The sequence below is a fragment of the Crossiella sp. S99.2 genome (assembly GCF_023094165.1).
Taxonomy (GTDB): domain Bacteria; phylum Actinomycetota; class Actinomycetes; order Mycobacteriales; family Pseudonocardiaceae; genus Crossiella.
In genome coordinates this window covers 1-115,343 of sequence record NZ_JALMDK010000016.1, presented here as the reverse complement: position 1 = coordinate 115,343, position 115,343 = coordinate 1, and the positions used below count along the sequence as shown (strand labels likewise).

The following is a 115,343-nucleotide window of genomic DNA, read 5'->3' as shown; positions in this document are numbered from 1 at the left end:
TGGACGGTCGCAACCTGGTCGCCGGTGCGGCGGACAAGAATGACCGGGTGCGGATCGGCAGCAACACCAAGGTGTTCGTGGCCGTCGCGGTGTTGCAGCTGGTCGGCGAGGGCAAGATCGAGCTGGACAAGCCGATCGAGAAGTACCTGCCCAACCTGGTGCGCGGCAAGGGGATCGACGGTAACAACATCACCGTGCGCGAGCTGCTCCAGCACACCAACGGCCTGCCCAACTACACCAACTACATCGGCATGGAGAAGTTCCAGGAGGCGCGGGACCGCTACCTCAGCCCGCGGGACGCCCTGGACGCCGCACTGGCCCAGCCGGCCATGTTCGAGCCCGGCAAGAAGTGGTATTACAACAACACCGGCTACACCCTGGCCGGGCTGCTGATCGAGAAGGTCACCGGCCGCCCGGTGGCCGAGGTGGTCACCGAGCGGGTGATCAAGCCCGCCGGGCTGCGCGACACCTACTGGCCCAACGTGGGCGAGCGGGACATCCGCGGCAAACACGCCAAGGGCTATGCCGAGGCCGACGGCACCAAGCCCGGCGGCCCGATCGTCGATGCCACCCGCCAGGACACCGGCTGGGGCTGGGCCGCGGGTGAACTGGTCGGCACGCCCAGCGACCTGAGCCGGTTCTTCGCGGAACTGTTTGGTGGCAAGCTGTTGCGCCCGGCCGAGCTGGCGGAACTGAAGCGCACCGTCGTGGCCACCGACGTGCCCGGCAACCCCGGGTACGGGCTCGGTGTGTTCCGCACCGAGCTGAGCTGCGGCAAGGTCCTCTGGTGGCACGGCGGTTCGATTCCCGGCTACGAGACCCGCGGCGGCGTGACCGAGGACGGGCGCCGGATTGGGCTCGCGGTGACCGCGCAGACCGGCACCTACGGCGATCCCGCCCTGGCCGGCCGGCGCCTCCAGCAGTTCCTCGACGCCACCGCCTGCGACCAGCGCTGATCCTCTTACCGGACAAGGACAACAGCATGAAGCACACCATCCTGGCCCGCCGCACCGCCGCGGTCACCCTCTCCCTCGGCCTGGCGCTGGCCTGCGCCGGCGCCACCGCGCTGGCCACCGAGGCCCAGACCCGGAACCCGGTACAGCAGCGCCTGGACAACCTGGTGCGCGAGGACAAGTTCCCCGCCGCACTGGCCACTGTGGACGGTCGAAACCTGGTCGCGGGCCAGGCACGCAAGGACGACCGGGTGCGAATCGGCAGCAACACCAAGGCATTTGTCGCTGTCGCGGTGTTGCAGCTGGTTGGCGAGGGCAAGATCGAGCTGGACAAGCCGATCGAGAAGTACCTGCCGGGTCTGGTGCGCGGCAAGGGGATCGACGGCAACACCATCACCGTGCGCCAGCTCCTGCAGCACACCGCGGGCCTGCCCAACTACACCCGGTACCTCGGCATCGAGGGCTTCCAGGCCATGCGGGACCGCTACGTCAGCCCGCGGGAGACCCTGGACGCCGCCCTTGAGCACCCCGCCGATTTCGCCCCCGGCACGGACTTCTCCTACAGCAACACCGGCTACACCCTGGCCGGGCTGCTCATCCAGAAGGTCACCGGGCGCCCGGTCGCCGAGGTGGTCACCGAGCGGGTGATCAAGCCCGCCGGGCTGCGCGACACCTACTGGCCCAACGTGGGCGAACGGGACATCCGCGGCAAACACGCCAAGGGGTACAACCTGGCCGACAGCCGGGACCCCAAGTCCCCGGTGGTGGACGCCACCCGGCAGGACACCGGCTGGGGCTGGGCCGCGGGGGAGATCGTCGGCACCCCCAGCGACCTGAACCGCTTCTATACCGCGCTGCTCGACGGCAAGCTGCTCGGCCAGGCCGAACTGGCCCAGATGAAGCGCACCGTCCCCGCCAAGGGCATGCCCGCCGGCGCCACCTACGGCCTCGGTCTGATGCGCGTCGACCTGAGTTGCGGCAAGGTGTTGTGGGGCCACGGCGGTGACATCCCCGGCTACGAGACCAGGGGCGGGGTCACCGAGGACGGCCGCAAGGTCGCGGTCGCGGTGACCGCGCTGCCCGGCACCTTCGGCAACGCCGAGGCCGCGCACCAGCGGGTGCTCGACCTGGTGGACGCCGCCGCCTGCGGCAAGCGCTGAACCTGATCGGCAAGCATCGGCCGTCGGCACTCCGGGTGGTTTTCAGGGAAAACCCGGAGGCCGGCGGCTGACGCGCGTGTCAGCCTGAACTCGCGAGATGTCCACTGTAGACAGACGAGAGCCGAGGCGCGAAGTCACATGCCGGAACACGAGGACCAACAGCGGGCGCGGGAACTACAGGCCTTCACCCAGGCATACCTGGCCGCCGAAGCCGAGGGCAGGCCGGTGGCCGCGGTCACCCACGAGGGCTGGCGCCCCGGCGCCCGATGCGGGGCCAGGGGCACTGAGGGGGTGCTGCTGGCCAACCACGACTCCGGCTGGGCCGGGATGGCCGTGTTCCGCCGCGACCGGGAAACCCCACAGCACAACCTGCTCAGCCGCGGCTGGAATCCCGATTTCACCCACCGCCCCTACTCGGTGGAGTGGACGCACCCGGGCTTCGCGGGCATCCTCGCCCCGGACATGGCCAGGCTGGACCTGATCACCCCCGACGGCACAGTGCTCCCGGCCCAGATCGCGGCAGGCAGCTACGCGGTCTCGGTCACCCTGGACGTGCCCAGCGAACGCCGCCTGGACGAGCTGCGAGCCGCCGGACCCGTCACGATCGACGAGGAACTGGACGCGGTCTGGGCATCCAGCCGCGAAGCCAACGACCAGCTCCGCGAATACACCATCCGCGTCTACGACAGCACCGGCGGCCTGCGCTACGACGGCCCCGCGCTTCCCGCGGACCGTTAGTCCGGAGATCCGGTCGGGCGGGCAGCATGCCTCGCCCGATCGGGAGTTCCGGAAAACCCCTACTCGCCTTCCGGGCCCGGCTGCGGCAGGGTGATCGGCACTGGCGTCGGCGAGGGGACGGGTCGTGAGACGATTCTTGCTGGTAGTGCTCGTGCTGGTGACCGCGAGTGCCGGACTGACCCCGGCCGTGGCCGCACCCCCGACCGCCGTGCACCACATCCCCGGCGTGCGCGGGCCGGTGCGGGTGGTCACCGACACCTGGGGTGTGCCGCACGTCTACGCCACCAACCAGGAAGACGCTTTCCTGGCCCAGGGGTTCATCGCCGCGCGGGACCGGCTGTTCCAGATCGACCTGTGGCGGCGGCGCGGACTCGGGCAGCTCGCCGAGGTGCTCGGCCCGAACTACGTCGAGCAGGACCGGGCCACCCGGATGTTCCTCTACCGCGGTGACATGGACCGGGAGTGGGCGGCCTACGGCGAGCGGGCCCGCGGCATCGCCACCCGGTTCACCCAGGGCATCAACGCCTACATCGAGCACCTGGAACGCACCCCGGCCGCACTGCCCGAGGAGTTCCGCCGCCTGGGCTACCGGCCCGCGCGCTGGGCGCCGGAGGACGTGGTGCGCATCCGCAGCCACGGCCTGACCAGCAACCTCGGCCAGGAGGTCACCAGGGCCAGGATCGCCTGCGCGGCCGGCCTGGAAACCGACAAACTGCGCCAGCCGCTGCAACCGGACCGGCCGATCCAGCCGCCCGGCGGCCTGGACCCGTGCGTGCTCCCGCCCGGCGTGCTGCTCACCTTCGACCTGGCCACCCGGCCGGTGGAGTTCAGCGGCGGGCAGGTGGTGTCCGTGGCCCGCGAGGAGTTCACCGAGGGCAGCAACAACTGGGCCGTCGCCCCCAGCCGCACCGGCACCGGCCGGGCGCAGCTGGCCAACGACCCGCACCGGGCCTACGCCGCGCCGTCCCTGCGCTACCTGAGCCACCTGTCCGCGCCCGGCCTGGACGTGATCGGCGCGAACGAGCCCGCGCTGCCCGGCGTCTCCATCGGACACAACGGCCGGATCGCCTTCGGGCTCACCATTTTCCCGATGGACCAGGAAGACCTCTACGTCTACGAGCTTGATCCGGCCGACCCCACCCGCTACCGGTACAAGGACGGCTGGGAGCCGATCCGGGTGCTGCGCGAGCGGATTTCGGTGGCGGGCAAGGAACCCGTGGAGGTCGAGCTGCCGTTCACCAGGCACGGACCGGTAATGGCGGTCAAGGACGGGCGGGCGTTCGCGGTGCGCAGCGCCTGGCTGGAACCGGGTATGGCGCCCTACTTCGGCAGCGTGCGCTACATGTACGAGCGGGACTTCGCCGGGTTCAAGGCGGCCATGCGGAACTGGGGCGCGCCAACGGAAAACCAGGTCTACGCCGACACCAGCGGCAACATCGGCTGGGTGCCGGGCGGCCTGGCGCCCAAGCGTTCCGGCTACGACGGCCTGCTGCCCGCACCCGGTGACGGCCGGTTCGAGTGGACCGGTTTCCACACCGGTGACGACCTGCCGCACGCCTATAACCCACCGCAGGGTTTTGTGGCCACCGCCAACCAGTTCAACCTGCCGCCCGGCTTCCCGCACCCGATCGGCTTCGAGTGGTCCGCGCCCTACCGGCATCAGCGGATCACCGAGGTGCTCGGCGCGGACAAGCAGTTCACCGTGGCCGACGGGATGCGCCTGCAGAACGACCAGCTCTCCATCCCGGCCCGGCAACTCACCGCGGTCCTGGCCACCGTGCCCGGCACGGATCCGTTGTCCACCAAGGCATTGACGCTGCTGCGTGGCTGGAACGCGGTGGAGAGCAAGGAATCACCCCAGGCCGCGCTGTTCGAGCTGTGGCTGGCCCGGCACCTCAACCCCGGCCTGGTCCGCGCCGTCGCCCCGGCCGCCGCGGCGCTGATCGCCGTCCCGGACAGCCGCAACGTCCTAGACGCCTTGTCCCACCCGGAAAAGTGGTTCGGCGCCGACCCGGTGACCAAGCGAAACCAGCTGGTCAACGACACCCTGGCCGCCGCCTGGAAGGAGGCGGAAACCTTGCTGGGCAACGATCCCGCGGCCTGGCAGTGGGGCAGGCTGCAGCACACCCTGTTCCAGCACGCGCTCAGCCCCACGCTGTCCCCGGCGGACCGGGCCCGCTTCGACGTCGGACCGTTCCCGCGCGGTGGTTCCAAGGACACGGTGAACGCCTCCGGCTACCGGCGCACCGACTTCCGGCAGACCGGCGGGGCCTCGTTCCGGATGGTCCTCGACGTCGGCAACTGGGACGCCGCCCGCGCGATCAACACCCCCGGCCAGTCCGGCGTGCAAGCCGATCCGCACTACCGCGACCTGGCCGGGAAATGGCGTGAGGGCGAGTACTTCCCGCTGCTCTACAGCCGCGCCGCGGTGGAACGCCATGCGGATCGGATCACCCTGTTGCTGCCGTGACCGGTGGCACGCCGAGGGCGCCGAAAGCCTCATCCAGCAACAACTCCAGGCCGACGGCGCCCTCCCGTTCCACCCAGGCGGTCATCGCACTGGACAACGCGGCCACCGCGGCCCCGGCCAGCACCTTGGTCGCCAGGTCCGGTTCGGCCTGACCGGCCCGACTGGCCAGCCAGGCGGCGAAGTTCGCGGTGCCCGCCTGCAGATTGAGGTGGTTGCGGTCGCGCAGGGCAGGCGTGCGCAGCACCAGCGTGGCCCGGACCAGGATGGTGGCCTGGTCCGCGGGCGGGATCTGCACGACCGCGCCGCGCACGGCCCGGTGCACCGCGGTCAGCGGCGGCTCGTCCACCGGCCGGGCGGCCAGCTGCGCACCCATCAGCGCGTCGTAGTCGTCTATCTCGACCACGTTCTCCTTGCGCGGGAAGTGCCGGAAGAAGGTCATGTGCGAGACCCCGGCGGCGGCCGCGATCTCCTCCACCGTGGTCGCCTCGAACCCCTTGGCCAGGATCAGCCGCAGCGCGTGGTCCTTGATCGCGCGGCGGGTGCTCGCCTTCTTCCTGGCCCGCCAGTCGGTCTCGCTCACCGGGTGAGTATCGGCGTCGCGGCCGCGGCCTGCCCGAGCGCCCCGGTGAGCCAGCGCTGGAGGTCGGAGGGGTGGTGGCCGCGCCAGGCGAGGTGGCCGTCCGGGCGGATCAGCGCGAGTTCGTTGTGCGGCCAGCGCAGATCCACCACGCTCTCACCCAGCCAGGGCCGGACGAGCTGGCTCTTGTCGGCGAAGGGGGACAGCAGCGCCCAATGCCCGCCGAGTTCGGCGTGCAGCCGGGTGGGCACGCCACTGGCGCGATGACACGGGAAATCCGGCACCCGATCCCCGGCCCTGACCCGCCCCAGCCCGGTCACCGGCGCCGTGCCGACCCCGCCCAGCCAGGACCCCGGCCCCATCGCCACCTGAGCCAGCCGCACCCCCGGCTCGGCTGCCTCGGCCACCACCTCACCCTGACCCGCCGCAGCCCCCAACGGCCCACGGCGATAACTCACCCGCAGCTGCGAGGCCCGCGCCGCGATCCGCCGCCGCATCCAGCGCGACCGCAGCACCAGCCCGCGCGCCAGCCGCGCCGCCCAGCCCTGGCTGAACAGCACATTCGTCGCCTCGCTGGTCACCCGCAGCACCTCGGCCGCCACCGGCCGCCGCTCCGCCTCATAACTGTCCAGCAGCTCCGCCCCGGCCCGCCCGAGGATCACCGCACCCAGCTTCCAGCCCAGGTTCTCCGCATCCCCGATCCCGGTGGCCAGCCCCTGCGCGCCCAGCGGCGCGTGCACGTGCGCGGCGTCCCCAGCCAGCAGCACCCGCCCACGCCGGTAGGCGGTGGCCAGCCGCCGCTGCACCGGGAAGACGGACTCCCAGGTGACCTCGCCGACCTCGGCCCCGCTCTCCTCCCGCAACCACTCCGGCAGATCAGCCCCGTCCGGCCCCATCAACCGCCACCGATCCGGACCAGGCAACGGAAACGCCGCCAGAAACCCGCCCGCGCGGAACCACACCGCCACCGTGTCCCGCGGCCGTTTCAGCTCCGCCCGCACATCAGCCACCCGCAACCGCTCGCTCAACGGCTGCCCCGGAAAGTCGATCCCCACCGCCGCCCGGACCGCGCTGTGCGCGCCATCGCAGCCGATCACCCAGCCCGCCCGGATCAGCTCCGCGCCCGCCCGCACCTCGACCACCTCGCCCTCGGTCCGGATCCCGGTGACCGCCAGCCCCCACTCGACCGCCACCCCCAGCCGGTCCAGCCGCTCCCGCAACGCGCCCTCGACCTGCGCCTGCGAGGCCAGCACCCCGTCCGGCCCGAACCGCAGCTCCCGCCCGGCCACGCTCACCCCGGCCACCGGCACCGCGGGCGCGGGCAACGCACCCAGTCGATCCAGTGCCTCCACCGCCCGCGGCGGCAGACCCAGCGCACCGGTGGTGGTGGCCGGTCCGGGTGCGGCATCCAGCACCCGTACCCCCACCCCGGCCGCGCGCAACGCGCAGGCCAGCGTCAATCCCGTCGGTCCAGCCCCCACCACCAGCGCTGACGTGTACGGCACCGCGACCTCCCCATGTTAGCCACTAACATGTTAGCAGCTAACGCCAGAGCGTCGACTTGGCCCAAGTGGGACGCCCGGTTGGGCAAACTTGGCGTACCAGTTGGGCCAACTCGACGTTGGCCCACCGGAAACCGGCTGGCGCCTCCTGGGTACCGTGGCGGTATGACGGCCACGCGGCATCTGACCGGACGTTTCCCGCTCGCCCTGAGCCCGGCCGCGGCCTTCCCGCTGTTCACCGCCCGCGGCGAGGAGCGCTGGGTGCCCGGCTGGCAGCCCAGGTTCCCGGTGTCCACAGTGGACGATTCCGAACCCGGCACCGTCTTCGAGACCACAGTGGACGGTGAGTGCACCACCTGGATCGTGCTGGACCGCGAGCCGGACCGGCGGATCTCCTACGCCAGGGTGACCCCGGGCTCGCGGGCGGGCACGGTCACCGTGGAGATCGAACCCAGCGGCACCGGCTGCACGGTCACCGTCACCTACCGGCTTACCCCGCTCAGCCCGGCGGGCGAGCGCGCGCTGGCCGATTTCGCTGCCGAGTACCCGGAATTCCTGCGCTCCTGGGAAACGATGATCAAGGCCCTGGGCTGACTCAGCGCAGGCCGCGGACGTTCGGGCACAGCTCCCGGGTGACGTCCAGGTAGGCGCCCAGCACCGGCCCGGGATCGCCCGCACGGTAGGACATCACCAACGGCGGCAGCTCGGTGCGCGGCACGACGTCCAGGAAACGCACGTCCGGGCGGGCCGCCATCCGCATGCAGGACGGGCCCAGTCCCACGCCGATGCCGCAGGCGGCCAGGCCGACGATGGTGTGCACATCGCGGGCCTCGATGGTGCCACCCAGGGGCATGGTGCGTTCGCCGAGCAGGTCGGAGATGGTGGCCAGGGTGGCCGGTTCCTCCTCCGGCGGGGCTACGATCAGCGGCTGCGTCCGCAACTGGTCAACGTGGATTTTCCGTTGTCCCGCATGGGGATGCGCCAGTCCGACCACCGCGATCAGCCGATCCTGCCCAACGCTGACCGACACCAGATTCTCCGCGCCCGCCCCGCGCGGCGCGCCCCGGGTGATCGCGATGTCCAGGTCCCCGGCGAGCAGCGCCGCCGAACCCCGGGCCGAGGACATCTCGTGCAACGCCATCCGCACATCCGGATGCTCCCGCCCGAACCGGCTCAGCACCGAGGGCAGCAACTCCAGCACCGCCGACCCGATGAACCCCAACCGCAACCGCCCGGTCTCACCCCTGGCGGCCCGGCCCGCGTCCACCACCGCGGCGGACATCTCGGTGAGCGCGCGGCGGGCGCGGTGCAGGAAGGCGGTCCCTGCGGCGGTGGGGAAGACCCCGTGCGGGGTCCGGTTGAACAGCCGCGCGCCCAGCTCCCGCTCCAGATCGCCGATCTGCTTGGACAGCGGCGGCTGCGCGATGCCCAGCGCGGCCGCCGCTCGCCCGAAGTGCTGATGCTCGGCCAGCGCCACCGCGTACCGCAGATGTCGTGCCTCCATGCCCCCAGGCTATACCTGTCAGGTATCACGGGCCGGGTCGTCAGCTATACCGATGGATAACGCCCGCCCGCCGACGCACTCTGGGTGACGTGAACACGATCTTCCTCCTGGTGCACGGCGCCTGGCACTCCTCCTGGCAGTGGTCGGCCACCCAGCGCGAACTCGCCGCCCGCGGCGCGACCAGCCTCGCCCTCGACCTGCCCGGCCACGGCTTCGCCGCCCCGCACCCCACCGGCTACCTGACCCCCGGCCAGCCCGGCCTGCCCACCGAGAAATCCGCCCTGGCCACCCTCACCATGCGGGACAACGCCGACGCCATCGTGCAAGCCCTGCAAGGACTTCGCCAGTACCACCAGGTCGTCCTGGTCTCGCACAGCGCGGGCGGTGGACCGGCCGCTCTGGCCGCCGAACTGGCCCCGCACCTCATCGACCGGCAGGTCTACCTCTCCGCCTTCGTCCCCGCCGCCCGCCCCACCTTCCACGACTACCTGAGTACCCCGGAGCAAGCCAGCAACCTGGGTGGCAACCTGTCCATCGGCGACCCCGCCGAACTCGGCGCGTTCCGGATCAACCCGCTCAGCCCCGACCCGGACTACGTCGAACGCCTCCGCTTCGCCTACTACCAGGACGTGCCGGCCGAGTCCTTCGACCGCTGGCGCCTGGCCCTGAGCCCCGACCTGCCCCTGTCCGTGGCCACCGAGCCGATCACCCTGTCCCGCAACGCCTGGGGCCGCATCCCCCGCCACTTCATCCGCCTGAACGAGGACCAGGCCCTCACCCCGGCCCTACAAGACCTCATGATCACCGAAGCCGACCAGGCCATGCCCGCCAACCCCTTCACCGTGCACACCCTGCCCGGCAGCCACTCCCCATTCGCCGCCCGCCCGGCAGAGCTGGCCCAGACCCTCATCGCCACCAGCCAGTGAACATCCTGCCCATCCTGCTGAGCACGACCTTCATGCAACTCCTGGACGTGACCCTGGTCCAGGTGGCACTACCGTCGATCACCAGGGACCTGCACGCCGGTCAGGGCGCCACCCAGCTCGTCCTGACCGGCTACACCCTCACCTTCGCCAGCCTGCTGCTCATCGCGGCCAGGCTGGGGGACCGGTACGGGTACCGGCGACTGTTCCGGCTCGGACTGGCGGTGTTCACCATCGGCACGGTGGGCAGCGCACTCGCGCCGACCGCGGGTTTCCTGGTGCTGGCGCGGCTGGTCGAGGGGATGGGCAGTGGATTGGTGGCGCCGCAGGTCTTCTCGCTGATCCAGACGGCGCTGCCGGCCGAGCGGCGGGCGCGGGCGCTGAGTTCGCTGGGGGCGACCATGGCGGTGGCCTCGCTGAGCGGACCGTTGCTGGGCGGGGTGCTGCTGACGGTGGATCCGACGGGGCTGGGCTGGCGGCTGTTGTTCCTGGCGAACGTGCCGGTAGCGCTACTCGCCTTGGCCGCCAGTGGAAAGCTGCCCGCGATCGCCGCCCGCACCCCGTCACCCAGCGCGCCCCAGGTCCGGCCCAGTCAGCCCGCGCTCGCCACCTGCCCGGCCCCGCCGCACGCTCCACAGACCGCGCCCGGCGTCCACCGCCCGCCGGTGCTCAGCCCCGGTCTCGCACCCAGCCCGGGTCTCGCGCCCGCAGCCAGCCCCGCACTCGCTCCCGGCCCCCGGATCGACCTCCTCGGCGCGATCCTCGCCGCCACCGGCCTGGCCCTGCTCATCCTCCCGCTCTCCCTCGGCCGCGACACCGGCTGGCCGCCCTGGACCTGGCTCACCCTCGCCACCGCCCTCGCCCTCCTGGCCCTGTTCGCCCACACCCAACGCCGCCCCAACCCCCTCCTGCACCCCAGCGTCCTGCGCGACCGCCCCGCCCGCACCGGCATCCTCCTGGTCCTGGTCTTCAACGCCGGCGTCCCCTCCCTCACCTACCTCCTGCTCCGCTACCTGCAAACCGGCCCCGGCCACACCCCACTCACCGCCGCCCTGCTCACCGCCACCTACCCAGTCGCCGCCGCCCTCGGCAGCCGCCTGGCCCCCGCTCTCACCCACCGCCACGGCAGCACCCCGCTCGCCGTCGCCGCCACCGGAATCGCCGCCGCCACCGCCCTGCTGGCCGTGGTCGTCGGCACGCCCGCCGAGCCATGGGCCTTGTCCCTGCTGCTGATCCCGGCGGGACTGGGCTTCGGCCTGTTCACCGCCGCGGTCTTCGCCGTCGTCCTCGCCCGCACCCACCCCGACGCCATCGGCTCCGCCTCCGGCCTGCTGCCCACCGCCCAGCAACTGGGCGGCACCCTGGGCATCACGTTGGCGGGGCTGGTGTTCGCCGTCGGAACCGATCCGGCGAGCGGGTTCGGGTACGCGCTCGGCTACGAGACCGTGGTGTTCCTGATCGCCGCGGGAATCGCACTCGGGCTCAGCCGCAGGAGCGGGTGATCCACCCACCAGGAGAACGAAAGCGGAACTCGTACCTGAAGTAGTGCGGGCCCGGTCAAAAAGCTCGGGGAATTCACCTGTTTGGCGGGTTAAGGTCGCCGTCTGCGGCAACGGGGTCGTGGCGATGCTGAAGGAGTTCCCGTGGGTCAGGTTGGCGACGCCGAGGTGGTGCGCACGTCCGCACCGGAACCACCCACCCGGCTCACCGTGGTGCCCGAACGCGCCAGCGCAGCAGCCCTGCCGCCCGAACTCCGCCGCGCCCTGATCCAGCTCGCGCGCACCCCGCGCCTGCTCGTCGCCTGCGACTACGACGGCACCCTGGCCCCGATCGTGGCCGATCCCGAGCACGCCCGGCCGCTGCCGGAGTCGATGAACGCGCTGCGCTCGCTGGCCACCCTGCCCGCCACCACCGTCGCGGTCATCTCCGGCCGGGCCCTGCGTGATCTGGCCACGCTGTCCCGGCTGCCCGCCGAGGTGCACCTGGTCGGCTCGCACGGGTCGGAGTTCGACGTCGGCTTCGTGCACGAGCTGGACCGCGCCGCCCAGGACCTGCTGACCCGGGTTCGCGCCGCCCTGGAAGCGCTTACCGCCGACACCCCCGGCGTGCACCTGGAGTTCAAGCCCGCCTCGGTCGCGGTGCATTCCCGCCGCGCCGAACCCGAGGTCGCCGACCGCGCGTTCGCCGCGATCCGCCAGGGCCCGTGCACCTGGCCCGGCATCCAGGTCACCGAAGGCAAGGCGGTGCTGGAACTGGCGGTGATCCAGACCGACAAGGGCCACGCCCTGGACGTGCTGCGGCACCAGGTCGCCGCCTCGGCCGCACTGTTCATCGGCGACGACGTCACCGACGAGAAAGCCTTCCAGCGGCTGGCCGGACCAGACCTGGGCATCAAGGTCGGCGACGGCGTCACCGCCGCCGAGTACCGCCTGCCGGACACCCCCGAGGTCGCGCTCACCCTGGCGTTCCTGTTGGAGGAGCGCCGCCACTGGCTCTACGGCGAGCAGGCCGTGCCGATCGAACGCCTCACCATGCTGTCTAACGAACGGTCGGTAGGTTTGCTGACCCCCGACGCCCGGCTGACCTGGCTCTGCCACCCCGAACCCGATTCCGCCGCGGTCTTCGCCGACCTGCTCGGCGGCCCCGCCGCCGGCCACTTCTCCATCAAGCCCGAACGCAACGGCCTGCCCCTGGGCCAGCGCTACGTCCCCGGCACCATGACCGTGGAAACCCGCTGGTCCAAGCTCCTGGTCACCGACTACCTCGACCACTACGCCCCGCCCCAGCGCACCGACCTGATCCGGGTCATCTCCGGCAACACCACCGCCCTGATCACCTTCGCGCCGCGCCCGGAATTCGGCCAGGTCCCGGTCACCCTGGTCGCCGAACCCGAGGGCCTGCGGGTCCTGGGCACCACCGACCCCATCGTGCTGCGCTCGCCCGGCGTGCACTGGGACATCACCGCCGACGGCACCGCCGAAGCCACCGTGACCGTCACCCCGGACGCCCCGATCGTGCTGGAACTCCGCTGCGGCACCGACGATTTGTCCGCCGCCGCACCGGAATCCGACCGCCGCGCCCGCGCGGACGCCTACTGGACCGAGTGGCTGGCCGGACTCACTCTGCCCAGCACCCAGCGCGACCTGGTCGCCCGCTCCGCCCTCACCCTGCGCGGCCTGCAACACGGCGAGACCGGCGCATTCCTCGCCGCCGCAACCTCTTCCCTGCCCGAGGAGATCGGCGGCGTCCGCAACTGGGACTACCGCTACTGCTGGGTCCGCGACGCCGCCCTGTCCGCACAAGCCCTGGTATCGCTGGGATCCCTCACCGAAGCCGAGTCCTACCTCAACTGGGTCCACGGCGTGCTCGCCACCCTGGCCGGCCCCGAACGCCTGCACCCGCTCTACACCTTGCACGGCAACACCCTCGGCCCCGAAGCAGTACTCGATACCCTGCCCGGCTACGCCGGATCCCGCCCAGTCCGAGTCGGCAACCTGGCCAACCAACAGGTCCAACTCGACGTCTTCGGCCCCGTCGTGGACCTGGTCAAGAAACTCAGCGACGCCCGCGGCAAGCTCACCGACGACGACTGGCGCATGGTCGAGGCCATGGCCGAGGCCGTCACCCGCCGCTGGCACGAACCCGACCACGGCATCTGGGAAGAACGCGCCGCACCCCGCCACCGTGTCTACTCCAAGGTCATGTGCTGGGTCACCCTCGACCGCGCCATCACCCTGGGCCAGACCTACGGCCGCACCATCGACGCCTCCTGGATCCCGTTGCGGGACCTCATTTCCACCGATGTCCTCAAGCACGGCTGGAACGACGAAGTCCAGTCCTTCACCACCGCCTACGACGGCACCGACCTGGACGCCGCCACCCTCCACATCGGACTCTCCGGCCTGCTCGACCCCACCGACGAACGCTTCCAGGCCACCGTCACCGCCACCGAGGCCGAACTCCGCTCCGGCGTCACCGTCTACCGCTACCACCGCGACGACGGCCTGCCCGGCACCGAAGGCGGCTGGCACCTCTGCGCCGCCTGGATGATCGAGGCATACCTGCTCACCGGCCGCCGCACCGAGGCCGAGGAACTGTTCCAGCAGATGGTCGACTGCGCCGGACCCACCGGCCTGCTGCCCGAGGAGTACGACCCGGTCGCCGAACGCTCCCTGGGCAACCACCCGCAGGCCTACTCCCACCTCGGGCTCATTCGCTGCGCGCAGCTGCTGGATCGCTGAAGCGGTTCACAGCCAGGGTTTCAGTGCGGTGAGGATGGTGGCCTTGGGCTTGGCCCCGCTGAGGGTGGCCGCGGGTTCGCCGTTGACGAACAGGATCACGGTGGGGATGGACATCACCTGGTAACGCCCGGCGATCTCCGGGTGCTCGTCGATGTCCACCTTCACCACCGTCAGGCTGCCCGCGTGTTCGGCCGCGATCTGGTCCAGCACCGGGGCCAGGGCCTTGCACGGCCCGCACCACGGGGCCCAGAAGTCCACCAGCACCGGGCGGGGGCTGCCGAGCACCTCGGTCTCGAAGGATTCCGTTGTCACAGCTGCGATGTCCATGAAGTTCCGTCCTGCTCAGCCGAAGGTGAAGGAGTACGCCTGCACACCGGCGCCGACGGTCACCGTGACCCGGCCCTCGGTGATGTCCTGTGTGGACAGCAGCTGGTAGGAGTTCGGGGTGCCGTCCACCCGGATGGTCTTGGTGACACCGTTGCTCTCGTAGCTGACCGTGCCGCTGCCGGAGAGCACCATCCGGACCTCCTTGGCCCGGTAGTCCAACCGGATCCGGCCCTGCTCCTTGACGGGGGTGATGTGCTGACTCGTCAGCGTCCAGTCACCGTCCAGCGCGAAGCTGTCCTTGGGCTGGTTCGCCGGGAAGGCGAAGGATTTCTCGCCGCTGGTATAGGTTTCCGTACCCGCGAAGTTCACTCGCTTCGTTGAGCCGAGGTAGGTCTCCGGGGTGATCTTGCCGGTGTCCGGGGTCGCGTCGGAGAGTTCGGTGGCCGCGGGCAGGTTCACCCCGGGACTGGCGTCGGCGAGCAGCTGGCGGATCATCCGCTCGGTGCTCTGGTAGTCGCCCTCGCCGAACTTGATGTGCCGCACCGTGCCCTGCGCGTCAATGAGGTAGTGCGCGGGCCAGAATCGGTTGCGGTAGTTGGTCCAGGTGCCCAGCGAGTTGTCCAGTGCCACCGGGTACTCGATGCCGAAGCCCTTGGCCGCCGCGGCCACGTTGGCCGGTTCCTTCTCGAAGGCGTACTCGGGTGAGTGGATGCCGATGACCTGCAAACCAGCCTGGCGATAGGTCTTGTCCCAGGCGGTCACGTGCGGCAGCGAGCGCTGGCAGTTGATGCAGGAGTAGGCCCAGAAGTCCAGCAGCACCACCTTGCCGCGGGACTGCTTGAGGTCGATGCCCGCGCCGCCGGGGGTGTTCAGCCACTGCTGGATGCCGGTGATATCCGGTGCGGTGCCACAGCTTTCCAGCTCCTTGGCGCCCTCGGTGCACTTGTCCAGGTCCTTGTTCTGCTCGTTGACCAGACCGCCGAGGTTGAGCGCCTTCTTCACCTGCTCGGAGTTGTTCACCTTGTCCTGCAACGCGCTGGTGTAGTCCGGGATGATCCGTTGCAGCAGCTGCGGCAGGTTGAACACCAGGCCGAGGGACAGCGCGAGCATCACAATGCCCGCGGTGATCCGGATACCGCGCTGACGCCTGCGGAATGCCTTCACTCGCTCGGCGACCCGGCGCCCAGCCAGGGCGAAGATCAGCAGGGGAGCAGCCGCGCCGACCGCGAAGGTCACCGTCAGCACCACGGTTTCCAGGCCGATCTTGCCGGTGGATCCGGCCACCGAGATCGCGGCCAGCACCGGTCCGGCGCAGGGCACGTAGATCGCGCCCAGGGCCAGGCCGAGTGGGAAACCACCGCGGGCCGCGTCCGGGCGGCGCTGCGGGATCCAGCTGAACGGCTTCTCCAGGAGGTGCTCGAAGGCGGGCACGATCAGGCCGATGCCGATCAGCGCCAGCACCACGATCCCGCCCCAGCGCAACACGTCCTGGGGCAGGCCGAGGATGGAGAGCAGTAGCGAGCCGAACAGGGTGACCAGGGAGAAACTGACCACCAGGCCCGCGATGACCAGGTAGGGCCTGGCCTTGGAAACCGGTGGAACCGGAGGCGCCGCGGTGGCTACCGCGCCGGCCGCGGCGTCCCCGGAGATCGGTGTGCTGCGGGCGCTCTGCGCGCCACCGGAGAGGAAGATGACCGGCAGCACCGGCAGGATGCACGGCGAGATGCCGGTGACCAGCCCACCGATGAGCCCGATCAAGGCAAGTGTGAGCACGGTGTCCTCATCAGGTTGTGCGAGTGGGTCATGTGAGGTGTTCGTGCCCCAAGGCGGTTCGGTTCGGCCGCGACACCGAATGTAACGAAAAGGTCTCGACTGGCTTGAGGGCCGATCCGGCAGCGAACCGGTGCCGAACAACCTCATGTCCGGCGTTCCTGAGTCCACTTCGGACAGACGCCCCAGTACACGAGATGGAGCACAGTCATGATGCGCAGCATTCGTCGCGGCACGATGACCTTCGGCGTCGCCGCCCTCGCCCTGGTCGCCTCGGCCTGTGGCTCCGGTGACATGGCCGGCGGCAACTCCGGCACCACCTCGGCCGCGGCCCCCTCCAGCGCCGCCCCCACCTCCAGCGCCATGGCCGATCCGGCCCGTGACCTGGTCGGCTCCGGCTGTGCGGGTTACGCCCAGCAGGTCCCGCAGGGCCCCGGTTCGGTGGCCGGGATGGCCGCTGACCCGGTCGCCGTCGCGGCGAGCAACAACCCGCTGCTCAAGACCCTGGTCGCGGCGGTGTCGGGCAAGCTGAACCCCAAGGTCAACCTGGTCTCGACGTTGAACGGCAGTGAGTTCACCGTGTTCGCCCCGGTCGACTCCGCCTTCGCCAAGATCGACGCGGCCACCATCGAGAAGCTCAAGACCGACGACGCGCTGCTGACCAAGATCCTGACCTACCACGTGGTGCCGGGCCAGATCGCGCCGGACAAGATCGCGGGCGAGCAGGCCACCGTGCAGAAGGGCATGGTCAAGGTGACCGGCTCCGGGAACGCGCTGAAGGTCAATGACGCCAACGTGATCTGCGGTGGCGTGCACACCGCGAACGCGACCGTGTACCTGATCGACTCCGTGCTGCTGCCCAAGTAAGGGAGTGGGAATGCGTAAAACCACCGGCCTGTTGGTGACCGGCGCGACCGTGCTGGCCACGGTCCTGGCCGGCACCACGGGCACGGCGGCGGCCTCCCCGGCCGCCGCCCGGTCCGGGGATCTGTTACTGCTCACCGACCACGGCGTGCTCACCCGGCACGACCCCGACCTGCCGCTGCTGGCCAAGCAGCGCAAGCGGATCACCGGCCTGGCCCGCGGCGAACGCCTGATCGGCCTGGACACCCGGCCCGCCACCGGCGCGCTCTACACCCTCGCCGACTCCGGCAGGCTCTACCGGATCAACCCCGCCACCGGCGCAGCCACCGCCGTGGGCACGCCGATCGCCTTGCACGGCAAGGCAATCGGCTTCGACTTCAACCCCACCGTGGACCGTATCCGGCTGGTGACCGATCAGGGCGAGAACCTGCGCCTGCACCCGGACACCGGCGCGATCGCGGGCACCGACACCCCGCTGAGCTACCCGGCAGGCGGCCCCGCGCCCAAGGTCGCCGCGGCCGGGTACACCAACAGCGTGGCCGGGGCCACCAGCACCGCGTTGTACGGCCTGGACTCCGCACGGGACACCCTGGTCAAACAGGGCAGCCTGCCGGGGGAGACCCCGGTCATCTCGCCCAACACCGGTCAGCTCACCCCGATCGGCAGGCTGGGCCTGAACATCAGCGCGGTCAACGGCTTCGACATCGCGGGCAAGGCCAGCCCCGGGCCGTTCCGGCCGCAGGACTACCGCGCCGCCGCCGTGGTACGCCTACACGGCCTGACCCTGCTAGTCCGAATCAACCTGGCCACCGGCCGAGCCAGCGTCCTCTCCCCACTACTGACCAACGTGACCGGCCTGACCTTCGCCCCCTGAACACCGGTCGAGTTGGCCCAAGTGGTACGTCCACTTGGGCCAACTTGGCGTACGACTTGGGCCAACTCGGCGGCGGCAGCTACCGGTCGGCCTGGCTGACCGGCGCGGCCGAGGTGCCCGGCCCCGGCGACCCCGACGGCCGCGGCACCGCCCGCGTGCACCTCGGCCACCGCGAGGTCTGCGTTTCCCTTGCGGTATCCCGGATCGGCGCGCCGACAGCGGCGCACATCCACCGCGGCAAGTCCGGCACCGCCGGTCCGGTGGCCGTGCACCTGAAGACCCCGGTCGAGGGTCGCAGTCGCACCTGCACCGACGTGGATCCGGCGCTGGCGCGTGAGCTGAAGCGCTCGCCGGGCCAGTTCTACGTCAACGTGCACAACGCGGAATACCCGGCGGGCGCGGTCCGCGGCCAGCTCCGCGGGTAGTCCGGCAGGTGGCCCGGTGGTTCCCTCGAACCGCCGGGCCGCCGCATGGGCGGGACGACGCTCAGCGCAGGTATGCCCCCAGCGCGTCGGCTCCGGCCGCAGCTCCACCGGCCGCGTGCAGGTGCTTGGCCATCGTCGCCAGGCTTGCCCGCACGCCCTGGTTGGCCGCGACCTCGACCACGGTCTGCCGCAGCAGTTCCGGACCGAGCTGGTCGGCGTCGAGTACCCGGCAGAACCCCAGTTCCTGGGCGCGGCGGGCGTTGAGCGCCTGTTCCGGCGTCTGCGGGAACGCGACCAACGGCACCTGGTAGTGCGCGGCCTCCATGGTGGAGTTCATGCCGGCATGGGTGAGGAACGCGGCGGCGTGCGCGAGTACGGTCGGCTGTGGGAAGTAGGGCCGGACCTCGAAGTTCGGTGGGATCGCACCCAGCCGCGCGGGGTCCGTCTCGCCGATGGCCATCGCCACCTGCCATTCGGTACCGGCGAACGCGTTGGCGCACAGGGTGAAGAAGTCGGGTCGGTCGTTGAACGCGGTGCCCAGCGACACGAACAGCACGGGGGAGCCGTCGGCAGGCGGCTGCCAGTCCGTCGAGTGCGCCCGGCGGCCGAGCGAGGGGCCGATGAAGTGGAACCGGTCGTCGAAGGTGTCCCCGGCGAGCTGGAACTCGCGCGGGAGGAACACCAGGTTCAGCGGCGCGATGGCGAAGGCACTGTCGAACTGCTCCGGCGCCAGGCCGAAGTCGATCGTCAGCTCGCGGCGGGCCGCGATGTATTGGCGGAACACCGGGTGGCTGGGGTCGAAGTCACGCGGCGCGAGCAACGCCTGGAGGCTGAACGTCTCGCTGCTGGCGAAGTTGGGCACCGTGGTGGCCTGGGCCAGTCCGAGCTTGGCCGCGATGAGCGCGCCGAAGGTGGTCATCATGTCGTAGCAGAGCACGTCCGGGCGGTTGGCGGTCAGCTCCCGCTCCAGCACGGGCAGGACCGTGCGGGACTGCTCGATGAAACCGAGCAGTGTCCGCGCGAGATCCTCAGTGGTCTGCCCACCCTTGGACACCACCGGCCGCGGCAGCACCCAGGGCAAGGACAGCGGCCGGGCGCCGACGGCGGCCACGGTCGGCACGAACGCCTCGCCGGTGGCGTAGCTGACCTGATGTCCCCTGGCGATCAGCTCCTCCACCAGTGGCAAAGTCGGGTTGATGTGACCGGAGGCCGGCCCCGCGAGAAACGCGATGTGGTTACCCATGGCCCCTCATCAAGGTATTCAGCGCACGTGCGGGCCAGTAGAGACAACTTGGTCGATCACGTCAAACGATTTCCCGGTGCGAGCGCCGGCTTGACCCAGGTCCGGTCTCGTGTTGCCGGGCAAAGTTCGTCGTCGGCGCTGACCCATCGACAAACCGATCAGCTGGTGTGGCAGGCTCCGGCGGGGGGCTGATGGGCGCGCACGATGCTGAAGCCCACCGAGACGACTGGATCACTTGCCACTGCTCTTCAGTCAGCTCATGCCTGCGCACCGCCGCTTATCCAGCGATCTGTCGCGCGGATCCATCGCATCACTCGATAGCCGCGTCCCATTGAGTACACCCACATCAATAGCGCAAGAGAGGTTGCGAGCACCAGTGGCGTCCAGGTGGTGCCTTGCTCGCTGTTCCACCTCTGCGTGAGAAAGGCCGCGCACAGCAGTGGCGGTGGCAGCATGAACCCCAGGGAGGCGACGATGAATCCGATGCGGGAGTCGGCTGACGGAAGCCGCGGCATTCGGCTACTGTCGTCAGGCTCGGCGGACCGAAGGAAGTTCTCCCAGTTGAGAACAGGTTCACCGAGCCTGGCGAGTAGGCGTGGCCGCAGGTGTCTGTGCAGGTAGGCCGCGATGCGAAAGATGGTTATGAGGTGATCGCAGTAGCGGAGCCAGAGGACGCACGAGATCACCGCGAGCACCAACAGCGCGGCATCGATCTTGCCGGAGGCGGTGATACCCACGCCCATGCCCACCATGTTCAGGCCGAAAATCGCGCTCGCGTTGGTCTGATGGAAGAGGCTCTCTGCTCTGAGGTTGTCATATTCGGCCTTGTCGATGTCGCTGGCGTCGGTCATCGGAAGTCGTTCGGATAGTCGATCACCTGCTGGATGGCCATGAAGTTGATTCCCCGCTCGACGTTCGTGTGGTGTGCACGACCATGTCGCGCAGGGGAGGTGGGTTGTTACCCCGACAGCGAATCCTCGTCTACCGAACCCCCGCCCCGTCCAGCAGCACCTCCGCAGACAAGGGTTATTCGACCAGGGCCATCCCCGCGTGACCATTCCCGAACGCCGCGATCAGCGGGCCGGTCTACAGCGCAAAGGACGGCCTTGGGGGCAGTCCGCCGGCGTTCGACCCCGCTGTCTAGCAGCGCCGCAACGTGGTCGAACTCTGCTGCAGCCGACACGGTAGTTCCGGGGTAGCGCCACGCGCTTCGACAGGACCGCCACCTCCTATCGAGGCATGCTCGACCTGGCCGCCCTCTTGCTCTGGCTTTGAAGACAGACCCTAGCGGCGGACGGTGGCGAGTAGGCCGATGGCGGGGATCATGCTCGCGTCGAGCCGCCGCTGCTCGGCCTGGCGAATCGAGTCCAGCGCGCTCACCGCATGGGTGGCGGGCTCGGTCCACACCCCGGACCGGCCGTACGCCAGTCGCCACAGCATGGTCGTGTCCACTGTGGACAATTCGGACCCGACCCGGCCGAGGGCGTCCAGCATGTCCGAACCCCGGTGCAGGAAGTCGTGTCCGGCGACCCATGCCTTGAGCGGATCACCGTCGGGCACATCGGCCTTGAGCACCCCGGTGGCGACCAGCAGAGCGCGGTTGTCGTAGTAGAAGTGCGCGGCGGCCTGGTCGACCCGTTCCCAGGCGAACTCCTCCAGCACGATCAGCCCGCCGGGTGCGAGCAGGGTGGCCGCGTGGGTGAGGGTGCCGTCCAGGTCTTCCGCGTGGTGCAGGGACCGGGTGAACAGCACCACGTCGTACTCGCCGGAGACCTCATTGACGTCGGCCTCGATCACGGTGATCCCGCGCTCGCGGGCCGCGGCGGCCACGTCGGCACTGCGGTCGACCCCGGTGACCTGATAGCCGAGTTCGATCAGCGCGGCGGCCAGCGCGCCACTGCCGCAGCCTGCCTCCAGGATGCGGGCCGGGGGTGCGGGCAGCAGGGGCTTGAGGTGGGCGAGGGTGTGGGGCACGGCAACGGTCGACACGTCCATTCCGGCCAGCCTAGATCGAGTCCGCGGCGAGTGCGACGGATTTTGCGCGCCGGACAACGGATCAGTGCTGGTCGAACAGGGTGCCGAAGATGTGGCGGCCCAGACGTTCGGCGGTGGCGGTGGCGAGGAGTTCGCCCGGAATGCCGGGATGTTCGCTCATCCAGTGGTGCGCGGTGGCGGGGCTGACAAAGGCGTTGAGGTGGTCGCAGCAGCAGTCCGCCGAGGGTCCGGTGCCGGCGGCCGCACTGGCGAACACGACCGCGGAGGCGGGTTCCCAGGTGTGGCCTCCATTGTGGACGGTGACCACCACCCGTTCGCCGGTGACCGGGTCGATGCAGGTGATGGTCGCGTCCGTGCCGAGCATCGCCGGGATGCCGAGGGCGTCAACAGCGCACATGGCCGACACCGTGCGGCCGGTGGCGAGTCGTACCTGGTGGCGGGTGGGGACCGCGGAGAACGGGTAGGCGACCCTGATCGCCCCGGCCTGGTCGAGCCGGATCACGTCCGCCTCGTGCAGGCGGGTCAGGATCGAGTCCGCGGTGGCGCCGTTGGCCGCCGCGACCTGCTGCAGCCGCGCTGCGGACGGGGGTTGGCCGGTGCTGGCGAACGCGCGCAGGATCGCCTGGTGCACCGCGCGCTCGGCCACCTCGGCCGGGGTGGCGCGGGCCCGCCACGCCCGCAACTCCGCTGCCGCGGTGGTGGCGTTCGTGAGGGCGGCGCGGAGCTGGGACAGTGTCGGCGCGCCGGTGGGGCTGCCGTGTTCGTCGCGGTAGAGCCGGCAGGACACACTGGGCGGCTGGCCGGGTTCGGCGAACGGGTCGGCACCGTTGACGAGCAGGGTCGGCGAGCCCCGCATACCCGTGCGGGTGGCCTGCTCGACGGTGCTGATGATCTCGATGGTGACGGTGACGTCCGCGCGCCCGGCCAGCACCTCGGCCAGACGCTGTCGCAGCGGGGCGAGGTTCGGGCAGTCCGGGACGGCCAGGATCCGCAGTTTCACGACGATTCTCCGGTCTGTTCGCGCAGGGTGTGCAGCAGCCCGCAGGCGCGGTCGGGACGCGGTAGGTCGCACCGGGTCACCAGCTCGCTCAGGGCCTCCCGCATCCTGGTCAGGTCGGCCACCCGGTCCTCTATGTCGGCCAGCCGGGCGGTGGCCAGCGTCCGCGCGGTGTCGCAGGACGCCGGCCCGCCGTCGGCCAGGTGCAGCAGCTCTTCGGTCTCCTCGAGGGTGAAACCGAGCGCCTGGGCTCGTTTGATGAACCGCAACCGGGCCAGGGCATCGGGCGGGTAGTCCCGGTAGCCCGAGGTGGAGCGCCGCGGCGGTGCCAACAGGCCGCGGCGCTCGTAGTACCGCAACGTCTGCGGGTTCACCCCGGCCCGCGCTGCCAGCTCACCAGTACGCACCAGGTCAGCATGAACCCTGTACCCCGGTACAGGGCAAGGACCGGCCGTGCTCACCAGCGTACGAGTACCTCGGCCACCCCGCCGGTGAGGTCGTTGGTCACCAGCGGCAGGTCGTCCACCTCGGCGACCAGGGACAGGTCCGGGAAGCGGCGGAACAGGGCCGGGAACAGGATCCGGAGCTGGGCGCGGGCCAGGTTGGCGCCGATGCAGACGTGCCTGCCGTGGCCGAAAGCCAGGTGCGGGTTGGGTTTGCGGCCGGGCTGGAACTCCTCGGGGTCGGTGAACACCGCGGCGTCCCGGTTGGCGGCGTCGTTGGAGACCAGCACCATGTCCCCGCGGCCGATGGTCACTCCGCCGATCTCCACGTCCGCGTTGGCGTAGCGGAGCAGGCCCAGGCCGTGTGGTGCGGACAGGCGCAGGATTTCCTCCACTGTGGACTGTGCCTGACCCTCGGGGTCGGCGGTGAAGGCCGCCCGCCGGGCCGGGTCGGACAGCAGCCACAGCACGCCGAAGTCGATCCGGGTGGCGGTCGTCTCGTGGCCGGCGAAGAGCAGCGCGATGGCCACCTGGGCTACCACCTCATCGCTGATGGTGGGATCGGCGACCAGGTCGGAGAGCACGTCCGGACCGGGATCCATACGTTTGCTCGCCGCCAGGCTCAGGGTGTAGCCGGCGAACTCGGCCAGCGCGGCCTGGCTGGCCGCTGGGTCGTCGAAGAGGCCGAGGTTCCTGGACAGGCTGCTGAAGTGCGCGCGGTCCGCCGCGGGCACGCCGAGTAGTTCGCTGATGGCCAGTGCGGGCAACGGGAACGAGACCAGCCGGTGCAGGTCGGCCGGCTGGTCCGCGGCCGCGAGATCGTCCAGGCACTGGTCGGTCAGTTCCTGGATCCGGTCGGTCAGGCGGCGCATCCGGGGGACGGAGAACGCGGGGCCCAGCACCTTGCGCATGCGGGCGTGCTCGGCCTGCTCCGTCTCGTGATCACCGGCGGGGGCGCCACCCATCGCCGACTCCGCCAGCCGGCCCGCGCGCTCCGGCTCGGGGTGCGAGCGGCCGAACCGGGGGTCGGCGAAGGCCTGCTTCACCTCCTCGTAGCCGAGCACGAGCCAGGCCGGGTCACCGGCCGGGGTGGTCACCGGCACCACCGGTGTCTGCGGGCGCAACACCTGGTACAGCGGCGCCAATGCCAGCGGATTGGGGCGGTTGAGCGGAAGTTGCAGTGTGGACATGCGCTTTCCTCCCTGGTGATCGCTGTCCTCGCCCGGCGAGTTGTCTAGAGTCAGCGAATCCGGGAAAAATGACAAGCTGTCGCAGTTGGCCGAAAGCTGGTAGCGGTCCTCACCCGGCGGGCAGCAGGAACACCAGCCAGGCCGCGGCCGGGGCGATCGCGATCATGGCCAGGCCCCACCCGGTGAGCGCGCGGAAGACCTTGTCCCGCTTGCTCTCCTCGGTGTTGGCCAGCACCAGCGCGCCGCCGGTGGAGAACGGGCTGGCGTCCACCGCGGAGGTGGCCACGCACAGCGCCGCGGTGAGGGCGAAGGCGTCCAGGTGACCGGCGAGCACGAACGGGATCGTCAGCGGCACCAGCACGCCGAACATGGCGTTGGTGGAGGCGAAGGCCGAGACCACCCCGCCGACGAGCAGCAGCAGGAACCCGGCGAGCAGCGGTGAGCCGATGCCCGCGACCGCGGCGCCCAGGCTGGTGACCACGCCGACCTTCTGCAGCAGGGCCACGTACATGACGATGCCGCCGATGAGCAGCACCACATTCCACGCGATCCCGGCGGCGGCTTCCTTGGCGTGTGCGGGGAAAACCACGATCAGCAGCACTGCGGCGGTCAGCGCGAGGAAGCCGACGTCCAGGCCGAAGGCCACCGCGCCCAGCACGAGCGCGGCCAGCAACACCAGGGTCAGGGCGTTCTCGGTGCTCAGCCGGGGGCGGGTGGTGGGCGCGTCTTGCCCGCGCAGCCGCCAGCCGCCGAACAGGGTGCACGCGACCAGGTTCAGCGCCAGGTTGAACAGGAAGGTGACCAGGAAGATCCAGCCCGCGCTGACGTGCACACCGCCCTTGGTGAGTGCGCTGTCGACGATGGTGAAGTAGACCGAGATGGGGGAGAAGCCGCCCGCGTTGGTGCCGTTGAGGATGGCCAGCCCGACCAGCATCGGGTTGATCCGGTGCCGCTGGGCGAAGGCCAGGCCGATCGGCACCAGGATCGCGTTGGTGGCCGCGCTGATCGCGCCGATGCCGGTGATCAGCGCGGCCAGCAGGAACAGCACCCACGGGATCAGCGCCACCCGGCCGCGCACGGCCGCCAGCGCGGCGCCGACCAGCCAGTCGACCGTGCCGTTGGCCCTGGCCAGGCCGAACAGGAAGGTCACGCCGAGCAGGGTGACGAACAGCGCGGCCGGGAAGCCGCCCGCGATGTCCTCGGCGCCCAGGCCGAAGTAGGCGGTGCCGAGCAGGAACGCGGCCACGATCGCCACCGCGCCCATGTTCACCGGCCGCCACAGCCCGATGGCGAAGATCGCGACCAGGACGAGCAGCGAGATCAGGTCGGCGGCCACGGGGGCCAGCTTTCCCAGTGATCCACTACCTGTCTAGTCTGGCCCGGTGATCAGGGTCGACGCCCACGCGCACGTGTTCCAGCACGGGCTCACCCTGGCCGCTCGCCGCCGCTACACACCCACCGGCGAGGCCCCCTGGCCGGCGTACCTGCGGCTGCTCGACGAGCACGGCATCGACCGCGCGCTGCTGGTCCAGCCGAGCTTCCTCGGCGTCGACAACAGCTACCTCCTGACCGCGATCGCGGCGCAGCCCGAGCGGTTCCGCGGGGTGGTCGTGCTGGACACCGCGGATCCGCGGTCGGCCGCGCGGGAACTCCCGGCGCTGCACCGCGGCGGAGTGCGCGGCCTCCGGCTCAACCTCATCGGCCAGCCGCCACCGGCCCTGGACGGCCCTGGGTGGCCCGCGCTGGGCGAGCGGCTGGCCGAACTCGGCTGGCACCTGGAAGTGCAGGCCACCGGCGAGCAGTGGACGTACCTGGCCGCCGCGCTGCGGAACTGGCCGGGAGCGGTCGTGCTCGACCACCTCGGACTGCCCCAGGCCGATCCGGACTGGCGCCTGGTGCTCGACCTCGCCGCGCACCCGCACATCTGGGTGAAGATCTCCGGCCTCTACCGCAGCCCGGCAGGCGCCGTAGCGGCCGGCGAGCTGTGCGCCGTGATCGGCCCGGATCGCCTGGTCTGGGGCAGTGACTGGCCATGGACGCGGTTCGAGCCCGGCCGCGACTACCGGGCACTGATCGAGGAAGCCCGCGGGCTCTTACCCGGGGCCGCGGATCGCCTGCTGGGCGGCAATGCCGGGCGGCTGCTCGGCTGGCTCTGACGGCCGCGTACCGTCCACCGCGGGCCCCATCCGCAACCAGTTCTCACGCCCCGTCACGAACTGACCTCGGTGCGTGCTGAGAAGATGTGCCGAGAACGAACACGCACGAGCACCAGGAGCACACATGGGCGCAGTGGCACCGGGCACCCCGGGCTGGATAGACGTGCGGTCCCCGGACCTCGCGCAGACCCGGTCCTTCTACATGGGCCTGTTCGACTGGTCCGCCCGCGTGGCACCCGAATCCGCCGGCGGCTACACCGTGTTCACCAAGGGCGGCAAGGCGGTCGCGGGCGCGGGACCGCTGCTGGCGCCCGGTCAGCGCACGGCCTGGCGCACCTTCGTGCTCGTCGACGACGCCGAGGCCACCACCGCGCGGGTTGAGCCCGCGGGCGGCCAGGTGCTCTTCCCCGCCGAGGAGGTCGCCGACACCGGGCGGATCGGTGTGTTCACCGACCGGGCCGGGGCCGAGGTCGGGGTGTGGGAGCCGGGGGAGATGCCCGGCTGCGAGCTGTTCAACGAGTCCGGCACGCTCTGCTGGAACGAGTTGAGCACCGGCGATTCGGACGGCTCCAAGGCCTTCTACGGCGAGGTGTTCGGCTGGGAGGCCAGGGACCGGCGGCTCGGCGACGTCGAGTACTCGCAGTGGCGGATCGAAGGCCGCACCGTGGCGGGCATGCGGCCGGGCCACCCGGAGATCACCACGCCGTACTGGATGGCCTACTTCGCCGTCCGGGACTGCGACGAGTCCGCGGCGCGGGCCGGGCAGCTGGGCGGCCGGGTCACCGGGCGGCCCACCGACACCGTGCTCGGGCGCTCCGCGGTGCTCACCGACCCGCACGGCGCGGTGTTCACCATCATCACCATGTGAGTGGGTGCACAATGGACGGTGCCCTACCGCACACCAGGCAAAACCCCAGCCAGACCTGCACGAGAATGAGGACCATGTCCTTCGCTGAAGAGGTTTCCTCGGCCGCCGCACGGCTGGACGGGGTCGCCCGCACCACACCGCTGGAGGTCAACCAGCGGCTGTCCGAGCGCACCGGCGCGCGGGTGTGGTTCAAGCGCGAGGACCTCCAGGTCGGGCGGTCCTACAAGCTGCGCGGGGCGTTCAACCTGCTGTCCCAGACCGAGTTCACCGGGGCCGGCGCGGTCTGCGCCTCGGCGGGCAACCACGGCCAGGGCGTGGCGTATGCCTGCCGCCGCCTCGGCATCGAGGGCCGGGTGCACGTGCCGCGCACCACGCCCCGGCAGAAGCGCGACCGCATCGAGGCGCTCGGCCAGGGCAGGGTCCGCCTGGTGGTGGACGGCGACACCTACGACGACGCGGCCGCGCTGGCCCAGGAACACGCCGCGGCCACCGGCGCCGTGCTGGTGCCCGCCTTCGACGATCCGCGCACCATCGCCGGACAGGGCACGGTCGGCCTGGAGATCCTGCGGCAACTGGGTGGCGCCCCCGATGTGGTGATCGTCCCGGTCGGTGGTGGCGGCCTGCTCGCCGGGGTTGGCACCTGGCTGCGCGAGCACTTTCCGGCCACCCGGGTCATCGGCGTCGAGCCGGCCGGCGCGGCCAGCATGATCGCGGCGCTGGCCAGTGGCGGTCCGGTGACGCTGCCCGAGGTGGACTCCTTCGTCGACGGCGCGGCCGTGCGCCGGGTCGGCGAGCTGACCTTCCCGATGGTCCGGGACAGCGGCGCCGAGCTGCTCACGGTGGCGGAGGGCGCGGTGTGCACCGAGATGCTGGACCTGTACCAGGTGGACGGCATCATCGCCGAACCCGCGGGCGCGCTGGCCTCGGCCGCGCTGGTCAGCGAACTCACCGTGCAACCCGACGAGACCGTGGTGTGCCTGCTTTCTGGCGGCAACAACGACGTGAGCCGCTACGCCGAGGTGGTGGAGCGCTCGCTGGTGCACCGCGGCCTCAAGCACTACTTCCTGGTCGAGTTCCCCCAGGAGCCCGGTGCGCTGCGCCGGTTCCTGGATGACGTGCTCGGCCCGGACGACGATGTGGTGCTGTTTGAGTACCAGAAGCGGGACAACCGGGAGACCGGCGCCGCGCTGGTCGGCATCGAGATCAGCCGCGCCGAGGACTACGACCGGCTGTGGGCGCGGATGAAGGAGTCCCCGCTGCACATCCAGCACGTGGCGCCGGGCACCACGGCCTACCGCTTCCTGGTCTGAGCGCGGCTCAGAGGCCGCCGTTCGCGCCGATCCCGCGGAGCAGGGTGTCCACCACGCGGGTGGCGAGCGTGTCGGTGTCGGTCGGTTCGGGCTGCTGGGCCGCCTCGTGGATGAGCGCGTAGTAAACGCAGCGGGCCCAGTCCAGATCGACGTCGGTGCGGAACAACCCGGCGTCCCTGGCCCGCAGGAAGAGCCGGTCGCACTGTTCGCGCACGCCCGTGTGCACGCCGGCCACCTGGGAATCAGCCGCTGAGGTCCGGCTCATCGCAAACCCCCAGCCGATCTTGACTTCGAGCACGTTCGCGGTCACCTGATACAGCGCGACCAGTGGCGGCGCGGTCTCCGGGCGGCCACGGCGCACCGCGTCGGCGAAGCGCTGGGCGGCCCACGCGGTCAGCTCGTCGATCAGCACCTCGCGGGTGGCGAACCGCCGGTGCACGGTGGTCCTGGCCACGCCAGCGGCCGTGGCGATCTGCTCCATGGAGGCCGAGGGATCGGCGCTGAGCACGCGCTCAGCCGCCTCCAGGATCGCCTGCACGGTGCGTTCGGCATCCGCCCGCCGCGCCCGCCCGGCCGGACGTGCCTCTTCTTGTTGTGTCACGGAGCCTCCTTGTCGGCAAAACATTACAGGACGGCTCCTTGACGCGCTCTAATTGCAACACTAGTGTCGCAACTAGAGCGCAAGTAAGGTCTAGCTGGATGCGACTAGAGGGAGTTTGGGCAGATGGACGTTCAACTGAACGGCAAGACCGCCCTGGTCACCGGCGCCAGCCGCGGCATCGGCCTGGCCATCGTCAGCACGCTGCTCGGCGAGGGCATGCGGGTGGTGGCGGGCTCGCGCACCGTCTCCCCGGAACTGGCCGCCTCCGGCGCGACCGCGATCCCGGTCGACCTCGCCGCCGCCGACGGACCGGCCCGGCTGGTCGAGGGGGCGCTGGCCGAGCTGGGCGAGATCGACCTGGTGGTCAACAACGTCGGTGGCGGGGACAGCGACGGTGGCCAGACCGGCGGCTTCGCCACCTTCGACGACGAGGCGTGGCAGCGCATGTTCGAGCTGAACTTCTTCAGCGCGGTCCGCACCACCCGCGCCGCCCTGCCCAGCCTGCTGCGGCGCAAGGGCACGATCGTCAACATCTCCTCCAACGGAGCGCGGATGCCGCACGCCGGGCCGATGCCCTACACCGCCGCCAAGGCGGCCCTGACCGCCTTCGGCAAGGCACTCGCCGAGGAGGTCACCCCGCTGGGCGTGCGGGTGAACACCATTTCCCCCGGCCCGGTGCGCACCTCGATGTGGGAGGCCCCGGACGGCTACGGCGCGGACCTCGCCCGGTCGCTGGGCGTGCCGCACGCGCAGTTCCTGGCCCAGCTGCCCGCCGGACTGGGGCTCACCACGGGCCGATTCGTCGAGCCCGCGGAAGTCGCCGCCCTGGTCAGCTACCTGGCCTCACCGCTGGCGGGCAGCATCACCGGAACCGACCACCTCATCGACGGCGGTCAGCTCAAGACGGCCTGACGGCCCATCACCGCACGGCGACCGCCGGTGCCGGCCGCCTGGGGATCGGCTGGCCCCGGCAGCTGCACGTGCAGTACGGGCAGTCCGCCGCGACCACCCCGCGCGGGCCGGCGCCGAGGTCCGGATCATTGCGCAGGATGGCGAGTTCGAGCCGGCGCAGCTCCTCGCCGGGATCGATGCCCAGCTCCTCGGCGAGGCGCTCGCGGGTCCGGCGGGCCACCACCAGCGCCTGGCTGGCCTGACCGCCCCGGTGCAGGGCCAGCATCAGCTGGCAGACCAGGCGTTCCCTGGTCGGATAGGTCTCGGCCAGCGTGGTCAGCTCGCCGACGATGTGCTTGTGCCGGTCCAGCCGCAGCAGCGCGTCCAGCCGGTCCTCCATGGCCACCAGCCGGGTCTCGGCCAGCCCGTCGAACAGGCGGCTCCTGGTCTCCTCGGTGGCCGTGCAGGCCAGCGGCGGTCCCTGCCAGAGCGCCAGGGCCTGATCCAGCAACGACGCCACGGTCTCGTCCTCGCCGGAGCAGCGGGCGCGCTCGATCAGCGACTGGAACCGGTGCACGTCGATCCGCTGCGGATCGGTACGCAGGATGTAGCCGGAGCCGTGGGTGAGGATCGAGGCTTCATCCGGGTCGACCGCGGCGGCGTCGAGTTCGCCGCGCAGCCGGGACACGCAGACCCGGATCGCGTGCGCCGCGGTGCGCGGCGCGGAGACCGGCCACACCAGCTCGACCAGGCGGTCCAGCGGGACCAGCTGGTTGGCCTGCAACGCCACAATCGCCAGTACCAGCCGATGCTGCCGGGCACCGAGCGGGACGACGGTGCCGCCGACCCGCATTTCCATCGCACCTAACAGCCGCAGCTTCACGCGAACCCTCAATCCCTGGGAAATCGTCCGGCCAGCATGTTGCCGGGGCCCGCCGGACCGAAAGGGCTGCGCAGCCGGACCTTAGGGCAGTCCGGAGTTCACTTTCGTGATCGATTCGTCATCGCCAGCAGGGATTTGAACCGGCCCTGATCCGACGATGACCGGACGCTGAACCCGGTGCTGGATGGTCCTCGGTGTCACCCGGCGGCAACGAGCATCGGCACAACGGGGGGAGCGAGAACATGACTGGCACACAAGCGGTTCCGGAATGTCCGTCCGACATTGTCTGGGATGTCACCTACACCTGCCCGCTGCGCTGTTCGCACTGCTACACCGAATCCGGCAGGCGCCCGTCGAAACAGCTGTCGCACGAGGAGATGCTGCGCGTCGCGGACGCGCTGACCTCCTTGCGCCCGGCCACCATCCTGCTCGCCGGCGGCGAACCGCTCGCGGTGCGGCGGTTGCCGGAGATCGTCGACCGGATCACCGGCGCGGGCGTGGATGTCGTGCTGTACACCAGCGGCTGGTCGCTGCGCCCGGAGCTGATCGAGAGTGTGGTGGCCAAATGCGCGGCCGTCTACGTCAGCGTCGACGGCCCGACCGCGGCGACGCACGACCTGATTCGCGGCCGGGCGGGTTCCTTCGACCGGACCATGGCCGCGTTGCGGCTGCTCGATGAGTACGCAGCGGACCAGCGGGCCCGCGGTGCGACACCGGTGGAGTTCGGGCTGGACGCGACCGTGGTGCGCACCAGCTTCGACCAGCTCGAACTGTTCTGCACCGACGTGGTGCCGCGCTTTCCCGGCCTGACCCGGCTGTCCTTCGGCGCGGCGATGCCGATCGGGCTGGCCAGCAGGCCCGAGTTCGTCGAGCACGAACTGCTCACCGACGAGCAGTCCGACGCGCTCATCGCGCCCGAGTACGGCAGGCGCCTGCAATCCCTTGCCCCGCCAGGAGTCCAGGTCTCCGTCCGGGACTACCGGGGCGTGCAGTACCGCCCCGATCTGCTTGCCCAGGGCCTGATCCCGTCGATGGAGGTGGAACCCGACGGCAGGGTGCGGGCGATGGCGATCTACGAGGGCACCGTGGGCAGCCTGCTCGAGGATCCGCCTGCCGAACTCTGGGCGCGCTCGGTCGCGCGGTGGAGCGAACCCTTCGTGGTCGAGGCCCTCGCGCCGGTGCGCACCATGCGGGACTGGGCCGAGGCCGCCCGCCGCATCGACTACCACTACGGCACTGCCGAGGACCGGGCCCGGATCGAGGCCCGCCCGGTGTTCCTGCCCCTGACTCCTTCCCGCTGAGGAAGGCGATATCGCTGTGCACACATGGAATGGGGGTGATGTTTCGTGGAGTTCGACGTGAACGCTCTCCAGGTCCTGGAGGAGACGGAGACCGAGCTGAGCCTGTGGCCGTGCCGGATCACCATCTGAGCTGACCGGCCGAGGCGAGTACCGGAAGGAGTGTTTCTTCATGGAGTTCGACGTGAACGCTCTCCAGATTCTGGACGAGCCGGAATCCGAGTTCGGCCTGTGGCCGTGCCAGGTCACCATCGAGACCTGAGCGGCCCCGAGGAATACCCACCAAGCACCGGGAAGGAGTGATTGTCATGGAGTTCGACGTGAACGCCCTGCAGGTCCTGGAGGAGACGGAAACCGAGTTCGGCCTGTGGCCGTGTCGGATCACCATCTGATGTGACCCGGCCCCGGTCCGGCAACGGACCGGGGCCGTCCATTTCCACGAACCTGGGGAGGATCCATGCCCGCAACGGCCGGGCTGCTGCGGCTCGCGCCCGCGGCCGCAGCGGGCAAGACCGCGGCGACGGTGGTCGCGGCTGCCTCCGGGCTGCTGCTCCCGGCAGCCTCTGCGCTGGTACTGGACCGGATCCTGGCCGGTGACAGCGCCACCGCCGCGTTGCTGGCCTTCACCGGGTTGCTGCTGCTGCGGGTGCTGGCCGAATGGGGCGGCGAGATCGCCGGGATCTCGGCGGCGACCACGGTGCTCGGCGTGCTGCGGCACCGGCTGGTGCGGCAGGTGTTCGCGCTGGGTGTGCCGGGGACGCGCCGCCACCCCGTCGGCGACCTGCTCGCCCGCCTCACCGGAAACGCCGCCACGGCGGCCAACGCGTTGCCGTACCTGGTCGAAGTCGTGGTGGAGACGATCGCCGCGGGCTGCGGGCTGATCGCGCTGTGGCTGATCGACTGGCGGGTCGGCCTCGCCTTCCTGATCGGGGCACTGCCGGTGGGCCTGGTGCTGCAGCGGTCGATGCGCACCTCCACCAGCCGGTTCGCCGAATACCTCGGCCACCTGTCCGGGATCGCGGCCCGGCTCACCGACGCGCTCGCGGGCAGCCGGACCATCCGCGCCTGCGGAGCGCAAAACCGCGAGGTACAAAGGATTCTCGCGCCCATGCCCGAGCTGGCCCGTGCCGGACTGTCCACTTGGGACGTTCTCCGCGCGGTCTCCTGGCAGGTGGGCTTCGCCCAGACCGCGCTCCGGGTCGCCGTGCTCATCGTGGCCGGCGCCGGGGTCGCCACCGGCCGGATCACGCCGGGGGAGTTCCTCGCCGTGACCCTCTACCTCACCATCGCGCTGGGTTTCGCCCAGCAGGTCGACCCGTTGATGTCGCTGGCGGCCGCGCGGGCCAACGCCAACCGGGTCACCGAGCTGCTCGCCGAGCGGCCCACGGTGCACGCCGGTGCGACGGCCCTGCCCGCCGGACCGGGCGCGCTGTCCTTCCGCGGCGTCTCGGTCCGCCTCGATGACCGGCTCGTGCTGGACGCGGTGGACCTGGAGGTCCCGGCTGGCGCGGTGGTGGCCGTGGTGGGCCGCTCGGGCAGCGGCAAGACCACCCTCGGTCTGCTCGCGGGCGGGCTGCTCGATCCGGACGCCGGCGCGGTGCTGCTCGACGGCGTGCCGGTGCGCACCCTCGACCCGGCAGCCCTCCGCGACGCCGTCGGCTATGCCTTCGACCACCCGGTCCTGCTGGGCGAGACCATCCGCGAGGCGATTGCCTTTGGCCGACCGGAGCACGCCGAGGTCGAACGCGCGGCGCGGATCGCGCAGGCCGAGGACTTCATCCGGCGGCTGCCCGCCGGGTTCGACACCCGGCTGGACGGCGCGCCGCTGTCCGGTGGCGAGGTGCAGCGGCTGGGACTGGCCCGCGCGGTCGCGCACGACGGACGGGTGCTGGTGCTCGACGACGCCACCTCCAGCCTGGACACGATCACCGAGGCGAAGCTGGCCGAGGCGTTCACCGAGGGCCTGGCCGGGCGGACCCGGCTGGTCATCGCGCACCGCACGGTCACCGCCGCCAGGGCCGATCTGGTCGCCTGGCTGGACCACGGCCGGATCCGGGCGGTCGCGCCGCACCACACGCTGTGGGAAACGCAGCCGGGGTACCGCGCCGTCTTCGTGGCCGGCGGTGCCGGGTGAACCGGCCGGGGCGCACGCTGCTGCTGCGGGTGCTGCGCGAGCGGCGTGGCGCGCTGCTGCGGATCCTGTGCTGGTCGCTGGTGGAGGCCGTGCCGTTCGGGGTGTCCGGGCTGCTGGTCTCCGCGGCGATCGACCACTTCCTGGCGGATGGCTTCCTGCCCGCGGTGGGGATGCTGGCCCTGCTCCTGGTGGCGGCCGCCCTTGGCGCGCTGGCCACCAGCCGCCTGTTCCCGTGGCTGGCCGCCGTGGTCGAACCGGTGCGCGACGCCTTCCTCACCGCCGTGGTGCAGGGCGTGGTCGCCGAGGCGACTCGCTCAACCACACCGCCGGACACCGCCGGGGTCGCGCGGCTGACCGAACAGGTGCAGACCGTCCGGGACGTGATGTTCGCCCTGCTGCGGGTGGTCCGCCAGATCGTGTTCTCCGCGGTGGCCGCGTTGGTGGGACTGAGTTTCCTGGCGCCGCTGGTCGCGGTGATCAGTGGCGTGCTCGTGCTGCTGGCGCTGGCCCTGTTCGCTTGGCTGCTGCCCGGACTGGCCGCCCGGCAACGGGCCGAACTGCTCGCCGAGGAGGAGGTGGCCCGGCGGGCGGGCACCGCGTTCGGTGGCATCCGGGACGCGATCGCCTGCGGTGGCATCAAATCGGTCGCCGCGGGCGTGGATGCGGCGGTGGCCGAACAGGTGCGGCGAGCGCGGGCGCTGGCCAGGGCGACCGCGTCCAGGACCTTGATCGTGTTCCTCGGCGGCCAGCTGCCGGTGATCGTGCTGCTGCTCGCCTCGCCCTCCTTGCTGCGCAACGGTTCCCTGAGCATCGGCGAGCTGGTGGGCGCGGTCACCTACCTGACGGTCAGTCTGGAACCGGCGCTGCGCAAGCTGCTGGAGGTGCTGGCCACCTGGGGCCTGCAGATGGCCGTGAGCATCACCCGGCTCGGGCAGGAATTCGCCCAGCAGCAGGACAAACGGGGCGCGAGCCCGGCGCCGCAGCGGCACGACCTGGCGGTCGAGGGCCTCACCTTCGGCTACGGGCCGCGGTCCGCGCCGGTGGTGGCCGACCTCGGCTTCGCGGTGCCCGGCGGCGGCAGTCTGGCCATCGTCGGCGCCAGCGGGATCGGCAAGTCGACCCTGGCGAACCTGCTGGCCGGACTGCTGACTCCGGTGCGCGGCCGGGTCGCGATCGGCGGGACGGCGGTCGGGGACATCGGCGAGGCCGAGCTGCGTGGGCTGGTCGGCCTGATCCCGCAGGAGGCATACGTCTTCGCCGGGACGCTGCGGGAGAACCTGACCTACCTCGCGCCGCAGGCGACCGAGGACGAGATCGGCGCGGCCATGGCCGCGGTCGGCCTCCAGCCGGTCACCGATCGGCTCGGCGGACTGGACGCGCTGGTGGGCGCGGGCGGGGCCGCGCTGTCCCACGGGGAGAAGCAACTGGTCGCGCTGACCAGGGTGCACCTCTCGTCCGCGCGGGTGGTCATCCTCGACGAGGCCACCTCCGGGCTCGACCCGGACGCCGAGGCCAGGGCCGAGGCCGCGTTCGCCGCGCGGCCGGGCACCGTCATCGTCATCGCGCACCGGATCAGCTCGGCCCGCCGCGCCGACCGGGTGCTGCTGCTGGACGGGCAGGCCGCCTACCTCGGCACGCACCACGAGCTGGTCGCCACCTCGGCCCGCTACGCCGACCTGGTGGGCCACTGGGACCACGACAAGCCGATTCCGGTCACACCGTGACGAGCTGGGGGAAGCCATGACCGTCGACGATCGGCTCCTGCTGGACTGCGCCACCGCCGCGCTCGCCCGGCCCGAGAGTCCACAGTGGACTGTCCGGCCCGAGGAGTTCTGGTGCTATATGGAGCCACCGGCCGGCCGACGGCGGACCCAGGGCTGGAAGCTGCACCTCTCGGCGACCCCGCTGTCCGCGCCGCTGGTGCTGGCGCGCGCGGCGGAGGTCCTGCTGCGCCGGGAGTGCCCGTTCAAGTTCGCGGCCACCCTGGCGCGGGTGGAGGAACTGGGCTCCCGGCGGTGTGATCGGGGCAGTGGCGGCAAGTTCCTCACCGCGTACCCGGACTGCGCCGAGGACGAACTCCTTGCCCTGGCCGAAGAACTGCACCAGGTGACGGCCGGCCTGCCCGGACCGGGCATTCTGTCGGACCGGCCGTATCGGCCGGGAAGCCTGGTGCACTACCGGTTCGGCGCGTTCACCGGGGTGCGGATGCTGGGCAACGACGGCGCGGACGAGGCGATGCTGATCGCACCGGACGGGAGCCTGGTCCTCGATCAGCGCAAAGCCTGGTTCACCCTGCCGCCGTGGGCGCCCCGTGACCCGTTCCGCGAGCCGGTCGAGGCTGGCTCCGCCGCGCCCAAGCCGGTGCTGCTGGACGGGCGGTTCCTGGTCACCAAGGTACTCCGGCACGCCTTCACCGGTGGTGTTTACCTTGGGGTGGAACAGGAAACCGGAGCGGAGGTCATCATCAAGCAGGCCCGCCCGCACGCCGGAGCCGGGCTGAGCGGGCAGGACATCCGGGACCGGCGGCGGCACGAGGAAGCAATGCTGCGCCGCTTCGCCGCCTCCGGACACACGGCGAAGTCCCTCGGCGTCTTCGAGCAGCAGGGTGAGCTGTTCCTGGTGCAGGAGGCGTTGCCGGGTAGCACGTTGCGGCAGTGGGTCAGCGACACCCAGGCCCCGTTCGCCCGCACGCGGGAGGTCGCGCTTGGCCTGGTGGAGCTGCTGGAGCTGGTACACGAAGCCGGTTATGTGGCCAGGGATTTCACTCCGAACAACGTCCTGGTGTTGCCAGACGGGAGCCTGCGCCTGATCGACCTCGAACTGCTCGCCGAGCCTGGCACCGGCGTGTCCCGGTCGCACACCCCGGCCTACGGCGCACCGGAACAGGCCGGCGCGGCGTCGTTCGGGCCCGCCCCCGCGCCCACGGCCGACCTGTTCAGCCTCGGCGCCACCCTGTTCTACCTGGTCAGTGGCACGGACCCGCTGCTGCCCGCCGACTCGCGCCCCACCGCCGAGCGCATCGAGAACTGGTTGCACCTGCTCAACCCCGCCGCCCGCCTGCTGGCCCCGATCATCGTGGCCCTGCTGCACGCGGACCCGGATCGCCGCCCGCCACTGGCCGAAGTGCGCGCTTTCCTTGCCGCACTGGAAGAACCGCAGCCCTCGACCTCGGCGCCCAGCCGGATCGAGGACGGCGACCTGGACCGCCTGCTCGCCGACGGCTTCGCCCACCTACTGTCCACAATGGACTCAGATGCTCCCGTGCGGCTGTGGCCGACCAACGCCTTCGGCGCCACCACCGACCCGCTCAACGTGCAGCACGGCGCCGCGGGCGTGCTGGCCGTGCTGACCCGCGCCGCCGCCACCACACCGGAGTTGACAGCCGCCGTCGATACCGCGGCCACCTGGATCGCCCGCCGGATCGACCGGGAACCACGCACCCTGCCCGGCCTCTACTTCGGCCGCTCCGGCACCGCGTGGGCGCTGCTGGAGGCCGCCGAGCTGCTCGGCGACGGGCAGCTGCGCCACCTCGCCGGCACGCTGGCCCGCCGGGTGCCGCTGCGCTGGCCGAACCCCGACATCTGCCACGGCGTGGCGGGCGCCGGCCTCACCCAGCTCCGCTTCTGGGAGGCCACCGGCGAGGAGGAATTCCTTACCAGGACAAGGGAAGCGGCCGAGACCATGGTCACCGCCGCCGAACACCGCGACGGTCACCTCCGCTGGCCGATCCCGGCCGGGTTCTCCTCCCGCCTGGCCGGAGTCGTGCACTACGGCTTCGCCCACGGCGTCGCGGGCGCGGGCGCCTTCCTGCTCGCGGCAGCCACCGCCACCGGCGAGTCCGCCTACCTGGATCTGGCCACCGCGGCCGCGGACACCCTGGCCGCAGCAGCCAGGTTCGACCGCGGCGGCGCGTACTGGCCCAGCGCCGAATCCGGCGGCCCAGCACGAACAAACTGGTGCAGCGGCTCCTCCGGCGTCGGCACCTTCCTGGCCCGGCTGTGGCAACGCACCGGCGAGGACCGGCACGCCGCCCTCGCGGTCCAAGCCGCCGTGGCCGTCCGCCGATCCCGTTGGCAGGCCGGGCTTTCGCAGTGCCACGGCCTGGCAGGCGACGCCGAGTTCCTGCTCGACCTCGCCGAGGTCACCGGCGACAAGGGCTACCGGGACTGGGCGGCGGAACTCGCGGCCGCCATCCACGCCCGCAACACCCTGCGCGCGGGCCGCCTGGTCCTGCCCGACGAATCCGGCACCGAGATCCTGGCCGACTTCAACACCGGCCTGAGCGGCACCCTGTCCTTCCTACTGCGGCTACGCGACGGCGGCCCCCGCCCCTGGCTGCCCGCCCTGCTCACCGGTACCCAGCGGTGACCAGGTCCTACCGGTCCCTGGGCTGAGTCGGGCCCAGGCCCGCGGCCACCCGCGCCAGGTGTGCGCGCAGCCACTGATTGGCCGGATCCAGCACGTGCCGCGGGTGCCAGAATCCGGCGATGGTCAACTGCGGCCCCGGCTCGGCCAGCGGCACCTCGCGTAGCCCGAGTCCCGGCCCCAGCGCCTCGAACAGTCGCCGCTGGGTCATCGTGATCAGGTGGGTGCCCGCCACCAGTTCCAGGGCCAGGGTGAAGGACTCCACGGTGACGGTGGCCGGCTGGCGCACGCCCCGCTCGGCCAGCTTGCCCCTGGGCACCGCCCACCGGTCACCCACCCCGTTGACCTGCACCGCGGGCAGGCCGGCCAGGTCCGCCGCGGTCAACGGACCGGTCAACGGGCTGTCCCGGTCGGCCACCACGATGAATTCGTCCTCGAACAGCGGGGTGTGCGGGAATTGGAGCAGCTCCTGCTCGGGCAGTTGCAGCGGCCACAGCAGCAGATCGCACCGGCCGCTGCGCACCACCTCGATCAGGTCGGCGCGCAGCGGCTCGATGGTCAGCCGCACCCCCGGCGCCTCGGTGAGCAACGCGCGCAGCGCCGGGCGCAACAGCGTGGTGGCCGCGTAGTCGCTGGCCAGCACGCTGAAGGTGCGTGATTCGGTGGCCGGGTCGAACCGGCGGCCCGCGGTGAGCACCTGCCGCGCGGCGATCAGCGCGGCCTGCACCGGCCCGGCCAGTGACTCCGCCAGCGGGGTCAGCGCCATGCCCCGGCCCTCGCGGATGAGCAGCGGATCGTCGAAATGCCTGCGCAGTTTCGCCAGCATCGCGCTCATCGACGGCTGCGCCACACTGATGCGTTCCGCGGCCCTGGTCACATTGCGCTCGATGAGCAGTGCGTTCAGCGGAAGCAGCAGGTTCAAATCAGCCCTGCCCCAGTCATCAGACACCCACCAACCCTAAACCACCGAGTTGGCCCAAGTCGTACGCACAGTTTGCCCAACTGGGTGTACCACTTGGGCCAACTCGACGGCGGAGGCGGGGCGGCGGGATCTTCGCAGGTCAGGTGAAGTATCTGGATCGCCGATGGAGCGCATAGCGAATTCGTGGGTTCTGGACTTCCGGCGCGGTGAATAGCCTCGGGAACCGCAGGGAGAAAAGGTCCGGACTTCCTCTCCGCGCTCTTCTGTCGCAATTCCGCCAGGTTGAGGGAGTTTCGCCGTGCCCGCGTTCCGCACCACCCCGCTCGCGCTCAGCAGCGCCCAGACCGGTGTCTGGTACGCCCACCAGCTCGACCCCACCGGTCTCGCGCACAACGTCGCCGAGTACCTGGAGATCACCGGCCCGCTGGACCTGGAGTTGTTCGAGCGCACCCTGCGCGTGCTGGTCGCCGAGGCGGACTGCCTGCGCGCCACCTTCACCGCCGACGAGCACGGGGTACGCCAGCACGTCGCGCCCGAGGTCGGCTTCGCCCTGGATGTGGTGGACCTGCGCGAGCGCCCCGACATGGCGCCGGAGCGGCTGCGGGTGGTGCTGGAACGGCCGTTCGACCTGGCCAGGGGACCGCTGTTCACCTTCACCGTGCTGCGCCTCGCCGAGGACAAGCACCTGTGGGTGCACTGCTACCACCACCTGGTCGCCGACGGCTACACCGTGGCCCTGCTCGCCCGCCGCGCCGGCGAGGTCTACACCCGCCTGGCCGAGGGCCTGGACGCCGGGGAGAGTCCGTTCCAGCCGCTGTCGGTGCTGCTCGCCGCCGATGCCGCCTACCAAGGGTCCGCGCAGTGGGCCAAGGACCGCGAATTCTGGACCGGCTACGGCGCCAGCCTGCCGGAACCGGTCAGCCTGTCCACCCGACCGGCCGCCCCGGCCCGGCTGGCCCTGCGCACCACCAGCCAGGTCCCGCCGGAGATCACCGCCGAGCTGGCGCGCACCGCGAAACTCGCCGGCACCTCACCCACCACCGTGATCATCGCCGCGGTGGCCGCGTTCCTGCACCGGATGACCGGCCGGGGCGAGCAGGTGCTCGGCCTGCCCACCGCCGCCCGCGGCTCCAGCGCGGCCAGGTCCGCGCCGGGCATGTCGGCAAATGTGGTGCCGCTGCACCTGTCCCTGGACCGGTCGATGACCGTGCCGCAGGTGCTCGCGCACGTCTCCACCCGGGTCAAACAGGTGCTGGCACACCAGCATTACGGCCACGCCGGGCTGCGCCGCGACCAGGGCGCGCTCACCCAGGAGGACCGGCTGTTCTGCACCCGGATCAACATCATGCGCTTCAGCTACGGCGTGCGCTTCGGCGCAGCCCCGGCCAAGGCGCACTACCTCTCCGGCACCGCCACCGACGACCTGTCGGTGATCGTCTACGACCGCAACGACGGCCACGGCCTGGAAATCACCCTGGACGCCAACCCGGCCCTGCACACCAGCACCGAGCTTGCCGGGCTGGAACAACGACTCCAGCGCTACCTGCGCGAGTTCAGCCTGCTCGGCGAACGCGCGATCGGCGCGGCCGACGTGCTCAGCGCCGCCGAACGCGAACGCCTGCTCGGCGACTGGGCCGGCGGACACACCACCAGCACCCCCGCCACCCTGGCCGACCTGGTGGCCGCCCGCGCCGCCGAGTACCCCGACCGGATCGCGGTCACCTGTGACGGCGAATCGCTGACCTACCGGGAACTCGCCGAGGACGCCAACCGCCTGGCCCGCCTGCTCATCGCCGACGGCGTCGGCCCCGGCGACCTGGTCGGCCTCGCCTTCCCACGCTCCCTGGACCTGATCACCGCGATGCTCGCCGTGATCAACTCGGGTGCGGCCTACCTGCCCATCGACACCAGCTACCCGGCCGAGCGGGTGCAGTACCTGCTCGACGACGCCAAACCCGCCCTGGTGCTCGCCCCCGACGAATCCCTGCCCGGTGCACTCCCGCTACAGGCCGAGGATGTGCGGCTGACCCTGTCCGCCCTGCCCGGCACCCCGATCACCGACGCCGAGCGGATCCGGCCGCTGACCCCGGCGGACCCGGCCTACGTCATCTACACCTCGGGCTCCACCGGCAACCCCAAGGGCGTGCCGATCCCGCACCACAACGTCGTCCGCCTGTTCACCGCGACCCAGCGGCAATACGGCTTCCACGCCGAGGACGTGTGGACGATGTTCCACTCCTACGCCTTCGACTTCTCCGTCTGGGAGATCTGGGGCCCGCTGCTGCACGGGGCCCGCCTGGTGGTGGTCCCGCACGCGGTGACCCGCTCCTCGCCGGAGTTCCTGCGCCTGCTGGTCGAGGAACAGGTCACCATCCTCAGCCAGACCCCGTCGGCCTTCTACCAACTCATGGCCGCCGAACGGGCCGAGCCGGAACTCGGGGCGCGACTGGCGTTGCGCGCGGTCACCTTCGGCGGCGAGGCACTGGACCTGACCCGCCTGGCCGACTGGTACGACCGGCATCCCGAGGACGCGCCCGTGCTGGTCAACATGTACGGCATCACCGAGACCACGGTGCACGTCACCCAGCTCGCGCTCAGCCGCGGGGACTGCGTGCCAGGGGCAGGCAGCCTGATTGGCCGGGCCATCGACGACCTGCGGGTCTACCTGCTCGACGAGCACGGCGAACTGGTGCCGCCCGGCATGCCCGGCGAGATCTACGTGGCCGGCCCCGGCGTGGCCCCCGGCTATCTCAACCGGCCGGAACTGACCGCCGCCCGATTCGTGCCGGACCCGTTCGGGGCGCCGGGGGAGCGGCTCTACCGCAGCGGCGACCTGGCCCGCTGGACCGAGGACGGCTGCCTGCAGTACCTGGGCCGCGCCGACGACCAGGTCAAGATCCGCGGCTTCCGGATCGAACTCGGCGAGATCGAGGCCGCACTCGGCCGCCACCCCGAAGTGGCCCAGGCCGTGGTGGTGGTCCGCGAGGACAAACCCGGCGACAAACGCCTGGTCGGCTACGCGGTGCCCAGGGCCGCGGCGGTGCTCGACCCGCTCACGCTGCGCGCACACCTCGCGGACCTGCTGCCCGAGCACATGGTGCCCGCCGCGGTGGTGGTGCTGACCCAGATCCCGTTGACCCGCAACGGCAAAGCCGACCGGCGCGCCCTGCCCGCCCCCGACTACGCCGCCGCCGCGGACCTCTCCCGCGCCCCAAGCACCGACCGGGAACGCCTGCTGTGCGCACTGTTCGCCGAGGTGCTCGGCCTGGCCGAGGTCGGCGTGGCGGACAGCTTCTTCAGCCTCGGCGGGGACAGCATCCTGGCCATCCAGCTGGTCGCCAGAGCCCGCGCTGCCGGGCTGCTGATCAGTCCGCGCGAGGTGTTCACCCACCGCACCGCGACGGCACTGGCCGAGATCGCCGAGGAAGTCCACAGTGGACCGACGGACGCGGCGGACGTCGGCCCGGTCCCGCTGACCCCGGTGCTGCGCTGGCTGGCCGCCCAGGACACCCCGATCGACGACTACCACCAGTGGGTCCTGCTGCACACCCCAGCCGAACTGACCGCCGACCGCCTGACTGAACTGCTCCAGTCCGTTGTGGACAGTCACGACCTGCTGCACGCCCGCCTGGACGAGCAGTGGCGGCTGCACGTGACCGAGTCCGCCCCGGTGTTCCTGCGCTGCGTCGAGGACGATCCCGAGAACCACCGCGCGGACCTGGTGTCCTGGCTGGATCCGGCCCAGGGCAAGGTATTCGGCGCGGTCTGGCAGCCCGGCGCGCCCGGCCGCCTGCTACTGGTGGCCAACCACCTCGTAGTGGACGGTGTGTCCTGGCGAATCCTGGCCGACGACCTCGCCAACGCCTGGTCCGGCGCAGCGCTGTCCCGTCCGCACACTTCCTTCCACCGCTGGGCCACCGCGCTCACCGCCGCCGACCGCTCGGCGGAAAAGGAACACTGGCAGCAGATCCTGGCCACCCCGGACCCACAACTCGGCGCCCCCACCGGCGAAACCGGCCGCGGCGACCTGACCGTCACCCTGTCCACCGACGCCACCGAAGCCCTGCTCACCACCGTGCCGAGGGCCTTCCACACCGGCGTGCACGAGATCCTGCTCACCGCCGCCACCCGCGCCCTGAACGCCTGGCGCGGCACCCCGCTCGCGCCGGTGCTACTGGAGGTGGAGAACCACGGCCGCGAACAGGAAGCGGTGCCCGGCGCGGAACTCTCCCGCACCATCGGCTGGTTCACCGACCTACACCCGGTCGCCCTCACCCCGGCCGCCAACCCCGCCGAGTCGGTCAAGCAAATCAAGGAACAACTCGCCGCCACCCCCGGCGACGGACTCGGCTACGGCCTGCTCCGCCACGTCGGCGGCGCCTTCGCCGACGCCCCCACCCCGCAGGTGCTGTTCAACTACCTCGGCCGCTTCGGCGTCAACGACGGCGAGTTCACCGTGCGCGGCTTCGGCGGCGCCCGAGACCCACGCATGACACCCACCCACCCGCTGGAACTCAACGCCCTCGCCGAAGAAACCCCCGACGGTCCCCTCCTGACCGCCACCTTCTCCTACGACCGCACCCGCCTCACCCACACCGACGCCACCACACTGGCCCAGTCCTGGCTGACCGCGCTCACCGAACTCGCACAGCTACGCCAAGGCGGCCGCACCCCATCGGATTTCCCACTGGCCCAACTCAACCAGACCCGCGTCGACCAGCTCACCAGGGCGCACACACACCTCACCGACATCCTGCCGGTCACCCCCCTGCAACGGGAAATGCTGGCGCACACCGCCCGCACCGCCCACGGCCCGGACGTCTACACCGTGCAGGTGCTCTTCGACCTCGACGGCGACCTGGACCAGGACCGCCTGCACGCGGCCTGTCAGGCCCTGATCGACCGCCACCCCGCCCTGCGCGCCTGCTTCCCCGACCAGGACACCCAGCTCGTGGTGGCCCAGGCGGAACTGCCCTGGCAGACCAGCGAAGTGTCCACAGTGGACGAAGTAGTGACCGCCGACCGCGCTCACCGCTTCGACCCAGCCCGCCCACCACTGCTGCGCGCCCACCTGATGCGCCTGGCCCAGCACCGGCACACCCTGCTGCTGAGCCTGCACCACGCCGTGGTCGACGGCTGGTCCCTGTCAGTCCTCTTCAGCGAGTTGTTTCGCCACTACGCGGGCCAGCCGCTGGCGCCTGCCCCAGCCTTCGCCGACCACCTGACCTGGCTGTCCACACAGGACAGTGCCGCCGCCACCCGCACCTGGACCGAACTCCTGGACGGCGCCAAACCCACCCTGTTTGCGCCACCCCAAGCAGAAAACCCCGCCCTACTCCCCGAACAACATCCCCTGCGGCTGTCCGCGGAGCAGACCACCGCCCTGCTCCGCACCGCCCGCACCCACGGCCTCACCCTGGGCGCCCTGATCCGCGCGGCCTGGGCCCGCACCCTGCACGACCTGACCGGCGCCGAAGACCTGCTATTGGGCGCCACCGTCTCCGGCCGCACCCCGGAAATCCCGGCCATGGAAGCCAGAATCGGCCTGCACACCAACATCATCCCGGTCCGCTCCCGCCCAGAAATCGGCGAACCCCCACTCACCCTGGCCGCCCGCCTCCAGTCCGACCACGTGACCGTCCTACCCCACCAACACCTCGGCTGGCCCACCATCGCCCAGGAACTCGGCCACCAACACCTGTTCGCCGCCCACCTGGTCTTCCACAACTACCCCCTGAACCCCACCGCCTTCACCCGCCTGGGCGAGGTCACGGTCCGCGACCTCCAGGTCAACGACGGCACCCACTACCCCCTGTCCCTGGTGGCCCGGCAGGAAGGCGCGGAACTGGCCCTGCGGGTAGACCACCGCCCGGACGCGATCAGCCCCGAGGAGGCAGCCGAGATCGCCAACCACCTCCGCCACCACCTGGAAAGCCTGGCCGCACAGGGCTGAACTGACACCGCCGAGGGGCTGGGCCTAGTGCCCAATCCCTCGGCGCTCACCCTATGGCGCGTGCCCCAGACGAAAGGCCGAGGCTGGTGCGCGCGGTGACGATGTCATCCACGAACTGCAGCGGGTGCGGTTGCCGGGTGTGCCAAGGCATGGTGCGCAGCGCACCAGGCCTCGTCGACCGCCGGAGCGGGGAACAGCGTATGGCGACCAGAGCCGGCCCGTGGACCAGGAAACCGAGTGCGAGGGGTGGCGGGGTTAGGTGGTCCAGTCTGGGCGGCCGGGCATGGGTGGGGTGGTGTCGCTGTACAGCCAGCGGTGGAAGTAGTCGGTTAGGTTTTGGCCGGAGATTTCGTTGGTGACGGTGATGTAGTCCTGGGTGCTGGCTGACTTGTGCTGGTAGCGGTTGAGGAAGGTCTGTTCGATGCGGCGGAAGGTGTCCGGGCCGACCAGGGTGTGCAGGCCCTCCAGCATTAGTTGGCCGGGGACGTTGGTGTCGAACAGGACGCTGTAGGGGTTCTTCAGGTGGCCGGCTGAGCCGATTGTGGTGCGGTTCTTCTGGTCGGACTGGTACAGGGACTTCAGTTCCTTTTCCAGGTCGATCCAGCCGCGGCTGGCCGCGTAGCGGCGTTCGTAGAACCGGGCGTGGCCCTCGCTCAGCCACATGTCGTCCCAGGTGGCCACCGAGACCGCGTCGCCGAAGTATTGGTGGGTCAGCTCGTGGACCAGGGTGGGCGCCTGGTCCTTCGGCGGCAGGGACAGGCCGGCGCCGTAGGTGGACAGGGTGGCGGTTTCCAGGGCTACGGAGTTGTAGGTGCTGGACAGGCCGAGCACGCCGTAGCCGGTGAACGGGTAGGGGCCTAGCTCCTTGGCCAGCCAGGCCAGGTGGTCTGGGGTTTCCCTGGCTGTGCGCTCCATGTCGGCGGTGAGGTCCTTGCCCTGGAAAGGGGCCGTGGACAGGTAGCTGCGGATCGGCAGGTTGTTCGGACCGGCCTGGGTGATCCCGCGGAAGCGGCCCACCGCCAACTGCACCACGTGCGTGGGCATGGGGCGGTCGGTGTGGTAGGTCCAGGTGGTGGTGCCGTCCGGGTGCGGCTCCTTGGTCACCAGGTCGCCGTTAGCCACCGCGGTGCGGTCGTTCGGCGCGGTCAGGCGGAAGGTGAACTTCGCCTTGTCGCTGGGGTGGTCGTTGTTGGGGAAGAACAGGTGTGCGCGGTCGGGCTGGCCCATCACCGCGAATCCGTCCGGGGTCTCCACCCAGGCCCGCATCGGCCACTGCATCCCCGGCGGCAGACTGATGCCCGGCGGTGTTGGGTGCTGGCCGCGATCGGCGGTGTAGTCGACCTGGATGGTGAACAACTCGCCCGCGCGGAGCACCTTCGCCGGGCCGAGGAGCAGTTTCTCCTTCTCCTGCCGGAACTCCGCCCGGCGACCGTCCACGGTGACCGCTTTGATCTGCTGGGCCGCCGCGTCCAGGCTCAGTGCGGAGAGGTTCTGGGTGGCCTTGGCCCGGACGGTGACCGAGGCCGGCATCAGCTGGCTACCGTCCACATAGGACATGCTCACGTCGTAGTCGAGCACGTCGTAGCCGCCGTTGCCCAGCTCGGGGAACAGCCGGTCGCCCAGGGTCCGTGCGCCGGGGGAGCCTTCGTCGCGCGCGAGGGCGTCCACGGTCGGGGTGAGCAGGGCGGCTGCTGTGAGGGATAGTGCCAGCGCTAGCCGGAGCATTGCGGTCCTTTCTTGGGAATCACTCACAGCATGCTTGGCTCGCTGAGCGGGTGCATCGGCGTTGACGGCACAGTCGGGTAGCACCAAAGTCGTACGGGGAGCACCCGGGGGTGGTCCAGCTCACCGTCGCGGTCAGGGGACGAAGACCGCGCCCACGCTCTGGTTGTTGGCCTCGATCACGAAGGAGTTGCTGCCCGAGTTCGCGGTGACCCTGGTGTGGAAGACGAACTCGCGCGAGCAGTTCGGCGCGATGGGCACGTTGATGAGGTACTTATTGATCTTGAAGTGGTGGATGGTGTGGGTGACGTTGACTCCGGCGAGGTCGCCGTTGGTGATGGTCTTGCAGACCGAACCGTCCGCGGCGAGCTGCTCCATCACCAGTTGCGTGCCCACCAGTGAATTCCGGCCGTCCATCCGGGCCTTGAGCGAGCGCTTGCAGAGGTCCCCGTCATCGGTCTCGTCCTTGCCGTAGCAGACCGTCACGTTCAGGTCGCTGATCGCCTGGACGGCGGTCGCGCCCGCGGGGGCGGTGAACGACACCGAGTTCGCCCGCACCGAGGTGTTCACCAGGACCTTGCCGTTGAACGTCTGCCGCACCGCGGTGGTGGCGCCGTGCACGTCCTGCAGGTAGGAGGAGGGCATCACCTCGAGGTGGCCGGGCCGGTCCGCGGTGTGGTTGACGAACTGCGCGTAGACCTCGCAGTGCAGCAGGCTGTCGGCGGGCGCGGTCACGAAACCCCGGGTGATCAGGGTGGTCGCGGTGTTCGCCAGCACGTTCTGCCCGCTCACCAGCCGGGCGACGTTGGTCGTCTGCCCCGGCCGCCGGCAGAGGACCAGGTGCGAGACCTCGCTGATCTCGTCCACGTCGTCCACGGTCAGCCTGCTGTTGAGGTAGCGGGTCTGCCCGGCTGGGATGGTGACCCGGCCACCGAGTGATCGGGTGATCTTCTGCGCGGCGGTGGCGCCCGAGCGCTGGGTTGCGTAGCCGCCCGGGTTGGAGATCGGCACCGGGTCCGCCGCGCTCGCGGTGCCCGGCAGGACCACCGCCGACAACGCAACGGCAAGGAGCCCGGCACCGGCCACTGTGGACAGACGCTTGCTGCGCACTGAATTCCCCCTCGACTCGCTCACCGATCTGGCTGGCAGCATAGTCGCGCACCGCGTTCCCGCCTGTCGAGCCCGTGACGCGGGTGGTCGTCACGGGCCCGACGGGGGAGTTACTGGACGGTGAGGGTGTACTCGGTGCTGCCGGTCTTGCCCGCGCTGTCGGTGGCGACGATGGTGATCTTGTGGGTGCCGGTCTGGAACGGGGCGGCGATGCTCATCCGGGAGCTGCCGCCGGGGTTGACGGTGGAGGGCAGGAACATCGGCGCGGACGGCAGGCCCTGGGCGCTGAGGCTGATCGGGCCGGTGCCGCCAGTGACGGTGATGGTGCTGTTGATGAATCCGCCCGGTGAGACGGTGCCGGAAGCCGGTGTGGCCGCGGGCTTCGGGCCTTCGGTGGTGCCACCCTCGCCCACGGTGAGGGTGTAGCCGGCGGTCTTCGAGCCGGAGGTGCCCTTGGCGGTGACGGTGATCTGGTAGGTGCCCTTCGGGGTGCTCGACGCGGTCTCGATGGTCAGTTTGGCGACCTCGCCCGAGTTGATCGAGGTGGGCTGGAAGGTGGCGGTGGCGGCGGTGGGCAGGCCGGCGGCGCTGAGTTCCAGCTTCTCCGGGCCCTGATCGCCCGCCTTGCTGGTGACGCTGGTGGAGACGTGCTTGCCGGGCTCGACCTTGCCGGAAGACGGGGACAGGTCCACGGTGAACTTGCCCTCGCCGGGCTGTCCGCCGCCGATCTCCTTCTTCGCCCAGTCACCCATCTCGTTGGTCAGCCGGGCCATGATGCTGTACCGGTCGCAGCCACCGGCGCCCCAGGAGACGACCCCGGCCACCACACCGTCCACAATGTACGGACCGCCGCTGTCGCCGGAGCAGGTGGCGACGCGGCCGTCGTCAAAACCGATGCACACCATGACATCCGGGTTGACCTTGACGTTGAAGACCTGGCAGTTCTTGGCGTCGTTGACCGGCAGGGTGGCCTTGTAGAGCACACCCGAACCGCCGCTGGCCCCGGTCTTGCCGTAGCCGACGACGGTGCCGGACTTGCCGGGCGCGGTCAGCGCGCTGTCGCCGGAGCCCGCCACCTTCGCCCACTGGCTCGGTGGCACGGGCAGGTCGTCCTCGGTGGTGATCACCGCGACGTCGTAGCCGGTCTGCCAGGAGTTCGGGCCGGTGTAACGCGGGTGCACCTTGTGCGAGGCGACCTTGGTGCGGAAGGTCTCGCCGCCGGGTGAGGTGAGGTCGTCGTCGCCGTAGACGTAGCTCTTGGCGCCGCCGACGTCGATCATGCAGTGCGCGGCAGTGAGGATCTTGCGCTTGCCCACCACCGCGGCGGTGCAGGACTGGCCCTGCGGCCCACCACCGCCGGCCCGCAGGCCCGCGATGACGAACGGATTTTCCTTGACCGTGGTGCGCTGTCCGTTGACCACCTGGGCGCCCACGTCCCCGGACCTGAGCTGGTCGGTGGGGGTGACGGCGTCGCTGATCTTGTCGGCGGGCGCGGCCGCGGCGGCGGTCATCGGCAGGGTCAGCGCGGCCAGGGCCAGGCAGATCGTGATGACCAGACGTGGTGTTCGCATCGTGCTCCTCGCATTGCAGGGTAAGGAAAAGCAGGGATGTTGATCAGAAGGTGATCGACCAGCCGGTCAGGGCGCCGGTGTCGAAGCGGTAGACATCGCGCACCGACAGCCGCCAGGTGCCGTTGGCGTCCTCGCGCGAGCCGTCCACGGTGAAACTCCGGTGCACGCCACCGGTTTCGCCGACCCCGCCCGCGCGCTGCAGCGGATAGGTGGCTCCGCTCGGGCCGATCAGGTCGATGGCCAGATCGCCGGTGTAGCCGTGGTCGATGTCCACCCGGACCGGCAGTGTCGCGGAAGCCTTGCCCTGGCAGGATTCCTGCACGACGCTGGTGCCGACCGCGGATCCGGCGTCCGGAATGGACAGATCCTCCTCGTTGGTCTTGACGCCGCAGCGGGGCGGCGGGTTGCCGCCGATGAAGCCGGTGTAGAGCAACTTGTTCGGCGAACCGGCCCCCGGGTTGGTGACCAGGTCGGGGGTGGCGTTGTCCACCAAGGCATCCCGGACCTGTTGCGGGGTCGCACCCGGGTTCGCGCCCAGGTACAGCGCGGCACCGCCCGCGCCGTGCGGGGAGGCCATCGAGGTGCCGCTGCCGGTGCGGAAACTGCCGGTGTGGTCGGTGGAGTAGATGTTGCCGCCGGGGGCGAACAGGTCGACGCAGCGGCCGTAGTTGCCGCTGCGGCCGCCACCCTGGTTGATCCAGCCGACGGTGAGTGCTTCCGGGGTGCGGCCGGGGCTGGCCGTGCACGCGTCCTGGCCGTTGTTGCCCGCCGCGACCGCGACCACAAATCCCTTGGCCACCAACGCCTTGACCTGTTCGTCGCCGACGCCGACGGTGTCCATGACCAGGCTGAGGTTCACCACCCCTGGCTTGACCCCGTTCTTGCCCACCCATTCCAGGGCGCTGACCGTGGCCGAATCCGGCCCGGAACCACCGCAGTTGAGCGAGCGGACCGCGACCACCTTGGCTTTCTTGGCCACCCCGACGGTCTTGCCCGCGATGGTGCCTGCCACGTGGCTGCCGTGCCAGAAGCAGTCACTGGCGTCGTTGTCGTTGTCGATGAAGTCGTAGCCGTGGCTGGCCCGGCCCTCGAACTCCGGGTGCCGGATACCCACCCCGGAGTCGATCACGTAGGCGGTGACGTTGTCCGCGGTGTTCGGGTAGGCGTATTTCTTGTCCAGGCTGGTGGTTCGCTGGTCGATCTGGTCCAGGCCCCAGGACGGCGGGTTGGGCTGTTCCCCGGCCACCGCCCTGGTCGTGCCGTCCTCGTGCACCGCCTTGACCGAGGGGTCCGCGGCCAGGCGTTTGGCCTGCCCCTCGGACAGCTCGCGGACAGCGAACCCGTTCAGCGTCACCGAGTAGGTCTCGGCGACCACCCCGCCGTAGCGCTGGGTGAGCGTGGCCGCGGCGGTGCGGGCGTCCTCCTTGAGCACCACGATGTAGCGTCCGGTGTGGTGCTCGCGGGCCTGGACGACCGCGCCTTCGGGCTCGGCGGTGGCGACCCCGGTGACGGTGGCCATCGCGACCGCGGCCACCGCCAGCAGGCTCGCGGTACTGCGTAGTCTGCGCATTGGTTTCCTCCTTCTCGCATAGCGCTCGGACATCACCATTCGGCGTCGGGGGAGGGGGAACAACCGTGGTAAACCCCCGTAGGGGTACTGGACTTGGGCGCAGGTCTTCTGGGGGCGACACCCGCCGAAATACGCTGCGAGCCATGACCGGAGCGCCGTTGATCGGCCGGGACGCGGAGCTGGCCGCCCTGCGCGCCGCGATTGCCCAGCCGCCCGCGGTGGCCTTTGTGGAGGGCGAGGCGGGGATCGGCAAGAGCAGGCTGGTGGCCGAACTCGCCACGCACCCACCCGCCCAGGTGGTGGTCGCCGCCTGCCAGCCGCTGCCCGACCCGTTTCCCTACGGCGTGCTGCTGGACTGCCTCAGCCACTGCGGCGACCGGCTGCGCGAACCAGGCCCGGTGACCGGCGCGCTACGCGATTACCTGCCCGAACTCGCCGACCGGCTGCCCCCGGCCCCGCCGCCGCTGGGTGATCCGGAAGCCGAACGGCACCGGGTGTTCCGCGCGTTCCGGCAGTTGCTCGGCGCGCTGGGACGGGTGGTGCTGGTCCTGGAAGACCTGCACTGGGCGGATGAGCGCACCCGCCAGGTGCTGCGGTTTGTGCTCGCCGACCCGCCGCCCGGACTGTCCCTGGTGCTCACCTACCGGCGCGAGGACCTCGCCGGCGCGGCCCCGCTCGGCCGTGCCCTGCGCGTCCCGCCCGGCGTGACCGGGACACACCTGGTGCTGCGCCCCTTCGACGTCGGGCAGGTGCGTGCGCTGATCAACACGATGCCGGGCACGCGGCTCGGTGTCGAGGCCGTGCTGCGGGAGACGGCCGGGATCCCGTTCGTGGTGGAGCAGGTGCTGCGTGCGGACGGGCCCGGGGTGCCGGTCCTGGTGGCCGAGGCGGTCCAGGAACGGCTGCGGAACCTGCCCGCCGCGGCCCGCGCACTCGCCGAGGCCGCCGCGGTGCTGGACGTCCCGGAGCTGGGCGACACCCTGACCGCGGTCGCGGGCGAGGCCGATCCGGCGCACCTGGTCACCCTGGTGCGCTCGGCCGTGCTGGCCGAGATTCCGTTGAACCGCTACGGATTCCGGTATCCACTGGCGGCCCGCGCGGTACGCGAGTCACTGCCAGGCCCGCGCCGCGCTGAACTCCACCAGCGTGCCCTGCGAGTGCTCTCCCGCCTCGACCACAAGCCCCTGGCGCGGTTGGCGGCCCACGCCAAGGCGGCCGGTCTGACCGGAGATTGGTTGCACTACAGCGAATTGGCCGCCGACGCCGCGATTGTGCGCCGGGACCTGCCCGCCGCGGTCGAGCTGCTCTCCGCGGTGCTCGCCGATGCGGAGGTGCGCCCCGCGGAGGTGAACCGGCTGGCGACCAAGCTGTGCGCCACCGCGCTGACCGGACTGCACGACCCCGCGGTGCTCACCCGCGTCGAGGATCTGCTCGCGGATCCGCGGCTGACCGCCGAGGTCCGGGGTGAGGTGCGGCTGTGGTTCGGCCTGCTGCTGCTCCGCGACACCGGCGAACCGGACCGCGCCGAGGCGGAGATCGCGCACGCCATCGACCAGCTGGGCGACCAGCCGGACCGGGTCGCGCGCGGCATGGCCGTGCTGGCCGTGCCCTACCTGAGCACCGCGCCCATCGCCGAACACCAGGCCCTGCTGGACCGGGTGGACGGCGTGCTGGACCAGTTGCCCACCCGGACTCTGCGCACCGCCGTGCTGGCCACCACCCTCGGCGGCAGACTGATCGCCGGCGACCCCAGCGCCTGGTCCCGCGCCGCCCGCCTGCCGTCTCCGGCCGAGGTCACCGACCCGGAGGAGATCCGCCACCTGGCCCGCGCGCACTGCAACCTGGCCGACGCCTGCTCCTGGATAGGCCACCACAAGCAAGCCCGCGCCTTCCTGCGCACCGGCCTGACCCTGGCCGCCCGGGTCGGCGCCCCGTACGTGACCGGCACCGCCGAGGCCACCACGGTTCGGCTGGACTGGCTGACCGGGCAGTGGTCCGGACTCGACGAGCGCATCACCGAACTGGTCCGCACCTACGCCCACCTGCCCCCGGTCACCACCGAACTGCACCTGGCCCAGGCCTGGCTGGCCACTGCCCGCGGCGACTGGGCCCGCGCCGAAAGCGGATTCCACGCGGCTGTGGGCCCACACCCGGTCGCCGCCACCATGCCGGTGCGCATCGCCGCCGCCGGGGGACTGGCCGCCCTGCTGCTCAGCCGCGGCGATCCCACGGCTGCCGCGCCGCACGCTGAACGCGGTCTGACCTTGTTGCGCGCCAAGGGCGCCTGGGCCTGGGCAGGCGATGTGGTGCCCCAGGCCGTCGACTGCTACCTGGCTACCGGGAGCGTCGATGTGGTACAGGATCTCCTTGCCGAGCTGGCCGACGGGCTCATCGGAACTGATGCCCCTTACGCCCAGGCAACCCTGACCGCCTGCGAGGCCAAACTCGCTGCTGCCACCGGCAACCACGAGTCCCACCGTCTGCACCAGTCCGCGATCGAGCAGCACCAGGCATTGGGCCTGACCTACCGTGCCACTCAGCTCGCCGAACAGGCGGGCGCCACCGACTTCAGCGCGCTCGCCCAGGCTTACGACGCCCTCGGCGCCACCGTGGATGCCGCGCGTTGCCGCCACCGGTTGCGTGGCACCGGTGTGGCCACACCGTCACCCCGGGGCAGACGCGGCTACGGCAGCCAGCTTTCGCCGCGGGAGCGGGACGTTGCCCGGCTGGTCGCGGGCGGTCATACCAACCGGGAGATCGCCGAGACGTTGTTCCTGTCGCGACGGACGGTGGAGGAGTACGTGGGCAAGGTGTGCCGCAAGCTCAATGTGTCTTCCCGCAACGACATCAGGCTGTGAGGCCACCCGCCGTGATCCGGCGGGTGGCCGATGGAGCCGCTGTCACGCGCGGAAGAACGCCCGCAAATCACCCGCAAGCACCTCAGGCCGCTCCATCGCCGCGAAGTGACCGCCGTCCGGAAACTCCGACCAGTGCACGATGTTGGAGTTGTCCCGGTCGGCGAAGGTCCGGATGGTGGTGAAGTCGTTCTTGAAGACCGCGACCCCGGTCCGGGACGGGTTCACCGCCGGTTCCGCCCCCGCCCTGCCCTCCTCGAAGTGGTAGCGGCCCGCGGTCGCCTGGGTGTTGGTGAACCAGTACAGCGACACCTGGGTCAGGATCTGCTCGGTGGTGACCAGACTCGTGCCGTCGCCGAAGTTGTTGAACAGTTCGCTGTAGGCGAGCTGGCCGACGGGGGAGTCGGCGATGGCGGCGCCGATGGTCTGCGGGCGGGTCCCGTTCATCTGGTTGTAGCCGCCGACGGACTGGAACCACTGGAGGTGTTCCAGCGCCGCGTAGTCCTTGGGCTCCAGCTTCTCGAACTCCGCCGGGTCGCCGGAGGGGAAGGAGAACAGCTGCAGCACGTGCAGGCCGAGGAAACCCTCCGGCTGCAGCAGGCCCAGCTCGCGGGAGATCATCGCGCCGCCGTCGCTGCCGTGCGCGCCATAGGAGTCGTAGCCGAGGCGGCGCATCAGTTTGTCGAAGGTCTCCGCGACCTTGCGCATGGTCCAGCCGCGGCCGGACAGCGGTGTGCTGAAGCCGAAACCGGGGATCGAGGGCACCACGACGGAGAACGCGTCCGCCGCGTCGCCGCCGTGCGCGACCGGGTCGGTGAGTGGGCCGATCATGTCGAGGAAGTCGGCGAAGGAGCCGGGGTAGGTGTGCAGCAGCAGCAACGGGGTCGCGTTCGCCTCCTTCGACGGCACGTGCACGAAGTGCACGGTCTGCTCGTCGATTTCGGTCAGGTACTGGGGTAACTCGTTCAGCCGGGCTTCCTGGGCGCGCCAGTCGAACTTGGTGCGCCAGTGCTCGACGGTCTCGCTGAGATAGCTGTTCGGGGTGCCGTACTCCCAGTCGTCGGTGGGCGCGGGCCGCGGCAGCCGGGTGCGGGCGAGGCGCTCGTTGAGGTCGTCCAGGTCAGCCTGGGCGATGTCGATGCGGAAGGGGCGGATGTCCGTGGAGTTCGTCATGGCGCAGACTCTAGAGAACTTTTAGGCACGTTAGGTTCCTATATGGTCACGTCATGCTGGACACTTCTTCGCGGCTGCTCGCCCTGCTGGCGCTGATGCAGTCCCGGCCGGAGTGGCCGGGCTCGGAGCTGGCCGAGCGGTTGCAGGTCAGCGGGCGCACCATCCGCAACGACATCGAGCGGCTGCGCGGGCTGGGCTATCCGGTCGAGGCCACCCGCGGGCCCGCCGGGTACTACCGGCTGGGGGCAGGGGCGAAGCTGCCGCCGTTGCTGCTCGATGACGAGGAGGCGGTGGCGGTCGCGGTCGGGCTGCGGGCCGGACGCGGGGTCGCCGGCATCGAGGACAGCGCCGCGCGGGCACTGGGCAAGCTCGAACAGGTGTTGCCGCACCGGTTGCGGCGGCAGGTGAGCGCGTTGCGCGCGGCGGTGGCCGAGGGGCCGGACAACACCGGCAGCAACGTGGTGGATCCGGTGGTGGACGCGGCCCTGCTGGCCACGATCGCGGCCGCGGTTCGGGACACGGAGTTGCTCCGGTTCGACTACACCGCCCCGGTCCGGGAGGACGACGCGCCGCTGCGCAACGACGCCTCGGCGCCGTTCGCTGACTGGCCGGTGCTGGTGGAGCCGTATCGGCTGGTGAGCTGGCAGCGGTACTGGTACCTGGTGGCGCGCGGCCCGGAGACCGGGGCGTGGCACACCTACCGGGTGGACTGGATCACGCTGCGGATGCCGACCGGCCGCCGGTTCACGCCGGTTCCCTTGCCCGGCGGTGACTATCTGAGTTTCGTGCTGCGTGATGTGGCCGTGGCGGGCTGGCGGGTGCACGCCCGGATCACCGTGCGTGCACCCGCGCAGGAGGTGCTGGCCCGCATCAACGCGGCCGTCGGCGTGGTCGAGGCGGTGGACGAGTCCACCTCGGTGCTGGTGACCGGCGCGGACAGCCTGGAGATGCTCGCGGTCTACGTCGGCATGCTCGGCCTGGACTTCCAGGTCACCGAGCCACCCGAACTGGTCGAGCACATCCGCACCCTCGGCAGGCGCTACGCCCGCGCCGTCGAGTAGGCAAGCCGCCGTGTTGGCCGTTGTCGTACGGTGTCTTGGCCGTTGTGGACGGTGTGTTGGCCGACTGGCGTACCAGTTCGGCCAAGACTGGGTACGACAACGGCCAACACGCCGGTGGGTTACGGACCGAGCAGGTCGAGCACGTCCGTGCGGTCGAAGTGTTCCGCCCAGGATCGGGCGTCGCCGTCGAAGCGGCAGTCGCGCAGGCCGGGGTCCGCGCCCAGTTCCAGCAGCAGCCGGACCACTTCGAGGTCGCCGACCTGGATGGCGGTGTGCAGCGCGGTCTGCCACGGGTGCTCCAGCGGCACGTCGCCGCGGCCGCGGGCGTTGACGTCGAACCCGTTGTCCACCAACAGTTTCACTGCCTCGGGGCGATGGTGCGCCGCGGCCCAGACCACGAGCCCCGGCCGGGCGGCGCGGGCAGCTTCGACGACGTGCGGCGGGGTGGCCTCGACTTCGGCCCGGTCTCCGGCGAGGGCCGCGGCGATGAAGGCGTCCATGGGATTCAGCTTCGGTTCGTGCGCGCGCAGATCATGCAACTGCTTCGCCAGCTTGCGGTGGCCGTTGCGCAGCGCGTGTTCCAGTGGCGTGGCGCCGTCGGCGAGTGGGCTGGTCACGTCGACGCCGTGCGCGGCCAGCAGGGCCACCCGCTTGCGCTGGTCGTGGGTGACCGCCCAGTGCAGCAGCCCGCGTACCAGTTCCTCGGGTGAGCCGAGCAGGTCGGGCACCAGACGTCGCCACGGGCCGCCGTCGCCCTGGCCGAGGCCGAACTCCAGCAGTAGTTCGGCGAAATCGTCCTGTTCGGTGAACATGCGGTTGTAGAGGCTCTGCCCGTCGTTGGGGTTGGCGCCCGCCTCCAGGAGCAGGCGGGCCAGGGCGATGCTGTGCGGGTGCGGTGGCTGGTCTTCCTCGCCGCCGCCCAGCGCCCCGGTCAGCACGGTGAAAGGTGTTGGCAGGCCAAGGAAAAACCGGCCGTCGTTGGGGTCGGCGCCAGCGTCCAGCAACAGCCGCGCGGCGGCGAGGGTGTCCGCCTGGCTCACCTCGACGCGGGCGTAGGCGAGGTACATCAGCGGCGGCCAGTCGAAGGGGGCGGCGGGCTTGGCCGCCGAGGCCCCGGCGGCCAGATGTTGTTGCAGCGCTGGGACATCGGCGCAGGCGGCGGCCACCGCCAGGCTGGTCGCGGGCAGGTCCGGGTGCTGGTGCCGCAGTCGGGTCGCCTCGACCCAGCGGTCGGGAGTGTCCTCGGCGAAGTTGAGGCAGGCCAGCCGGAGGAAGCGGGCCGCGGGCGATTCCGCGCCGGCCGGCTCGGTGTAGACCCAGGTGCGGGAGTTGATCGCCTCGACGTGCCGTTGCAGGCGCGGCCAGCTGGCGAAGCCGTAGCGGCGGGCCAGGGTGCGCTGCGCGTCGGCGAGGGTGCCGCCAGGGGTGGCCCGGTGCAGCTCTTTGGCCTGCTTGCGGAGCTGGCCGAGATCGGGTCGTTCGGGCAGCGGGACGGTCGTCATCACGACCTCCTTCCATGTCCCCGTGGTCCGCGTGACGGGGTGAAAGGAGGTGGGTTGACCAGGGGTTACCCGCCTTCGATGGGCAGGCTCAGCCTTTTCCGCGGACCCGGAGGCGACCCAACTCGCCTGTCGGCAGCCTACCTCGCCGTCCGGACCTTCGCCCGTCATATCAATGTCTGTTAGTTTGTCGATGTGAGTGTAGACCGTGGTGACGAGTGCGACCTGCTGTGCCTGGACCTGCCGCTCGCCGAGGAGATCCGGGCCGGACTGCCCGAGCTGCCCGCGGTGGAACCGGCCGCCGCGGCCGCGCGGGCGCTGGGTGACCCGACCCGGCTGACCATGGCCGCCGCGCTGTACTCCGGCGGCGAGCTGTGCGTGTGCGACCTATCCTGGGTCGTCGGCCAGGCGCAGAACCTGACCTCGCACCACCTGCGCCAGCTCAAGCACGCCGGGATGGTCAGCTCACGCCGGGACGGCCGCCTGGTCATGTACGCCCTCACCGACCGCGGCCGCGCGCTGGTCAGCGCGGTGCTCGGCGACCACGTGCGGGGCTGAACGATGTCCGACGCGTGCTGCGGTCCCCAGCCCGCCGACACCGCGGGCCCGGCCCGGTTATGGCAGGTCAGGGAGCTCCAGCTGGCCGCGCTCGCCGCGGCCCTGTTCGCCGCGGGCTGGCTGATCGGCGAGGACCCGGCCGGCACCGGGCTGACGCTGGCCGCCGCCGTGGCCGGTGCTGCCACCTTTGTGCCCGGCGCGGTGCGCAACCTGCTGCGTGGCCGCATCGGTGTCGGCACCCTGATGACCATTGCCGCGATCGGCGCGGTCGCCCTCGGCCAGCTCACCGAGGCCGCGCTGCTCGGCGTGCTGTTCTCCCTCGCCGAGGGCCTGGAGCACTACGCCGTTGCTCGCACCCGGCACGGTCTGCGCGCCCTGCTCGACCTGGTGCCGCCGACCGCCTCGGTGCTGCGCGCGGGCGCCGAAGTCCAGGTACCGCCGGAAGAACTCGGGCTCGGCGACCGGATGTTGTTGCGGCCCGGCGCCCGCGCGGCCACTGACGGGGTGATCCGCGCCGGGCACACCAGCCTGGACCTGTCCGCGATCACCGGTGAGTCGGTGCCGGTGGAGGCCGGGCACGGCGAGGTCGTGCCCGCCGGGGCGATTAACGGCGGCGGGGCCATCGAGGTCGAGGTCACCGCGCTGGCCGCGGACTCCTCGCTGGCCCGGATCGTGCACATCGTCGAGCAGGCTCAGGAACGCAAGGGCAGCGGGCAGCGGCTGGCCGACCGGATCGCCCGCCCGCTGGTGCCCGCGATCATGATCCTGGCGGTGCTGATCGCCGGACTTGGCGCGCTGCTGGGCGATCCGCTGCTGTGGCTGGAACGGGCGCTGGTGGTGCTGGTCGCGGCCTCACCGTGTGCGCTGGCCATCGCCATCCCGCTCACCGTGGTCGCCGCCGTCGGCGCGGCCAGCCGGCAGGGCGCGCTGGTCAAGGGCGGGGCCGCGCTGGAGGAGCTGGGCCGGATCGGCGTGGTCGCGCTGGACAAGACCGGCACCCTCACCCGCAACAGCCCGCGAGTGGTGGACGTGCGATCCGCCGACGGCGTCACCCGGGACCAGGTGCTGACTGCGGCCGCCGCGCTGGAGGCCCGCAGCGAACACCCCCTCGCCCGCGCGATCCTGGCCGCCGCCAACACGGTGCTCGCCGCCACCGACGTGACCGCGGTCCCCGGCCACGGCCTGCACGGCGTACTCGACGGCGCGGTCCTGCGCCTGGGAAAACCGGGCTGGATCACCCCCGGCCCGCTGCACACCGAGGTCGAACGCCTCCAGGAGGCAGGCGCGACGGTCGTACTCATCGAATGCGACAACGAGCTGCTCGGCGCGATCGCCGTGCGCGATGAACTCCGCGCCGAAGCCCCGGAAGTTGTTGCCCAGCTGGGCAAGCTCGGCATCGGGGTCGCCATGCTCACCGGCGACAACGCCCGCACCGCGACCGCCCTGGCCACCGAGGCCGGGATCAGCACGGTGCACGCCGACCTGCGGCCCGAGGACAAAGCCGCGCTGGTGACCCGGCTCCGCGGCAGCCGCCGGATCGCCATGGTCGGCGACGGCGTCAACGACGCACCCGCGCTGGCCACCGCCGAGGTCGGCATCGCCATGGGCGCGATGGGCGCTGACGTGGCCATCGAGACCGCCGACGTCGCGCTGATGGGGGAGGACCTGCGTCACCTCCCGCAGTTGCTCTCCCATGCCCGGCGCGCCCGCCGGGTCATGCTGCAGAACGTCGGCCTGTCCCTGGCCATCATCGGGGTGCTGATCCCGTTGGCCGCCTTCGGTGTGCTCGGCCTGGCCACCGTGGTGTTCGTGCACGAGCTGGCCGAGGTCCTGGTCATCCTCAACGCCATCCGCGCCGCCCGGCTGCCCGCGGTGGCGTGAACCGCACCGCGGGTACAACTTGGGCCAACTGGTACGCCCGCTTGGGCAAACTTGGCGTACCAGTTGGCCCAACTCGCCGGGTCAGGCGGCTGGGCTGTCGCCGTCGAAGTCGACCCGGACGCCGGAGAGCAGTTCGGCGGTCACCATCGGCCGGGCGGCCACCGGTGCGGTGGTGGCGGCGTTGTCCGGGGTGAGGCCGAACAGGGGCAGGGCCGGGGCCAGGCCGTGGATCTCGACCGGGACGGTGCGGTTTTCCTCCCAGGTCTGGCGGTCCATCCGGTAGCGGTCGCTGAGCACCTGGCGGCCGCGGACCTGGTTGACCTGCATGCCGTCTGCCTGGAAACCCAGCTTCTTGAACACCGTCTGCGAGGCGGTGTTGCTGCGTTGCACCACGGAGAAGGAGTACTCCGCGCCCAGGCCCTCGAAGGCCAGGTGCAGCATCGCGGCCCTGGCGTAGGTGCCCACGCCCTTGCCCTGGAACGGCAGGCCCAGCCACGCGGTGCCGAGGACCTCGCGGGTGAGGTGGAAGTCCCTGGCGCCCATGCTGTAGCAACCGATGACCTGATCCTGGTGCACCGCAACGAGATACAGCGTCCAGTCGTTGGGGGTCCAGGCGCCAAGGGAGTTCCAGTGCCGTTGCACCACCCGGCGGGCCACCACTTCCGGGTCGCCGTCGGTCCAGTGCGAGAAGAACGGCATCTCGCCCGGATCGTGCACGCCCCTGGCGGCGACCTCGGCCAGCTCGTCCAGGTCGGCCAGGCTCGGCCAGCGCAGCTCCACCTCGGGGGTGCTCAGGCGCAGGCCCGCGATCGGCCAGTGTCGCAACATCTCGCTCACTTCCCTTCCACAGACTCGATCGCGTCCAGCGCGTCCAGCAACCGCAGCAGTTCCGCCGGCGTGCCCATGGACACCCGCAGGTGGCCGGGGAAGCCGAACAAACCCGCGTCGCGCACCAGGATCCGGTGCTCGGCGGCCAGCCGGTCCTGGGCGGTGCGGGAATCGGCCACCGCGACCGCGACGAAGTTGGTCACCGAGGGCAGCCAGCCCCGGCCCCTGGCGTCGAGCTGCTCGCAGAACCAGCTGCGACGCTCCACATTGGACGCTCGCACGCCGGCCAGGTGGTCCTGATCGGCCAGGGCCGCGATGGCCGCGGCCTGGGCGATCGTGTTGGCGCTGAACGGCATCGTGCCCTGCGCGGCCCGCAACGCACTGAGCTGCTCGGCCGCGCCGATGGCGTAGCCGATGCGCAGCGCGGCCAGCCCGTAGGCCTTGGACAGCGTGCGCAGCGCCACGATCGGCGCGCCCCGGTCCAGGTAGTCGCGCACCTGGGGCGTGCCCGGGTCGGCGAAGTCCAGGTATGCCTCGTCGAAGACGATCGGCACCCCGGAGTCCTCGGCCGCGCGCACCAGCCGGTCCAGTTCGGCCCGGCTCAGCACCCCGCCGCTGGGGTTGTGCGGGTTGCACACGTAGCCAATACCGTGCTGGGGCAACGCTTCCGCGAAGTCTTCGACGTCCAGTGCCCCGCCGGAGAGCGGCAGTGCGGTGCAGCCGCGGCCACTGGTCTCCAGGCAGGTCTGGTACCCGGGGAAGGTGCCGGCCGTGGTCAGTCCCGGCCGGTCCGACGCACCGACGGCGAGGCTGGTCAGCAGCACCAGCTCGTCACTGCCGTTGGCCACCGCGACCTGTTCGACCGGCAGTTTGTGGTGCGCCGCAATGGCTTCGGCCACCCCGGCCCGCGCAGGGTCGGGGTAGACGCTGACCTGGGTCAGCGCGGCCGCGGCGGCGGCCAGGGCGGCCGGGCTGGTGCCGTAGACGCTCTCGCTCAGGTGCAGCCGGGTCAGGCCGTCGGCGTGGGCCGCGTTGAGCCCGCCGCTCACGTCTTGTCCCCGATCAGGACGCCGAAGCAGTAGCTGCCGCGTTCGGCCTCCAGGGTCAGGAAGCAGTGCACGCCGCCGGCCGGGATGCGCATCACCGCGGGCGAGGTCAGCTCGTGCTTCTCCCCGTCCAGCTGGACCTCGATCCGGGCGCCGCCGGGGGTGGGCGAGATCAGGAAGTAGATCTCGTCGACCTCGTGCGTGTGCGGGGCGGCCACCGGCTTGCCGACCAGCGCGCTCAGCTCGCCGCCGGCCAGCTGCACCGGCAGGCCGCCGAACATGTCCGCGGTCAGGTAGAACGGCGCGGGCTGGTGGTGCCCGGCCACGGCCAGCGGGATGGGCAGGTTGGTGTGGATCTCGGCCATCTCAGCTCACCGTGCTTCCAGGACGAACAGCCACGAGTGCGGGGCGCCGAAGGGCACCGCGCGGCGCAGGTGCAGGCCGGCCTCGGCGAAGAGCTGCTCGTAGGCCTCCTTGGTGTGCAGCGGCACGCCCATCAGCGCGTGCGCCAGCTCGAACCCGGTGGAGAACACCGGCAGCGTGGCGTCGTCGTCGTGCCGCGGCCGGATCACCGTGTCGGCCAGCAGGAACGTGCGCGCCTTGGGGAAGACCTCGCGCATCCGGGGCAGGATGTCGCCGCGGGTGGCCGGGTTGGCCAGCAGGTCGTGCAGCAGGAAGAAGCTCATCACCGCGTCCACCTCGGCGATGGCCTCCCGGTGTTCCTGCGCCAGCACCACGTCCAGCACATCGGCCTGGATCGCGCTGACCCGATCGGCCATGCCCGCCGCGGCGATGGTGCGGTGCGCGATCTCGGTGGCCGGACCGCTGATGTCCAGGCCGAGGCCGCGGGCGCCGGGGCGTCCGGCCACCACCCGGCTGACCCGGGCGGAGGTGCCGCTGCCCAGGTCGGCCAGCACACTGAAGTCGACCTCGGCGAGCACCCCGTCCAGGATGTGCGCCATCAGTTCGCGGTCGCACTGCGCCGAACCCAGCGCCACCATGCCCTCATCGCGCAGCACGTCGTGGCTGTAGGTGCGCTCGCCCAGGGCCAGCGGGCCGGCGTTGGCGAAGACCTCGTTGTAGCCGCCGACCGCCCAGGTGAAGAAGCCGTGCATGCGCACCACCTCACGCCCGGCCTCGGTCAGGGTGACCTTGTCGCCGTCCACGCTGACGTGGCCGAACGAGCGGGCGGCGTGCACGAAGGAGCGGAACATCGGCTCGTCCACCGAATGCTCGGCGCAGAAGGCGGAGACGTCCACGAAGCCGGCCGACTCGAACTCGGCGAGCACACCGAGGCGGTTGAGCGCGAAGAGCACGTTGGCGGCGATGTAGCCGTTGAACGCGCTGTCGGCGCTCATCGGCAGCGGCGCGCGGCCGCGCCAGTCCTGGGCCAGCACCGGGTTGTCCTCGATGCGGTCGGTCCTGGTCACGTCGGTGACGGTCATGCGAAGTTCCCCTCCAGTGTTCGGGATCGACCAGCCCGGTACTCCTGGTGGAGGCGACCGAGCATGGCGTTGAGCTGTTCGGGTCCGGTGATCGCGCGGTAGGCGAGCACGGCCAGGTCCCCTCGGGTGGTGACCAGGGCGCGGACCAGTGGTGCGTCGAGCAGCTCGAACGGGGTGGTGGCCCATTCGGTGACAGCCGCCCGGCTGTGTTCGTCAGTGGTGGCCTCGGCCACGGTCAGTTCGGCCAGCGGCCGGGCGCGGACGTGCGCGAACCAGCGGTCGCCGTCCCGGTGCACGATGGTGCGCAGTGCGGGTTCGGTGGCCTGCAGCTCGGTGAACAACCGTTGCAGCGCAGGCACATCCGGGCTCTCACCCAGCGACACCGTGGCCAGCACGTTGTTGTCCGCGCGACCCTCGGTGCGCACCTGGTCGGTGAACACCAGCCGCAGCGGCACCGGCGCCAGTGGCGTCACCGACTCCAGGTCAGGGTCGGTGCCCGCACCGTCGGTGGCCAGCGCGTCGGCCAGTGACTTGATCACAGCGTCCACAGTGGACGCTCCGGCCAGGTCGGGGCAGACCCCGGTGAGGCGGCGCAGCCGGTGCTGGCAGCGGTCCAGTTCGGCCGGGGACGCGGTGGCCAGCACCGTGTCGGTCAGCCCGACCAGCTCCGCCACCGCCGCCGGGTCGATCGCCGGCATGGTCATGGTGACGCGGCGGAAGGCGTAGCCGGGCAGGTGGATCCGCCGGCCGGAGCGCCGCTGGGTGAGATCGGCGGGCACGCCCTGGCACCAGCGATCGGCCAGGCTGACCGCCGGATCGGCCGCCTCGGGGCCCAGGAAAGAAGCCCCGACCCGCCCGTGCACCCGCTGTTCGCTGACCGGCGCGGTCAACGCCTCGATGGCCTGGGCGTGGCCGGTGGCGAGCACCACGCAGCGGTGGTCGAACTCCTCCCGGCCCCTGGCCAGGGTGCAGGCCACATCGCGCAGCTCGGCGTCCGGGTGCTCGCGCAGCCAGTCCGCCAGCCGCAGCCGCATGGCCGCCAGCACCGCGGGGTGCCCGGCGGACAGCGGCAGCAGCCAGGTCTGTTCGGTCACCGGTCCTCCTCGCGGTGTTCCTGGATGATCAGGTGTGCGTTGGTGCCGCCCAGCCCGAACGAGCTGACCCCGGCAGTGCGAGGGCCTTCGGCACGGGTCCAGGCCCGGCCCGCGGGCAGCAGCTCGAACTGTTCGGCCAGGTCGGCCACTGGTTCGGCCACATTCGGCGTGGCGGGCAGGAAACCCTCGCGCACGGCCAGCGCGGCCTTGATCAGTCCGGCGATGCCGGCGGCGGTGTCGGTGTGTCCGATGGCCGCCTTGACCGAGCCGAGCGCGAGCGGGCCGCCCGCGCCGTAGACCTGGGCCAGCGCACCGAGTTCCACCGCGTCACCGAGCCGGGTGCCGGTGCCGTGCGTCTCCACGTAGTCGACCTCGGCGGCCGGGACCCCGGCGCGGGCCAGCGCCCTGGCGAGCACCTTGGCCTGACCGTCCACCCCGGGTGCGGTGTAGCCGACCTTGCGCAGACCGTCGTTGTTGATCGCCGAACCCTTGATCACCGCGTGGATCGGGTCCCCGTCGCGGCGGGCGTCGGACAGGCGCCGCAACAGCACCGCGCCCGCCCCGTCCCCGGCCACGACGCCGGTGCTGCGCTGGTCGAACGGCCGGGACACCCCGTCCTCGGCGAAGACCTGCCCCGGCTCCCACACGTAGGAGCCCTCCGCGTTGGCCTGGATGGACACGCCACCGGCCAGCGCGTAGTCGCAGTCACCCCGGCGCAGGCTCTCCGCGGCCAGGTGCACCGCGACCAGCGCGGTGGAGCAGCCGGAGTCCACCAGCATGGACTCGCCGCCCAGATCGTGGTGGTAGGAGAACCAGGTGTTCATGAAGGTGGCCTCGGTGAAAACCACCTCGCCCGCGGGCAGGAAACCGTCGCTGTCCGGCTTGACCCCGGGCACCGCGCGGCCACCGTAGAGGCTGGTGCGGCCACGCAGGTCGGACATGCGCAGCCCGGCGTCCTCCACCGCGGCCCACAGGCATTCGTAGAACACCGCGTGCTGCGGGTCGACCGGGCGCGGCTCGTCCGCGCCGATGCCGAACAGGCTGCCGTCGTAGGCCAGTCCGTCGGCGAGCAGGCCGTAGCGGTACACCGTGCGCGAACCGTCGGCGTGCTCGACCGGCGCGCGGCCGGTGGTCAGGCAGTCCCGCCCGGCTCGCAGATTCGCCCAGTACTCCTCGACATCGCGGGCTCCGGCGAAGCGACCGGCCATGCCGATCACCGCGATGTCCTCGGCCGCGTCCGCGCCGCGCAGCACCACGGGCAGCGCGGTCACCGGCGCCGCCCCGGAAAGCAGCTCGGCCTGGTCGGCGGCGGAGGGGTTGCCCATGAGCTGCGCGATGGACACGGTGACCCCGGTCCGGCTGCGCAGCGCCTCCTGCAGCTTGACCACCAGCAGCGAGTGCCCGCCAACGTCGAAGAAGCTGTCCCGAGCGGCCACCTCGGCCACCCCCAGCACCTCCCGCCAGGCCCCCAGCACCTGCTCCAGCGCCGGCTCCGCCCTACCGTCGAGTTGGCCAAACTCGTACGCCCCGTTGGCCAAACTCGTACGCCCAGTTGGGCCAACTGGACCGGCCGCCGTCGGTTTGGGCAGTTTAGGCCGGTCGATCTTGCCGTTGCGGTTGAGCGGCAGCTCGGAAAGTTCGACCAGGTGCGTGGGCACCGCGAAGGAGGGCAGCACCCGGCGCAGGTGCGCCCGCAGAGTGTCCACATCGGACTGTCCGGAGTAGACGACGTAGGCGACGATCTCCCGTTCGTCCCGCTGGTTCTGCGCGGTGGTGACGAAACATGCCTCCACCAGGTCGTGCGCCAGCAGCGCGGCCTCCACCTCGCCCAGCTCGACCCGTTGGCTGCGGATCTTGACCTGGTTGTCGGCGCGGCTGACGAACTCCAGCAGGCCCTCGGCGGTCCAGCGCACCCGGTCTCCGGTGCGGTACAGCGTGCCGGGCCCGAACGGGTTGGGCACGAACACCTTCGCGGTGCGTTCCGGGTCATTGAGGTAGCCGTGCGCGACGCCGGGGCCGCCGAGCAGCAGCTCGCCGATCACCCCGGCCGGGGCGGGGCTGGTGGTGCCCTCGAACACCACGTGCAGCTCGGTTTCCGGCACCGGCACCCCGATCGGCACCGTGCGATCGGATTCCCGCACGGTCTCGATCGGCCAGTAGGTGGAGGTGAAGGAGTTCTCGGTCGGCCCGTAGCTGTGCACCAGGGTGCCGGGCGCGCACCAGCGCAGCGCGCGCCGCACGTGCGGCACCGAGATGCGCTCGCCGCCGAAGTACACCCGGCGCAGCGACTGCAGCAGGTCCGGGGTGTCCTCGATGATCCGGTTGAGCAGCGGCGTGGTGATCACCAGCGTGGTCACACCGTGCGCCCGCACCTGCGTGCGCAGCTCGACCGGGCTGAGCACGATGTCCTTGTCCAGCACCAGCAACGCCGCGCCGTGCGCCAGCGCGCCCCAGATCTCGTAGCTCGCGCCGTCGAAGTTCAGCGGGCACAGGTTGGCGATGACGTCGGTGTGCTCCAGCCGGAGGAACCGGTCCTCGCCCATCAGCCGGGCCAGGCCGATGTGCGGCAGCACCACCCCCTTGGGGCGGCCGGTGGAGCCGGAGGTGTAGAGCACGTTGAGCGTGGACTCCGGCCGGATCTCGGCCACCGGCGGGGTGCCCGGCAGCGCCGCGGCCTGCGCCAGCGCCGCGTCCAGGGCGAATCCGCCGACCTCCTCGGCCTGTTCCGGCGCGCACAGCACCAGCACCGGGGCGGCGTCGGCCAGCACGAGTGTGCGCTGGTGCGCCGGGTAGGCCGGGTCCAGTGGCAGGTAGGCCGCGCCGGACAGCGCCACCGCGAGCATCGCCACCACGGTGTCGACCCCAGGCGGCAGCATCAGCGCGACGATCCGCTCCGGACCAGCTCCGCGTTCCCGCAGCCAGTTCGCCAGCGTGCCCGCGCGGTGGGACAGTTCGCCGTAGGTCAAGGTCTGCTCGCCGTGCCGCACCGCGAGCGCGTCCGGCCGGGTCTTGGCGTGGCCGAGCACGAGTTCCGGCAGCAGCGCCGTAGTGCCCTCGACCGCCTCGGATGCACGCGCCGGGTCGGCCAGGGTGCCGAGCAGGTCCCGGCAGTCCTGGCCGGGGTCGGCGACCGCGGCGGTGAGCAGTGCGGTGAGCTGGTCCAGCACCAGGCGCACGGTGGCCTCGCGATAGACCGCCGTGTCGTAGTCCACCCGCAGCCGCAACGAGTCCGGGCGCTCGATCCCGGCCAGGCCGAGGTCGTACTTGACGCCCTCCACCTCGTGATCCAGCAGTCGCACCGGCGCACCGGCCACGGTCCAGGACACCGGTTCGGCCGAGCGGTGGTCGAAGACCGCGCGGTAGACCCCGGCCTCCGCGCCGTGCCGGGCCAGTGCGGTGCGCAGCTGATCCAGGGGCACTCGCTCGTGTTCCAGCCCGTCGAGCACCTGTTCGCGCACGGTTCCCAGCAGCTGCCGGAAGGTGTCCTGCTCGCCGAGTCGCACCCGCACCGGGAGCACCCGGGTGTGCAGGCCGATCTCGTGGTCCAGCCGGGGATCGCTGCGGCCGCTGAACGGCATGCCGAGCACACCGTCCGGCTCGCCGCTCCAGGCGGAGAGCAGCAGGCCCCAGCCGGCCAGCAGCACGGTGGCGGGGGAGACCCGCTCGGTCTCGGCCAGCTCGCGCAGCCCGGTGAGCGCGGCGGGGGACAGCTCGGAGACCAGCGTGCCGCCTTCTCCCACCCCGGATTCCGGGCGGACCAGGTCGGTGGGCACGGCCAGCGCCGTCCACCCGTCCGCGGTGAGGTCGGCCCAGTAGGCCAGGTCCTCCGCCGCGGTGTCCTCAGCGTCCACAGTGGACGGTGCGGGCAGTGCGGTCGGCACGCCCTCCAGCCGGGCCTGGTATGCCTGCAACAGGTGGTCGGCCAGCAGCTCCATCGACCAGGTGTCGGTGACGATGTGGTGCACGGTCAGCACCAGCAGCGCACCGTCGGCACAGCGCAGCAGCCCGGCGCGCAACAGCGGCGGGGAGGCCAGGTCGAAGGGCCGGTCGCCCTCGGCCCGCGCCCACGCCAGTGCCGCGTCCCGGGAATAGGACCCGGGTCGGGGCAGATCGGCCAGGCTGACGGGCAGGTCGGGCCGCACCACCTGGTGCAGTTCGCCGCCGTCGAGCTGGAAACTGCTGCGCAACTCAGGGTGCCGGGTCAGCACGTCGGCCAGCGCGGCCCGCAGCGCGGGCACGTCCGGTGACGTGTCGAACTCCAGGTCGATGCTCGCGTTGTACCGGCCGGACTCGGGTTCGCCCTGCACCGCCAGCCACATCTCCAGCTGGGTGGCGCTGGCCGGTCGCGAGATCATCGCCCTTCCCCGTACAGCTGCTCGATGACCTCGGCGTACTTGGCCGCGATCGGGTTGCGCCGCTTCTTGAAGTTCGCGGTCAGCTCGCCGCCGTCCACCGACCACACCGCGGGCAGCACCCGGAAGGCGCGCACCTGCTCGCTGACGGCCAGTTCACCGTTGATCTTGCGCACCGCCTCGCCGATCTCGGCCAGCAGGTCCGGATTGTGGCTCAACTCGGCCAGATCCGGGCTGAGTTCGCGTTCGGCGGCCCACTCCGCGGCCCGGTCGGCGTCCAGGGTCAGCAGCGCGGTGACGTGCGGTCGCCGGTCGCCGATGGCGCAGGCCGCGCCGATCAGCGGATGGCGCTGCAACAGGAACTCGATCTTCGTCGGCGCGATGTTGGTGCCGGCGGTGTTGATGATGAGTTCCTTCTTGCGGCCCACGATGTGCAGGTGGCCCTGCTCGTCGTAGGCGCCGATGTCCCCGGTGCGGAACCAGCCGTCAGGGGAGAGCACCTCGGCGGTGGCCTCGGGATCCCGGTAGTAGCCCTGCATCACCATGCCGCCGCGGATGATGATCTCGTCGTCGTCGGCGAGCCCGATCTCCACACCTGGGTAGGGCTTGCCAACGCTGCCGTTGGGTCCGTCGCTGGTGACCGAGGTGGTCAGTTCGGTCATGCCCCAGGACTGGGTCATGGACAGGCCCAGCGACTGGAAGAACTCGATGATCTCCGGATCGATCGGCGCGCCACCGCTGACCGCGCGCAGGCACTCGTCCAGCCCAGCCTTGGCCAGGATCGCCCGCAGCACCGGTCTGACCTGCTCGGCGGGCCCGCGCAGGTCCTCGGGCACCTCCTCGCCGCGCGCCTGGAACCTGGCGAGCTGTCTGCCCACCTGCAGGCAGCGCCGGACCAGTGCGGTGCGCCCGGGTTGCGGATCGTTGTCGATGGCCGCGTTCAGCTCGGAGTGCAGCCGCTCGAAGATCGCCGGCACGCCCATCAGCAGTGATGGCCGTACTTCGCGCAGGTACTGGAACAACTTGGCCGGGTCGGGGCAGAAGTTGATGACCGCCCCACCCATGATCACGTGGCCCCAGTGGTCGACCATGCGCGCGCCCACCGTGCCCAGCGGCAGGTAGGAGATGATCTTGAGGTTCTGGGTGGGCAGCGTGCCCTGCTCGGGCTCGGCCGGCTTGCTGCCGTCCGGCTCGCGGAAACCCGCGGCGATCGACCAGCGGACGTTGCGGTGGGCCAGCATGACGCCCTTGGCCGCACCGGTGGTGCCGGAGGTGTAGACCACGGTGGCCAGGTCGTCCGAGGACAGGCGAGTGGTGGCCTCGGTGAAGAAGTCCGGCCGGCCGGGGACCAGCGCGGCGCCCTCGGCGCGCAGGCTTTCCCAGGTGCGCAGCCAGCCCGCCTCCTCGGGGGCGACCTCACCGGTCAGCAGCACCACGGTGCGCAGGTGCGGCAGCCGGTCCTGGACCTCCTCGAACTTGGCCAGCAGCTCCCGGTTCTCCACAAACGCGACGGTGGCCTGGGAGTTGTCCGCGATCTCGGCGACCTGGGCCGGGGACAGCGTGGTGTGCATGGAGGTCGCGACGCCGCCGGCGGCCTGCGCGGCCAGGTCGGCGATGTGCGGCTCGGGCCGGTTGCGCGACATCAGCAGCGCGAACTCCTTGGGGCGGAAGCCGATCAGCTCCAGGCCCAGCGCGACCTCACGCACCGCGTCCCGGTACTGGTTCCAGGTCAGCGACTTCCACTCGTCGCCTTCCTTCCACAGCATCGAGTCCGCGTCACCCAACCGCTCGACGGTGTCCAGGAACCCGCTCAGGACGGTGTGTCCCTCGATCTCCGCCTTGACCTCATCGCGCACGACGTCAACGTCGGCGACGGGCATGAGCCGCGTCATCTTCGTACTCCAAGCGTCCGATTTCTCCGGTTTGCGGCAGTGTGGTGCCCGCCGGAAAAATGATGTGAGAAACCGCCCCCAGTGACGGAATTCTTGTGCGCTGATCGCAATTCTTCGGCGGGAACGGCCGCAGTGGCGATCGGCGAATTGTGTTGCCGGAATTACACCGAGAGACGGTGGTAAGCGTCCTCGGCCGCGCTCCACAGGGCCGGGAAGAGGGCCTTGTCCGAGCGGTGCTGCACACCGGAGATCGGGCGACCGCCCAGGCTCACCGGCAACGTCTCGTCCTCGGTGCGGGCGCCGGACTCGCCGGCCCGCAGGCTGGGCAGACCGCCCAGCTGGGACCACACCATGCGCAGGTGCGTCTGCTTCCACTCCATCATGCAGGCGTCCAGTCGCAGCAGCGCCTCCCGGACCAGCGCGAGCGCCTCCACCTGCGAGGATGCCGGTTCGCCGCCCGCGGTGTCGTTCTGCAGCTGGATGAGTCCGGCCAGGTCGACGCTCTCGCGCAGCATGGCGGTCTCGAACTGCTTCCACAGCACCTTGGCGATGCGGCGCAGGTTGCGGTAACCAGGCGAGTCCAGGCCGGTGGCATCCTGCGGCAGCGTGTTGCGCATGGTCAGCAGGCTGTGCTGGGGCAGGTGCTCCAGCAGCAGTTTCACCCCCATGTTGCCCATCCGACTGACCTCGGTGGAGCGGTCGATCAGGCGGGCGGCGGCGGTGTAGCGGCTCTCGTCCAGGTGCTTGATCACCCGGCGCAGCTCGTAGTGCACGTGCGCCCAGGAGTACTCGGTCACCAGGTGCGTGACCTGGAAGAAAGGCTGCTCCGGGTGCAGCACGTCATTCTCCGGAATGAGTGCGTCCAGCGCAGCGGTCAGGTTGAGCACGCCCTCGTAGTGGCTGCCCGTGTTGTAGGCGTAGGAGAGCTGCGGATTGCTTTCCCCAGGATTGAGCACACGTTTCTCGTGCGGACTCATGTCGACCTTCCCCAGTTTCATGATTCCCCGGTGGGACCGTACCACGCATTTCTTCCGGCCTGCACAGGGTCCGATCGAAGTTTTTGCGGCGGTAGGTAAAGGCTTGTTCAAGAATTCTGCTGCTTCCGCCACCAGCTCCGACCTGACTCGGGCAGGGTCCCGACCGGGTCGTAGTAGGTGTGGCGGCGGGCCAGTACACCGGCCTCATCGGCCTCGATACCGGTTCGATAGTTCTTCGTCCAGTAGGAGATCCCGAGTTCGCGATCGTACTCGGTGACCTGGTCCACCCACCGCTTCCCAACATAGGGCACGTCGCACACGATTCGCGGTGTGGCGAAACCGGGCAAATAACCCATGATGGCGCGCTGCAGTTCCTGCGCCTCCCAGACGGCCACCCGCCAGTGCTCGGCGTGCGGAATCATGTCGCACATGTAGAAGTAGTAGGGCAGCACGTTCGCCTCGTCCTGCAAGGCGAAACACAGGTCCAGCAAGGCTTCCGGCGTGGTGTTGACACCACGCATCAGCACCCCCTGGTTCCGCACATCGCGCACACCCGCGTCCAGCATTGCTCCCGCCGCCTCGGCGACGAGCGGGGTAATGGACTGCGCGTGGTTGACATGGGTGTGGATGGCGAGGTTTACTCCGCGCTCGCGCGCCCGTCGCGCCACCCGGGTCATGCCGTCAATGACGGCAGGCTGCAACCAGTGTTGCGGTAATCCCGCCAGGGCCTTGGAGGCCAGCCGGATATCGCGGATCGAGTCGATGTCCAGCAGCCGCGAAACGAAGGCTTCCAGCCGCGGCCACGGCACATTGGCCACATCGCCGCCGCTCACTACCACATCCCGGACGCCGGGCGTGCGTCGTAGGTAGTCGATGATGCGGTCCTGCCGGTCGGCCGGCTTCAACGTCAAGCGGTGTTTGTCCACCGCGGGCGTGGAATTGCCGACCAGGTCCATCCGGGTGCAGTGCCCGCAGTACTGCGGACAGGTCGAGAGCAGTTCGGCCAGCACCTTGGTCGGGTAGCGGTGGGTGAGACCTTCCACCACCCACATTTCCGCCTCGTGCAGTGAATCGCGTTCGGCGTGCGGGTGCGAGGGCCACTCGGCGTCCCGGTCTGAGGCCACCGGGATCATGTACCGGCGGATCGGATCGGCGTAGAAGGCCTCGGTGAACGCGGCGGAGTGCATGGCCGCGTCCGGGGCCATCGTGTTGAGCATCTGCGGCGGCACCAGCATCGACATGGTGGCCAGTCGCTCCTGGTCAGTGGCCAGGTCGGCGAGGAACTCCGCACTGAGCAGGCCGCCGGTCACCTCGTTGAGCTGCCGGGCATCGCGCACGCAGTGCACCCGCTGCCACTGGGCGTCCCGCCACTGCTGCTCGGTCACCTCGCGCCAGGCGGGAAAGCGGCGCCAATCCGGCTCCACCAGCTCCCGCCGGGCATACGTGTAGGGCTGTGGCAAGCCTGGCTTGCCTTGGTTTTCTTGGATGTGAACCCCTCCCTCGGGCCGCAGCGGAGCGTAGAGCGGCATCGCTCAGGCGCAAACACCTTTCGAATATGTTGTATTTGATGTCACCTGATTCAGGGGCGCTGGGCAGGGATTTTGTCGGGTTGACAGCGCCTGCCTGGGGCTGTGGTAGGAAGGAACAGCCGAATCGCGCCTGGGGGCTTCACGTCGGCACCGCCGACCTGTTTCCACACTGAGGATTTCCCGCGCGCATCACTTCGCGTGTGATGAGGACGTACACAGGTGAGCACAACCGAGTCAAGTGCCGTGCCCAACGCGGCGAATCCGGACATCGAGCCCGATGCCCGGAAAATCCGAATAGTCTTCACCGGTCTGGTCCTTGCGATGCTGATGGCCTCGCTCGATCAGACCATCGTGTCCACCGCGCTCCCGACGATCGTCGGGGATCTGGGCGAAGTGGACAATATGGCCTGGGTGGTCACCAGCTATGTGCTGGCCACCACCATCTGCATGCCGATTTACGGCAAGTTGTCCGACCTGGCCGGCCGCAAGAACGTCTTCCTGGTCGCGATCGGGATCTTCCTGCTCGGCTCGGTTCTGTGCGGACTTGCCGAGAGCGGCACCGGCCTGATAGTCGCGCGCGCGGTCCAGGGCATTGGCGGCGGCGGCCTTTTTGTGCTGTCGCAGGCGATCATCGCCGATGTGGTGCCGCCGCGGGAGCGTGGCCGGTACATGAGCTTCCTGGGTGTGGTATTCGGGGTCGCCTCGGTGGCCGGACCGTTTCTCGGCGGAATCGTCACCGACGCGGTGTCCTGGCGCTGGTGCTTCTTCATCAACCTGCCGGTGGGCGCGCTGACCATCATCTTCGTCGCGCTGTTCCTCAAATCGAACAGCACCGGGCGGGCCTTCCGGCTGGACTACGCAGGCACCGCGCTGCTCGCGCTGGCCAGCACCGGCATCGTGCTGGTCTCCAGCTGGGGCGGCACCCGCTACGGCTGGACCTCGCCGGTGATCCTCGGCCTGATCGCCGGGGTGCTGGTGTGCGCGGTGCTGTTCGTGTTCGCCGAGCGCCGGGCGGCCGAGCCGGTCATCCCGCCGCACCTGTTCCGCGATCCGGTGTTCGTGCTCACCTCGGCGGTGGGTCTGCTCGTCGGCGCGGCCATGTTCAGCGCGGCCAGCTTCCTGCCCACGTTCTTCCAGATGGCCAACGGGGTCAACGCCACCGAGTCCGGGCTGCTGATGCTGCCCATGGTGGTGGCCTTCATCATCGTGTCCACCTGGACCGGCAAGCAGATCGCCAAGACCGGCCGCTACAAGATCTACCCGGTGGCCGGCACCGCGGTGATCACCCTCGGGTTTGTGCTCATGTCGCTGATGGACAGCACCACCCCGCTCGTGCTGAGCGGGGTCTACACCGCGGTGGTCGGCATCGGCATGGGCCTGGCGATGCAGGTGCTGGTGGTGGCGGTGCAGAACTCGGTGCCGCAGGCCGACCTGGGCACGGCCACCTCGGCGCACACCTACTTCCGCGAGATCGGCGCCTCCCTGGGTGTGGCACTGGTCGGCGCGGTGTTCACCGGACGCCTGGCGGTGAGCCTGGCCGAACGACTGCCCGTCGGCGGCCTGCCCGAGGGCGTCGCGGTCACCCCAGAACTGGTGCGCGGCCTGGCGCCGGAACTGCGGGCCGGGGTCGCCCAGTCCTACGCGGACGCGCTGCCCCAGGTCTTCCTGTACCTGGCGCCGGTGCTCGCCGTGGCCGTGGTGCTGATGGCCATGGTCAAGGAGAAGCCGATGGGCGGCGCCCCCGCACCCGCCGAGGAGTCCGCATGAGCACGCCGCTCTCGCTGGAACAACAGCTGTACTTCGACATGTGCGCGGCGGACTACCGCCACCGCACCATCACCACCATGCGCAGGCTGCGCGGCCCGCTGGACCTGGCCGCGTTCACCGCCGCGGTCACCGAGGTGGTCAACCGGCACGACGCACTGCGCACCCGGGTCGACCGGCGCGGCGAACCGGTGCAGCACCTCGGCGACGAGGTCGCGGAGTTCCCGGTGCGCGTGCTGACCGGCTTCTCCGCCGAGGAGCTGGACAAGGCGATCGCCGAGGCATGGCGGCTGGTCAGCGCGGAGATCGCGGTCGCCGCGGACGGCCCACTGCGGGTGGAACTGGTCCAGCTGGCCGAGGACGACCACCTGCTGGCCATGGCCGAACACGACATCGCCGCGGACAGCTGGTCCAGCGCCCTGGTGCTCAGCGAGATCCTCGCCGCCTACCGGCACCGGGTGGCCGACGGCCCGGCGCTGGAGCCGGTGCCGGGCACCTTCGCCGGGCACATCGCCGAGCAGGCCGCGGCGGGGGAGCACCTGACCGAGGAGCAGCTTTCCTTCTGGCGCACCGCGTTCACCGAGTCCTCAGTGGACGTGGTCGACCCGGCGCTGCGCCGCGACGAGGGGGTGCTCACCCGGCTGGACTCGATGCTGGACGCCGGCACCACCTCGGCGGTGCGGGCCTTCGCGGCCAAGGCGAAGGCGACCCCGTTCGCGCTCACCCTGGCCGCGGCCGCGACGGCCGTGGCGGGGGAGTGGGGCCAGTCCGCGCTGCGCCTGACCACCGCGCTGCTGGGCCGGGACGGCCGGGGCAGCCGGGAACTGGCCGGGGTGTTCCACCGCCTGGCCGACATCCGGGTCGACGTGCTCGGCGAGCAACCGTTGCGGGAACTGGCCCGCACTGCTATGCGGTCCACAATGGACAGCACGCGGCAGGCCGGGCCGCCCTACAGTTACACCCGGCTGCTCGCCGAACTGGCGGGGGAGGGGCACACCGGGGCCGCGGCGCAACTGCACCGCATCCGCACCGGCGAGGGCGGGCGCGCGCTCAACGTGGCCTTCGAGTTCTTCCTGCCCGGCGAGGGCAACGTGCCGTCCACAGTGGACGCTCCGCTGTCCGTCGAGCCGGTGGATCTGTCCGCCTTCAGCACCCAGGTGCGCTACAACGCCTACGACGTGATCTTCATCGTCGGCTTCGCCACCGAGGTCTACCTCGGAGTGTTCTACAACGACGAGGTGGTGCCGGCGGCCACAGCGGCCCGCCTGGTGGAGCGGATGTCGGGTGTGCTGCGCTGCTGCACACCCGACAACCTGGACCTCACGGTGGCTGACGTGCCAGCGCCCCAGGGCCTGTCCGCGGAGCCGCGTGGGCGAGAGTCGTGATCGAGGTGGTTCCTGGCGGTGCGGCCGGGCCGCCCTCATACCGGGCGTATTCGGGTGGTCCGGCCGTGCCGTCAGGGGCCGCCTCGGCGCGGCTATCGCTTGCGTGGCTCCGCGGACAGGCCCTCTGGCTCGTTGAGGCGGGCCTCCAGTTTGGCCGCGAGGTCCTGGAGGTCATCCGCGTCGAAGATCAGCTCGGCCGGGACCTCGACCCCGAGGTCGGTGCTCAGTCCGTCGGCCATCTTGGCCGCGGCCAGCGAGTCGCCGCCCAGCTCGAAGAAGTTGGCGCCCGCCATCGGGGCGTCGGCGCCCAGCGCTTCCCGCCCGGCCTCCGCCACGCTCTTGCTGACCCGTGAACCGGACTCGTTCATCAAATTTCTCCCCAAGTTGTTGCCAATGACTGCGACCAACAGTAAGCCTCAGCCTGGGAACGCGACACCGCAATTCCACATTTTCTCGAACACACCTTGAACCTGGGGGATAAGTGACCACTGTTGACCCGCTGTCCGATTTGGTGCGGATGGCTTCGATGCTCACCCCGTCGACGATTCGGGTGGCCGCCACGCTCCGGCTGCCCGATCTGATCGAATCCGGCGTGACCACCCTCACCGAACTCGCCGAGAAAAGCGGAACCGACGTCGAGGCGCTCGGCCGCACCATGCACTACCTCGTGCTGATCGGCCTGTTCACCGAAACCGAACCGCAGACCTACGCGGTCACCGAGGTGGGTCGCGTGCTCACCGAGGAGCACGGCGCTGGCATGCGCCGCTGGCTCGACCTGGAGCAGCCCGGCCGCCGCATCGAGGCCAGGATGGAGCCGGCCATGGCCGGGCTGCTGACCTCGGTGCGCACCGGCGGCCCGAACTACGAAGAGGTCTACGGCCGCAGCTTCTGGCAGGACCTCGACGCCGACGCCGAACTCGCCGAGTCCTTCAACGGCTCGCTCGCGGTGCACGTCAACGGCTTCGCACCCGAGGTGGCCGGCGCTTATGACTGGGCTTCGGTCAAGCACGTGGTCGACGTCGGCGGCGGCACCGGCGCGCTGGTGGCCGAACTGCTGAGCACCCACCCCGAGCTGAAGGCCACCCTGGTCGAGCTGGACACCGTGGTCGCGGACGCGCCGCCGGTGCTGGCCGCGGCCGGGGTCGCCGACCGCTGCGAGATCGTCGGCGGCAGCTTCTTCGACCCGCTGCCCACCGGCGGCGACGTATACCTCATCGCCAACTGCGTGCACAACTGGAACGACCAGAATGGGGTGAAAATCCTTAGCCGCCTCGCCGAGGCTGCGGGCCCCGGCGGTCGCGTGGTATTGGTGGAAAGGCTCCTCGACGAGGAGCGCGAGGGGTTGTTCGCGGCCTACGCGAATTTGTTGATGATGGTGCTGCTCGACGGCAAGGAGCGCACCGAGAAAGACTTCAGGGAACTCGCCGCGAAGGCCGGTCTGCGGCTTGACTCGGTGCGGCAGCTGGAGTACCCAGCATTGGCATTGTTGGAATTCACCGTCACCGGATGAGTCCGCCAGGCTCGTTCTCGGGACCACTGGGGAAATGACTGATGAAACATTCCTGCGATCCGGCCTCGGTGCGGGCGGCCTTCGCCGCCGCACTCGGCCGGGACGACTTCCTCGACGAGGAGAGCTTCTTCCGCGTCGGCGGGCACTCACTGCTCGCCGTGCGCGTGATGAAGTCGATCTCGGCGGCGGTCGGCGCCCGGCTGCCGGTCAAGCTGCTCTTCGACCACCCCAGCGTGGTCGAGCTGAGCCAGGCCATCGAGAACCAGCTGAGCGCGGCGGGAGCCCGCCCGTGACCACCCGGCCGGTGCTGACGATGCTGGCCGAGCGGGTCGCCGCCGCCCCCGAGGCGGCGGCGATCCGGGACGGCGGCGCCGAGGTGAGCTATCACGAGCTGTGGCAACGATCCGGCCGGATCGTGGCCATGCTGGCCGCGGCGGGCGCCGGTCTCGGCGTGCCGGTCGGCCTGCACGCCCGGCGCGGCGCGGACCTGGTGGTGGCGATCATCGCGCTGCTGCGGGCCGGCAGCGTGTGCGTGCCGCTGGACCTGTCCTACCCGGTGGACCGGCTGCACTTCATGCGCGCCGACGCCGAACTGGAACTGGTTCTCGGGCACGCCGGGGAGTTCGACCGCCTCGGCGAGTTGACCACGGTGGCCGTCGAGGGCACGCTCGCCCTCGGCGCCTGGCCGGACCGCCCCGCGCGGCCCGCACAGTCCATTGTGGAGCCAGGCCCGGCCGATCTCGCCTACCTCACCTACACCTCCGGCTCCACCGGGCGGCCCAAGGGGGTGCGGTACGAGCACGGCGGCCTGGACAACGTGATCACCTGGCAGGTCGCCGACAGCGTGTGCGGCCCCGGTGCGCGGACCCTCCAGTTCGCCCCGGTGTCCTTCGACATCTCCTACCTGGAGGTGCTGGCCACCCTGTGCGCGGGCGGCACGCTGGTCTGCTGCGCGGACGAGGTCCGCTACGACCCGGAACTGCTCTGGGAGCTGATCGCGGCCGAACAGGTCAACCGCCTGTTCATCCCGTTCGTCACCCTGCAGGCCCTGGCCACCTACGCCGAGGGCGTGGGCCCGGAGACACACCCGCTGCGCGAGGTGTTCGCCGGCGGGGAGCAGTTGCAGATCAACGAGCACATCCGGTCGTTGTTCCGCACCCTGCCGGACTGCTCGCTGCTCAACCACTGGGGCACGGTGGAAGTCTTCATCTCCACCACCCACCGGCTGCCCCCGGAGGTGGAGCGCTGGCCGGTGCTGCCGCCGATCGGCCGCGAACTGGCCAATACCACCGTGCACGTCTGCGATCCGGACGGCCGGGTGCTGCCGGACGGGGAGATCGGCGAGCTGGTGGTCTCCGGTGACAGCGTCGGACCCGGCTTCTGGAAACTCCCGGAGGCCACCGCCGAGCGCTACCGGCCCGACCCGCTGGATCCCTCGGTGCGGGCCTACCGCACCGGCGACCTCGGCCTGCGTAACGCCGACGGCCTGCTGGAATGCCTTGGCAGGCTGGACAGTCAGGTCAAGGTGCGCGGCTTCCGGGTGGAACTCGGCGAGATCGAGGCCGCGCTCGCCGCCATGCCCGGCCTGGCCGACTGCGCCGTGCTCGCGGCCGGGACCGCCGAGGACCGGCACCTGGTCGCGGTGCTGATCCTGGCAGGCGAGGCCGAGCCCGGCCACGACGAGGTACTGGCCTGGCTTACCCCGCGCCTGCCCGCCTACATGCTGCCCACCCGCACCGAGCGCACCGGCGCCTTCCCGCTCACCCCTAGCGGCAAGGTCGACCGCCGCGCGCTCGCCCAACGCCACAACCACCAGCCGACCTTCGGAGCCACACCATGACCACCACACACAAGGACCTCGTCTGGTACGCCAGCACCATCGCCCGCGCGGTCCAGGACATCGGCCAGCGAGTGGGCAAGGAGGTCAACTCTGCGCTGCAGGAACTGCGCGGCCCCGCCGAGTTCCGGCACGGCGTCTGGGACGCGGTCGACTCCATCGCCGGCTTCAACCGCGAGCGCGCGGACAGCCTGGTGCTGTACTCCCTGGCCAAGAACACCCCCGGCAAGGGCGTGGCGGTGGAGGTCGGATCCTTCCTCGGCCGCTCCACCGCGATCATGGCCCTCGGCGTGCGCGCCGCCGGCGGCACCGGCCGGGTGGTCGCCATCGACCCGCACCGCGGCGGCACCGGGGACATCGACTCCGAGGACCCCAACGCCGAGGCCAGCACCTACCCGCTGCTGCTGCACAACCTCCGCCGCCTCGGCCTGCTGGACCTGGTCGACATCGAGAAGACCGACGCCCCGGAAGCCGGCAAGAACTGGGTGCACGGCCCGGTGCGGCTGCTGTTCATCGACGCGCTGCACACCTACGAGGCCACCATGGCCGACTTCGAGGCCATCGAACCGCACCTGGACAAGGACTGCGTGGTCGTCTTCGACGACTACTGCGCCCAGGAGTACCCCGGCGTGATCCGCGCCGCGGACGAACTGGAGCGCGCGGGCCGGCTGCCCAAGCCAGCCCGCACCCTCAACCGCTACCGGGTCTTCGGCGTGCAGGACTGGTCCGACGCCCTCCGCTGACCCGAATCACGCAGTGCCGCAAGGAAAGGAACGATGTCACGTGCTGTCCGAGGACGTGCAGGTGTACCGCACCAGGGACGGTCGTCCCGGTGAGATCCGCCCCCGCCAGGACCCGGTGGTCTACGGCGGGGCCGAGGACGGGCCGCTGACCGCGGCGGAGCTGGATGGCTACCAGCGCAACGGTTTCCACACCTTCGATCAGCTGCTCACCGCCGAAGAGGTGCGCGAGTGCCGGGAGGAGGTGGCGCGGCTGGTGCAGCGGCCGGAGCGCTACACCGACGAGCGCTACATCGTCGAGCCCGCCGCCGACGAGGTGCGCTCGATCTTCCAGGTGCACGCGGTCAGCCCGCTGTTCGACCGGATCATCAAGGACTCGCGCCTGGTGTTGGTGGCCCGGCAGCTGCTCGGCTCCGAGGTCTACATCCACCAGACCCGGATCAACGCCAAGCCCGCCTTCACCGGCAGCGGTTTCTACTGGCACTCCGACTTCGAGACCTGGCACGCCGAGGACGGCATGCCGAGGGTGCGGGCGCTGAGCTTCTCCATCGGCCTGACCGAGAACTACCCGCACAACGGCCCACTCATGATCATCCCGGGCTCGCACCAGTGGTTCGTGTCCTCCGCCGCGCCGACCCCGCCGGAGAACCACAAGTCCTCCCTGGGCAAGCAGGAGGTCGGCGTGCCCGAGGAGGAGATCCTGCACCGGATCGCCGAGGACAACGGCGGCGTGCACCAGGTCGTCGGCGCCCCCGGTTCCGCGGTGGCCTTCGACTGCAACTGCATGCACGGCTCGGCGGAGAACATCACCCCGTACCCGCGCGCCAACCTGTTCGTGGTCTTCAACAGCGTGCACAACACCCTGGTCGAGCCGTTCGCCGCGCCCGCGCGCCGTCCCGAGTACCTGGCCGACCGCACTTTCACCCCGCTCGGCTGACCCCGGCCGCATAACCCCATTGCCCTGAGGAGGAGTTCGCGATGCTCATTCGCACCCTGGAAGAAGTCATCGGCACCGAGCGCGACGTCGCCTGGGGCGACGGCCGCAGCCGCCGCCTGCTGGTCGAGGCCGACGGCAAGGGCTACGCCCTGACCGACACCTACGTCCAGCCCGGCGCCGAAGCGCACCTGCAGTACGACCACCACCTGGAGGCGTGTTACTGCGTGGAGGGCTCCGGCCAGGTCGTCACCGCCACCCAGGTGCACGAGATCACCGTCGGCACCATGTACTGCCCGGACCAGGGCGAACCGCACATCCTGCGCTCCGACAACGGAATGCGCCTGGTGTGCGTGTTCAACCCGCCACTGCGCGGCCACGAGTCGCACACGCTGAGCGCGGGCGCCCCGTCCAGCTACGAACCGAACCAGATGCAGTCGGCCTGATGGGTGCACGCGGAGGAGGCTGACCGCCAGCGCGTGTCAACCTCCTCCGGCGCCCGGGGATCACCCGTCCAGCAGCTCCGCCAGCAGCCCGCGCACCCGTCGATCGATCTCGTCCCGGATCGGCCGCACTGCCGCAAGTCCTTGTCCGGCAGGGTCTTCCAGTGCCCAATCCAGGTACCGCTTGCCGGGGAAGACCGGGCAGGCGTCCCCGCAACCCATGGTGATGACCACATCCGCGGCCTCAACGTCCTCAGTGGACAGTCGGGTCGGGATCTCCGCGGTGATGTCCAGGCCCCACTCGGCCAGCGCCTCGGCGGCGGCCGGGTTGACCTGGTCGGCGGGCGCCGAGCCCGCCGAGCGGACGGCGACCCGGCCCAGGGCGTGGTGCTGCAACAGGGCGGCGGCCAGTTGGGAGCGACCGGCGTTGTGCACACAGACGAACAACACCTCGGGTTTACGCATCATTCTCGAATGATATATCATCCCCAACTGATGCGACTCGACACGGACATCCTGCGGCTGATCGCCGACCCACTGCGCGCCCGCATCCTCGAACTGCTGGCGACAGAAGCCCTGTGCACCTGCCACCTGATCGAGGAGACCGGCGCCAAACAGGCCAACATCTCCAACCACCTGCGTGCCCTGCGTGAGGCCGGTCTGGTCGAGGCCGAGCCCTGTGGCAAATTCACCTACTACTCGCTGCGTCCCGAAGCACTCCGGGGCGCAGCCGCCTCGCTGACCGCACTGGCCGACCGGGCCGAGCGTCACCCCCAGGCCAGGAGGCCCTGCTGATGACCGCCCCCGCCGAAGCCGATGTCCTGCATCGACTGTCCTTTTTGGACCGTTTACTGCCGGTGTGGATCGGCGCGGCCATGCTCGCCGGAATCCTGCTGGGCCGGTTCATCCCTGGCCTGCAAGGGATCCTGGAGGCGGTGAAGATCGGCGAGGTCTCGCTGCCGATCGCGCTGGGCCTGCTGTTGATGATGTACCCGGTGCTGGCCAAGGTGCGGTACGACCGCCTGGACACCGTCACCCGCGACACCCGCACGATGGTGCTTTCCCTGGTCCTGAACTGGATCCTCGGCCCGGCGCTGATGTTCGCGCTGGCCTGGCTCATGTTGCCGGATCTCCCGGAGTACCGCACCGGCCTGATCATCGTCGGCCTGGCCCGCTGCATCGCCATGGTCATCATCTGGAACGACCTGGCCTGCGGCGACCGCGAGGCCGCCGCCGTGCTGGTGGCGCTGAACTCGGTGTTCCAGCTCATCATGTTCGGCGTGCTTGGCTGGTTCTACCTCGACCTGCTGCCCGGCTGGCTGGGCCTGACCACCACCGGCCTGGAGGTCTCCGCCTGGACCATCGTCCAGTACGTGCTGATCTTCCTGGGCATCCCCCTGGCGGCCGGCTACCTCACCCGCAGACTGGGCGAGCGGAGCAGGGGCCGTGAGTGGTACGAGTCGAAGTTCCTGCCCCGGATCGGCCCGATCGCCTTGTACGGCTTGCTGTTCACCATCGTCGTGCTGTTCGCGCTCCAGGGCGAGACGATCACCTCCCGGCCGCTGGACGTGGCCCGGATCGCGTTGCCGTTGCTGGTCTACTTCGCGCTGATGTGGCTTGGTTCCTTCGCCCTGGGCAAGGCCGCCGGACTGAGCTACGAACGCACCACCACCCTGGCGTTCACCGCCGCCGGCAACAACTTCGAGTTGGCCATCGCGGTGGCCATCGGCGTTTTCGGGGTCACCTCCGGTCAGGCACTGGCCGGGGTGGTGGGGCCACTGATCGAGGTGCCGGTGCTGGTGGGCCTGGTCTACGTCAGCCTGTGGCTGCGCGGGCGGTGGGCTGACCGATCGGACCACCAGGCCACCCCCGCCGCTGCCAGCAACACCCCGGACAGCAGCAGGAACAACGCCGGATAGCCGCCGAGCACGAGCACCAGGACGCTGCCCGCCCACGGCGCCAGCGCGCCGGCGATGGCGGCCGGGGCGGCCAGCATCCCGCTGAGCACCGCGTATCTGGCGGTGCCCCACCGGTCGCTGACCGCGGTGGCCCGCAACAAGGTGAACACCCCGCGCACCGCACCGGCCAGCACCGACATCAGCACCACCAAGGATGCCGGCCCGGTCACCGCCCCGAGCAGGCCCACCGTGACCGCCAGGGCCAGGAAGATGCCCACTGTGCGTCCGCGCAGGCTGCTCGCCCGGACCAGCGGGCCGTAGCCCAGGCGGCCGAGCACCTGCGCCGCGCCGCCCACCCCGAGCACGATGGCGGCCAGGGTGACCGGGAAACCGCGGTCGACGAGCATCGGCGGCAGATGCACCACGCTGACACTCACCGCGAAGGCCGCGAGCGTGCTGGCGACCATCAGCCCCAGGAACCGGCGGCCCCGCACCACAACCCCGACTTCCGGCACCGGCTGATCCACAGAGTCCACTGTGGACGGCCATTGTGGACGGAGCAGGAGCACGTGCGGTGGAATCGTGAGTACCGCGAGCAGTGCCGCCAGCACCAGAAGAGCCCCGCGCCAGCCGTATGCCTCGGCCAGTAACGCCGTCACCGGCGCGAACACCGTGCTGGCCAGGCCACCGGCCAGGGTGATCGCGGTCAGCGCACGCACCCGGTCCGGGCCGTGCCAGCGGGTCACCGCAGCGAAGGCGGGTTCGTAGAGCACCGCGGCCATCGCCAGCCCGGCAGGCACCCAGGCCAGCGTGAACCACACCGGGTCCGGCGCCCAGGCGATACCGAGCACGGCCAGCACCGCGAGCACCGACCCGATCGACATCACCGGCCTGGGGCCGTGCCGGTCGAGCAACCGCCCGACCGGCACCGCCCCCAGCGCGGCCACGATCTGCCCCAGCGAGAAAGCGCCGGTGACCGTGGCCGCCGACCAGCCGGTGTCCGCCACGATGGCCGGCAACAGCACCGGCAACGCGTAGAACAACACCCCCCAGCTGGTCAGTTCGGTCAGGCACAGTGCTCCGACGACCCCCCGAAGTCGCCGCCGGAGTACCAGCCTGCCGCTCACCTCAACTGGTCCGGGCCCCGATGGCAGGCAGGGCAAGCAGTTCCGGCCCCGCCGGGTCCCCGCAGCAACCACCCTCGTCCGTCTCCGCGGTCGTGTCATAAAGCCCGGAGCCGCCGCACACCCCGGTTTCCGGCAGCGACAGCTCGACCCGGCGGGCGCTCTCGTGATCGCCCGCGAGTTCGGCCGCGATGCTGCGGACCTGTTCGTACCCGGTCATGGCCAGGAAGGTGGGGGCGCGGCCGTAGCTCTTCATCCCGGCCAGGAACAGCTTCGGCTCCGGGTGGGACAGTTCGGCGACGCCGTGCGGGTAGACCGTGCCGCAGGAGTGCACATTCGGGTCGATCAGCGGGGCCAGTGCCACCGGTGCCTGCAACACCGGGTCGAGGTTGAGCCGTACCTCCGACAGCCAGGACAGGTCCGGACGGAATCCGGTCAGCACCACCACGGACGCCGCGGGCGCCAGTCGGCGGCCGTCGTCGGCGATCAGCACCACGGCGTCACCGTGGCTTTCGATGGTCTCGGTGCGGAAGCCGGGCACCGCGGTGAGGTGTCCGGCCGCCACCGCGTCCTTGACCCGCTGGCCGAGGCGGCCGCGGGCGGGCAGCTGATCGGCTTCGCCGCCGCCGAAGGTGCTGTCGGTGACACCCCGCCGCAGCACCCAGGTCACCCGGGTGCCGGGTTCGCGCTCGGCGAGTTCGGCCAGGTCGATCAGTGCGGTGAACGCCGAATGCCCGTTGCCGACGACCACGGTGTGCCGTCCCGCGTGCCGCTCCCGCAGCTGTTCCGGTGCGGTGCCGCGGTAGGTGACCAGGTCCGCCGCCGCGCGTTCACCGGCCGCGGGCAGGCCGTCGGCGCCCGCCGGGTTCGGGGTGGTCCAGGTGCCGCTGGCATCGATCACCGCATTGGCGAGCAGCCGGTGCTCGGTGCCGTCAGCGGACCGGGTGTGCACCACGAACGGTTCGGTGTCCCGGCCCGCGTCCACGATCCGGTCCCGGCCCCGCCGAGTCACCCCGATCACCGTCTCGCCGAACCGGACCCGCTTGCCCAGCACCGCGGCCAGCGGCTCCAGGTAGTGCTGAGCCCAGTCGTCGCCGGTTGGGTAGTCCGCGTGCGCCGGGTGCCGCCAGCCGGTGGGCGCGAGCAACCGCGCCGCGGCCGGGGCGACCAGCTCCGCCCAGCGGGAGAACAGCCGGACGTGCCCCCACTGCCGCACCGCGGCGCCCGCGGTGGCCCCGGATTCCAGGACCAGCGGCGTCAGGCCGCGTTCGAGAAGTTCGGCGGCTGCGGCCAGGCCCACCGGCCCGGCTCCCACCACGACTACCGGGAAGTCGCTCATGCCCACCCCTTAGATCGATGACTGTCGATACAGCTCGTCAATCTACAAACGTCGATGAATGGACGCAAGCATCGATTTTCGTCAATACTGTGCGAGTGACCGCGACCGAGCAGACCGCAGCAGACCGGCTTGCCGTTGAGGAGGCCGCCCGCTACGCCACCTGGTTCGCCTGCCTGGCCGACCCGACCAGGGTGCGGCTGCTGCACGCGGTGGCCGTGGCTGGTGAGGTGGCGGTCGGCGTGCTGGCCGAGCAGATCGGCATCGGGCAACCCACCTGCTCGCACCACGTTCGCAAGCTCGCCGACGTCGGCTTCGTCCGGCTGCGCAAGTCCGGCACCACCACCCTGGTCTCGGTCAACGAGGCCTGCTGCACCGGCCTGCCGCACGCCGCCGACGTGGTCATGGGCGCCCTGGCCGCGCGCCCGTGCTGCCCGGAAAACCTCCCGGCCGACGTCACCGTGCGCGCGCTGACCGAGGCCGACTGGCCCGCGGTCCGACGCAGCTACGGCGAGGGCATCGCCACCCGCGCGGCCACCTTCGAGACCGAGGTCCCGCGCCGGGAGATCCTGGATCGCAGGTGGCTGCCCGGCCACCGCTGGGTCGCCGAGGTCGACGGCCAGATCGCGGGCTGGAGCGCACTCAGCCCGGTCTCGCCCCGCGAGTGCTACGCCGGGGTCGCCGAGACCGCGCTCTACGTCGCCGCCGACTACCGCCGCCGTGGCGTCGGCAAATCCCTGCTGCACCGCCAGGTCACCGCCGCCGACACCGCGGGCCTGTGGACCCTGCAAACCACCATCCTCACCGAGAACAAGCCCGCCCTGGCCCTGTATCGCTCGGCCGGCTTCCGCACCGTCGGCATCCGCGAACGTCTCGCCCAGCTCGACGGCCGCTGGCGCGACACCGCCCTGCTCGAACGCCGCACCGACTCCACCCAGCCCACCTGCAACCCAGCCACCTGCTAGCCCCCACCCGCCATCGTGTTGGCCGTTCTGGACGGCGAGTTGGCCCAACTGGTACGCCAGTTTGGCCAAAGTGGGCGTACCAGTTGGGCCAAGTGGTACGAGTTCGGCCAAGACTGGGTACGGCAACGGCCAACACGCCGGTGGGTTACGGGCAGCAGACCGCTAGGTAGGCCTGGAGTTCGGTGAGTGCCGCGCCGATGCCTGCTGGATCTGCCCGGTAGTAGACCGTTTTGCCCTCTCGGCGGGAGGTGAGCATGCCTGCCTCGCGCAGCATGGTGAGTTGCTGGGAGGCGGTGGACTGCCCGGCCTCCAGTCGTTGCGCGACCTCGCCCACGGACAGTTCGATGCCGCCGTGGAACAGCATCATCGTCTGCTGCCGATGCTCGCTGGCCAGCGCTTTCAGGAAGCGGCGGGTCGCGTCACTGAGGTCGGCGGCCTCGCCACAGGCGGGTTCGGTCTCGCTCATGCCGCCATCATCTCACACGTTGCGTCATTTCATGAAATGAGGATATGTTGCGGTCGTGACCATCCACGACGCCATCGTCATCGGCGGCGGCCAGTCCGGCCTCGCCGCCGCCCACGCCCTGCGCGCCCGCGGCGCCCGCCCCCTGCTCCTGGAAGCCGGCGAACGCCCGGTCGGCTCCTGGCCCGGCTACTACGACAGCCTCACCCTGTTCTCCCCGGCCAGGTACAGCGCCCTGCCCGGCCTGCGCTTCGGCGGCGACCCCGAGCGCTACCCGCACCGCGACGAGGTCGTCGACTACCTCGCCCGCTACGCCGCCCGCCTGGACATCGACCTCCGCACCGGCGCCCGCGTCACCGAGGTGACCGCGGACGGCCCGCACCTGCTCGTGCGTACCGCCGATGGCACCGAACTGCCCGCCCGCAAGGTCATCGCCGCCACCGGCGCCTTCGGCCGCCCGCACCGCCCCGACCTACCCGGCCTGGACACCTTCACCGGCACCCTGCGCCACGTCACCGACTACCGCGAACCCCTTGCCTACCAAGGACAACGAGTCATCGTCGTGGGCGCGGGCAACTCCGCCGTCCAGATCGCCGCCGAACTCGCCGAGCACGCCAACGTCACCCTCACCAGTCGCTCCCCGGTCAAGTTCACCAACCAGCGCCCGCTGGGCAAGGACCTGCACTTCTGGTTCCACCTCACCCGGATCGACCGCCTACCGATCGGTCGGTTCTTCCCCCCGAACTTCACCCAACCGGTGCTCGACCACGGCCCCTATCGCGCCGCCCTGACTGCCGGACGCCCCGACCGCCGCGACCTGTTCACCGACATCGACGGCGCCACCGTCACCTGGGCCGACGGCCACCAGGAGCAGGTCGACACGATCATCCTGGCCACCGGCTACCGCCCCGACCTGCCCTACCTCGCCCCACTCGGCGCCCTGGACGGCGACCAGCGCCCGCTGCACCGCAACGGACTGTCCACTGTGCACCCGGGTCTCGGGTTCGTCGGCCTGGAACTCCAGCGGAGTCCGGCCTCGGCCAGCCTGCGAGGTGTTGGCGCGGACGCCCGCTTCGTCGTCACCCGGCTGCTGCGTCAGGCGGCCCGCGGCTGAGGGCCTGGCTTTTCAGGCGAGCAGTTTCGCGAGCTGGGCCATTTCGGCGGGCGGGTCGACCACCGGCTGGATGAGGAGTTCGTCGATGCCGGCCTGTTCCAGGGTGGTGAGGCGGGCGAGCAGATCCTCGCGGGTGCCGACCAGGGCCAGCATGGTCATCAGCGAGGGCAGGACCAGGTCGCGGTCCTGCGCTGCGATGCGGCCGAGGTAGTTGGGGTAGAGCTTGGTGTGCCGGTCCGGTGCGGTGGCGGTGGTGCCGCGCCGGTCGAGAAGTCGTTGCACCGCCTCGCGTTCCTCAGGGCCGAGCTGCTCGACGAAAGCGGGGCTCTCGGCGGCGGTGTCGGCGGCGAAGGCCAGCAGGGACAGGACGAGGTGGCCGGTCGCGTCGCGGGCCGCGTCACTGTGCGGGTTCTCGTTCTCGTCGAGCAGGTGGAGCGCGGTGACGAGGTAGGAGGCGCGGTGTTCGCCTTGAGCGGCGTGGTGCAGTGCTTGCCAGGCGGTAGGGTCGAGCAGGCCGAAGGAGATGAGGCCGGTGCCGCGGCGACCGGCGACGGCGGCGGCTTTCGGGCCGAGCGCGGCCACCACGAACTCGATCGGGTCCGCGGTGTTCACCTGCGCTCCGGCGTGCAGGAACCGGATGTCGCGGACCCGGTCACCTTCGCGGTACTCGGTGGCGCGTCCGGCGCACAGGTCCTGGAGTGCGGCGGTGAACTTCTCGACCGCGGCCGCGGTGGTCGGTGGCAGGCCCAGGGTGCGCCGGGCGGTGTTCCCGGTGCCGACCCCGCAGCTGATCCGGCCCGGCGCCAGGGCGTTGAGGCTGGCGAGTGCGCTCGCGGTGGCCGGGGCCGAGCGCAGCGCCGGGGAGGTCACGCCGATACCGAGCTTGATGCGGCGGGTGGCCTTCGCGCACAGGGCCAAGGCGATGAAGGGGTCGCCGTGGACCATCGGGGTGTCGTTGATCCAGAGGCTGTGCAGGCCCAGCTCCTCGGCCTGTACGGCGAGATCCTCCACGCCGGGGTGGGCGGTGACCACGACGCCTGCGCGCATCAGAACCTCCAGGGTGTGCGGATCGAACCCGCTCAGCCTGGCAGGTCCCGGACACCCTTGTCGCACAAGGGTGTCCGGGCCCGCGACCAGGGTGCTACCGCCACTCGAACACGCGTACCCAGTCCACCACCAGGTGCTGCGGGAACACGGTGCTGCCATCCGGGCTGCCCGGCCAGTTCCCGCCGACGGCCAGGTTGAGGATCATGAAGAACCGGTGGTCGAACACCCAGCGGTTGCCGCGCAGATCCGCCGCGGTGCGCTGCTGGTAGAGCTGGCCGTCCACGAACCACTTGATGTCGGTCGGCGACCACTCGACGGCGAAGTCGTGGAATCCATCGGTGTAGCGCCGCCCGTCCGGGGAGTTCTTCGACGCGCCGATGCCCTGCGCGCCGGAGTAGCCGGGCCCGTGGATGGTGCCGTGCACGGTGTAGGGCTCGCGGCCGACGTTCTCCATGATGTCGATCTCGCCGCAGTTGGGCCAGCGCGCGGTGTCGATATCGTTGCCCAGCATCCAGAACGCTGGCCAGATGCCCTGCCCGACCGGCAGTTTCATTCGCGCCTCGAACCGCCCGTAGGCCCGCTCGAACTTCCCGCGCGTGGTCATCCGCGCCGAGGTGTACTGACAGGCCCCGCCGTGCCAGCAGTTGCCCCACTGCTCCCGCCAGGCGATGAGCACCAGGTTGCCCGCCTGGTCCACCACCGCGTTGTTGGTGCGGTCGGTGTAGTACTGCAACTCCTTGTTGCCCCACCCGTCCGACCCGTTGCCGATCTCCATGTTCCACTTGTTGCGATCCGGCCCGGTGCCCTGCGGTTGGTTGAACTCATCCGCCCACACCTGTACCCAGCCGGCAGGCCCGGCGGCAGCGGACAGTGGAGCGGAAACACAGACCATGGCCAGCGTCGCGGCGAGCAGGCTGCGCAGGCGGGATGCCCTCGGTGGCATAGCAACCTCCAGTGGGAGCGCTCTCTTCGCTGGCGGCGGAGTACCAGTGCAAACCTTGGGGCCAGGAGTGTCAATCCGTCGGTCGGACGTTGACGCGGGCCCGTCGAGGTGCTTGCGCCTGGTCCGCTTGGCCGCGCAGGACTCGCCAGCACAGGTAAACGCAGGCGCCCGCCGCGGGTGCGCCGCCCAGCACGGTGGCGGCGATGCCGAGTGGGGTCACCTGATCGGCCAGGTACAGCGGTACCAGCGCGGCCGTGGCGAGGCCGGACTTCGCCGCGAAGATCGCGGTGCACAGCTGATAACGCCGCCGCCGCACCGGATCCCGCCGCCAGCCGAACCGTTCACCGCGGGCCGCCCCGACCACCAGGCCGATCACCGGCCACCGCACCAGCATGGACAGCGGGAACACCGCGGTCCCTGCCGACTGGATGAGCACGGCAGGCAGGTAGAAGTCGACCGCGTGCCCGCTGCTCCCGGCCAGCAGCGCCGACACCCCGACCATGCCCAGTCCAAGCGTTGCCTGCCAGTACTTCCGGTCGCTGAACACCCGCACCACCGCGAACACCAGCACACCGCCGACCGCCACCAGCGCGGAGGTCAGCACCTGGCCGGAGAGCAGGTAGGCGATCAGGAACAGCACCCGGGAGGCGACGCCCTCGGCGACCGTGCGCCAGCCGCCCACCGCGGCGAACAAGGACACCGATTTCTGGGTCAGCAGGGCGAGGCTCATGCGCTCGCCTTCGCCGGGGTGAAGCTGGTGTGGCGCATGGTGTTCTCGTAGGCGGCGAGCGCGTCGAGCAGGGTGAATCGGCCGTGGTTCGCCGCTACCAGGGCGTCGCGGAGATGATGGGCGTCCTGCATGGCCAGGTTGGCGCCGAAGCCAGGGGCCAGGTGGATGGCGTCGCCGAGAACCGTCACCGGACTGGCAGGCCAGGGGAGTGGTGGCGGGATCATGCCGATGCGCAGTGCGACGGTGGTTTCCGGCCATGCCTGGGTCACGACCGACCGCAGTGCCGAGGGCAGGTCCGCGATCAACTCCGTGGCCGGTGATGTGGCTGAACCAAGCCGATCCTGCGTGCTGGGCAAGGCCCACATCACGTAGTCCTCGACCTTGGCGACCGCGCTGGGACACAGGGCGGGTAGCCACCGTTGCCTTGCGGCGACAGGGGATTCGGTGAATCGCAGTACACCCAGCGCCACCATTGTGCCGCCTGCCCGCATGCTGGCGGGGCTGTCGCCGATCAGGTCGGGCAGCCCGGACTCGGCCACCGCCCGCAGTGGGGTCGCGCCCATGAGCATGCGCCGTCCCGTGTCGACCACCTGCACCTGCGGCAGATACTGGCGGCGGATCGCCGAGCCGATCCCGTCCGCGCCGACCAGCACGTCCGCGGTGTCCACCCGGCCGTCCGCGCACCACACCCGGACCGTGCCGTCGCCTCGCTGCTCGAACCGGGTGACCTCCGCCCCGAATCGGACCACGTCTTCCAGTCCGGTCAACAACACCGCCCGCAACAACGGGCGATGAGCCTGCCGACCGGGTCTCGCCCGACCGGCCACGCCGTCGGATGGCTGCGCGCTCTCGACGACGAGCGATCCGTCCACTTCGGACAGTGTCAGGGTCTGCTCGCGCGGTCCGCCCATGGTCGCCGCCGCCATCGCCGCGTGCGCCGGCGGCAGACAGGCCCGCAATGCCGAGGCGCCGCGCTCGTCGATGTGCAGGCTGATGCCCTGCGGACGTCCCAGCGCGCTGTCCCGCTCGTGCACGACCACGTCGATCCCCGCCCGGCGTAACCCGTGCGCCAGCGTCAGCCCGCCCACTCCCGCGCCGACCACGATCACCCTCATGTCCCCCGCCACCTTTCTTCACCGCCTGATGAAGAACACCCTACGGACGACGGGAGTGAAACACCACCAAGTGATGAAGAAACGGGTGTTAGGCTGCCGCGGTCATGACAGAACCAGGCACTCACCGTCGTCCCGGCCGCTGGCGTTCCGGCGCGGAGAGCAAACAGCGGATCCTGCAGACCGCCCGCGATCTGTTCGGGCAGCACGGTTACGGCGGCACGACCGTGCGCGCGATCGCCACCGCGGCCGGGGTGGACCCGGCGATGGTGTTCTACTTCTTCACCAACAAACAGGGCCTGTTCGCCGCCGCGGTCGAGATGTCCGGCGCCGTCCCGCCCGCCATCGAGTCGATCTTCACCGCCGGGCTGGACGGCATTGGCGAGCGCATTGTCCGCACGCTGCTGGAGAACCTGGACAAGTCCGACCGCACGCCGCTGGTGATGCTGACCAGGTCCGCGCCCACCGACAACCAGTCCGAGGCCCTGCTGCGCGAGTTCATCGACCGGGAGATCACCGACCGGCTCGCGGCCCTGCTCGACCCCCCGGACGCCGCCCTGCGCGCGGGCATGGTCAACGTGCAGATCCTGGGGCTCGCGGTGGCGCGCTACATCGTGCGGATCGAGCCGATCGCGTCAGCCTCGGTCGATGAGCTGGTGGTCCGGTTCGGGCCGCTCGTGCAGCACTGCCTGACCGGGTAATCAGGCGGGTTTGTCCAGGACCAGGGCGGTGTACCGGCACGGCGCGACCAGACCGGTCATGTGCGCGTCCATGATCCTGATCAGCTGCCGCCAGTCGGCCTCGGTCAGCCCGGCCAGCGCGGGCCGGTACCGGCAGGCTGCCCACCGGCCCGCCCTGGTGGACAGGATCCGGCGCAGCACCGGTGCCGCCCGGCCGTAGTGGGCCAGGGCGTGCGGGGTCCAGTCGTGCACCGCGCGCACGGTGAATCCGGTGGCCGCGGCAGTGCTGAGGTAGCGCTCCAAGGGCTCGAACTGCTCGAAGTGCCAGGTGTCGCGGACCAGCCGGTCCGGGTCGAGCGTCTCGATGGTGCTGGGATCGGCCTCGCGCCAGGTGAAGTCGACCAGGACCAGCCTGCCGCCGGGGCGGAGCAGGCGGTGGGCCTGGGTCAGGAACGCCTGCCTGCCCGCCGGGCCGAAGTGGAAGGCGGCTTCCAGGCAGTGGATGCGGTCCAGCGCCCCGTCGGACAGGTCGATCTCCCCGGCCGACGGCGGCGGCGCGGTGACATCCGCGACGGCGAAGCGGGCCCCCGGCTGCTGCCCGAACCGGGCGCTGGCCTCGGCGATCTGCTCGGGCTGGATGTCCACGCCCAGCGCCTGACAGCCCTGCCGGGCCAGCCAGGCGGTGGTGAGCCCGCGGCCGCAACAGGCGTCCAGCACGACCTCGCCCGGCCGGGCTTCGAGCAGCGCGAGTGAGTTGCGGACCAGCCTGCGCTGGAACCGGCCGAGACCGCCGATCGCCAGCGGCAGCGTCGGCCAGGTCAGGTAGCCGACGTTGACCAGATCACCCCAGCCGACCGCGCCCAGCACCCGGAAGAGCACGCTGCTGTCGTTGTAGGAGTCGGCAATGCCGTCGGGGCTCATGTCCGGTGTTCCTCCGCGGGCCGGGGTGTTCGCTGGCACAAGTGTGCGGCACCGGCAGGATGGTGACATGGAATCGCAGTGGCCGACGGAGCGGGTACGTGCCGCTCTCGCGGAGTTGGTGCCCTCCTTCGGCGCACCGGTGGTGCTGGCCCCGCTGACCGTGGTGCCCAGCACCGAGGTGGTGGACCGCGGACATGGCCTGGGGCGCCGGTTGGGCACGATGTTCACGGTCGCGTACGGCCTGCTGGAAAGTGCGCTCGGCGGTGCCGGCGGCGAGGCCGAGGAGCGGCGGCACACGCGGCCGGAGGGCTTCATCCACACCGACGCCGGCCGGTTCGTCGGCTTCGACGAGGAGATCGAACAGCTGGAGCGGTGGGTGGTCAGCGACGGCGCCGCGGTCGCGGTGCTGGAAGAGGACGGCGAGGACTTCACGCTGCGCTGGCACAGCGCCGCCGATCCCCGGCCCAAGGGCGAGGACGTCGGCGGCGATGTGCCGTACCTGCGGCTGGTCTTCGCCGACAGCTCTCAGGTGGGATTGCAGCTCTCGGCGGAAGAACGCGCCACGGTGCTGGCCGCGCTCTGAGCCGCCGGGCTGAGGCTGACCGCCGCGGGAACCGGTTCGGGGGCCGGTTCGGCCCGGACCGCGGCGATCCCGCCCAGGATCAGCGCGCCGCCGGCCAGTTGCAGCAGGGTGAGTTCCTCACCGAGTAGCAGCCAGGCGAAGATCGAGGCGGAGACGACCTCCAGCAGGCCGATGAAGGAGGCCAGGCGGGAGCCGAGCAGGTTGGAGGCGGCGATGCCGGTGGCGTAGGAGACGGCGGTGCCGATGATCGCGACCACCAGCAGCGGCGCCCACCACGGCGCCGACTCGCCCAGCACCGTGACCTCGCCGAAGTGCGCGGTGAACGGCAGCAGATCCAGGCCGCCCGCGAGCAGCAGCAGCACCGCGGCCAGCAGCAGTCCGGCGCCGGCGAGTGCGGTGGGGGACAGGCCGTCGGCGGGGCGGGCGGCGATGACGAAGTAGGCGGCGCAGCCGATGGCCGCGCCGAAGGCGAAGAGCAGGCCGAGCGGGTCCGCCGCCTGCACCGCGCCGGGGCCGATCACCAGCACCAGGCCGCCGACCGCCAGTGCGGAACCGGCCAGCACGGCCACGCCCGGCCTGCGCCGGGTGATCGCCCAGGTGACCCCGACCAGCAGCAGTGGCGCGAGGAACTCGATCAGCAGGGCGGGGGCGACCGGGATGCGGGTCAGCGCGGCGAAGTAGGCGAGCTGGGTGAAGGCGACCGCGACCAGGCCCATGCCGAGCACCCGCCAGCGGCCCCGCCACAGCACGTCCCAGCGGCCGCGCAGCGAGGCCAGCGTGAACGGCAACAGCACCAGCCCGGCGACCAGCACCCGGGCGGCGACCGCGGCGGCGGGGGACCAGCCCGCGGCCAGCAGCGGTTTCACAAACGCGCCAGAGGTGCCGAAGGAGACGACGGAGACGACCGCCGCGGTCAGTCCCGCGGACGTCGGAGCGAGCTGCATGGCGCCTCCCGGCAGGTTGTCATGGGCTAAAGTTGCTACGCCCCTGACGCTAAGCTCGCCGGCTGTGAGGAGTCAAATTGCATTTTGCCCCTGACACGCAGGAGGCGCTGGAGTTCGTGGCCGTGCTCGGCAACACCCATTCCGGGGCCTCGCGCAGCGGCACGGACGAACTGGCCACGGTCGAGCAGCTGGCCGATTTGCTGGCCCGGCACACCTATTCCGGCCGGATCGACCACGACGAGGCCGAACTCCGCGAGGTCCGGATCACCAGGGAACTGCTGCGCCAGGTGTGGACCCTGGACCGGGACGACGCGGTCGAGGTGGTCAACCGGATGCTCCGGGAGGCGCGGGCGCTGCCCTACCTGACCCGGCACGACGGCCTGGACTGGCATATCCACGCGACCGCGCCGGAAGCCCCCCTGGCCGAGCGGATCCGGGTGGAGGCGGCCCTCGGCTTGATCGACGTGATCCGGATGGACGAGATGGGGCGGCTGCGGGTGTGCGCCGCGCCGGACTGCACCGGGCTGCTGCTCGACCTGTCCCGCAACGGACTCAAGCGATTCTGCACGGTGCGCTGTGGCAACCGGATGAACATGATCGCCTTCCGGGAACGTCAGTCCGGGCGCGAGACTCCTTGACAGCGTGGGGAAGGTAAGGCAAACCTAACCCCCTGGCGCCGTGTCTGCTGGGGGCGGGCGCCTTCCGAGGGGCTGGGGTTGCGGGTGGACGTGCAGGGTGCCGACCGGGGCGTGCGGTTGCCGGTGTTGTTGTTCGGGGTGCTGGCGGTCTTCACCGCGCAGCAGGCGCTGACCCCGGTGCTCGCGCCGCTGGCCCGCGAGGTGGGGCTGGCCGAGATCGCCATCGGCCTGGTGATCACCGGCGCCGCGGTGGTCTTCACCGCGACCGCGCTGTGGTGGGGCCGGGCGGTGGACCGGTTCGGGCACCGGCCGGTGATGCTGGCCGGTTCGGCACTGGCCGTGCTCGGCCTGCTCGGCTTCGCCGGAGTCACCCAGGCCGCCCTCGCCGGTGCGCTCAGTCCGGGCGGCACGCTGGCGCTGATGGTGCTCACCCGCAGCGTGATCTTCGGCGCCGGGGTCGGCGCGGTGCCGGTGGCCGCGGTCGCGCTCATCGCCGCGGCCACCAAGGACGAGCGGACCCGGACCAAGGGGATCGGCCAGGTCGGCGCGATGCAGGGGCTGGCCATCGCGCTGGGGCCCGCACTCGGTGGGGCGCTGGGGTTCGCCGGGTTGCTGGGGCCGGTGTGGGCCGCGCCCGCGGTGGCCGCGGTGGCGTTGCTCGTGGTGGCGGTGGCCATTCCCGGTGGGCCACCCGCCGCACGGGCCCGTCCGGCGGGCAAGCGGACGGCGTTGCGGCCGTGGGATCGCAGGCTGTGGCCGGTGCTGGCGAGTGGGTTCGGGCTCTACCTCGCGCTGAGCATGGTGTTGGTGCTGCTCGGATTCCTGGTGCAGGACCGGCTTGGGCTCACCGCGGCACAGACCGTGACCGCGAGCGGGATTGTCTCCTTCGGCGCGGGGGTGGTGCTGATCCTGGTGCAGGGAGTGGTGGTGCCCAAACTGGGCTGGCCGGCCGCCCGGCTGTTGCGGGTGGGCGCGCCGATCGCGCTGCTCGCGTTGCTGACCCTGCTCGGCGCCGGGCAGTTGTGGATGATCGCGGGGTCGATGGCGTTGCTGGCACTGGGGATCGGGCTGGCCGTGCCGGGGTACGCGACCGCGCCGACGCTGCTGGTCGGGCCGGAGGAGCAGGGCGGGGTGGCCGGGCTGGTGCAGACGGTGACCGGGTCCACCTTCGTGATCGGACCGCTCGGCGGGACCGCGCTCTACGGCGTGGATCCGGCGTTTCCGGTGCTGGCCTCGGTGATCGCCTGCGGGCTGGCCACCGCGTTTGTCTGGCTGCACCCGGCGCTGCGGCCGGTCCCGCAGGTCACCTAACGGTTTCTTGTCCGCCGATCGGGTGGCCGTTTCGCGTCCTTCGAGTTAGGTTAGGCTAACCAAACTGAGGGGACGCGAGTGAGCACAGTGGATGACATCCGGACACATTGCCCACGGGAGATCCACACCGGCCTGTCCGCGGAGGTGCTGGCAGCGGGGCCGCCGCCGCTGCCGGCACTGACCGCGCCCTGGTCGATGGAGTTGGTCCGGCCCGAGGGCGAGGATCTCGACCTGGTGCACGAGTGGATGAACCTGCCGCACGTGGCCGAGTTCTGGGACCAGGCCTGGCCGCGCGAGCGCTGGGCGGCGACCCTGCGCGCGCAGCTGGCCGGGACCTACTGCCGCCCGTTCATCCTGCGGCTGGGCGGCCGGCCGATCGGCTATGTCGAGCTGTACCGGGCGGCCCGCGATGTGGTGGCCGCGCACTATCCGGCGCTGCCGCACGATGTCGGGCTGCACGGCGCGATCGGCGATCCGGAGGTCGCCGGGCAGGGTCTGGCCTACAAGTTCTGGCTGGAGGTGATCCCGGCGGTGTTCGCGGCCGAACCGGAGTGCCGCCGGATGGTGACCGATCCGGCCGCCGATCACCGGGTGGCCCGCAGGCTGGACGCCGCGGTGGCCGTGGTGACCGGCGGCGGTCTGCTCGGCGAGGTCGAACTGCCGCACAAGCGCGCCGCGCTCTACGCCTACCCGCGCACCCCGGCCGATCTGCCCGCGCTCACGCCGGGCCACTGAGCACCGCGGTGGTGGCCACGACCGTGGTCTCGGTGGGTCCGTAGCTGTTGACCAGCGCGACCCCTGGCACGCTCGTCCGCCACCGCCGCACCCACTCCGGCGCGGCCGCCTCGCCGCCGATGATCACCAGGCGGATCGATGGCGGCAGGGTCAGCTCGCCCGCGCACACCGCGTAGGCCAGCTCGTGCCAGTACCCGGTGGGCAGGTCCAGCACGGTGATCCCGGCCGCCGCGCACTCGGCGAGCAGCGCGGCCACCGACTCCACGCCCTCGGTGCGCACCACCAGGCGGGCGCCCGCGCCCAGGGCCAGGTAGACCTCCTCGACGCTGGCGTCGAAGTGCAGGGGCGCGAACTGGAGCACCCGGTCCCTGGCGGTGATCCGGTAGCGACTGGCCGCCGCTCCTAGGAAGGCCGCCAGGGCGCCGTGTTCGATGGCCACACCCTTGGGGGTGCCGGTGGTGCCGGAGGTGTAGATGACGTAGGCGAGGTCGTGCGGGGCCGGGCACCACGGCGCGCGGGCCGGGGCGGGGGCCAGCGCGGCCACCTCCGGGGCGGTGAGCACCAGGGCGGGCCGGGCGTCGGCCAGCACGGCCTGTCTGCGCGCCGGGGGCGCGGCGGGGTCCAGGGGCAGGTAGGCCGCGCCGGCCTGGAGCACGCCGAGGAAGGTGATCACCGCCGAGCCGCCGCGTGGCAGGTCCACCGCGACCAGGTCGCCGCGCCGGACTCCTCGGTGCCGCAATGCCTCGGCCACGCCGCAGATCCCGGCCCAGAGCTGGCCGTAGGTCCATTCGCGGTCGCCCTCGACCACCGCGATCGTGCCCAGGTCGTGGGTGAAGACCTCGGCGAGCGGGTACAGCGGCGGCACCGCGGGGGAGTCCAGCCGCCAGGCCCCCGGCCCGGCCGCCGGGCGCAGCGGCGTCTTCGGTTCGGCCGCGCTGTGTGCCAGCAGGGTGAGCAGTTCTTCTTGCAGGGCGGCGAGTTCGGCCGGGGTGTAGCGCTCCGGGTGGGCGTCCAGTTCCAGCCACAGGCCGTCCCGCTGCTGACGGAAGGCCACGCACAGGTCCTCCACCGGACCGGCGGAAACGTTGCGCGCCAACGCCTCGGCCGCGCCGAAGCGCAGCGTGGTGGCGAACGGCAGCACGTTGACCACCGGCCCGAACAGGTTCGCGCCGCCGGTGTCCCGGCGCAGGTCCTCATGCCGGTACCGGTGGTGCGGGCGGGTGCGCCGGAGCTGCTCGGCCACCGACTCGGCCAGCGCGGCCAGGCTCACCCCAGGCGGGGTGGGCAGGCGCAGCGGCACGATGTTCATCAGGGTGGCCGCGATCCGCATGTCCGCGGCGGCGGCGCGGGCCAGCACCGGCAGGCCGATCCGCACCTCGTCCACGCCGAGCCTGCGCGCGGTGAGCCCGGCCACGGCGGCGATCGCCAGTTCCGGCCAGGTCCGGGACAGCCTGGTGGCGGTGGCCTTGAGCGCGTCGGTCAGGTCGGCGGGCACCGGAATTGCCAGTCGCAGCGCCAGGCCCGCGCCGACGTTGAAGTCCATAGTGGACAGTGAGGCGGGGGCGGGTGCGTCGGCCAGTTCGGCGAGCCAGAACTCGCGGTCCTGGTCCCGCTGTGGCGAATCCGCGTAGGCGGCATCCGCGGTCAGGGCGGCGGTCACCGAGGTCAGCGGCGGGGCGGGTGCGCGGCCTTCGGTGTGGGCGGTGTGCAGTTCGGCGACCCGGCGCAGCAGCAGCGCGCAGGAGAAGCCGTCCACCGCGATGTGGTGTGCCCGCTGCCACCACCAGTGCTCGGCCGGACCCACCCGGAGCACGAACTGGGCGGTCAGCGGACCGGCCTCCAGGCGCACCGGGGTGGCCAGGTCCTCGGTCAGGAGTTTCTCCGCGGTGGCCCGGGGATCGGCCTCGGTCGAGAGGTCCAGTACCCGCACCACCGGGAGTGGTCCGGTTTCCTGCCAGGGCTCCTCGGCCACGCCGAAGACCGCGCGCAGGCCCTCGGTCTCGGTCAGGCAGGTGTAGATCGACTCGACCAGCAGCGCGGTGTCCAGCTCGCCGCGGATCTCCACCACGTCGGCGGTGTTGTACGCGGGGCTGTCCGGGGCGAGCTGCTGGCCGAACCAGATCCCGCGCTGCGCGGCGGTCAGCGGACGGCGGGGGGACTCAGGCACGGGTGGCCTCCTTGTCAGCAGTGGCCCAGCGGGCGGTCAGCGCGCGCAGCCCGTCGGCCAGTCCGCCCCGCCAGCAGGCCGAGTCGTGACCGCCGTGGAACTCGCGATAGGACAGGTCATAACCCTTGGCGCGCAACACATCGCGCAGTCGCCGGGTGGGTTCGAGCAGTTCCCACTCCAGCAGTCCGACCTCCAGGTCGAAGGCCACCGGCAGCTTGTCCTCGGCGGCCAGCGCCTGGGTCAGCCACTGGGCCCCGGCCTCGAAGGCGGTGCCGCTGGGCCACCAGAACGAACCGGACTGGGCGAGCACGTTGCCGAAGCGGTGCGGGGCACGGAGTCCGGCGAAGGCCGCGGTCAGCCCGCCCAGGCTCTGCCCGGCCACCACGGTGCGGCGCGGGTCGGTGGTCAGCGGTAGTTGCCGTCCGGCCCAGGGCAGCAGTTCCTCGGTGAGCATGCGCAGGAACAGCTCGTCGCAGGCCAGCTCCACCACCCGGGCGGGCAGGTTCAGCGAGGAGACCAGCAGCGCGGCCATCGGCGGGATCGCGCCCTCGGCGATGAGGTTGTCCAGGGTGTGGGTGACCCCGAGGTCGTGCACCCATGCCTCGCCGTCGAAGAGCACCAGCAGCGGCAGATCGGCGTGGTCCTCGCCCGGTGGGCGGTACAGCCAGATGTCTCGTTCGTTGCCCAGCACGGCGCTGTCAAATCGGTGTTCCGTCACGCTACCGACCGGTCGGTCGGGATGCGGAAAAAGCCACGGCTGCGGAGGTGCGTCCGGCAGCGCGGCCAGGGACCATGCCGGGCCGCCGAACTTGTTGGGCAGGGTGCCGGGGTTGAGCGGATCGGTGACCGCGAGCGCCTGGAGTTCCCGCCAGCGCGCCCGTTCCGGCCCGCGCCAGACCGCCGGCGCGGCGGGCGGTTCCGGTAGCGGGGCGAGCTGATAGGTGCCGCGCCAGTCCGCGCGCAGCCGGTAGCTGCGGTGCCACACATCGGTGCCCGGCAGCAGGTGCAGCAGGCTGGGGCCGAGGTCGTTGTAGTCGGTGAGCTTGTTGGCGTGCAACAACACCGCGCCCTGCCCGGCATCCCGCCACAGGAAGGTCACGATCCGGTGCGCAGCGTCCTCGGCCGGTTCGACCAGCGGCGTGCCCTCCGCCTCGACCTGCCGCCAGAACGCGGCCAGCGCCGCCGCGTCCGCACCGGCCAGCGCCCGCACCCGAGGGCTCTCGGCCAGCGGTGGCGGGGTCGGCCGCCGGTTGTGCGGCGGCACCGCGGGCAGTCGTCGCGGGTTGGGGAACTCGGCCATACCAGCACCTTCCAGATTTTGGTTAGGCTAACCTAACAGCCATGGTCGATGCCGTGGCGCCGATTGGCACCCCTCTTCCCGGACTCCGGGCCTATGTGCTCGACGCCGCACTGCGCCCGGCGGCGGCCGGCACGCTCGGCGAGCTGTACGTGGCCGGGCCGACCGTGGGCCGCGGCTACCTGGGGCAACCGGGACTGACCGCGACCCGCTTCCTCGCCGACCCCTTCGGCGCGCCGGGAGACCGGATGTACCGCACCGGCGACCAGGTGCGGCTGCGCGGCGGACAACTGGAGTTCGCCGGCCGGGCCGACCGGCAGGTGAAGATCCGCGGCTTCCGGGTCGAGCCCGCCGAGGTGGAGGCCGCCGTGCTGGCCTGCCCAGGGGTCGCCCTGGCCGCGGTGCTGGCCCGGCCGGACGGCCGCGGCGGCCAGCGGCTGCTCGCCTACGTCGTGCCCGACGGCGAGCTGCCCGATGTGTGGGCCTGGCTCGCCGACCGCCTGCCCGGCCACCTGGTGCCCGAGGCCGTGCTCACCCTGCCCGCACTGCCATTGACCGCCAGCGGCAAACTCGACCACGCCGCCCTGCCCGAACCCGCTGCCGAGATCACCGCCACCCGCCCGCCGCGCGGGGCGGCCGAGGACCTGATCGGCACCCTGTTCGCCGAGGTGCTCGGCGCCACCGAGGTGGGGCCGGAGGAGGACTTCTTCGCCCTGGGCGGCCATTCCCTGCTGGCCACCCGGCTGCTCAGCCGCATCCGCGCCGCCCTGTCGGTCGAGGTGCCGCTGCGGATCCTCTTCGACACCCCCACGCCCGCCGCACTGGCCACCTGGCTGGCCGACCACGGCGGCCGGTCCCGCCCCCGCCCGGAGTCCGCACCGGACCGGCACCTGCTCTCACACGCCCAGCGCCGCCTGTGGTTCCTGCAGCGCCTGGACCCCGGTGCGGCCACCTACAACATGCCGCTCACCCTGCGCCTGACCGGCCCCCTGGACGCGCCCGCGCTCGCCGCCGCACTGTCCGATGTGGCCGGACGGCACGAGCCACTGCGCACTCTGCTGCCCGCCGTACACGGCGAACCGGCCCCGAACGTGCTGCCACGCCTGGACTTCGACCTCGACCCGCAGTCGGTGTCCGATGTGGACACCGCGCTGGCCACCGCGGCCCGTCGCCCGTTCGACCTGGCCGTCGACGCCCCGCTGCGGCCCAGCCTGTTCCGCCTGGACGAGCAGGACCACGTGCTGCTGCTCCTGCTGCACCACATCGCCGCCGACGAATGGTCCCTGCGTCCACTGCTCGACGACCTGGCCGCCGCCTACCAGGCCCGCCGCGCCGGACACAGTCCACAGTGGATAGAGTTGAAGATCCGCTACCCGGATTACGCGGCCTGGCAGGAGAAACTGCTCGACGACGAGGCCGAGGAACAGCTGGCGTTCTGGCGTGCGCAACTGGCCGACCTGCCCGCCGAACTCGCGCTGCCCGCCGACCGCCCGCGCGGCCAGAGCGACCTCGGCGGCGTGGTGACCTTTGCGGTGCCACCGGAAACCCACCGCGCACTGCGGGCACTCTCCCGCGAGACGGGCGTGACCACGTTCATGGTGCTGCAAGCCGCCCTGGCCACCTTGTGCACCCGGCTCGGCGCGGGCACCGACATCCCACTGGGCACCCCGGTCGCGGGACGCGGCGACAGCGCGTTTGACGACCTGGTCGGATTCTTCGTCAACACCCTGGTGCTGCGGGTGAACACCGCCGGCGCACCGAGTTTCCGGGAACTCCTCGCCAGGGTTCGCGAGACCACCCTGGCCGCCTTCGACCACCAGGAGGTGCCCTTCGACCGGGTGGTGGAGGCGGTCAACCCGCCGCGCACCCCCGGCCGCACCCCGCTGTTCCAGGTGATGCTCAGCCACCGCACCGACACCGGCGCGGACACCGTCCTGGACCGCGGCCTGAGCGCCCGGCTGGCCCCGATCAGCGCGGGCGCGGCCAAATTCGACCTCACCTTCGCCTTCAGCGAGACCCCCGGCCAGGACGGCCTGTCCGGACTGGCGGAACACCGCCTCGACCTCTTCGACGCCGACACCGCCCGCGGCTTCGGCGAACGCCTGGCCCACCTCCTCGCTCTGCTCACCGCCTCACCGGACTGCTCCATCGCCGACCTGCCGCTGCTCACCGAGGCCGAACACCAGCGGATCGTGCACGAGTGGAACCACACCGCGCGCACCCTGGTACCGGGCACCGTGCCCGAACTGTTCGCCGCACAGGTTCGCCTTGCCCCACAAGCCATCGCGGTCGCAGTCGACGGCGCCGAACACAGCTACGCCCAACTCGACGACCGCGCCAGCCGGATCGCGCACCTGTTGCGGGAACACGGGGTCGGCCCGGAAACCGTGGTGGCCATCGCGCCGCCACGCACCCTGGACATCGTGGCCACCCAGCTCGCCGTGCTCAAGGCGGGCGGCGCGTTCCTGCCCCTGGACCCGGACTACCCGGCCGACCGGCTGGCCCACCTGATCACCGACGCCCGCCCTCGAGTCCTGCTCACCACCACCGAACTGGCCGCCCGTCTGCCCGCCGAGCTGCCCACGATCCTGCTGGACGACCCCGAGGTGGTGCGCCGCCTGGCCACCCTGCCCGGCACCGGGCCGGTGGTGCCGCTGAGCCCCGATCACGCGGCGTATGTCATCTACACCAGCGGATCCACCGGCCTGCCCAAGGGCGTGGTGGTGCCGCATCGCGGGGTGGCGAAACTGGTGGCCACCCAGGAACAGGCATTCGGCTCGGCCGCCGGCCAGCGGGTGCTCTACTTCGCCTCACCCAGTTTCGACGCCGCGTTCTGGCAACTGGTCGGCACCCTGCTCGGCGGCGGCACCCTCGCGGTGATCCCCGCCGAACTGCGCGCCCCCGGCACCGGCCTCGCCGATTACCTTCGAGAGCAACGAATCTCGGTCGCCGGACTGCCGCCGTCCATCCTGGCCATGTTCCCACCGGAGATCACCCTGCCGCCGGAACTCACCCTGGTCGTCGGCGGCGAACGCGTGCCGCCGGAGGTCGTTCGCCGTTGGGGCGCAAGGCATCGCGTGGTCAACGCCTACGGCCCCACCGAGACCACCGTCAACGCCACCCTGTGGGACTGCGATCCCAGCCAGCCGGGTGCGGTGCCGATCGGCCGCCCGGACCCCGGCGTGCGCGCCTACGTGCTCGACGAGCGCCTGCGCCCGGTGCCGCCCGGAGTAGTGGCCGAGCTGTACCTCGGCGGCGAGGGCGTGGCCAGGGGCTACCTGAACCGGCCCGCCCTGACCGCGCAACGGTTCCTGGCCGATCCGCACGGCGCACCCGGCGCGCGGATGTACCGCACCGGGGACCTGGTGCGCTGGCGGCCGGACGGCGTGCTGGACTACCTGGGCCGCGCCGACGACCAGGTCAAGATCCGCGGCTTCCGGATCGAACTCGGCGAGGTCGAGGCCGCACTCGTCGGCTGCCCCGGCGTGCGCACCGCCGCGGTGGCCGTGGGCGAGGGTGCGGCCGGACCGCACCTGGTCGGCTACGTGCTCGCCGACCCCGGCCTGACCGGACCCGAGGTGCGCGCGCACGCCGCCCGCGCACTGCCCGCGCACATGCTGCCGGTCGCGGTACTGCCGGTGACCGCGCTTCCGTTGACCCCCAACGGAAAACTCGACCTGGCCGCACTGCCGGACCCGGTGCTCGACCGCGGCCCGGCCCGCGCGCCGAGCACCCCGGTCGAGCACAAGCTGTGTGCCGCCGCGGCCGAACTGCTCGGCCTGGCCGAGTTCGGCGTGGACGAGGACTTCTTCGCCGCGGGCGGCCATTCCCTGCTGGCCGCCCGATTCGCCGCCAGCGCCGCCGAGGTGCTCGGCCGCCCGGTCACCGTCGCCGACGTGCTGGCCGCCCCGACGGTGGCCGGTCTGCTCGCCCAGGAGACCGCGGTGGACCCGTTCGCACCGGTGCTGCCACTGCGCACCGGCGGGCGTGGCGAACCACTGTTCTGCGTGCACCCGGCCAGCGGCCTCGGCTGGTGCTACGCCGGTCTCGCCGCCCACCTGGACCGCGAAGTGTTTGCCTTGCAATGCCCCGACCTGACCGGCCACACCCTGGCCTCCCTCGCGGAACAGCACCTGGCAGCGTTGCGCGCAGTGCGTCCGCACGGCCCGTACCACCTGCTCGGCTGGTCCCTCGGCGGCCTGATCGCACACGAGCTGGCGGTCCGCCTGCACGCCCAGGGTGAGGAAGTCGCCCAGCTGGTGCTGCTGGACGCCTACCCCGGCACCCGCTGGCGCGGTCAGCCGCCGGTCGCGGACCTGACCCGGCACCTGGACCAGCCACTGCCACCGGGCCTGGACCCGGCGGTGGTGACCGCCAACGTGCACGCGGCCGCCGAGGTGATCGCGGGCGCGGAATTCGGTGTGCACCAAGGGGATCTGGTGTTCGGTACGGCGATCAGGGACCGGGCGGAACTGCTGTCCACCCATGCGGACTGGGCGGCGTACGTGACCGGCGAGATCGTCAACCACGACCTGGACTTCGGCCACCACGACCTGGCCAGTCCGGCCGCACAGGAACGCATCGCGCGGCTGCTCTAGTGGTGTTCACCAGGGTGAACGTTTTTGGTATCAGGTTGACTACCGTGTGCGAACCAAGATTCAGGTTCGCTCGAATGGGAGTCACCATGAGCCGCCGTCTTGCCCGCCGCTTCCTGCTGCCCGCAATTCTCGCGCTGATCGCCGCATTACTGCTGTTCACGCCGGGATCGGCGGAGAAAGCATGGGCCGCCCCCGGCTATCACCGCGCACCGCAGCCGCCGGGGGTCGACCTCGTCAACATGCTGCCCAGGATCATCCAGCACGCCTATTACAACCACCGTGGCGAAACAGTCTGCAGGTCCGGTCAGCCACTCCCGGTCGATGAGTTCCTGTCTGTTGTGCAGGAGTCGATAACGCACGCCACGGACAGCTTCGTCCGGGCCAATGACGGATCCTGGGTCTATTGGTACCGCACCCCGTGCACCAGCAGCGAGGGGATGTTCGTGGTGCTGAACTGGAGCCGGCCGAACCAGAGCACGGCGTTCTTCCCGACCCGGGGTGAGCAGTACTTCACCGAACAGCTGAACCGCGACGGTTTGCCCGATTCGGCGCCACGCTCGTCCTGGCAGCTCCAGCCACCGCCGGCCTGCTGGACCTACAGCGGGTCAAGCCGCAGCGCCATTGACGACACGCCGCCGTTCTGCCACGCGACCACCGGTGACGTCTACTACGGCAGCACCGGCACGTCGGATGAGAACGCCAGGGTGCCGTGGGACACCTACAAGTCCACCAGCAACAACCGGGTGCACCGTAATCCGAAGGAACTCTGCACCTGGGCGGCCGAAGTGGACAAGGTGCTGGCGCTGTGCCACACCAACCCCTACTTCACCTACTTCAAGGTCAAATTGGGTGCGGGTGGCCGGGTCGCGACCTACCTGAATTACACGAGTGACCCCATTCCAGCCGATGGTCAGCAGCACGTGGTGTACACCCGCGGTGGCGATATGAGCGGATACGACCTCACCGACGTCTTCTACGCCTCCGGATCCGGGACCTGGTGGGCCAATGTCGTGCTCGGTGGGTACCTGCACTCACCGGTCAGTTCCTGACCTCGAACCCGTGGGCCCCTGGCAACTGCCGGGGCCCATCCGGTGCGCGAGGCCGCGAAGGGTGACCCGCACACTCTGGTAGGTCGGGCGGTTGAGCAGCGTGCCCACGGCGCGACGCGCGTACGGGTCGCACACAAAGGCGTGCGGAGCGATCTTCTCGGCGTTGACCAGGTGCGCGGTCGCCTGGGGTTCGCCCGTGGGCAGGTGTGCCAGCGAGGACCCGGCCAACAGGTGGAACCCGTAGCTGTCGATGTGGTTCTCGGGCGGATGGGCGTCGAGTTCGCGCAGTACCGCCGGAACCGAGTCGAAGTGCCCGAGGACGCAGAGCAGTTCAAGCCGGTTCAGCAGCAGAGACGTGCCGCTGAGCCGGGCCAGGGAGTCGACAGGGCCCGGCCAAGGGTCGTGCCCGGCGACCTGCTCCGCTTCGGCGAGGTGCGCGTAGGGCGCGGCGCCCGGTGCCGGAAGGCGGGCCCTGGCCAGCCCCGCGGTGATGTGCAGCCTGCCGTACACGGACCTCGCCCGGCGAGTGCGCAGGAGTTCGGCGGCGAGCTTGTCCGCCGCCACCTCGGCCACCGTCGCCGCGTATCCGTGCAACCCCAGCCGGGTGTAGAGCTGGGACCGCTGCCACGCGACGACCGCGACATCCACCGCGTCACCGCATTCCTCGGCCAAGGGCTGGGAAATCTCCAGGGCGAGTGCCATCAGATCCAGGTAGCCGAATTCCCGCAGCACCGGGATGCACAGGTTCTGGTAGATCGTCAACCACAGCCGGGTCAGCTCTGCCTCCGCCTGATCCGGCCGGGCACACGCGGCGGCCAGCACCGCCGGCAACCCCAGCGCCACCCGGGCGAACTGGCAGCGGTCGTAGGCCTGGGTGAGCAGGTCCACCTGCCTGGCCAGGTCCTCGACCCCGCGCAGGTGCGCCAGGCGGCCGGCCGGGACCGAGGCGGTGCCCAGCAGGGTCGAGCGCAGGCATGCCATCGAGGATTCCACTTCACCGGACACCTCCGCCCGCATCCCGGTCGCCGCCGCGGAGTCGACCAGATCGGCCGGTGACACCCGGAGTGCGTCGGCGATGGCCTGGATGTGCGAAAGACGGTCCAACATTCGCTCGCCGTTCTCCACCATGGACAAGAATGCCGGGGAGATGCCGGCCAGCTGGGCCGTGGTGCGCAGGCTCATTCCGCGCAGCTTCCGGTACTTCCTGACTCGCTGCCCAATATCACTCTTTGACGCCAAGCCGGGCACCCCTTCTGGGCAAGTCGAGATCGCAGGCGAACCCTAATCCGGGCGGAATGACTGGTCAATCGCGCGCGAGGGGTATTGACGCTGACTGTGCGCCGCATGGTCGAAGCAAAGAATTACCGCCGAGCGGAGTTCCCGGTGATCATTTCTTATTGACGCGCGGTCAGTCGTTGCGCAGGCGTGCCCAGGTGGCGCAGTCCGAGATCGCCGCGATTGTCGGTGGGCGTGGGTACGTTGGGCGCCGTGACGATGTGGAAAGACCGCCTCAGCGCGCTCGCCAAGGACCGCCTGCCCGCTGAGGCCGCGGAAACCTGGATCGAGCTGTTCCAACCGGGCATCCGGCTCGCCGACTCCGGGCCGGGGCCACGGGTGGCGCGGCTGGGCGGCAACCCGGCGCTGCCGCCCGAGGTGGACTGGCCCAGCTGGCCGGACCGCGGGCCGCTCAACTTCATCGCCGCGGTGGACTGCGCGGCGTTACCGCGTGAGTTCCTGAGCATTCCGCTGCCGGCCGAGGGCACGCTGCTGTTCTTCTACTTCGACGGCGAACGCCATCCGGGCTATCCGGACCCGGCCTTCGTCGAGGACGTCGAGGGCAGCCGGGTGATCTTCGTGCCGGCGGGCACGGCGGTCACCGAACGGACGCCACCGGCCGATATCAACCCGTACCCGAGCGTGGACCTCTTCGCCGAGATCGTGGCCACCGCCCCGGAACGCGAGCACCTCCTGCTCGACCAGACCCGGACGGCCAGTGGCGCCACGCTGGCCGAGGCCGTCCAGACCGTGCTCGGTCCAGGGCGATCGGGCCCCGACGTGTTCGGCGAGCTGCGCTGGGAAATTGAGCAAGGCCCGTTCCACCAGATCGGCGGGTTCGCCACACCGATCCAGGGCCCGGTGGAGAAGGAGGTGGCCGGCGAGGTGTACGAGGGTTCCTGGTACGACCCGGGTTTCGCCGAGGAAGCGGCCCGCTGGGTGCTGCTCGCCCAGATCGACAGCAGCAAGGAAGCCGACATGTGCTGGGGCGACGTCGGAATGCTGTACTGGGTGATCCGGTCAGCGGATCTGGCCGCGGGCCGGTTCGAGAATGCCCGGTGCACCATGCAGTGCGGCTGACCGCTTCCCGGAGGTCGGCGGGTCCCGCCGACCTCCGGTTCGCTCAGTTGCCGACCAGCCGGGCCCAGGCCGCGACGGTCGGGTTTTCCAGCAGGGTCACGAAGGAGACGTCCGCGCCCTCGGACTCCCAGCGTTCGGCCAGCACCATCAGCCGGATCGAGTCCAGCCCGGCCGCGAGGAGATCCTCCTCGTCGGTGACCGGGCGGCCCAGCAGTTCGCCCACCTGCTCGCGCAGGGCCGCGGTGGTCACGAGGCCACCCCCAGCAGGGCGTCGACCAGGGTCGCGGTGGTCAGCACGTGCCCGCAGCGCTGGGCCACGTGGTGCAACGCGGCCAGGTGGTCCGCGCGGGAGAAGTCGGCCACCGCGTCGGCCACCACGAACGGTTTGACCTCGCGCATGAACGCGTCCAGCGCGGTGGTCAGCACCCCGATGTGCCCGTACACGCCGGTGACGATCAACTGGTCCCGCTCGCCGAGGAACTCGGCCAGGTCGGTGCGCACGAACGCGCTGTAGCGCCACTTGGTCATCACGATGTCGGTCGGCGCGGGCGCAAGTTCGTCCACAATGGACTCTGCGCGGCGCTCCGACGGCAGGCCGTTGCCCCAGAAGTCCAGCAGCAGACCGCGTTCGTCCTGGCTCTGACCGCCGGGCTGGGCGGTGAAGACCACCGGAATGCCCGCGGCCGTGCAGTGTTTGCGCAGCGCGTCGATGTTGGCCAGCACCGCGGGCAGTGGTGAGTCCGCACGCGGGAAGGCATCCAGGAAGTGATTCTGCATATCGTGCACGAGCAGCACGGCGCGGGCCGGGTCGACCCGCCAGTCCACCCGGTTCTGCGGCAGTTCCTCGGGCTCGGGTAAGGCGTAGGGCTTGATAGCGGGCAGGCCCATGGTGGTCATCCCCTCTCCAGGCGCGCACGCAACGCGGCGCGCAAATCATTGGTGCTGGTCTTGCCCACCGCGGTGGTGGGGAACTCGTCGAGGAACTCCACCCGGTCCGGCACCTTGTAGCCGGCCAGGCCGCGATCCCGGACGAATTCGCGCAACGCGCCGGCCTCGGGGACGGGCACCCCTTGGCGCAGCACGACAAACGCGCAGGAGCGCTCGCCCAGGTAGCGGTCGGGCATGGCCACCACCGCGGCGTCGTGCACCGCGGGATGGGCGAGCAGTTCGTTCTCGACCTCCTCGGCGGCGATCTTCTCCCCGCCGCGGTTGATCTGGTCCTTGGCCCGGCCGGTCACCACCAGATAGCCGTCCCGGTCCCGCCGCACGAGGTCGCCGGTGCGGTAGAAGCCGTCGGGGGTGAACGCGCGGGCATTGTGTTCGTCAGCGCGCCAGTAACCCCTGATGGTGTACGGACCTCTGGTCAGCAGGTGCCCGGTTTCCCCGTCTGGCACCGGGTTTCCGTCCTCGTCGAGCACCAGGACCTCGTCGTGCGCGGAGATCGGGCGGCCCTGGGTGCTGACCACGACCTCCTCCGGATCGTCGAGGCGGGTGTAGTTGACCAGGCCCTCGGCCATGCCGAAGACCTGTTGCAGGGTGCAGCCCAGGGTGGGTCGCACCCGGCGGGCCACCTCCTCGGCGAGCTTGGCCCCGCCGACCTGGAGCACCTGGAGGCTGGACAGGTCGTGGGTGCTGCGGCGGGCGGATTCCAGCCACACCAACGCGATCGGCGGCACTACCCCGGTGATGGTGACCCGGTGCCGCTCGATCAGCGCGAACGCGGTGGCCGGGTCCGGGCGCGGGCACAGCACCACGGTGCCACCGGCGTAGAGCACGCCGAGCACGCCGGGGGAGGACAGCGGGTAGTTGTGCGCCACCGGCAACGCACACAGGTACACCGTCTCGGTGCTCAGCCCGCAGATGTCCGCGCTGGCCCAGACGCTGTAGAGGTAGTCGTCGTGGGTGCGCGGGATCAGCTTGGGCCTGCCGGTGCTGCCGCCGGAGAGTTGCAGGAACGCCAGTTCGGCCGGATCCCTTGCCGGCAACGGGATTGGCTCGGTGTAGAGGTCGGCCAGCGCGGTGTGCTCGCCGGGATCACCGGCGATGATCACCCTGGCGTTGCCGGCGACCGCGGCCAGGCTGCGGTGGTCGAAGCCCTCGTGCACATCGGTGGTCACCAGCGCGACGGCCTCGCTGTGCGCGCAGAAGTAGCCGATCTCGTTGGCCCGATGGGAAGGCAGCGCGAACACCGGCAGCGCGCCGAGCCGGAACAACGCGAAGATCACGTCGAAGAAGGCGGCGGTGCTGGGCAGTTGCAGCACCACCCGGTCCCCGGCGCGCACGCCGATGCCGTGCAGGCCGGCGGCGAGGCGGTCGGCCCGCCGGTCCAGTTCGGCATAGCTGACCCGGTGCTCGCCGTCGATCACGGCGGTGCGCTCGCCCCAGCGCCCGGCCCAGTCGCGCAGCAGCCCGCCGAAGGTCTCGCCGCGCCAGTAACCCAGCTCGCGGTAGCGGCTGGCGAACTCGTCTGGCCACATGGTTGTCGATCTCCCGTTGCGGTCAGGCCCCGAGCGTGGCGCCACCGTCGACGCACAACTCCTGCATCGTGATGTGCCGCGCGGCGGGGGAGAGGAGGAAGAGCACCGCGTCGGCGACGTCGGCGGGGTCGGCCACCCTGGCCAGTGGGATGCCCACCCGGAAGGCGTCCTGGGCGCCCGCGATCACCCCGGCCTGGCCGCCCGCGCCCCACAGCGCGCGGCCCATGTCGGTGTCGGTGGAGCCGGGCGCGACCACGTTGCAGCGAATGCCCTGCCCGGCCAGTTCCAGCCCGAGCACCTTGGTGAACATGGCGCTGGCCGCCTTGGACGCGCAGTAGGCGGCCAGTCCGGCCCTGGGCACGGTGGCGGCGTTGGAGGTCACCGTGACCACCGCCCCCGCGCCCCGTTCCGCCATTCGCCGGGTCACCGCGCGGGAGAGATGGAACACCCCGTCGGCGTTGACCGCGAACGTGCGCGCCCACACCGCCGGGTCCAGCTCGGCCACCGGCGCGGCCTGCAGCACCCCGGCCACGTTGACCAGCGCGGTCACCGGTCCGAGGTCCTGTTCCACCTGTGCCACCACGGTTTCCACCGCCGCGGCGTCGGCCACGTCCACGGCGTACCCGGTGGCGCGGTCACCGAGCGCGGCGGCCCGTTCCCGCACGGCGTCGCCGTCGAGATCCAGCAGCGCGACCCTGGCCCCGCGACCGGCCAGCGCATCGGCGACGGCGGCGCCGATGCCCCTGGCCGCGCCGCTGACCACGGCCACACCGGTCGTGTTCCACGCGTTCACAGTCATCCCCCAGGATGGTTAGGCTAACCTAATGGAGGTTAGGTCGGCCTAACTTAGCTGGTCAAGTCGGGGAGGCCGCCGCAGGGGCGGATTGAGATGCGAGCGATACTCACCAGATGGACATCGTCGTGGACCGTCGCTCGATCAACATGGGTGACGACGCGGAGCCCCACCTCCGCACCGTCCAAGTCGCCGCGGACCCCCGAGTGGCCGACGCCCTCGCCGCCATCGACCTGCCGCACTACCTGCCCACCCTGCACCGTCCGTGGCTGGTGACCTGCCAGGACCGCCCGGTCGCGGTGCTGGTCAGGGGGACTTTGCACTACGGCGGCCCGGTCCGGCCGAAGGACCGGCTGACCACGCTCGTCGGGACCGAGGCCACCCCGGAGTTCTACTGCCGGCAGGTGGTCGGCGACGACCCGCAGCTGGCCTGGGACACGGCCATGGCGACCAGGTCGGTGCGGGAGGCGGCCTGGCTTGGGCAGGCCATGGCACACGGCGACGACCCGGGGTGGCGGCGGGTGCAGGAGGTGGTGCGCCGGGCCACCAAGCTGGCCGCGTCCTTGTCGGAACCGGACCGGGACACCCTGATCACCGCGGCCTGGGCGATCGACATCGGCGGTCACAACTCGATCGCCCCCACCGGGTTCCGGCCCCTGGACAGCGCCCGGCACCTGCGCGCCTACGGCGGTGGGTACTTCAGCGAAGAGGTGATGAGCCTGGTCGCGCACCGCGGCGGAGCGCGCCAGGAGGCCGCCGAACGGGGCTTGACCAAGGAACTCGCCGAGTTCCCGTTCCAGGACACGCCACTGCTGGCCCTGCTCACCAAGGCCGACCGGAGCGCACGCGGCTGACCCGCCCCGCCGACTACCCGAGTCTGCTCGGGGCACTTCTTTCGCGTAGTCGTCGAATATGTTCCGACTTTTCGCGGGTGGACGCTCCGGGATCACTGTTGGAGGCTTCCAGGTCCTGCACTTACTTCCCTGCAAGTGAGGACATGACAATGATCAGAAGTCTCTTCCTGCGGTATGGCGTGATAGCCGCGGCGGTCTCGGCGATGGCATTGCTGGGGCCGGCCACCCAGGCGGGCGTCTCGGTCGGCGACCAGTCGGGTCCGGCGGTGGCCGCGTTAGGTCACCCGACCTCGGTCATCACCATCGAGCCCGGCCAGCGCGACACCGCCGCCGAGCCGGTGGTGGGCATCCAGGCCTGGCCTACGCCCAGCAGGCGCAGCTACCACATCACCAGCTCCTGTCAGCCCTACGCCGCGGCGATCCGGCGCGGCGCGGCCGCGTGGACCGGGCTGACCGAGGGCGCGGGCACCCCGGTGTCCTGTACCAACAGCTACATCACCGGCTGTGGCGGCGGAACCAATGTCGTCGGCTGCAACTGGGGCAGCGGACAGCGGATCTCGCTGTTCATGCGCGGTGTCCGGGACGGCGCACTGCTCGCCGCGCACGAATTCGGCCACAACTGGTTCGGGCACTCGGGTTTCCGGTGCGCGGGCTGGGGCAGCGCACAGGAGGTGATGGCGCCGTCCATGTGCGGATAGCCCGCGCGAATTAGGCCCACATCGGGGTGGCGATTCACTTCGCCACCCCGATGCGGCATTCTGACGTGCCCCGAAAAATCTGGACTCGACCCAAAAGGAAAATATCACGCCGCCGACTGGTTCACAAACCACCCGGCCAGAACCTCCGCAGGAGGTCG

Annotated in this window: 97 protein-coding genes (1 of these 97 running past the window's edge); 49 read left to right on the top strand and 48 right to left on the bottom strand. The window is 71.0% G+C overall.

What is annotated here, in order from left to right:
* From MZC64_RS40735 to MZC64_RS40720, 4 genes are all read left to right on the top strand, one after another.
* Positions 1 to 956, top strand: partial view of a serine hydrolase gene (locus MZC64_RS40735; RefSeq protein WP_247764990.1) — the 3' portion only. The gene continues 178 nt to the left of window position 1, outside the view; only the last 956 of its 1,134 coding nucleotides appear in the window; its start codon lies off the left edge, out of view; its stop codon occupies positions 954 to 956.
* A gap of 26 nt (positions 957 to 982) precedes the next feature.
* Complete coding sequence (locus tag MZC64_RS40730) at positions 983 to 2,113, top strand: serine hydrolase (RefSeq protein ID WP_247764989.1); 1,131 nt, start codon at positions 983 to 985, stop codon at positions 2,111 to 2,113.
* Between the two features lie 138 nt (positions 2,114 to 2,251).
* A complete protein-coding gene (locus MZC64_RS40725) occupies positions 2,252 to 2,851 on the top strand; it encodes a hypothetical protein (protein ID WP_247764988.1) in 600 nt (199 codons plus the stop codon).
* Positions 2,852 to 2,975: 124 nt separating this feature from the next.
* A complete protein-coding gene (locus tag MZC64_RS40720) occupies positions 2,976 to 5,321 on the top strand; it encodes a penicillin acylase family protein (protein ID WP_247764987.1) in 2,346 nt (781 codons plus the stop codon).
* Here MZC64_RS40720 and MZC64_RS40715 read toward each other — a convergent pair.
* Both MZC64_RS40715 and MZC64_RS48355 read right to left on the bottom strand, forming a co-directional pair.
* Positions 5,302 to 5,901 carry a TetR/AcrR family transcriptional regulator gene (locus tag MZC64_RS40715; RefSeq protein WP_247764986.1) on the bottom strand — a complete coding sequence of 200 codons (600 nt, stop codon included), beginning with the start codon at positions 5,899 to 5,901 and terminating at the stop codon, positions 5,302 to 5,304. The two genes, MZC64_RS40720 and MZC64_RS40715, sit on opposite strands and share 20 nt — an antisense overlap.
* A complete protein-coding gene (locus tag MZC64_RS48355; RefSeq protein ID WP_308301125.1) occupies positions 5,898 to 7,403 on the bottom strand; it encodes an FAD-dependent monooxygenase in 1,506 nt (501 codons plus the stop codon). Before MZC64_RS48355 ends, MZC64_RS40715 begins: the two co-directional genes overlap by 4 nt.
* Positions 7,404 to 7,565: 162 nt before the next feature.
* Here MZC64_RS48355 and MZC64_RS40705 point away from each other — a divergent pair, with 162 nt between their 5' ends.
* Positions 7,566 to 7,994, top strand: coding sequence for an SRPBCC family protein (locus MZC64_RS40705; protein ID WP_247764985.1), 429 nt, complete (start codon positions 7,566 to 7,568; stop codon positions 7,992 to 7,994).
* Position 7,995: 1 nt separating this feature from the next.
* On the opposite strand, the gene MZC64_RS40700 is transcribed toward MZC64_RS40705, so the two are convergent.
* A complete protein-coding gene (locus MZC64_RS40700; RefSeq protein ID WP_247764984.1) occupies positions 7,996 to 8,904 on the bottom strand; it encodes a LysR family transcriptional regulator in 909 nt (302 codons plus the stop codon).
* Between the two features lie 89 nt (positions 8,905 to 8,993).
* On the opposite strand from MZC64_RS40700, the gene MZC64_RS40695 reads away from it, so the two are divergent.
* From MZC64_RS40695 to otsB, 3 genes are all read left to right on the top strand, one after another.
* Positions 8,994 to 9,830: an alpha/beta fold hydrolase gene (locus MZC64_RS40695; RefSeq protein WP_247764983.1), complete on the top strand. Its 837-nt coding sequence runs from the start codon at positions 8,994 to 8,996 to the stop codon at positions 9,828 to 9,830.
* Positions 9,827 to 11,329 (top strand): MFS transporter, encoded by a 1,503-nt coding sequence (locus tag MZC64_RS40690; protein WP_247764982.1) that lies wholly within the window; start codon positions 9,827 to 9,829, stop codon positions 11,327 to 11,329. Before MZC64_RS40695 ends, MZC64_RS40690 begins: the two co-directional genes overlap by 4 nt.
* Positions 11,330 to 11,539: 210 nt before the next feature.
* A complete protein-coding gene (gene otsB / locus MZC64_RS40685) occupies positions 11,540 to 14,068 on the top strand; it encodes a trehalose-phosphatase (protein ID WP_247765073.1) in 2,529 nt (842 codons plus the stop codon).
* Positions 14,069 to 14,074: 6 nt separating this feature from the next.
* On the opposite strand, the gene trxA is transcribed toward otsB, so the two are convergent.
* Complete coding sequence (gene trxA / locus MZC64_RS40680; protein WP_247764981.1) at positions 14,075 to 14,395, bottom strand: thioredoxin; 321 nt, start codon at positions 14,393 to 14,395, stop codon at positions 14,075 to 14,077.
* A 15-nt stretch (positions 14,396 to 14,410) separates the two neighbouring features.
* Positions 14,411 to 16,168, bottom strand: a complete 1,758-nt coding sequence (locus MZC64_RS40675) for a cytochrome c biogenesis protein DipZ (RefSeq protein ID WP_247764980.1) — start codon at positions 16,166 to 16,168, stop codon at positions 14,411 to 14,413.
* Between the two features lie 207 nt (positions 16,169 to 16,375).
* Here MZC64_RS40675 and MZC64_RS40670 point away from each other — a divergent pair, with 207 nt between their 5' ends.
* Genes MZC64_RS40670 through MZC64_RS40660 form a run of 3 tightly spaced genes read left to right on the top strand, consistent with a single transcriptional unit; the run spans position 16,376 to position 18,328 of the window.
* Entirely contained in the window at positions 16,376 to 17,032 is a 657-nt protein-coding gene (locus MZC64_RS40670) for a fasciclin domain-containing protein (RefSeq protein ID WP_247764979.1), read from the top strand.
* Positions 17,033 to 17,042: 10 nt separating this feature from the next.
* Positions 17,043 to 17,903, top strand: coding sequence for a DUF4394 domain-containing protein (locus tag MZC64_RS40665; protein WP_247764978.1), 861 nt, complete (start codon positions 17,043 to 17,045; stop codon positions 17,901 to 17,903).
* A 44-nt stretch (positions 17,904 to 17,947) separates the two neighbouring features.
* Complete coding sequence (locus MZC64_RS40660) at positions 17,948 to 18,328, top strand: CHRD domain-containing protein (protein WP_247764977.1); 381 nt, start codon at positions 17,948 to 17,950, stop codon at positions 18,326 to 18,328.
* A gap of 61 nt (positions 18,329 to 18,389) precedes the next feature.
* On the opposite strand, the gene MZC64_RS40655 is transcribed toward MZC64_RS40660, so the two are convergent.
* The 7 genes from MZC64_RS40655 to MZC64_RS40625 all read right to left on the bottom strand — a co-directional run bounded on the left by MZC64_RS40655 (position 18,390) and on the right by MZC64_RS40625 (position 25,532).
* A complete protein-coding gene (locus MZC64_RS40655) occupies positions 18,390 to 19,571 on the bottom strand; it encodes a macrolide family glycosyltransferase (RefSeq protein WP_247764976.1) in 1,182 nt (393 codons plus the stop codon).
* A gap of 257 nt (positions 19,572 to 19,828) precedes the next feature.
* Positions 19,829 to 20,422, bottom strand: a complete 594-nt coding sequence (locus tag MZC64_RS40650; protein WP_247764975.1) for a hypothetical protein — start codon at positions 20,420 to 20,422, stop codon at positions 19,829 to 19,831.
* Between the two features lie 433 nt (positions 20,423 to 20,855).
* On the bottom strand, positions 20,856 to 21,566 hold the full coding sequence (locus tag MZC64_RS40645) for a bifunctional 2-polyprenyl-6-hydroxyphenol methylase/3-demethylubiquinol 3-O-methyltransferase UbiG (protein ID WP_247764974.1): 711 nt from the start codon (positions 21,564 to 21,566) through the stop codon (positions 20,856 to 20,858).
* A gap of 61 nt (positions 21,567 to 21,627) precedes the next feature.
* Positions 21,628 to 22,566 (bottom strand): alkylmercury lyase family protein, encoded by a 939-nt coding sequence (locus tag MZC64_RS40640; protein ID WP_247764973.1) that lies wholly within the window; start codon positions 22,564 to 22,566, stop codon positions 21,628 to 21,630.
* A complete protein-coding gene (locus tag MZC64_RS40635) occupies positions 22,563 to 22,970 on the bottom strand; it encodes a MerR family transcriptional regulator (protein WP_247764972.1) in 408 nt (135 codons plus the stop codon). The genes MZC64_RS40640 and MZC64_RS40635 overlap by 4 nt, the downstream gene beginning before the upstream one ends.
* 50 nt (positions 22,971 to 23,020) lie before the next feature.
* Complete coding sequence (locus MZC64_RS40630) at positions 23,021 to 24,196, bottom strand: cytochrome P450 (RefSeq protein ID WP_247764971.1); 1,176 nt, start codon at positions 24,194 to 24,196, stop codon at positions 23,021 to 23,023.
* Between the two features lie 109 nt (positions 24,197 to 24,305).
* On the bottom strand, positions 24,306 to 25,532 hold the full coding sequence (locus tag MZC64_RS40625) for an SLC13 family permease (RefSeq protein ID WP_247764970.1): 1,227 nt from the start codon (positions 25,530 to 25,532) through the stop codon (positions 24,306 to 24,308).
* A 46-nt stretch (positions 25,533 to 25,578) separates the two neighbouring features.
* Between MZC64_RS40625 and MZC64_RS40620 the strand changes: the two genes are divergently transcribed.
* From MZC64_RS40620 to ilvA, 3 genes are all read left to right on the top strand, one after another.
* The gene (locus MZC64_RS40620; protein WP_247764969.1) at positions 25,579 to 26,352 is read left to right on the top strand and encodes an amidohydrolase; all 774 of its coding nucleotides are present in this window, start codon (positions 25,579 to 25,581) and stop codon (positions 26,350 to 26,352) included.
* A 124-nt stretch (positions 26,353 to 26,476) separates the two neighbouring features.
* On the top strand, positions 26,477 to 27,220 hold the full coding sequence (locus MZC64_RS40615) for a VOC family protein (RefSeq protein ID WP_247764968.1): 744 nt from the start codon (positions 26,477 to 26,479) through the stop codon (positions 27,218 to 27,220).
* 74 nt (positions 27,221 to 27,294) lie between these two features.
* Entirely contained in the window at positions 27,295 to 28,530 is a 1,236-nt protein-coding gene (gene ilvA, locus MZC64_RS40610) for a threonine ammonia-lyase IlvA (RefSeq protein ID WP_247764967.1), read from the top strand.
* Between the two features lie 7 nt (positions 28,531 to 28,537).
* Here the strand turns inward: ilvA and MZC64_RS40605 are convergent, their stop codons facing one another.
* Positions 28,538 to 29,131, bottom strand: coding sequence for a TetR/AcrR family transcriptional regulator (locus MZC64_RS40605; protein WP_247764966.1), 594 nt, complete (start codon positions 29,129 to 29,131; stop codon positions 28,538 to 28,540).
* A gap of 123 nt (positions 29,132 to 29,254) precedes the next feature.
* On the opposite strand from MZC64_RS40605, the gene MZC64_RS40600 reads away from it, so the two are divergent.
* Positions 29,255 to 30,043, top strand: coding sequence for an SDR family NAD(P)-dependent oxidoreductase (locus MZC64_RS40600; protein WP_247764965.1), 789 nt, complete (start codon positions 29,255 to 29,257; stop codon positions 30,041 to 30,043).
* 7 nt (positions 30,044 to 30,050) lie between these two features.
* Here the strand turns inward: MZC64_RS40600 and MZC64_RS40595 are convergent, their stop codons facing one another.
* Entirely contained in the window at positions 30,051 to 30,905 is an 855-nt protein-coding gene (locus MZC64_RS40595; protein ID WP_247764964.1) for an AfsR/SARP family transcriptional regulator, read from the bottom strand.
* A 242-nt stretch (positions 30,906 to 31,147) separates the two neighbouring features.
* Between MZC64_RS40595 and MZC64_RS40590 the strand changes: the two genes are divergently transcribed.
* From MZC64_RS40590 to lanL, 7 genes are all read left to right on the top strand, one after another.
* Entirely contained in the window at positions 31,148 to 32,206 is a 1,059-nt protein-coding gene (locus MZC64_RS40590) for a radical SAM protein (RefSeq protein ID WP_247764963.1), read from the top strand.
* 45 nt (positions 32,207 to 32,251) lie between these two features.
* On the top strand, positions 32,252 to 32,335 hold the full coding sequence (locus tag MZC64_RS49235; protein WP_374205864.1) for an ALQxL family class IV lanthipeptide: 84 nt from the start codon (positions 32,252 to 32,254) through the stop codon (positions 32,333 to 32,335).
* Between the two features lie 40 nt (positions 32,336 to 32,375).
* The gene (locus MZC64_RS40585) at positions 32,376 to 32,465 is read left to right on the top strand and encodes an ALQxL family class IV lanthipeptide (RefSeq protein ID WP_247764962.1); all 90 of its coding nucleotides are present in this window, start codon (positions 32,376 to 32,378) and stop codon (positions 32,463 to 32,465) included.
* A gap of 46 nt (positions 32,466 to 32,511) precedes the next feature.
* Positions 32,512 to 32,595, top strand: a complete 84-nt coding sequence (locus MZC64_RS49230) for an ALQxL family class IV lanthipeptide (RefSeq protein WP_374205862.1) — start codon at positions 32,512 to 32,514, stop codon at positions 32,593 to 32,595.
* Positions 32,596 to 32,660: 65 nt separating this feature from the next.
* Entirely contained in the window at positions 32,661 to 34,337 is a 1,677-nt protein-coding gene (locus MZC64_RS40580; protein ID WP_247764961.1) for an ABC transporter ATP-binding protein, read from the top strand.
* Positions 34,334 to 36,061, top strand: a complete 1,728-nt coding sequence (locus MZC64_RS48985) for an ABC transporter ATP-binding protein (RefSeq protein ID WP_247764960.1) — start codon at positions 34,334 to 34,336, stop codon at positions 36,059 to 36,061. Before MZC64_RS40580 ends, MZC64_RS48985 begins: the two co-directional genes overlap by 4 nt.
* Positions 36,062 to 36,077: 16 nt before the next feature.
* Complete coding sequence (gene lanL, locus MZC64_RS40570) at positions 36,078 to 38,705, top strand: class IV lanthionine synthetase LanL (RefSeq protein ID WP_247764959.1); 2,628 nt, start codon at positions 36,078 to 36,080, stop codon at positions 38,703 to 38,705.
* Between the two features lie 7 nt (positions 38,706 to 38,712).
* Here lanL and MZC64_RS40565 read toward each other — a convergent pair whose 3' ends face one another.
* The gene (locus MZC64_RS40565) at positions 38,713 to 39,651 is read right to left on the bottom strand and encodes a LysR family transcriptional regulator (protein WP_247764958.1); all 939 of its coding nucleotides are present in this window, start codon (positions 39,649 to 39,651) and stop codon (positions 38,713 to 38,715) included.
* 271 nt (positions 39,652 to 39,922) lie between these two features.
* Here MZC64_RS40565 and MZC64_RS48980 point away from each other — a divergent pair, with 271 nt between their 5' ends.
* Positions 39,923 to 45,577, top strand: a complete 5,655-nt coding sequence (locus MZC64_RS48980; protein WP_247764957.1) for a non-ribosomal peptide synthetase — start codon at positions 39,923 to 39,925, stop codon at positions 45,575 to 45,577.
* Positions 45,578 to 45,832: 255 nt separating this feature from the next.
* Here the strand turns inward: MZC64_RS48980 and MZC64_RS40555 are convergent, their stop codons facing one another.
* The 4 genes from MZC64_RS40555 to MZC64_RS40540 form a co-directional block, all read right to left on the bottom strand.
* Positions 45,833 to 47,302 carry a M1 family metallopeptidase gene (locus tag MZC64_RS40555; protein WP_247764956.1) on the bottom strand — a complete coding sequence of 490 codons (1,470 nt, stop codon included), beginning with the start codon at positions 47,300 to 47,302 and terminating at the stop codon, positions 45,833 to 45,835.
* Between the two features lie 132 nt (positions 47,303 to 47,434).
* Positions 47,435 to 48,409 carry a hypothetical protein gene (locus MZC64_RS40550; RefSeq protein ID WP_247764955.1) on the bottom strand — a complete coding sequence of 325 codons (975 nt, stop codon included), beginning with the start codon at positions 48,407 to 48,409 and terminating at the stop codon, positions 47,435 to 47,437.
* Positions 48,410 to 48,519: 110 nt separating this feature from the next.
* A complete protein-coding gene (locus tag MZC64_RS40545; protein WP_247764954.1) occupies positions 48,520 to 49,980 on the bottom strand; it encodes a serine protease in 1,461 nt (486 codons plus the stop codon).
* Between the two features lie 43 nt (positions 49,981 to 50,023).
* Complete coding sequence (locus MZC64_RS40540; RefSeq protein ID WP_247764953.1) at positions 50,024 to 51,550, bottom strand: S8 family peptidase; 1,527 nt, start codon at positions 51,548 to 51,550, stop codon at positions 50,024 to 50,026.
* Positions 51,551 to 51,693: 143 nt separating this feature from the next.
* On the opposite strand from MZC64_RS40540, the gene MZC64_RS40535 reads away from it, so the two are divergent.
* Positions 51,694 to 54,408 (top strand): AAA family ATPase, encoded by a 2,715-nt coding sequence (locus MZC64_RS40535; RefSeq protein ID WP_247764952.1) that lies wholly within the window; start codon positions 51,694 to 51,696, stop codon positions 54,406 to 54,408.
* 42 nt (positions 54,409 to 54,450) lie between these two features.
* Here the strand turns inward: MZC64_RS40535 and MZC64_RS40530 are convergent, their stop codons facing one another.
* Positions 54,451 to 55,578, bottom strand: coding sequence for an epoxide hydrolase family protein (locus tag MZC64_RS40530; RefSeq protein WP_247764951.1), 1,128 nt, complete (start codon positions 55,576 to 55,578; stop codon positions 54,451 to 54,453).
* 53 nt (positions 55,579 to 55,631) lie between these two features.
* Between MZC64_RS40530 and MZC64_RS40525 the strand changes: the two genes are divergently transcribed.
* Complete coding sequence (locus MZC64_RS40525; RefSeq protein ID WP_247764950.1) at positions 55,632 to 56,639, top strand: YafY family protein; 1,008 nt, start codon at positions 55,632 to 55,634, stop codon at positions 56,637 to 56,639.
* A 119-nt stretch (positions 56,640 to 56,758) separates the two neighbouring features.
* Here MZC64_RS40525 and MZC64_RS40520 read toward each other — a convergent pair whose 3' ends face one another.
* Positions 56,759 to 58,141, bottom strand: coding sequence for an ankyrin repeat domain-containing protein (locus MZC64_RS40520; RefSeq protein WP_247764949.1), 1,383 nt, complete (start codon positions 58,139 to 58,141; stop codon positions 56,759 to 56,761).
* Between the two features lie 192 nt (positions 58,142 to 58,333).
* Between MZC64_RS40520 and MZC64_RS40515 the strand changes: the two genes are divergently transcribed.
* Together MZC64_RS40515 and MZC64_RS40510 are read left to right on the top strand one after the other, a co-directional pair.
* The gene (locus MZC64_RS40515; RefSeq protein ID WP_247764948.1) at positions 58,334 to 58,696 is read left to right on the top strand and encodes a metalloregulator ArsR/SmtB family transcription factor; all 363 of its coding nucleotides are present in this window, start codon (positions 58,334 to 58,336) and stop codon (positions 58,694 to 58,696) included.
* 3 nt (positions 58,697 to 58,699) lie between these two features.
* Positions 58,700 to 60,577: a cation-translocating P-type ATPase gene (locus MZC64_RS40510; RefSeq protein ID WP_247764947.1), complete on the top strand. Its 1,878-nt coding sequence runs from the start codon at positions 58,700 to 58,702 to the stop codon at positions 60,575 to 60,577.
* An 81-nt stretch (positions 60,578 to 60,658) separates the two neighbouring features.
* Here the strand turns inward: MZC64_RS40510 and MZC64_RS40505 are convergent, their stop codons facing one another.
* The 9 genes from MZC64_RS40505 to MZC64_RS40465 all read right to left on the bottom strand — a co-directional run bounded on the left by MZC64_RS40505 (position 60,659) and on the right by MZC64_RS40465 (position 73,671).
* Complete coding sequence (locus tag MZC64_RS40505) at positions 60,659 to 61,405, bottom strand: GNAT family N-acetyltransferase (RefSeq protein ID WP_247765072.1); 747 nt, start codon at positions 61,403 to 61,405, stop codon at positions 60,659 to 60,661.
* Positions 61,406 to 61,410: 5 nt separating this feature from the next.
* A complete protein-coding gene (locus tag MZC64_RS40500; RefSeq protein ID WP_247764946.1) occupies positions 61,411 to 62,454 on the bottom strand; it encodes a histidinol-phosphate transaminase in 1,044 nt (347 codons plus the stop codon).
* A complete protein-coding gene (locus MZC64_RS40495; protein WP_247764945.1) occupies positions 62,451 to 62,816 on the bottom strand; it encodes a cupin domain-containing protein in 366 nt (121 codons plus the stop codon). The genes MZC64_RS40500 and MZC64_RS40495 overlap by 4 nt, the downstream gene beginning before the upstream one ends.
* A 6-nt stretch (positions 62,817 to 62,822) precedes the next feature.
* Positions 62,823 to 63,896, bottom strand: a complete 1,074-nt coding sequence (locus MZC64_RS40490) for a class I SAM-dependent methyltransferase (protein ID WP_247764944.1) — start codon at positions 63,894 to 63,896, stop codon at positions 62,823 to 62,825.
* Positions 63,893 to 64,990 (bottom strand): hypothetical protein, encoded by a 1,098-nt coding sequence (locus MZC64_RS40485; RefSeq protein ID WP_247764943.1) that lies wholly within the window; start codon positions 64,988 to 64,990, stop codon positions 63,893 to 63,895. The genes MZC64_RS40490 and MZC64_RS40485 overlap by 4 nt, the downstream gene beginning before the upstream one ends.
* Positions 64,987 to 69,345, bottom strand: coding sequence for an amino acid adenylation domain-containing protein (locus MZC64_RS40480; protein ID WP_247764942.1), 4,359 nt, complete (start codon positions 69,343 to 69,345; stop codon positions 64,987 to 64,989). Before MZC64_RS40480 ends, MZC64_RS40485 begins: the two co-directional genes overlap by 4 nt.
* Positions 69,342 to 71,234 carry a long-chain fatty acid--CoA ligase gene (locus tag MZC64_RS40475; protein ID WP_247764941.1) on the bottom strand — a complete coding sequence of 631 codons (1,893 nt, stop codon included), beginning with the start codon at positions 71,232 to 71,234 and terminating at the stop codon, positions 69,342 to 69,344. Before MZC64_RS40475 ends, MZC64_RS40480 begins: the two co-directional genes overlap by 4 nt.
* Before the next feature lie 161 nt (positions 71,235 to 71,395).
* Positions 71,396 to 72,211, bottom strand: coding sequence for a hypothetical protein (locus MZC64_RS40470; protein WP_247764940.1), 816 nt, complete (start codon positions 72,209 to 72,211; stop codon positions 71,396 to 71,398).
* A 107-nt stretch (positions 72,212 to 72,318) separates the two neighbouring features.
* Positions 72,319 to 73,671, bottom strand: a complete 1,353-nt coding sequence (locus MZC64_RS40465) for a KamA family radical SAM protein (RefSeq protein ID WP_247764939.1) — start codon at positions 73,669 to 73,671, stop codon at positions 72,319 to 72,321.
* A gap of 288 nt (positions 73,672 to 73,959) precedes the next feature.
* Here MZC64_RS40465 and MZC64_RS40460 point away from each other — a divergent pair, with 288 nt between their 5' ends.
* Entirely contained in the window at positions 73,960 to 75,507 is a 1,548-nt protein-coding gene (locus MZC64_RS40460; protein ID WP_247764938.1) for an MDR family MFS transporter, read from the top strand.
* The gene (locus tag MZC64_RS40455) at positions 75,504 to 76,889 is read left to right on the top strand and encodes a condensation domain-containing protein (RefSeq protein WP_247764937.1); all 1,386 of its coding nucleotides are present in this window, start codon (positions 75,504 to 75,506) and stop codon (positions 76,887 to 76,889) included. The genes MZC64_RS40460 and MZC64_RS40455 overlap by 4 nt, the downstream gene beginning before the upstream one ends.
* A gap of 92 nt (positions 76,890 to 76,981) precedes the next feature.
* Here MZC64_RS40455 and MZC64_RS40450 read toward each other — a convergent pair whose 3' ends face one another.
* Positions 76,982 to 77,257, bottom strand: coding sequence for an acyl carrier protein (locus MZC64_RS40450; protein ID WP_247764936.1), 276 nt, complete (start codon positions 77,255 to 77,257; stop codon positions 76,982 to 76,984).
* 113 nt (positions 77,258 to 77,370) lie between these two features.
* Between MZC64_RS40450 and MZC64_RS40445 the strand changes: the two genes are divergently transcribed.
* Genes MZC64_RS40445 through MZC64_RS40420 form a run of 6 tightly spaced genes read left to right on the top strand, consistent with a single transcriptional unit; the run spans position 77,371 to position 82,356 of the window.
* Positions 77,371 to 78,399 (top strand): methyltransferase, encoded by a 1,029-nt coding sequence (locus tag MZC64_RS40445; RefSeq protein WP_247764935.1) that lies wholly within the window; start codon positions 77,371 to 77,373, stop codon positions 78,397 to 78,399.
* A gap of 41 nt (positions 78,400 to 78,440) precedes the next feature.
* Positions 78,441 to 78,692, top strand: a complete 252-nt coding sequence (locus tag MZC64_RS40440) for a phosphopantetheine-binding protein (protein ID WP_247764934.1) — start codon at positions 78,441 to 78,443, stop codon at positions 78,690 to 78,692.
* Entirely contained in the window at positions 78,689 to 80,239 is a 1,551-nt protein-coding gene (locus MZC64_RS40435) for an amino acid adenylation domain-containing protein (protein ID WP_247764933.1), read from the top strand. The genes MZC64_RS40440 and MZC64_RS40435 overlap by 4 nt, the downstream gene beginning before the upstream one ends.
* Positions 80,236 to 80,979, top strand: coding sequence for a class I SAM-dependent methyltransferase (locus tag MZC64_RS40430; protein WP_247764932.1), 744 nt, complete (start codon positions 80,236 to 80,238; stop codon positions 80,977 to 80,979). Before MZC64_RS40435 ends, MZC64_RS40430 begins: the two co-directional genes overlap by 4 nt.
* A gap of 40 nt (positions 80,980 to 81,019) precedes the next feature.
* Entirely contained in the window at positions 81,020 to 81,913 is an 894-nt protein-coding gene (gene thpD / locus MZC64_RS40425) for an ectoine hydroxylase (protein WP_247764931.1), read from the top strand.
* A gap of 41 nt (positions 81,914 to 81,954) precedes the next feature.
* Positions 81,955 to 82,356, top strand: a complete 402-nt coding sequence (locus MZC64_RS40420) for an ectoine synthase (RefSeq protein ID WP_247764930.1) — start codon at positions 81,955 to 81,957, stop codon at positions 82,354 to 82,356.
* Positions 82,357 to 82,416: 60 nt separating this feature from the next.
* Here the strand turns inward: MZC64_RS40420 and MZC64_RS40415 are convergent, their stop codons facing one another.
* On the bottom strand, positions 82,417 to 82,821 hold the full coding sequence (locus MZC64_RS40415) for an arsenate reductase ArsC (RefSeq protein WP_247764929.1): 405 nt from the start codon (positions 82,819 to 82,821) through the stop codon (positions 82,417 to 82,419).
* Between the two features lie 27 nt (positions 82,822 to 82,848).
* On the opposite strand from MZC64_RS40415, the gene MZC64_RS40410 reads away from it, so the two are divergent.
* Complete coding sequence (locus MZC64_RS40410; RefSeq protein ID WP_247764928.1) at positions 82,849 to 83,148, top strand: helix-turn-helix transcriptional regulator; 300 nt, start codon at positions 82,849 to 82,851, stop codon at positions 83,146 to 83,148.
* Complete coding sequence (gene arsB / locus MZC64_RS40405; protein ID WP_247764927.1) at positions 83,148 to 84,272, top strand: ACR3 family arsenite efflux transporter; 1,125 nt, start codon at positions 83,148 to 83,150, stop codon at positions 84,270 to 84,272. The genes MZC64_RS40410 and arsB overlap by 1 nt, the downstream gene beginning before the upstream one ends.
* On the opposite strand, the gene MZC64_RS40400 is transcribed toward arsB, so the two are convergent.
* Both MZC64_RS40400 and MZC64_RS40395 read right to left on the bottom strand, forming a co-directional pair.
* Positions 84,164 to 85,378, bottom strand: a complete 1,215-nt coding sequence (locus tag MZC64_RS40400; RefSeq protein ID WP_247764926.1) for an MFS transporter — start codon at positions 85,376 to 85,378, stop codon at positions 84,164 to 84,166. The genes arsB and MZC64_RS40400 overlap by 109 nt on opposite strands.
* A 1-nt stretch (position 85,379) precedes the next feature.
* The gene (locus MZC64_RS40395) at positions 85,380 to 86,714 is read right to left on the bottom strand and encodes an NAD(P)-binding domain-containing protein (RefSeq protein WP_247764925.1); all 1,335 of its coding nucleotides are present in this window, start codon (positions 86,712 to 86,714) and stop codon (positions 85,380 to 85,382) included.
* Positions 86,715 to 86,809: 95 nt separating this feature from the next.
* On the opposite strand from MZC64_RS40395, the gene MZC64_RS40390 reads away from it, so the two are divergent.
* Positions 86,810 to 87,676: a metalloregulator ArsR/SmtB family transcription factor gene (locus MZC64_RS40390; protein WP_247764924.1), complete on the top strand. Its 867-nt coding sequence runs from the start codon at positions 86,810 to 86,812 to the stop codon at positions 87,674 to 87,676.
* Positions 87,677 to 87,821: 145 nt separating this feature from the next.
* Here the strand turns inward: MZC64_RS40390 and MZC64_RS40385 are convergent, their stop codons facing one another.
* The gene (locus tag MZC64_RS40385; RefSeq protein ID WP_247764923.1) at positions 87,822 to 88,142 is read right to left on the bottom strand and encodes a helix-turn-helix transcriptional regulator; all 321 of its coding nucleotides are present in this window, start codon (positions 88,140 to 88,142) and stop codon (positions 87,822 to 87,824) included.
* Positions 88,143 to 88,203: 61 nt separating this feature from the next.
* Between MZC64_RS40385 and MZC64_RS40380 the strand changes: the two genes are divergently transcribed.
* Positions 88,204 to 89,253: an NAD(P)/FAD-dependent oxidoreductase gene (locus MZC64_RS40380; RefSeq protein WP_247765071.1), complete on the top strand. Its 1,050-nt coding sequence runs from the start codon at positions 88,204 to 88,206 to the stop codon at positions 89,251 to 89,253.
* 12 nt (positions 89,254 to 89,265) lie between these two features.
* Here the strand turns inward: MZC64_RS40380 and MZC64_RS40375 are convergent, their stop codons facing one another.
* The 4 genes from MZC64_RS40375 to MZC64_RS40360 form a co-directional block, all read right to left on the bottom strand.
* The gene (locus tag MZC64_RS40375; RefSeq protein WP_247764922.1) at positions 89,266 to 90,300 is read right to left on the bottom strand and encodes an LLM class flavin-dependent oxidoreductase; all 1,035 of its coding nucleotides are present in this window, start codon (positions 90,298 to 90,300) and stop codon (positions 89,266 to 89,268) included.
* Between the two features lie 94 nt (positions 90,301 to 90,394).
* Positions 90,395 to 91,243, bottom strand: a complete 849-nt coding sequence (locus MZC64_RS40370) for a family 16 glycosylhydrolase (RefSeq protein WP_247764921.1) — start codon at positions 91,241 to 91,243, stop codon at positions 90,395 to 90,397.
* Between the two features lie 70 nt (positions 91,244 to 91,313).
* Positions 91,314 to 91,973, bottom strand: coding sequence for a DUF3159 domain-containing protein (locus MZC64_RS40365; RefSeq protein WP_247764920.1), 660 nt, complete (start codon positions 91,971 to 91,973; stop codon positions 91,314 to 91,316).
* On the bottom strand, positions 91,970 to 93,088 hold the full coding sequence (locus MZC64_RS40360; protein WP_247764919.1) for an NAD(P)/FAD-dependent oxidoreductase: 1,119 nt from the start codon (positions 93,086 to 93,088) through the stop codon (positions 91,970 to 91,972). Before MZC64_RS40360 ends, MZC64_RS40365 begins: the two co-directional genes overlap by 4 nt.
* A gap of 104 nt (positions 93,089 to 93,192) precedes the next feature.
* Between MZC64_RS40360 and MZC64_RS40355 the strand changes: the two genes are divergently transcribed.
* Positions 93,193 to 93,786, top strand: coding sequence for a TetR family transcriptional regulator (locus MZC64_RS40355; RefSeq protein WP_247764918.1), 594 nt, complete (start codon positions 93,193 to 93,195; stop codon positions 93,784 to 93,786).
* Here the strand turns inward: MZC64_RS40355 and MZC64_RS40350 are convergent, their stop codons facing one another.
* Positions 93,787 to 94,686, bottom strand: a complete 900-nt coding sequence (locus tag MZC64_RS40350; protein WP_247764917.1) for a cyclopropane-fatty-acyl-phospholipid synthase family protein — start codon at positions 94,684 to 94,686, stop codon at positions 93,787 to 93,789.
* A 67-nt stretch (positions 94,687 to 94,753) separates the two neighbouring features.
* Between MZC64_RS40350 and MZC64_RS40345 the strand changes: the two genes are divergently transcribed.
* Positions 94,754 to 95,269, top strand: a complete 516-nt coding sequence (locus MZC64_RS40345; protein WP_247764916.1) for a hypothetical protein — start codon at positions 94,754 to 94,756, stop codon at positions 95,267 to 95,269.
* Here MZC64_RS40345 and MZC64_RS40340 read toward each other — a convergent pair.
* On the bottom strand, positions 95,212 to 96,213 hold the full coding sequence (locus MZC64_RS40340) for a DMT family transporter (protein ID WP_247764915.1): 1,002 nt from the start codon (positions 96,211 to 96,213) through the stop codon (positions 95,212 to 95,214). The two genes, MZC64_RS40345 and MZC64_RS40340, sit on opposite strands and share 58 nt — an antisense overlap.
* Before the next feature lie 77 nt (positions 96,214 to 96,290).
* Between MZC64_RS40340 and MZC64_RS40335 the strand changes: the two genes are divergently transcribed.
* From MZC64_RS40335 to MZC64_RS40325, 3 genes are all read left to right on the top strand, one after another.
* Positions 96,291 to 96,851, top strand: coding sequence for a CGNR zinc finger domain-containing protein (locus tag MZC64_RS40335; protein ID WP_247764914.1), 561 nt, complete (start codon positions 96,291 to 96,293; stop codon positions 96,849 to 96,851).
* 84 nt (positions 96,852 to 96,935) lie between these two features.
* Positions 96,936 to 98,162 carry an MFS transporter gene (locus MZC64_RS40330; protein WP_247764913.1) on the top strand — a complete coding sequence of 409 codons (1,227 nt, stop codon included), beginning with the start codon at positions 96,936 to 96,938 and terminating at the stop codon, positions 98,160 to 98,162.
* A gap of 78 nt (positions 98,163 to 98,240) precedes the next feature.
* A complete protein-coding gene (locus MZC64_RS40325; RefSeq protein ID WP_247764912.1) occupies positions 98,241 to 98,897 on the top strand; it encodes a GNAT family N-acetyltransferase in 657 nt (218 codons plus the stop codon).
* Here MZC64_RS40325 and MZC64_RS40320 read toward each other — a convergent pair.
* On the bottom strand, positions 98,881 to 101,064 hold the full coding sequence (locus MZC64_RS40320) for an AMP-binding protein (protein WP_247764911.1): 2,184 nt from the start codon (positions 101,062 to 101,064) through the stop codon (positions 98,881 to 98,883). The genes MZC64_RS40325 and MZC64_RS40320 overlap by 17 nt on opposite strands.
* Positions 101,057 to 102,364 carry an enterochelin esterase gene (gene fes / locus MZC64_RS40315; RefSeq protein ID WP_247764910.1) on the bottom strand — a complete coding sequence of 436 codons (1,308 nt, stop codon included), beginning with the start codon at positions 102,362 to 102,364 and terminating at the stop codon, positions 101,057 to 101,059. Before fes ends, MZC64_RS40320 begins: the two co-directional genes overlap by 8 nt.
* Positions 102,365 to 102,405: 41 nt before the next feature.
* On the opposite strand from fes, the gene MZC64_RS40310 reads away from it, so the two are divergent.
* On the top strand, positions 102,406 to 106,959 hold the full coding sequence (locus tag MZC64_RS40310; protein ID WP_247764909.1) for a non-ribosomal peptide synthetase: 4,554 nt from the start codon (positions 102,406 to 102,408) through the stop codon (positions 106,957 to 106,959).
* Positions 106,960 to 106,973: 14 nt separating this feature from the next.
* The gene (locus tag MZC64_RS40305; RefSeq protein ID WP_247764908.1) at positions 106,974 to 108,008 is read left to right on the top strand and encodes a hypothetical protein; all 1,035 of its coding nucleotides are present in this window, start codon (positions 106,974 to 106,976) and stop codon (positions 108,006 to 108,008) included.
* On the opposite strand, the gene MZC64_RS40300 is transcribed toward MZC64_RS40305, so the two are convergent.
* Positions 107,991 to 109,256, bottom strand: a complete 1,266-nt coding sequence (locus MZC64_RS40300) for a helix-turn-helix transcriptional regulator (protein ID WP_308301123.1) — start codon at positions 109,254 to 109,256, stop codon at positions 107,991 to 107,993. The two genes, MZC64_RS40305 and MZC64_RS40300, sit on opposite strands and share 18 nt — an antisense overlap.
* A gap of 246 nt (positions 109,257 to 109,502) precedes the next feature.
* Here MZC64_RS40300 and MZC64_RS40295 point away from each other — a divergent pair, with 246 nt between their 5' ends.
* Positions 109,503 to 110,363, top strand: coding sequence for a YwqG family protein (locus MZC64_RS40295; RefSeq protein ID WP_247765070.1), 861 nt, complete (start codon positions 109,503 to 109,505; stop codon positions 110,361 to 110,363).
* Positions 110,364 to 110,406: 43 nt separating this feature from the next.
* Here the strand turns inward: MZC64_RS40295 and MZC64_RS40290 are convergent, their stop codons facing one another.
* Genes MZC64_RS40290 through MZC64_RS40275 form a run of 4 tightly spaced genes read right to left on the bottom strand, consistent with a single transcriptional unit; the run spans position 110,407 to position 113,639 of the window.
* On the bottom strand, positions 110,407 to 110,613 hold the full coding sequence (locus MZC64_RS40290) for a phosphopantetheine-binding protein (RefSeq protein ID WP_185005707.1): 207 nt from the start codon (positions 110,611 to 110,613) through the stop codon (positions 110,407 to 110,409).
* On the bottom strand, positions 110,610 to 111,260 hold the full coding sequence (locus MZC64_RS40285) for an isochorismatase family protein (RefSeq protein WP_247764906.1): 651 nt from the start codon (positions 111,258 to 111,260) through the stop codon (positions 110,610 to 110,612). The genes MZC64_RS40290 and MZC64_RS40285 overlap by 4 nt, the downstream gene beginning before the upstream one ends.
* A complete protein-coding gene (locus tag MZC64_RS40280; protein ID WP_247764905.1) occupies positions 111,257 to 112,840 on the bottom strand; it encodes a (2,3-dihydroxybenzoyl)adenylate synthase in 1,584 nt (527 codons plus the stop codon). The genes MZC64_RS40285 and MZC64_RS40280 overlap by 4 nt, the downstream gene beginning before the upstream one ends.
* A gap of 22 nt (positions 112,841 to 112,862) precedes the next feature.
* The gene (locus tag MZC64_RS40275) at positions 112,863 to 113,639 is read right to left on the bottom strand and encodes a 2,3-dihydro-2,3-dihydroxybenzoate dehydrogenase (protein WP_247764904.1); all 777 of its coding nucleotides are present in this window, start codon (positions 113,637 to 113,639) and stop codon (positions 112,863 to 112,865) included.
* 110 nt (positions 113,640 to 113,749) lie between these two features.
* On the opposite strand from MZC64_RS40275, the gene MZC64_RS40270 reads away from it, so the two are divergent.
* A complete protein-coding gene (locus MZC64_RS40270) occupies positions 113,750 to 114,487 on the top strand; it encodes a hypothetical protein (RefSeq protein ID WP_247764903.1) in 738 nt (245 codons plus the stop codon).
* A 149-nt stretch (positions 114,488 to 114,636) separates the two neighbouring features.
* On the top strand, positions 114,637 to 115,185 hold the full coding sequence (locus MZC64_RS40265) for a hypothetical protein (protein ID WP_247764902.1): 549 nt from the start codon (positions 114,637 to 114,639) through the stop codon (positions 115,183 to 115,185).
* Positions 115,186 to 115,343 lie beyond the last annotated feature (158 nt).

Bases quoted from the DNA above. Each gene is read 5' to 3' on its own strand.
- MZC64_RS40540 (WP_247764953.1), bottom strand. From the start codon at position 51,550: ATGCGCAGACTACGCAGTACCGCGAGCCTGCTGGCGGTGGCCGCGGTC.
- MZC64_RS40310 (WP_247764909.1), top strand. From the start codon at position 102,406: ATGGTCGATGCCGTGGCGCCGATTGGCACCCCTCTTCCCGGACTCCGG.
- MZC64_RS40420 (WP_247764930.1), top strand. From the start codon at position 81,955: ATGCTCATTCGCACCCTGGAAGAAGTCATCGGCACCGAGCGCGACGTC.
- MZC64_RS40510 (WP_247764947.1), top strand. From the start codon at position 58,700: ATGTCCGACGCGTGCTGCGGTCCCCAGCCCGCCGACACCGCGGGCCCG.
- MZC64_RS40590 (WP_247764963.1), top strand. From the start codon at position 31,148: ATGACTGGCACACAAGCGGTTCCGGAATGTCCGTCCGACATTGTCTGG.
- MZC64_RS40650 (WP_247764975.1), bottom strand. From the start codon at position 20,422: ATGACCGACGCCAGCGACATCGACAAGGCCGAATATGACAACCTCAGA.
- MZC64_RS40480 (WP_247764942.1), bottom strand. From the start codon at position 69,345: ATGATCTCGCGACCGGCCAGCGCCACCCAGCTGGAGATGTGGCTGGCG.
- MZC64_RS40385 (WP_247764923.1), bottom strand. From the start codon at position 88,142: ATGAGCGAGACCGAACCCGCCTGTGGCGAGGCCGCCGACCTCAGTGAC.
- MZC64_RS40410 (WP_247764928.1), top strand. From the start codon at position 82,849: ATGCGACTCGACACGGACATCCTGCGGCTGATCGCCGACCCACTGCGC.
- MZC64_RS40700 (WP_247764984.1), bottom strand. From the start codon at position 8,904: ATGGAGGCACGACATCTGCGGTACGCGGTGGCGCTGGCCGAGCATCAG.
- MZC64_RS40340 (WP_247764915.1), bottom strand. From the start codon at position 96,213: ATGCAGCTCGCTCCGACGTCCGCGGGACTGACCGCGGCGGTCGTCTCC.
- fes (WP_247764910.1), bottom strand. From the start codon at position 102,364: ATGGCCGAGTTCCCCAACCCGCGACGACTGCCCGCGGTGCCGCCGCAC.
- MZC64_RS40705 (WP_247764985.1), top strand. From the start codon at position 7,566: ATGACGGCCACGCGGCATCTGACCGGACGTTTCCCGCTCGCCCTGAGC.
- MZC64_RS40495 (WP_247764945.1), bottom strand. From the start codon at position 62,816: ATGGCCGAGATCCACACCAACCTGCCCATCCCGCTGGCCGTGGCCGGG.
- MZC64_RS40665 (WP_247764978.1), top strand. From the start codon at position 17,043: ATGCGTAAAACCACCGGCCTGTTGGTGACCGGCGCGACCGTGCTGGCC.
- MZC64_RS40645 (WP_247764974.1), bottom strand. From the start codon at position 21,566: ATGGACGTGTCGACCGTTGCCGTGCCCCACACCCTCGCCCACCTCAAG.
- MZC64_RS40270 (WP_247764903.1), top strand. From the start codon at position 113,750: ATGGACATCGTCGTGGACCGTCGCTCGATCAACATGGGTGACGACGCG.
- MZC64_RS40350 (WP_247764917.1), bottom strand. From the start codon at position 94,686: ATGAGCCCCGACGGCATTGCCGACTCCTACAACGACAGCAGCGTGCTC.
- MZC64_RS40275 (WP_247764904.1), bottom strand. From the start codon at position 113,639: ATGACTGTGAACGCGTGGAACACGACCGGTGTGGCCGTGGTCAGCGGC.
- MZC64_RS40585 (WP_247764962.1), top strand. From the start codon at position 32,376: ATGGAGTTCGACGTGAACGCTCTCCAGATTCTGGACGAGCCGGAATCC.
- MZC64_RS40655 (WP_247764976.1), bottom strand. From the start codon at position 19,571: ATGGGTAACCACATCGCGTTTCTCGCGGGGCCGGCCTCCGGTCACATC.
- MZC64_RS40535 (WP_247764952.1), top strand. From the start codon at position 51,694: ATGACCGGAGCGCCGTTGATCGGCCGGGACGCGGAGCTGGCCGCCCTG.
- MZC64_RS40375 (WP_247764922.1), bottom strand. From the start codon at position 90,300: ATGCGCGCAGGCGTCGTGGTCACCGCCCACCCCGGCGTGGAGGATCTC.
- MZC64_RS40355 (WP_247764918.1), top strand. From the start codon at position 93,193: ATGACAGAACCAGGCACTCACCGTCGTCCCGGCCGCTGGCGTTCCGGC.
- MZC64_RS40630 (WP_247764971.1), bottom strand. From the start codon at position 24,196: ATGTCCACACTGCAACTTCCGCTCAACCGCCCCAATCCGCTGGCATTG.
- trxA (WP_247764981.1), bottom strand. From the start codon at position 14,395: ATGGACATCGCAGCTGTGACAACGGAATCCTTCGAGACCGAGGTGCTC.
- MZC64_RS40505 (WP_247765072.1), bottom strand. From the start codon at position 61,405: ATGTTGCGACACTGGCCGATCGCGGGCCTGCGCCTGAGCACCCCCGAG.
- MZC64_RS40580 (WP_247764961.1), top strand. From the start codon at position 32,661: ATGCCCGCAACGGCCGGGCTGCTGCGGCTCGCGCCCGCGGCCGCAGCG.
- MZC64_RS40670 (WP_247764979.1), top strand. From the start codon at position 16,376: ATGATGCGCAGCATTCGTCGCGGCACGATGACCTTCGGCGTCGCCGCC.
- MZC64_RS40615 (WP_247764968.1), top strand. From the start codon at position 26,477: ATGGGCGCAGTGGCACCGGGCACCCCGGGCTGGATAGACGTGCGGTCC.
- MZC64_RS40725 (WP_247764988.1), top strand. From the start codon at position 2,252: ATGCCGGAACACGAGGACCAACAGCGGGCGCGGGAACTACAGGCCTTC.
- MZC64_RS40395 (WP_247764925.1), bottom strand. From the start codon at position 86,714: ATGAGCGACTTCCCGGTAGTCGTGGTGGGAGCCGGGCCGGTGGGCCTG.
- MZC64_RS40525 (WP_247764950.1), top strand. From the start codon at position 55,632: ATGCTGGACACTTCTTCGCGGCTGCTCGCCCTGCTGGCGCTGATGCAG.
- MZC64_RS40360 (WP_247764919.1), bottom strand. From the start codon at position 93,088: ATGAGGGTGATCGTGGTCGGCGCGGGAGTGGGCGGGCTGACGCTGGCG.
- MZC64_RS40370 (WP_247764921.1), bottom strand. From the start codon at position 91,243: ATGCCACCGAGGGCATCCCGCCTGCGCAGCCTGCTCGCCGCGACGCTG.
- ilvA (WP_247764967.1), top strand. From the start codon at position 27,295: ATGTCCTTCGCTGAAGAGGTTTCCTCGGCCGCCGCACGGCTGGACGGG.
- MZC64_RS40600 (WP_247764965.1), top strand. From the start codon at position 29,255: ATGGACGTTCAACTGAACGGCAAGACCGCCCTGGTCACCGGCGCCAGC.
- MZC64_RS40440 (WP_247764934.1), top strand. From the start codon at position 78,441: ATGAAACATTCCTGCGATCCGGCCTCGGTGCGGGCGGCCTTCGCCGCC.
- lanL (WP_247764959.1), top strand. From the start codon at position 36,078: ATGACCGTCGACGATCGGCTCCTGCTGGACTGCGCCACCGCCGCGCTC.
- MZC64_RS40730 (WP_247764989.1), top strand. From the start codon at position 983: ATGAAGCACACCATCCTGGCCCGCCGCACCGCCGCGGTCACCCTCTCC.
- MZC64_RS40365 (WP_247764920.1), bottom strand. From the start codon at position 91,973: ATGAGCCTCGCCCTGCTGACCCAGAAATCGGTGTCCTTGTTCGCCGCG.
- MZC64_RS40295 (WP_247765070.1), top strand. From the start codon at position 109,503: ATGTGGAAAGACCGCCTCAGCGCGCTCGCCAAGGACCGCCTGCCCGCT.
- MZC64_RS40520 (WP_247764949.1), bottom strand. From the start codon at position 58,141: ATGACGACCGTCCCGCTGCCCGAACGACCCGATCTCGGCCAGCTCCGC.
- MZC64_RS40530 (WP_247764951.1), bottom strand. From the start codon at position 55,578: ATGACGAACTCCACGGACATCCGCCCCTTCCGCATCGACATCGCCCAG.
- MZC64_RS40475 (WP_247764941.1), bottom strand. From the start codon at position 71,234: ATGACGCGGCTCATGCCCGTCGCCGACGTTGACGTCGTGCGCGATGAG.
- MZC64_RS40285 (WP_247764906.1), bottom strand. From the start codon at position 111,260: ATGACCACCATGGGCCTGCCCGCTATCAAGCCCTACGCCTTACCCGAG.
- MZC64_RS40280 (WP_247764905.1), bottom strand. From the start codon at position 112,840: ATGTGGCCAGACGAGTTCGCCAGCCGCTACCGCGAGCTGGGTTACTGG.
- MZC64_RS40345 (WP_247764916.1), top strand. From the start codon at position 94,754: ATGGAATCGCAGTGGCCGACGGAGCGGGTACGTGCCGCTCTCGCGGAG.
- MZC64_RS40555 (WP_247764956.1), bottom strand. From the start codon at position 47,302: ATGCTCCGGCTAGCGCTGGCACTATCCCTCACAGCAGCCGCCCTGCTC.
- MZC64_RS40430 (WP_247764932.1), top strand. From the start codon at position 80,236: ATGACCACCACACACAAGGACCTCGTCTGGTACGCCAGCACCATCGCC.
- MZC64_RS40265 (WP_247764902.1), top strand. From the start codon at position 114,637: ATGATCAGAAGTCTCTTCCTGCGGTATGGCGTGATAGCCGCGGCGGTC.
- arsB (WP_247764927.1), top strand. From the start codon at position 83,148: ATGACCGCCCCCGCCGAAGCCGATGTCCTGCATCGACTGTCCTTTTTG.
- MZC64_RS40545 (WP_247764954.1), bottom strand. From the start codon at position 49,980: ATGCGAACACCACGTCTGGTCATCACGATCTGCCTGGCCCTGGCCGCG.
- MZC64_RS40455 (WP_247764937.1), top strand. From the start codon at position 75,504: ATGAGCACGCCGCTCTCGCTGGAACAACAGCTGTACTTCGACATGTGC.
- MZC64_RS40415 (WP_247764929.1), bottom strand. From the start codon at position 82,821: ATGATGCGTAAACCCGAGGTGTTGTTCGTCTGTGTGCACAACGCCGGT.
- MZC64_RS40490 (WP_247764944.1), bottom strand. From the start codon at position 63,896: ATGACCGTCACCGACGTGACCAGGACCGACCGCATCGAGGACAACCCG.
- MZC64_RS40470 (WP_247764940.1), bottom strand. From the start codon at position 72,211: ATGAGTCCGCACGAGAAACGTGTGCTCAATCCTGGGGAAAGCAATCCG.
- MZC64_RS49230 (WP_374205862.1), top strand. From the start codon at position 32,512: ATGGAGTTCGACGTGAACGCCCTGCAGGTCCTGGAGGAGACGGAAACC.
- MZC64_RS40450 (WP_247764936.1), bottom strand. From the start codon at position 77,257: ATGAACGAGTCCGGTTCACGGGTCAGCAAGAGCGTGGCGGAGGCCGGG.